The organism is Staphylococcus pragensis (assembly GCF_004785665.1).
Taxonomy (GTDB): Bacteria; Bacillota; Bacilli; order Staphylococcales; family Staphylococcaceae; genus Staphylococcus; species Staphylococcus pragensis.
In genome coordinates this window covers 692,058-807,400 of sequence record NZ_SRPJ01000001.1, presented here as the reverse complement: position 1 = coordinate 807,400, position 115,343 = coordinate 692,058, and the positions used below count along the sequence as shown (strand labels likewise).

The window sequence follows — 115,343 nt, the reverse complement described above, 5'->3', positions numbered from 1 at the left end:
GCCTCACTATCGATACTTCAATGAAACATCTTGATGAAATTTCACATAATAAATTATCTAAGAAATCTATATTAATTGGGGATTTATTAAGTGCTCATTTTTACACATTATTAGCTGAAATTGATGATTCTGCATTTCAATTAGCTATTAGTCAGGCAATTGTTAAATCTAATGAACTAAAATCTTCATTACATCATCAATCCCTAGAAGTACAAGATATTTATGAAGCAATAATTAAAATAGAAACTATTTTTCCTATTATTACGCTTTCACATTTTAGCAATCAATCAATATCAGAAATTGATATTTTCCATTCTTTATTTAAAAATGTGGAATCGTATTATCCTTCATATTTAAAGATGTATACTGAAAATGAAGTAGACCAATTTTTTAAATCAATTAAACAAAGCTATATAGAAAAAAAGTAGAGGTAATATAAATGGCTGAAAATAAAGCAAATAAAGAACAAGTCCATACAGTGTTTCAAAATATTTCAAAAAAATATGATCGATTAAATAATATTATTAGTTTCGAGCAACATAAAGTTTGGCGCAAACGCGTAATGAAAGATATGAACGTAAAAGCCAATAGTAAGGCGCTTGACGTCTGCTGTGGTACTGCAGATTGGACGATTGCGTTAAGTAAAGCAGTTGGACCTAATGGCGAAGTGACTGGTTTAGACTTTAGTGAAAATATGCTTGAAGTAGGTAAAGAGAAAACAAAATCAATGGATAATATTCATTTAGTTCATGGTGATGCTATGGATTTACCATTTGAGGATAATTCATTTGATTATGTAACTATTGGTTTCGGTTTACGTAATGTGCCTGATTATTTAGTTGCATTAAAAGAAATGAACAGAGTGCTTAAACCAGGTGGCATGGTTGTATGTCTAGAAACAAGTCAACCTACGATGCCTGTGTTCAAACAAGTGTACAAATTATATTTTAAATTTGTAATGCCTATCTTCGGTAAATTATTTGCCAAATCTAAAGAAGAATATGAATGGCTACAACAATCGACGTTTAATTTTCCTGATAAACAAAAATTAAAACGTCTATTTGAACAAGCTGGTTTTAACAATATCAGAGTCCGTAGCTTCACAGGGGGCGTTGCTGCAATGCACCTAGGCTATAAACAAAAAAGTTCTACAAAATAAAAGGTGATTAACGTGGCAAAGTTAAACATGAATAGTGAAATTAAGAATGTAGAGAAACGGCTTCAACATGCTATCAAAAGCAATGATTCAGTATTACAAGAAGCAACTTTCCATTTACTATCGTCAGGTGGTAAACGTGTAAGACCGGCATTTGTTATATTGAGTAGTCAATTTGGCCCAAAAAAGAATACTGAAGATACTTACCGTGTAGCTGTAGCGTTAGAATTAATTCATATGGCTACACTTGTTCATGATGATGTCATTGATAAAAGTGATAAACGCCGTGGCCGTTTAACTATTGTAAAAAAATGGGATACTACTACTGCGATTTTAACAGGTAATTTCTTATTAGCTTTAGGTCTACAACATCTTTCTGAAATACAAGATAATCGCGTACATCATATTATATCTAATGCAATTGTAGACGTATGTAAAGGAGAACTTTTCCAATTTCAAGATCAATTTAACAGTAATCAAACTATTACAAACTATTTACGACGTATCAATCGTAAAACTGCATTATTGATTCAACTTGCTACTGAAGTAGGAGCAATTACGTCTGAAGCTGATGATGAAACGATTTACAAATTAAAAATGATTGGACATTATATTGGAATGAGCTTTCAAATTGTCGATGATATATTGGATTTCACTAGCACGGAAAAGAAACTAGGTAAACCAGTAGGCAGTGATTTAATGAATGGTCATATTACGTTACCAGTATTATTAGAAATGCGAAAAGACCCAACATTTAAACAACAAATTGCAGCTTTAAACCATCAAACGAATTCTGAAGAGTTCTCTCCGATTATTTCTCGTATTAGAGAATCTGATAGTATTCAACAATCTAAAGAAATCAGTGATAAATACTTAAAAAAAGCACTCAATTTAATTGATCAATTGAATGAATCAAATGCACAAAATTTATTTATTAAACTTATTAAAAAAATGGGATCACGAAATGTATAATGAGTATGAAAATATATTGAAAGCGCTTTATCAACCTGTTACTATTAAGAAGTAGCAGGTTGTTTTTTATTAAAAAACAAGTTTTTATACATAAATGGTACAAATAAAGTAATCTAATTTTCAAAAAATTTTTATGTCTAAAACATAGGGGGAACCACAATGGAAAGAACTTTTTTAATGATTAAGCCGGATGCGGTACAACGTAATTTAATTGGAGAAATTATCACGCGTATTGAGCGTAAAGGGCTAAAATTGGTTGGAGCTAAATTAATGACAGTACCTCAATCATTAGCGGAAGAACATTATGCTGAGCATAAAGATAAACCTTTCTATAATAAATTAATCTCATTTATTACATCAGCACCCGTTTTTGCAATGGTAGTTGAAGGGGAAGATGCAGTAGACGTATCTCGACATATCATTGGTAAAACAAATCCTTCTGAAGCAACACCAGGTTCTATTAGAGGAGATTTAGGCTTAACAGTAGGTAGAAATGTGATTCATGGTTCTGATTCAGTTGAGTCTGCAACACGTGAAATTGGTTTATGGTTCAAAGAAGAAGAATTAAGTGATTATGAAGCAACTAGAGATACTTGGTTATATGAATAATTTCTAAATATAAATTTTAAAGATAAGAGTAGCGCGCCTTTAGAGAGTGTTACTCTTATTTTTTTGGAATATATTGAACCATAAGTTATTTAAATATTCACACAAATTCATTCAATATCTAAAACATTAGTTATGTTCTAACTGTGAATATGATATGATAACACATATTACAATTTAACGTAGTAAAGGAAAGGAGCGTTTTCTCATGAGATATTTAACATCAGGAGAATCACATGGTCCTCAATTAACAGTAATTATTGAAGGTGTACCTGCAAATTTAGAAATCAAAGCTGAAGATATTAATAAAGAAATGTTTAAACGACAAGGTGGTTATGGCAGAGGCCGTCGAATGCAAATTGAAAAAGACGCTGTCGAGATTGTCTCTGGCGTAAGAAACGGTTACACATTAGGTAGTCCCGTTACAATAGTAGTTAAAAATGATGATTTTACGCATTGGAGAAATATTATGGGCATTGAGCCTATTAGCGATGAAGAACGACAAAATATGAAACGTACTATTACTAAACCACGTCCAGGTCACGCTGATTTGATTGGTGGTATGAAATATAATCATCGTGACTTAAGAAATGTTTTAGAACGATCTTCTGCAAGAGAAACAGCTGCCCGTGTAGCTGTAGGAGCTGTTGCTAAAATTTTACTACAACAATTAGATGTTCATACATATAGTCGTGTAGTTGAAATAGGTGGGGTTAAAGACGAAGGATTATATGATGAGGAAACTTTCAAACAAAACATTGATAAAAATGATGTTCGTGTCATCGACGATACTATTGCTCAAAAAATGCGCGATAAGATAGATGAAGCTAAAAAAGAAGGTGACTCTATCGGTGGTGTTGTGCAAGTTATGGTAGAAAATATGCCTATCGGTGTAGGAAGCTATGTGCATTATGACCGTAAATTGGATGGTCGTATTGCTCAAGGCGTCGTAAGTATTAATGCCTTTAAAGGGGTTAGCTTTGGTGAAGGTTTTAAAGCAGCTGAAAAACCAGGCAGTGAAATTCAAGATGAAATTTTATATGATTCTGAAAAAGGTTTTTACAGAGGTTCAAATCACTTAGGTGGATTTGAAGGGGGTATGACAAATGGTATGCCGATTATTGTTAATGGTGTAATGAAACCTATTCCAACACTCTATAAACCTTTAAATTCAGTAGATATTAACACGAAAGAAGATTTTAAAGCTACAATTGAACGCTCTGATAGTTGTGCAGTACCTGCAGCTAGCGTGGTTTGTGAACATGTAGTTGCATTTGAAGTTGCTAAAGCATTACTTGAAGAGTTTCAATCAAATCATATCGATCAATTAAAAGAACAAATTTCAGAGCGTAGAAAACTTAATATTGAATTTTAATAATATTATTTATTTGTAAGAATCGAGGTCTTTTTATGCAATTACAAACGACATATCCTAATAATAATTATCCTATTATCGTTGAACATCATGCGTTTGATTATTTAACAGACTATATACAAGAATATGATAAAGTTTTTCTTATTATTGACGAGTATGTAGATTTTAATTTCAAAAGTAAATTTGAATCTTTACTTACGCAATCTAATATTTTCAAATTAACTGTACCTGCTGGTGAGAAAATGAAAACCTTCCACCATTATTATGAAGTAATTGAAAAATTATTAGGTTATCAACTTACCAGAAATACATGTTTAGTAGCAATCGGTGGTGGAGCAACTGGTGATTTCACTGGATTTCTTGCATCTACGCTTTTAAGAGGTGTAGATTTTATCCAGGTACCAACAACTATACTGGCGCACGATTCAAGTGTTGGTGGTAAAGTAGGCATTAATTCTTCACATGGGAAAAACCTTATTGGCTCATTTTATAGACCAAAGGCTGTTATTTATGATTTAGATTTCTTACAAACGTTACCATATGAAGAGATATTAAGCGGTTATGCTGAAGTATATAAACATGCGCTATTAACAGGACAAGTGGCAGTAGACGATATTGAAAAGCACTTTTCAAACAAAGAGAAATTGCAGTCACTCAAAGAAATAGATCAATTTATATTTAAAGGTATTAAAACGAAATTAAATATTATTATTAAAGATGAAAAAGAACAAAACATGCGCAAATATCTAAATTTAGGACATACGTTTGGTCACGCAGTTGAATATAAGCATAAAATTCCTCATGGTCACGCTATTATGATAGGAATGATATATCAATTTATTGTATCTAATGCGATGCTCAATGCTGATTTCGATATTCAACATTATTGGGATTATATTAATCAACTGCATTATCCTGTCACTATTATTAATGATTTAGATTTCGAAGATTTATATAATTACATGCTAACTGACAAGAAGAATAATGGTGAAGGTATTCAAATGGTGCTACTTGAAACCATAGGTAAACCCTCTGTTCATCATGTGAGTAAAGATGTGTTAATGAATGCTTTCAATGAATTACAATCTTTAGCAAAGTAGGTGAAAAATATGGCAAATGAACAAGTTATAGATATACATGGACCTTTAAAAGGTGAAATTGAAGTGCCTGGAGATAAATCAATGACTCATAGAGCAATTATGTTATCTTCTTTAGCAAAAGGTAAATCTGTCATTCACAAACCTTTATTAGGTGAAGACTGTCAACGTACAGCAGAAATCTTCAAATTACTCGGTGTTGATATTACTATTACAGATGATAAAATTATCGTGGATTCACCAGGATATGAGAACTTTAAAACGCCTCATCAAACGTTGTATACTGGAAATTCTGGAACTACAACACGGTTACTCGCTGGTTTGCTGAGTGGATTAGGTATTGAGTGCGTATTATCTGGAGATAAATCTATTGGCACACGCCCGATGAGTCGTGTATTGAAACCGCTTCGTCTCATGGGCGCAAATATTCGTGGCATAGATAACAATTACACACCATTAGTGATTGAACCCGCTTCAATTAAAGGTATTACTTACCAAATGGAAGTAGCAAGTGCGCAAGTTAAAAGTGCTATATTATTAGCAAGTTTATTTGCTAAAGATACGACTATTATTACTGAATTAGATATAAGTCGTAATCACACAGAAACGATGTTCGAACATTACAATATTCCTATTACTGTCGATAATAAGACGATTAAACTTGAACCGAACGCACTTCAAAACATCAAACCAAGAGATTTCTACGTACCAGGAGATATCTCATCAGCAGCTTTCTTTATTGTAGCTGCATTAATTACGCCAGGCAGTGACATTACAATTCATAATGTTGGCATAAATCCTACACGTTCAGGTATTATAGACATCGTTGAACAAATGGGCGGTAATATTGAATTATTTAATATTACACAAACTTCTGAACCTACTGCGTCTATTAGAATTACTTATACACCAAACTTAAAGCCAGTGCATATAGAGGGGGATATAGTCCCTAAAGCAATTGATGAATTACCTATTATTGCACTATTATGTACTCAAGCAACAGGAACTAGTATCATAAAAGATGCAGAGGAATTAAAAGTTAAAGAAACAAATCGAATTGATACAACTGCTGATATGCTCGGATTATTAGGTTTTGAACTTCAACCTACCGCAGATGGGCTCATTATCCATCCATCTGAATTTACGACACCTGCTACTGTTGATAGTTTAACGGATCATCGTATAGGTATGATGCTTGCTATAGCAGGATTATTAAGTAGCGAACCAATCACAATCCGTCAATTTGATGCAGTTAACGTATCATTCCCAGGTTTCTTGCCTAAATTAAAGCTTTTAGAAAATGAGGGATAGTACACTATGGAGGATATCTATAAATTAATAGACGATATCAATCTTCAAAAATTAGATAACTTAGATACACGTGTCAATGAAGCATTAAATTCAAATAATGACGATGCTTTATTCATCTTAGGTGAAACCTTATATAATTTCGGTTTAACACCTCAAGGGCTAGAAGTATTTAGAACACTTTATCATAAGTATCCTGATGAAAGTGAATTATTAATTTATTTTATTGAAGGACTTATGTCTGAGAATCAAACAGACGAAGCATTAGAATATTTAAGTCAAGTTGAGCTTTCTACTGAAAAACTAATGCTTGAAGCTGATCTTTACCAACAAATTAATATGATAGAAGTGGCCATTGATAAGCTTATTGAAGCACGCGAACTTGAACCTAATGATCCTATTATTCATTTCGCTTTAGCTGAACTACTGTACTTTGATGGTCAATATTTACGTGCAACTCGTGAATATGAAGTTGTTTTAGATACAGGCGAATATGAAGTTAATGGCGTTAATTTATTCGCACGCATGGCTGATTGTGCTTTACAAAGCGGGAACTATAGTGATGCCATTAATTTATTTGATGAAATAAATGAAGATGAAATGACATCGGAAGACTTCTTCAAAAAATCAATCGCTTATGAAAAGAATGATATCACTCAAGAAGCGATTAAAATTATGACGACATTATTATCTAAAGATCCTGACTTTATTCAAGGATACTTCTATTTACAATCTTTATATGAGAATGAAAAGAATTATGCCGATGCGATTGAAACCGGCAAAGAAGGTTTACGCTTAAATCAATTCTATAAAGAGTTGATGGTCTCAACAGGTAGTCTAGAAATAGAACATGGTGATGCAAATGAAGGTGTCGCATTGCTTAAACAAGCACTTGAAGTAGATAATGCCTATCATGAACCACTATTAATCTTAAGTGACTTATTCCGTAATGAAGAAGATTATGAAGCAATTATTGAATTATTATCTTACGTGGACGAGGAAGATTTAGACCCGGTATTTATGTGGCATTTAGCTCATGCCTATGGAGAAGAAGAGCGAGACAAAGAAGCGCAACATTTCTTTGAACTTGCTTATCCAACAATGAAATCACAAAGTGCTTTCTTAAGTGACTATTATTTCTATTTAACTGAAATTGGTCATAAAGAAGAAGCAAAATCTATACTAAATCAATTGTTAGAAATTGATCCTAGTAATGAAACATGGCACGAAGAAGCAAACCGATTGGATTATTAAAGTAGGTGATCCTCTTGGAACATACACTTACCAGTATGAAACAAAGCTATATTGAATATGCTTTGTTTCATTATCATTTTAAATCAAGGATTAGCGTATGGCTGTTGAACTTTTTAAAAGCATCACCCAAAAGCTTACAGAATATTCATTTCGTTAATCGTAGGATTGCAGATCATACAACACTTGAAATAGGTTTGAAATACGCCAATGCTTCAGCTATAAAACTAACGAAAAATAATCGAATTCTAATTAATACAAATGAGATATTCACTTATATTACAAATCAGGCTATTTCTTTTGATATTTTAATTCATTTTGATGAAGCGCACTATCCTGATGCTAAGTTCAATGATTTAATTATCCAACAGTTAATTCATTCAACACATTATGCATCTTATTTAGAAAATATTCATCATCTTATATTAGATACTTATAAAGAAAATTCTTTATTAGAACAATTACAAGTGAATATAGATTTAAGTTTACAAATGAATGACCGAGAACAATTTTATCAATTGACTCAAATTCTAAATAATTTGAAAGCACGTCGTCATTATTTATCATCAAAGGATTAATTATGTATGCTTAATTTAAAACAATTTTGGGAGTTAACACTCTTTCATCGTACTTGTTTGATGTTTTTACTCATTTGTAACTTTGGTGGAACGATATATGGCTTTATATGGTATAGTGATCAATTAAATAAAGCGCCATGGTATTTTTTGCCATTCATTCCAGATAGTCCAATTGCTTCGTTATTTTTATGTGTCGCTATCATTGGCTTACTTGTCAATAAGCGTAATTCAATTATAGAAGCATTAGCATTTGTTACTTTAGTTAAATACGGACTGTGGGCTGTCATTATGAATGTAATAATGATTTATTATGCTCATGATATAACGATTATGAATATCTTTCTTATTATGAGTCACGGTATTATGGCTATAGAAGCTTTATATTTCTATCCTAGATTTACTATATCAATGCATGGGTTATTTATAGCTATCATATGGATATTCAACAATGATTATATTGACTATGTTCTTGGCAAATATCCATATTATAATTTTATTGCTGCTCATACGGCTATGGTAGGGTATATTGCATTTATATTGAGCATACTAGCTATCATAATGTATTATTATTTACAATTTGTATCAAAGTTTAAATTATTTGATTATGATGGTAATAGCCAGTAAAATGTTATTAAAGGAGAGTGGAATTATTGTCAATAGTGTCTTATATAATATATATCGTCATTATTATGCTCATTCCTATGTGGGCACAACACAAAGTTAAATCAAATTATGAAAAATATTCACAAGTTAGATCAACAAGTGGTAAAACAGGTCGCGAAGTAGCTGAAGAAATTCTACGTGCCAATGGCATTCATGATGTGGATGTCGTGAAAGGTGAAGGCTTTTTAACTGACCACTATGATCCTAATAAAAAAGTTGTTTGTTTATCTCCGGCAAACTTTGATAGACCATCAGTAGCTGGAACAGCTATTGCAGCCCATGAAGTTGGACACGCTATTCAGCATGCTCAAGGTTATGCATTCTTACGTTTTAGAACTGCATTAGTGCCTTTAGCAAACTTAGGTAGTTCACTTAGTTATATGATTGTCATGCTAGGTGTTATCTTAACAGCTATGGGTAGTGCATTTGGTTCAACAGCATTATGGATTGGCGCTGGATTATTATCATTAGCGGTGCTTTTCTCTATTGTTACATTACCTGTTGAATTCGATGCAAGTTCAAGAGCAATGAAACAAATTACTGCTTTAAATATTGTGAATGAAAAAGAATATAAACATGCGAAAAAAGTATTATCTGCTGCTGCTATGACATATGTTGCAGCAACTGCTACAGCTGTTGCTGAGCTTGTAAGAATTATCTTAATGGCAAAAGCAAGCGATAATAACTAAGTCATTTTCAAGCTGGTATTTACTCATAAGAGTAAATGCCAGTTTTTTTATTAAAATTGATATGACTCATTTATATAAATCTACTTTCAACTAGCAATTTAAATTAATTGATGTTTTCCATATTCATAAAATGCATGATTGTTTAATATGATATATACTATATTAGAATCATTTGCAAAGGAGTTTAGTTATGAAATCAATGAAAGATATGCAAAATGAAGTCGATGACTATATCGGACAATTTAAAGCAGGGTATTTCTCCCCATTGGCTAACCTTGCTCGTTTAACTGAAGAAGTAGGCGAACTAGCAAGAGAGATTAATCACTATCATGGTGAAAAGAAAAAGAAAGACTCCGAAGCAGAAAATACAATCAAAGCAGAACTTGGCGATAATTTATTCGTATTACTTTGCATCGCCAACTCATTAGATATTGATATGACTGAAAGTTTTAACGAGACAATGTACAAGTTCAATACACGAGATAAAGATCGTTTCGAGCGTAAATAAACGATACAAATAGAAAGGACGGGAATTGCCTTATGAAAATAGGTATAACTTGTTACCCTTCAATGGGTGGTTCCGGGATTATAGCGACCGAATTAGGGATTAAAATGGCTGAAAGAGGGCATGAGGTCCACTTTATTACTTCAAACATTCCATTTAGAATTCGTAAACCTTTACCAAATATTAGATTTCATCAAGTTGAAGTTAATCAATACGCTGTTTTTCAATATCCCCCTTATGACATTACGCTAAGTACAAAGATTTCTGATGTGATCAAAGAGTATGATTTAGACATCTTACATATGCATTACGCAGTGCCTCATGCAGTGTGTGGTATTCTAGCCCGTCAAATGTCAGGTAGAGATATTAAGATTATGACCACATTACATGGCACAGATATAACAGTTCTAGGCTATGATCATTCACTCAAAGGAGCAATTAAATTTGGTATTGAACAAAGCGATATTGTAACGAGCGTAAGCCATTCATTAGCAAAGCAGACTAAAGATATTATTGAAACAGAGAAAGAAATTGTACCTATTTATAATTTTGTCCGTGAAAATGAATTCCCAACACGTCGCGAAACAAAACTAAAAGAAATGTATGGCATAAAACCTGAAGAGAAAGTTTTAATTCATGTATCTAATTTTAGAAGAGTAAAACGTATAGATACGATATTAGAAACGTTTGCAAAAGTACATGCAAAGTTACCAAGTAAGCTTATTTTATTAGGTGATGGACCTGAATTACTCGATATGAGAAAGAAAGCTAGAGAACTTGATATTGAAGAGTATGTTTTATTTTTAGGCAAACAAGATCAAGTAAGTGAATTTTATCAAATGTCAGATTTAGTATTATTATTAAGTGAAAAAGAAAGCTTTGGTCTGACACTACTTGAAGCTATGAAGACAGGTGTAGTACCTATTGGTTCTAATGCTGGTGGTATTAAAGAAGTAATAAAACATGAAGAAACAGGTTTCATTGTAGATGTCGGCGATAGTGAAAGTGCTAGTAATTATGCTTTAGAATTATTAACTAATCCATCACTTTATAATAAATTACAATCTAATATGCTAAAGGATATTGAAGAACGCTTTGCTTCAGATTTAATTACGGATCAATATGAATATTATTATAAAAAAATGTTAAACAAAGAAGAGGCATAATATGGGTATTGAATTATTTGAAAAGGCGTTGCCTATTTTAGATACAATTGAAAAAAATGACTTTGAGGCTTATTTCGTTGGAGGTTCAGTGAGAGATTATATTATGGATAGAGCAGTTCATGATATTGACATCACCACTAGTGCTACACCTGATGAAATAGAAGATATGTTTGACCATACAATTCCTATTGGTAGAGAACACGGGACAGTCAACGTAGTCTATCAAGGTGATAACTATGAAGTGACTACGTTTAGAGCAGAATCAGACTATGTAGATCACCGTAGACCAAGTGAAGTATATTTTGTTCGTGATTTATATAAAGACGTTCAACGTCGAGATTTTACAATTAATGCTATCGCTATGGATAAAAATTATAAACTTTATGACTATTTTGAAGGACAAGATGATATCAATCATAGACTTATTCGAACAGTTGGAGATGCACAAGAGCGTTTTAGCGAAGATGCTTTACGCATTCTTAGAGGGCTACGCTTTCAATCACAATTAGATTTTATAATAGACAAAATGACCTATATTGCTATGCAAGAGCAAATTGAAGATATAGAACACTTATCAATTGAACGTATTGTAGTCGAATTAAAGAAATTAATAAGTGGCCAAAATGTTGGGGAAAGTTACAGTAATTTATTAACATTAGGCTTATTTACGCATGTTCCTTTTTTCAAAGATATAGATATGAATCAAGTCAAAATAGAGACGCCGATCAGATTTGAAATGTGGCTAGCTATCATTATAACTAAATGTCAACCTCAAACGTCATTATCAAAATTAAAAATTAGTAATAAAGAAAAATCAGACATTCAACTTTATTCAAAAATAATGACAGTATTGCCACAAATCAATAATAAAGACGATTTGAAACTATGTGTGTACGATTATGGTAAGACAAATATACAAGAAGTACTTAACATTCAGTCTATACTTCATGCTAATAGCTTAGCAACGGCTTCACCATTAATTATTAACGAACAAACAATTAATGAAATAGCGAATCAACTTCCTATTCAAACTCGTAAAGATATGAATATTAATGGTGGCGACTTGTTAAATCATTTTCAAAAGAAGAGTGGACCATGGTTAAAAGAATTACTTCGTAAAGTAGAAGGCGCAGTTGTTATTGGTAAAGTTCAAAATACTAAAGATGAAATTTTGAAGTGGGTGGATGACAATGTCAAAATATAGTCAAGATGTTATAGCAATGCTATATAAAAACCAATCTGAATATATTTCAGGTCAATATATCGCAGATCAATTACAAATTTCTAGAGCCGCAGTAAAAAAAATTATTGATCAATTAAAAATAGAAGGTTTCGATATTAAATCTATTAATCAAAAAGGTCATAAACTAAATGCATTACCTAATCAATGGTATAGTGGCATTGTAACTAATTTGTTAGAACAACAGAATCTCATTTCTACTGTAGAAGTGTATGATTCTGTTGAATCGACACAAACGATTGCTAAGCAAACTTTAGTAAACTATGAAGACTCAATGATGATACTTAGTGAGGAACAAACACAAGGACGTGGTAGATTTAATCGAAACTGGGCGTCATCAAAAGGTAAAGGATTATGGATGTCATTAGTTTTAAGACCTAATGTGCCATTTTCAATGATTCCGAAATTTAATTTATTTATCGCATTAGGCATTAGAGATGCCATCCAAATGTTCTCTAATGATAAAGTAGCGATTAAATGGCCTAATGATATTTATATTAACGATAAAAAAGTATGTGGTTTTTTAACTGAAATGGTAGCGAACTACGATGCTATTGAAGCAATTATTTGTGGCATAGGCATTAATATTAATCACGATAAAGAAGATTTCGGAAAAGAGATTGAACATAGAGCAACAAGTATTCGCTTACATAGTGATGAAAAAATAGATAGATATCGTTTTTTAATAACATTAATTAATGAGATTGAAAAACGCTATACTCAATTTTTAAATCAACCATTCAGTGAAATTAGAGAAGAATATATCGAAGCTTCAAACATCTGGCATCGTAAGTTGCGATTCACTGAAAATGACACTCAATTTATAGGAGAAGCGATTGATATAGACCAAGATGGTTTCTTAATGGTGAAAGACGAAAACAACGAAGTCAGACGTTTAATAAGCGCAGATATAGATATATAAGTATAAGACATGGGAATAAGGAGAGATATAAATGGCAAACACAAGTTTTGCGGTAGTTGATTTAGAGACGACCGGTAATCAACTTGACTATGATGAAATTATACAAATTGGTATTACATTCGTTCGTGATAATAAAATATTTGGAACTTATCATTCAATGATACGTACTGATTTAGAAATACCGCCATTCATCCAAGCATTGACTTCTATTGAAGAAACGATGTTAGTAGAAGCACCATATTTCCATGAAATTGCAGATGAAATTTTTAATCAGTTAAAAGATTGTGTGTTCGTAGCACATAATGTAGATTTCGATCTTAATTTTATTAAAAAGGCCTTTGAAAAAAGTGGTATCACGTATACGCCTAAAAAAGTGATAGATACGTTAGAATTGTTCAAAATTGTCTTTCCTACTGATAAGAGCTATCAGCTAAGTGAGTTGGCAAATTCTCACAATATTCCACTTGCAAACGCACATAGAGCGGATGAAGACGCGACGACCACGGCATACTTAATGATAAAAGCCTTTAAAAAATTTGAGCAACTTCCTATAGATACACTTAAACAACTTTATTATTTAAGTAAAAACCTTAAGTATGACTTATTTAACGTTTTATTCGAAATGGTTCGTCAACATAAACAAACTGAATTAGATGTACAATTTGATCAATTCGAACAGATTATTTATAAAAAACAAAGTGATTTAAAGGCACCGCAAACTCACTTTAATGGTTCTTTAAAACAACTTTATACTAAAGTAACCGAAGCTTTAAATCTTACTTATCGTCCACAGCAGCTTTATTTGTCTGAAATTATTTTGGAACAATTAATGCATAGTGACAAAGCGATGATAGAAGCGCCATTAGGTAGTGGTAAGTCACTTGCTTATTTATTGGCAGCTTTAATGTACAATATAGAAACTGGCCGTCACGTTATGATTTCAACAAATACTAAATTGCTTCAAAATCAATTACTTCAAAAAGATATACCAAGTTTGAATGAAGCTTTAAATTTTAAAATTAATGCAGCTTTAATTAAAAGTAAAAGTGATTATATTTCGTTAGGCTTAATTAGCCAAATTTTAAAAGATGATACTTCTAACTATGAAGTGAATATTTTAAAAATGCAGTTACTTATTTGGATCACTGAAACAGCGACAGGGGATATTCAAGAATTGAACCTTAAAGGTGGCCAAAAAATGTATTTTGAACAAAAGGTTGAAACATATGTGCCTGTAAGACATGATATTCATTATTATAATTACATTAAGCGCAATGCTCAGAATATACAAATCGGTATAACAAACCATGCACATTTAATACATTCTGATCAAGAGAATTCAATCTATCAATTATTTGATGATTGCATTATAGATGAAGCCCATCGTTTACCGGATTATGCACTTAACCAAGTGACGAATGAACTTAACTACTCAGATTTGAAGTATCAACTTGGATTAATAGGTAAAAATGAAAATGAAAAACTATTAAAAGCAGTAGATCAACTAGAACAACAACGTATTTTAGAGCGATTAGACATTGCACCAATTGATGTCTTCGGGCTAAAAAGTAATATTAGTGAGATTCATGATTTAAATGAAGTTTTATTTAATAATATCTTTAAAATCATACAATCATCTGACGTTCATGATGATGAAGTGCATCGTTATCATTATGTATTTGATTTTGATAAAACGCAGATACTTAAAGATTTACATTTGATTGTAGATAAAATTAATAAAACTTTGGAATTTTTCAATGGCATGACGCATAAAACCATTAAATCTATACGTAAGCAATTATTATATATCAATGACAGTTACAGAAATATTGAGCAAAGCTTAAAAAATAATCATACAGCTTATATTTCTATTAAAAATATATCTCAAAAATCAACTATTCGATTAATTGTAAAAGATTATGCTGTAAAAGACGTTCTCACAACACAAGTACTAGATAAATTTAATTCTTTAACATTTATTTCAGGCACGTTAACGTTTAATCATTCCTTTGATGCATTTAAAAATTGGTTTAATGAAGAAATACAGTTTAATACTTATGAAGTACAGTCAACCTTAACTAATAAAAAGAACACAAACATCTATATACCGAGCGATGTAGTGTCTTATAATTATAAAAATATTGATGATTATGTAGCTTCAATAGTGGATTATCTTGAAGAGTATGTTTCTATTACAGAGTCTAAATGTCTTGTTCTTTTTACAAGTTATCGCATGATGTATATGGTTCAAGAATTATTAAATGAATTACCAACTTTTGAAGATTACGTTATTTTGACGCAACAACAAAATCAAAACTATAAGATCGTACAACAATTTAATAATTTTGATAAATCAATTCTTTTAGGAACATCTACATTCTTTGAAGGATTTGATTATCAATCTAACGGTATTAAATGTGTCATGATAGCTAAATTGCCATTCATGAATAAATACAATACAAAACATTGGTTGATGGATTCTGAATTTGATTCCACATTTAAAGACTACGTTTTACCAGATGCCGTTACCCGTTTTAGACAAGGCCTAGGTCGTTTAATCCGTAAAGAAGATGACAAAGGGCTAATTGTTTCATTTGACGATCGTCTTGTGAACAGTAATTATCAATCTTTCTTTGCTCAAACATTGGAGAACTATGTGCAGAAAAAAGGGGATATACAACAGTTCAGTAAATTGTTACAAAAAATCCAACGAAATATAGATAAAAATAAATAGGAAGAGAAGAATATCCTTAACGCAAGCTAGCCATGTGCTAGAACTTCACTTTCTATTTTGTTAAAATGATAAAGGATTATATAAATAGAAAATTCAAATAGGAGACTAGTTATGAAAACAACTATCAAACAAGCTAAACAGCATCTTAACCAAGAAGTAACTATTGGTGCTTGGTTAACAAACAAACGCTCTAGCGGTAAAATTGCATTCTTACAATTACGTGATGGCAGTGGCTTTATGCAAGGTGTAGTTGTCAAATCAGAAGTTGATGAAGACACATTCAAACTTGCTAAAGAAATCACTCAAGAATCATCATTATACGTGACAGGCGTTATTACTGAGGATAATCGCTCAGATTTAGGATATGAAATGCAAGTGAAATCAATCAAAGTTATTCACGAAGCACATGACTATCCAATCACACCTAAAAATCACGGCACTGAATTTTTAATGGATCACCGTCATTTATGGTTACGTTCTAAAAAACAACATGCTGTAATGAAAATCAGAAATGAAATTATTAGAGCCACTTATGAATTCTTTAATGAAAATGGCTTCATTAAAATTGACCCACCGATTTTAACTGCAAGTGCACCTGAGGGTACAAGTGAGCTATTCCATACTAAATATTTTGATGAAGATGCTTTCTTATCACAAAGTGGACAATTATACATGGAAGCTGCCGCAATGGCACATAGTCGTGTATTTTCATTTGGTCCTACTTTTAGAGCAGAAAAATCAAAAACACGTCGTCATTTAATCGAGTTCTGGATGATTGAACCTGAAATGGCGTTCACTAATCATGAAGAAAGTTTAGAAGTACAAGAACAATATGTGGCACATATCGTGCAATCAGTACTTAAAAACTGTCAATTAGAATTAAAAGCATTAGATAGAGATACAAGTAAACTAGAAAAAGTGGCAACACCGTTCCCACGCATTTCTTATGATGATGCTATCAAATTCTTAAAAGAAGAAGGTTTTGATGATATTGAATGGGGCGAAGACTTTGGTGCGCCTCATGAAACAGCAATTGCTAATCATTATGACTTACCAGTATTTATTACTAATTATCCAACTAAGATTAAACCTTTCTATATGCAACCAAATCCTGATAATGAAGACACTGTGTTATGTGCAGACTTAATTGCACCAGAAGGATATGGTGAAATCATAGGTGGTTCAGAACGTATCAATGACTTAGATTTATTAGAGCAACGTATTAATGAACATCAATTAGATGAAGAAAGCTATAGCTATTATTTAGATTTACGTCGCTATGGTAGCGTGCCACACAGTGGTTTCGGATTAGGTTTAGAACGTACTGTAGCTTGGATTTCAGGTGTGGAACACGTTAGAGAAACGTCTCCATTCCCACGTTTATTAAATCGTTTATATCCATAAGTCGCCTACAGTTAGAAACACATATATAAATGTCTCCAGTCATCTCTATTTGACTGGACGCTTTTTCAACTTTTAAAAAAGGAGGTATTTCACTTGGACAAGTTTCAACTTAAAACACGACCAGTCGTCGTGAGACGTGAGCTTTTTGATCATTATTCAGAATTAGGTATGTCCGAGAAAGATTTAATCATATTGATTAAACTTATCTATGACTCAGAAACTTCAAATAAACAACCTTCTATAGACTTTCTGAAAAAGGGTTCAACAATGGAGCCTAGAGAAGTTACTTCTATTATTCAAAATTTAATTCAACGAGACTTGTTAGAACTCCAAGTAAAAAAAGATGAAGAAGGCAAATTTACCGAATATATGAATTTAGACGGATTTTATGAAAAATTGAGTCATATCTTAGCTCAAGATGAAGTCGATAATAAACAATCAAATTCTCAACAACAATTTAAAGATTTATTCCAATATATTGAACAATTATTTGCTAGACCTTTGTCTCCCTATGAAATTGAGACATTGAATCAATGGATTGATGTAGATCAACATGATTTTGCATTAATCCGTTCAGCATTAGATGAAGCTTATAGCCATGACAAACTTAGCTTTAAATACGTAGATCGCATTTTATTAAATTGGAAAAAGAATAACGTCACAACGATAGATGAATCTAAAAAGATAAGAGAACAATTTAACAAACCTAAAATGACTCATACTGTTAAACATGTACCGAAATTTGATTGGTTAAATGGAGAGAAATTAGATGATAAGTAAGAAAAAAGCACTTGAAATGATAGATGTAATAGCTGATATGTTTCCTGACGCGGAATGTGAATTAAAACATGACAACGCATTTGAACTTACTATCGCTGTTTTATTATCCGCTCAATGTACAGATAATTTAGTTAATAAAGTTACACGTTCACTTTTCAAAAAATATAAAACACCTGAAGACTATGTGAAAGTGGATATAGAAGAGTTACAAGAAGATATTCGTTCAATTGGTTTATATCGAAATAAATCAAAGAATATTAAAAAGTTATGTGAATCTTTACTTGAAAAATTTGATGGAGAAGTGCCACATACACATAAAGAACTTGAAAGCCTAGTAGGAGTAGGACGTAAAACCGCCAATGTAGTGATGAGTGTAGCATTTGGAGAACCTTCACTAGCAGTGGATACTCATGTAGAACGTGTATCTAAACGTTTAGGCATTAATAGATGGAAAGATAATGTTACTCAAGTCGAGGATAGATTGTGCAGTATTATTCCTAAGGAGAGATGGAGTAAAAGTCACCATCAACTCATCTTCTTTGGGCGTTACCATTGTATTGCTCGTAAACCAAAGTGTGAGATTTGTCCTTTATTAGAAGATTGTAGAGAAGGACAAAAGCGAATGAAAGCATAATAAAAGGAAGCTTGATACTATGATTACTAAACATGATTTTGAACCTTTAGAGGAAGAATTGGATCAATTTGCAAGTAAAAGGGCACTTAATTCGTCTGAAGCTAAACCTGTAATCGATCAGTACTTTACATTGATTATTGATTTCTTTAAACAAATTAATGAAATAGACGAGATAGATTTACATCAACTTGAGAATTATCCAGTAGTACCTATGAATTTTGCAGAACGTTATAATTATATGTTAGCTAGAAAATATCACTTTATGGGTTATAGTCAAATGAAGACATTAAAAATTGAACTTATTAAAATGAATGCATCGTATCAAATTAGAAAAAGACGCTAAACCTCAAATATTTAAATTATTATAGTAAAAAGGCTGGGCAATTTGCCCAGCCTTTATTTATAACTATTCAACTTACTAACAACGAATTAAACTTCTATGCGATTATCTATTGAAATTAAAAATGTTAGAAATCGTATTTCCATTATTATTGTTATTAGCATTTGTATTATTCTGTTGTGTTGAATTATTGTTTACACCGTTTCCAGTGCTACCAGTGTTTCCAGAGTCATTTGAGTTCTCTGAAGACTCATTAGACGATTCAGAAGATGAGCTAGATTTTTTTGATGAGCCGTCACTAGAACCGTTACTACCGTAAACCTCACGAGTAGTAGTGTTATTGTCAGGGTGACCACTTACAGATAAATCACTTGCTTTAGAGCCAACAACTGAATCAGGTTTCTTGAAGTCACCATCATTACTTGAAGTAATGTCAGACATAACGTCCTCATATAAGAATTGAGGGAATTCTTGTTCAGAGTGACCTAAGAATGAATTAGCTCCGCCTTCTTTAATTTGGCTGAATCCCATCCAAATAGACATTGTATATTTAGGTGTGAAACCGTTAATCCAAACGTCTTTCGCAGCGTTATCTGGTAAGTTATATTGTTGGTTAATTTCTGCACCGTACGTACTTGTACCAGTTTTAGCACCCATTGTTACACCTGAAACGCCATGACCATAAGCTGAACCATAAGGTTTAAATGTACCAGTTAACATTTCAGCTAACATGTAAGATGTATAATCTTTCATAGCTTTATGGCTAGTGTGATCGAATTCAACAGTATCACCATCAGAAGTAACAACTTTTTGAATTGAATGTGCATTGTTATAAGTACCACCATTCGCAATTGAAGCAAATGCTGAAGCTAATTGAGTAGGTGAGAACTCTGAAGCGCCACCACCTAAGATGTCTGATGGGCCGAGATCATTTTGATAATCTAAACCTACTTTAGAAGCAAAGTCTTTTACTGAATCTTTGCCACCTTTAGATTGAGCTTCTTGCCAAGTTTTTAACGCTGGAATGTTGAAACTTTGTCTTAATGCATCATATGCAGATACTGTACCATGTCCTTGACTATCATAGTTTCGGAAAGTACCACCATCAATTTGATAACTTGATTCATCTTGGATAGCATGATTTGTTGCCCATTGCATATTTTCAATGGCTGGACCATATGCTAAGAATGGTTTTAGTGATGAACCAGTTAAGTGAGCATCTGTCGCTGCATTTCGGTCAACTACGTCTTTAAAGTTACGCCCACCAGAAATGGCTACAATGCCACCGGTTTTACTATCAAGAATTGTTGCACCAACTTGTTGGTCATCATTTTTATAGTAATTACCGTTATTAATACGATCTTGTAATGTTTTTTGAACATCTTTATCCATATCAGTGTAGATTTTAATGCCACTTTGTAATAACTCACTTAAGTTTTTATCTTTAAAGTGTTTGTTATTCATTAATTCAGCTTTTACAAAGTTAACATAAGAATCGTATTCTGGATCTTCATCAGTTGAACCAATTTGACGTTCTTTAGTAGAACGTTTTACTAAGTTATCTTCTAATGAAGTCTTTTTAGCTTCTTGGTATTCCTTATCTGTAATTCTATGATGATAGTGCATTAAATATAATACAGTTTCTTTACGACTTTCAGCCTGTTTAGGGTTATCGTAAATGTTATAAAGGTTAGGAACCTGAGGTAAGCCAGCTAAGTATGCTTCTTCAGCTAAATTTAAGTCTTTCAAATCTTTATTGAAATAATATTTAGCTGCAGCTTTAACACCATAAACGCCGTCAGAGTAATAAATTTTATTTAAATACATTTGGAAGATTTCATCTTTACTGTATTCTTGCTCCAGACGATATGATAAGTAAGCTTCTTGAGCTTTACGTCCGATAGATTTTTTCTCAGTTAAGAATGAACGTTTAACTACTTGTTGAGTTAACGTTGAAGCACCTTGAGAACCAAATCCACCAGTCAAGTTCTTACCAACAGCACCTAATAAACGTTTGTAGTCTAAGGCACCATGATCATAGAAACGGTTATCTTCAGTTGCTAGCACGGCATTTTTCATATTTTTAGGAACATCTTTTAAATCAACATGTTCTCTTCTAGCACCATTATCCAATTTTTTAACCAGTTCGCCATTCCTATCATAAATTTCGGCTGGTTTAGGATCTTGGAGTTTAGATTCATTAAATGCTGGTGCTTTCCAAGCATAATATGCAAATAATAAAATACCGAGTAAAACTAAGATGAAAAAGGCGATTAATAAAAAGCCTATAATCTTGATAATCGTTCGTTTTACATTTCTATTCTTTTTTTCTTTGGATTTCCCATTTTTCCCTTTATTGGGTTGAGAAGATCCTTTGTTTTCCGTCATACGCGGTCCTCACTTTCATCTAATATCAACTTATCAACAGCCTTGAGGTAATCTAATCTTGGTTGATACTGATAAGGAATATAGTAACTATTTTTTCTTATTTCTTCAACTGTTATTGATTTTTTTATTTCATTTTTATATCTTTTCCAAAAAGGTTGAAATTTAGAAAAAGGCAAAAGATATACTTCATCAAGCATTTTAAATCTTATTAATAAAAATACAATTCCTTTCTGAAGAAATGTATTCTTCATATGTTCGACTTGATGATCATGAATATTATTTAAAGGAAAAGAAGTTTTGTTTTTAGTTTCCTTTGCTTCAAAATCAATATAATAGCCATTATAAACGCCATTATAATCAGTTGTAGAAGGGGTACGAAAGTAAGCCTCATTAATCACTGCTTTACTTCGTTTAGGATAGTGAACATTAACGATTTGGATTGGTGTAGGTTTTTTATGTATAACAGCCTTTCCATGATTTAAATAATAATCGTTAGATAGTTCAATATCTTTTTCAAGGGACATACCTCGTCCACCATATTCTATTTTACTATAAGAGGGACGTGAATGACTTCCGACGTTAGTCTTATTTCCCTTGAAAGGTTTCCCGTTAGGATAATTCATAGTATTCACCACGCTAGTTCATTAATAGCAACTATAAAATATCTAGATGTACTAATCTATATCAATGTACTTTTTATGCGATTACTATATAACAAACTAATTTAGAAAATAATGAAAGTTCATTATTAACCTCCTCTATTTTAACGTTCTTTAACTGTGAAAACAATATATGACTCAATTTATAAGGTCTGCGTAACATTACAATAATGAAAGAATTCTAGAAAAAGTTAAACTTTCGTTTGTTTACTACTACATGACGGTAGAAATGAATTGTGATACATTAAATCAGTGTAGGAGGCATCTTTATGGAGAAAGTTGTAAAAGAACTATTGAAAGAACTTCAATATATTGAAACACACTATAATGAAGTTAAAACAAAAAGTGAAGATTTTGACTTTTATCAGAAGGTTGTTCCATATGCTCATTATATTGATGGTATATTAAACGAGCTAATACAACATAAAGATGACATTATACAATTGGCTTATATGAATGAAAGAAAATTCGATTTATTGGTAAACAATATCAAAGAATTATCAGTAGATTGTCATTTCCATAGAACAAGTAGAAAACTTTTTACAGAAAAATTTAAAGCCGTTAATTATGACTTAAACTATTTACTTGAATACACTAAAGAATAGAGTGATGTATACTTTGAAGACGTTATATGTTACAGGATACAAATCTTTCGAGTTAAACATTTTTAAAGATGATATGCCTGAAGTGGAATATTTGAAAGCATTCATTAAACATAAGTTATTACAATATATCGATGAAGGTCTTGAATGGGTATTAATTCAAGGTCAAATTGGAATTGAACTTTGGACAGCTGATGTTGTGCTAGATTTAAAACAAACTTATCCCGAATTGAAACTCGGGATAATTACTCCATTTTATGGACATACGTCGAAATGGAATGAAGTCAATCAAACGAAGTACAATGCTATTGCAGAAAAAGCAGACTTTCTTGAGAGTGTCCATCACACTGAATATGAAGGACCTTATCAATTTAAACAAACAGATCAATTTATGCTAGATCATACAGATATGACCTTATTAATTTATGATGATGAACAAGAGGGGAGCCCCAAGTTCTTCAAGAGGATGTTAGTTGATTTTATGGATAAAACGAACTATACTTGTGATATTGTTGCATTTGATGAACTCACTGCTTTTATAAATGATTTACAGTGGGAACAAGATCAAAGTTTCGAATGAGGTGGAAAAAATGGCAGATGTTTCTTTAAAGCTTTCAGCAAAAGATATTTATGAAAAAGACTTTGAAAAAACGATGGCACGCGGTTATCGCCGTGAGGAAGTGGATGCTTTTTTAGACGATATCATTACTGATTATCAAAAAATGGCTGACTTAAATAACGAAGTAGTTAAATTATCTGAAGAAAATAACAAACTAAAAAAAGAAGTAGAAGATTTAAGATTACGAGTAGCAACATCTAGACCTTCTGATAACAAATCATTCTCTTCAAACAATTCAAGTTCATCGAATAATGTAGATATTCTAAAAAGAATTTCAAATCTTGAAAAAGCCGTATTTGGCAAATAATCATTAAGATTAATCATTGTAAGTACAAGCAAACTTGCTAGTATGTATTATATGTTTTAAAAGTAAAAATATCTGTTATAGTTTTTAAATTTATGTTATAATCGCAAAAGTGATATTTTGGGTAATCGCTATAGAAATATAGAGGAAAGTCCATGCTCACACAGTCTGAGATGACTGTAGTGTTCGTGCTTGATGAAACAATAAATCAAGGCATTAATTTGACGGCAACGAAATAGCCTAAGTCTTTAGATATGGCTAGAATAGTTTGAAAGTGCCACAGTGACGTAGCTTTTATAGAAATATAAAAGGTGGAACGCGGTAAACCCCTCGAGTGAGCAATCCAAATTAGGTAGGAGCACTTGTTTAGCGGAATTCAACGTATAAACGAGACGTCTTTATTCGCATAATAAAGATATGTAGACAGATGGTTACCACCTGAGTACCAGTACAACTAGTGTACGTTATGAGTACAACGGTACAGAACATGGCTTACAGAAATATCATTGACTAGTTTAGCTCTCCCATTTGATGGAGAGCTTTTTTCATTTTTCCAATTTATACTGATACATATATAATTTAAATTCTGTTAACATATAACATAACAATATTGACAAAGGAGACAAACCAATGTTCCAATTATTAGCAGTATGTCCAATGGGTTTAGAAGCAGTCGTTGCAAAAGAAATCCAAGAACTTGGCTATGAAACACAAGTAGAAAATGGTCGTATCTTTTTCGAAGGAGATGCAAAGGCTATTGTTAAATGTAACTTATGGTTACGAACTGCTGATCGACTTAAAATTGTCGTAGGGCGATTTAACGCTAAAACATTTGATGAATTGTTTGAGAAAACGAAAGCTTTACCGTGGGAGGATATTATTGATAAAGAAGGTCAATTTCCTGTACAAGGACGAAGCGTCAAATCTACTCTTTACAGTGTGCCAGACTGCCAAGCTATTACTAAAAAAGCGATTGTTGAACGCTTAAAGCATGCTTATAACGAAAAAGGCTGGTTAAATGAAAGTGGCGCTAAATATCCTGTAGAAGTAGCAATTCTAAAAGATAATGTCTTACTTACGATTGACACATCAGGTTCAGGACTAAATAGACGTGGCTATCGTATTGCTCAGGGTGAAGCACCAATTAAAGAAACATTAGCAGCAAGTTTAGTAAGACTTGCCAATTGGAAAGGCGATACGCCATTCATTGATCCATTCTGTGGTTCAGGAACTATTGCCATTGAAGCATGTTTAATTGCTCAAAATATCGCACCAGGATTTAACCGTGATTTCGTTTCTGAAGAATGGAACATTATGCCTCCAAACATTTACGATGAAATGCGAGATGAAGCTGATAAACAAGCTGATTATGATAAAGAAATCCAAGTCTTTGCTTCTGACATTGATCCTGAAATGGTTGAAATAGCTAAACGTAATGCAGAAGAAGTAGGTCTAGGAGATATTATTCAGTTCAGTGTCAAAGATGTAAATACATTAACTATTGATACAGAAGCGCCAGTTGCTCTAGTAGGTAATCCACCTTATGGAGAACGTATTGGTGATAGAGATGAAGTTGAAGAGATGTATCGCTATATCGGAAAATTAATGAAACAACATCCTTATTTATCTGCTTATATTTTGACTAGCAATAAAGAATTTGAATATCTTGTTGATAAAAAAGCAACTAAACGACGCAAATTATTTAATGGTTATATTGAATGTACTTATTATCAATACTGGGGTCAAAAACCTGCAAAAAAATAATAATTACTTTCATAAATATAAATAACTAATTTTTCAAGTTTAGTTTTTATTAAATTTGTAAATTTTCTTTAACATATTAGAAAATATTTAATTAATTTAAACAATTTATTAGCGCTCTTATTATGACTAATGTAAAGTGATAATAAGAGTGTTTTAACTACATACATATTAATTACATCTTAGTGAGGAGAGAGAAATATGCAAACTGTTTTAATTATAGGCGCAAATGGTAAAGTTTCTATTGAGGCAACTAAAATATTTTTAGAAGATACATCATTTAATGTGGATTTATTCTTAAGAAATGCACATCGTATTCCTGATTATGCATCTAATCGTATTACAGTATTTGAAGGGGACGCGAAAAATGAAGAAGACTTAGAAAAAGCATTAAATAAAGTGGATGTCGTCTTCGCTAGTTTATCTGGTTCATTAGATATTGAAGCTGATGCTATCGTTAAGGCAATGAATAAAAAAGGCGTTAAACGCTTAATTTTCATTGCAGCGCCAGGAATTTATAATGAGTTACCAACAAAATTTAATGAATTTAACAAAGAACAATTTGGTGAGAAATTAGATAAATATCGCAAAGCTGCTGATATCATTGAAGCTTCAGATTTAGATTACACAATTATTCGTCCAGCTTGGTTAACATTTAAAAATGAATCAGATTATGAAGTTACATCTAAAAATACTGAATTTAAAGGTACAGAAGTATCAAGACGTAGTATTGCTAATTTAGCTGTGCGTATAGCTAAAAATCCTGAACTTTATTCAAGAGACAATATAGGTGTTAATAAACCAAATACCGATGGAGATAAGCCAGCGTGGTTTAATTAAAGTTCTATTTATATTTTTTAAAATTTATGAGTGTGATAAAATTTAATAAATGATTTCAAAAGTATTGATTAACTTTTGCTATCACTTTCTATTAATAGGGTTATAATTCTTAGGTGATTTATAACCTTACTTTTTTATTATTTATAGAACGCTTGAAATAAAGGGGATTAGGCATGGCGAACACTGAACAATTAGATATTTTATATAAATTAAAAAAAGAAGTTGAAAAATCTAACAACACGGCATTAGTACATACAATCAATCAAGTTATTAAAAAAGTCTATTTGAACCAATATACCGCTTCTTTCGTTGGACATTTTTCTGCTGGTAAATCTACTCTGATTAACTTATTACTTGAACAGAATATTTTACCCAGTTCTCCAGTACCTACAACAAGTAATACAGCTATCGTTTCTGTTTCAGATAAAGAAGAGATTATTGCTAATCTAGAACATCAACAGTACACAAAACTAAAAACATATGATGAAGTAAAACAAATGAACCGACTAAATGTTGATGTCGAGTCCGTAGAGATTAAATTTCCTTCTTCAAAGTTCCATAATGGATTTACTTTACAAGATACGCCTGGCGTCGATTCAAACATAGCTACACATCAGACAACGACTGAACAATTCATGTATACAAGTAATATTTTGTTTTATACGGTGGATTATAACCACGTGCAGTCAGCGCTTAATTTTCAATTTATGAAGCGCATGAATGATGTTGGCATTCCTGTTATTTTTATTATTAATCAAATTGATAAACATAATGAAGACGAAATTTCTTTTGCTACTTTTAAAGAAAGAGTGAATAAATCAATTGCAGATTGGGATATTAAATTGACTAAAATCTTCTACGTGTCTAAATTCGATCATCCTGAAAATGAAATCAATCAACTTTCTGACTACTTAGTTGATAAAGACAACCATCGTGAGCCTATTGAAGAATACGTGGAACGCACGGTTAAATTTATCACAGATGCTCAACTTGGTTATATTCAAAATGAGATACAAGACATTCTTGAGGAATTAAATATTAATGAAGACGAGTTTGAACAAGCTTATTCAAAATTCCAACAGAATCAAGCCGTTAGTGAGGAAGCACGTTTATTAAATAATCCTGAACAATTATTAAGCTTTTTAAAACAAAAACGTAAAGATATTCTTGAGAATGCATATATTATGACACATGATATGCGTGAAGATATTCGACATTATCTTGAAAGTATGTCTTCTGACTTTAAAGTAGGCGGTCTTTTAAATAAAAAGAAAAAGAAATTAGAAGAACAAGAACAACGCTTAGCACTAGTAACAGAAAAATTACAAGACAAAGTAAATCAACAAATTCGTCAACCTTTACGAGAAGACATGTCATTTTTAACACGCTTTATTAATAATAGTGACGTTAATCAAGAAATTTTAAATCAACATTACGAAATGAATAGTGAATTAATCTCAAATTTATATCAACCGCAAACAAGCATTAGTAATACCTATGTATTAACATTTAGTGATGAAGTTAAAAAAGCTATTAACACTTATGTTGAGAAAGAATCTAATCCATTATTTGATAAAACAATTAACAACACACAAGCTACCGGTTTAAACAATACAGAAGATGAAGATATGCAAGTCTATGAACGATTCTTAGAATTAAAGAATTTGAAGGAATCTTTAACGACTGAGAATTATCGTCATTATTATATTCACATGGAAGATTCTTTGGATAAGTTGATAGGGCGAACTGAAGCTAACTACCAGCTTAAAAATATGGCTCAAGGCGAAACAAACGAAGGTCAGTTAGATGAAAATGAGGCAACTCAACAATTCACTGCGAGTGAAATTGATATTAAACAAGCTCTAGAATTAGTTGAACCAGTACCACTATTTGATAGAACGAAAAAAGACATTCAAGATACTTTAACTCGTTTAGATAATAAAATAGTGAAAATTGGTGTTTTTGGTACATTTAGTGCAGGTAAAAGTAGTTTAATTAATGCTTTACTTGGTGGGCAATATTTAGTTAGTTCTCCGAATCCAACAACTGCAGCTACTACAGAATTGTCATATGGTGAAGATAGTAAAATTACATTGAAAACACAAGAACAATTATTAGACGAGTTAAATCAACTTATTGAATATCATAATATTACTTTTAATTCTTTAGAGGAATTTATTAATAGTGATATTACTTCATTAAAACAACAATTAGAAAAAAATCAATTAGCTTTTGTTAATGCAGTTGAAAAACATTATGCACTTTATCAAGAAATGATTACTGAAGCAATTACGCATGAAATTTCTCAAGAAGATATAAAAAAATGGAGTGCCGAAGACGAATACGCTACTTTTGTTAAAACTGTTCATATTAACTTACCTCTAAACTGGTTAAAAGGTAAAATTATCGTTGATTCTCTTGGTTTACATTCAAATAATCAACGTCATACCAATGAAACTGAACAAATTTTAACATCTTCAGATTTAATATTATATGTAAGTTACTTTAACCATTCATTTACAGATAATGACAAAGCTTTCATTGAACATATGAAAGACATGAATCAATTAAATGAAAATCAAGCGTTTAAAATGGTTATTAACGCTATTGATTTAGCGGAAAATGAAGAAGATATTAAAGCTGTGAAAGATTACGTGGCTGATGCTTTAAACCAAGTTAATTTAAACTCTGAGATATTTGGTGTCTCAAGTAGACGTGCACTTAAAGATCATGATGATGGTATCGCACAGTTACGAGAAAGTATTCAACATTTTGTCGAAGTAGAATCAAATACTATTTTAGAGCAACAAATGATTAAACAATTTGAACAAATGAGTCAATCATTCGATCAAATGATAGAAGAATTCCAAACAAATCAATCACTAATCAGTGAACGTCAAGAAAAACTCAAATCTTATCAACATGAACAACGTCTTTCAAATCAATTGTTAATGACAAGTGAGCAACATACTAGTAATGAAGTTGAAGACCAAATTTATCACTTAAATGGACGCTTAAAGTTACAATTATTAGATGATGTTAAAAGTGTATTTAATAGTCAAATGACGCAAAATAAAGATTTTAATGAAGAAAAGAAACTTTCATCAAAAACATTTTTAGATCAAATCCATCAACGTCTATATCTTGAACAAAGTCTTTTAGTAGAACGTATTAAAAAATATTATAACCGACAACTCAATGAACAAATTGCACCTGTCATTCAAAAGTTAAATCAATTACATGTGTTGATTTATCCTGAATTTAATATTAAACCTCATTTTACGGATACGGCTTTCTTAAGAATTGATATTAATGATATGGTAGCAGCTTTGCCTAAACAATTGACTAAGCGTAAAATATTAAATCCTAACTCTCAAAGAGAAATACAGGAAATGATTAGTTCTAATACACTAGAATTATTGCAAAATCAATTAAGCGAATTAAGACAAGCGCTTATTTCTTACGTTTCAACATTAACTAAAGAAGCTGAAACTACGTTCAATCATTTAGAAAATGATATACAACAACAAATAGATGATTTAGTATCATTTACTATGGATGAAACACTTATAGAACAATTAAAATCAGTAAACTCAAAACTGAAAGTACTTTTAAAATAGAAAGAAGGCACTATTTATGACATCACGTGTCCTACTAGTAGATGGCATGGCGCTATTATTTAGACATTTTTATGCTACAAGTTTACACAATCAATTTATGTATAATTCAAAAGGCATACCTACAAATGGTATACAAGGATTTGTAAGGCATATTTTTAATGCTATTCACGATATCAATCCTACACATGTAGCAGTGTGTTGGGATATGGGGCAATCAACTTTCAGAAATGAAATGTATGATTCATATAAACAAAATCGTCCAGCGCCTCCAGATGAGCTTATTCCTCAATTTGATTATGTAAAAGAAATTTCTGAGCAATTCGGTTTCATTAACGTCGGAATGGTCAATTATGAGGCTGATGATGTTATCGGTACATTAGCTAAAGCCTATTCTCAAGACAGCGAGGTACACATTATCACTGGAGATAAGGATATCCTTCAATGTATTAATCGCAATGTAGAAGTATGGCTCATTAAAAAGGGATTCAATATATATAATCGTTATACGCTAGACCGTTTCAATGAAGAATATCAATTAAATCCACTTCAATTAATAGATATTAAAGCTTTTATGGGAGATAGTGCAGACGGTTATCCAGGTGTAAAAGGAATAGGCGAGAAAACAGCAATTAAATTGATTCAATCTTATGATAGTGTTGAAAATGTCCTTCAGCATATCGATGAATTAACACCAGGACAACAAAAGAAAATTAAAAATGATGAAGCAAATTTACTACTATCCAAACAATTAGCAGAAATCCATACAGAGGTTCCACTTGACATAGCTTCTTTATATGACGAAATGGAATATGCTCATTCACTCAATCATATATTATCTATTTGTAACGAGCATGAGCTATACGTGTCAGGTAAGTATATTTCTTCTAAACTATAATTAAAAATCCTTGAGATATATGAAAGATTCAATTTTCTCTAATTTAAGAGTAATCTTTCCTGATCTCAAGGATTTATTTTTGATTAACTATTTCTTTTTACTTAATTTATAAAGATATTGCTGTGCTAATTGATTTGCTTCTTTATTTTGATCGCGAGGAACCCATTTTACAAATAATAATTCAAAGCTTTGTTCTAAAATTTCCATATTTTCAAAATAAGGTTTAAAACGGATATTTTTTACATAACCTTGATTAACGCTATCTTCAATTAATTTAGAATCTGTGTATAACAGGGCATTATTAACGTTTAATTCTCTAGCATGTTCTAAAGCATGTATCAAAGCAGCCCACTCTGCACTATGATTATCTAATTCACCTAAATCATGTGTAAAAGTAAATTTTTCATTCTCTTCTTTAATTACTATGCCACACGTGCTTTGACCTGGATTTCCATTTGATGCAGCATCAAAATATATTTTCGCCATTTTATAACACCTTTTCAAATAAAATAAACTTACTATTTCAATACTATACTATCAAATTCTAAAAAAAGAGAATAGCATGAGAAAAGGTCTAAGACATAAAGAATTTCTGCTTTAAACTAAGAAACAATGTTCCAAAAGTAGTATTCTGTCCAAACCTCTTCTATGCTATTCAATGAATTAATAACCCTCATCTAATTTATGAATTTTACCTTTGCGATACATCGATTTAGCAATATATCCAAATGGAACATTAAATACAGTTGACATTAGTTTAAGTAAATAAGTTGTTATAAATACTTCAAACACTACGGCAATAGGTAATGTACCAACAAATGCGATAGCTACAAATAAAGCTGTATCAATAATTGAACTTAACATTGTACTACCGTATGCTCGTATAATAAATGTTTTATCTGAACTAAAGATTTTTTTAATCATTGAAAAGATAAATACATCGACATGTTGACCAATAATATAAGCTAAAATTGAGCCAAGAGCTATACGTGGTACTAAATCAAAGATAGTTGCTAATGATTTTTGAGCTACATCTTCAGGAGCTGGAATAAAATGTAATGACATTTGCATTACAATAATCATAACTAATGTTGATGAAAAGCCTAACCATACAGCACGTTTAGCTACTTTACGACCATAGATATCATTTAAAATATCTGTAGCCAAATAAATTGAAGCAAACATAACATTCCCTAAAGTAGCAGATATTCCAAAGATATCTACAGTTTTAATAACCTGTATGTTAGCAATGATTGTACCTATAGCTACCCAAGCTATTAAGCCTTGTTTACCAAAACAACGAAACATGACGACCATTAAAATAAAAGTAACAAAAAATGTTGCTACTCCAAAAATTTCATTAAACATGATTATCCTCCTAAATTTTGATAATGCGGGTGTTTAGAAACCGCAAAAACAACTTATACATTTTATAGTAAAAGTACAATAGTTGCAATAGGAGTTAGAAATTTTATAAATTTATGAGTAAATCGATTATTTCAAAATTACTTTAATTTAAGTTATAATAACTCCATGATTATTATCAGATAATAACTGAAATAAGGAGTGACTAGCATTCTTACGCATTCCGAACAAAATGCAATTCAAAAAATTGATGACTTAATGAATACTTATTGTGATAAATGTTTACTTAAAACGCACATTAGAAAAACTGAGGGTAAAACACAAGCTCATCACTTTTGTATCTCAGAGTGTTCAATTGGTAAACAAATTAAGCAATTAGGAAATGAACTTCAATAAGAAGTGTCTTAAGACAATATTTCAAAGTATCTAGACTGACAGGCCTCCTTATCAATTGAAGAGAAAATGATACGCAATGATGAGAGTTTACTATGCGTAGGGAATCCAGTTGCGTATAAATTGATAAAGAGTGAAGGATGAGGCGACAGTCTATAATAGGAGGCAATCGTATTATGCAAATTGTATCAATCGAAGAAACACCAAATTATAATACAATGAAGATTAATTTAGATGAAAAAAGATCAGATAATCAATCTAATACATTTACATCAGCTAAAGATGGACAACCTGATTTTATCAATCGATTATTTGAAATTGATGGGGTAAAGTCTATTTTTTATGTCATGGACTTTATTTCTGTTGATAAAGAAGAAGATGCTAATTGGAATGATTTATTACCTCAAATTCAATCCACTTTCAATTAATTCATAATTAAGAGGGGAGATTTTTAAATGGAGATTTTGAGAGTTGAACCAACACCTAGTCCAAATACTATGAAAATAGTATTAACTGAAAAAAGATCAGATAATCAATCTAATACTTATACAGAATTTAAAGAATCAAATCCAAAATTTATAAATGATTTATTAGCATTAGAAGGCGTTAAATCTATCTTCTATGTTATGGACTTTTTAGCTATAGATAAAGAACCACGTGCTAATTGGGAAAATGTATTGCCTCTCATCACTTCCACGCTAAGTAATGAAGATGACACTGTGGTTCAATCTCAAGTTGATGATCATTTCGGTGAAGTAAAAGCAGAAGTATTAACCTTTAAAGACATTCCATATCAAATCAAATTAACTACTTCTGATCAAGAAAAACGTCAGCAACTCCCTGATATATTCGTAGATAGTATGTTAAGTGCTCAAAAAGATGGGGAGAATGTCGTTTTTTTACGTAAATGGCGTGATTTAGGTATTCGTTATGGTGAGCTTGATGAGATTATGGCTGAAGTAGTTGAAGAAATTCTTGCGATGTATCCAGAGCAAAGATTGAAAGAGTTAACGCAAGCAGCTTTATCAACAGAAACAGTAGTTGTTCCACAGTCACAATACAAACACATTACAATAGAAGAATATCGTCAAACCGAAGATTGGAAAGCTCGCTTACGTATGCTAAAGGAATTTCCAACACCTACAATTGAAGATTTACCGCTTCTACAACTTGCTTTACAGGAAGAAAAAGTGGCTCTAAGAAGAGAATCAATTGTTTTACTTGGCATGATAAATGATAAAGCTGTACTTTCATATCTTTATGAAGGCCTTAAAGATAAAAGTCCTGCCGTCAGACGTACAGCAGGAGATTGTCTGAGTGATTTAGGGTATAAAGAAGCTTTACCAGAAATGGAAAAAGCCCTAGATGACCCACAAAAAATTGTACGTTGGCGTGCAGCTATGTTCTTATTTGACGAAGGTGGCGAAGATCAACTTCCAAGCTTAAAAGCACATGTTGATGATCCCGCATATGAAGTTAAATTACAAATTGAAATGGCTATCTCTCGTATTGAAAAGGGAGACGAAGCACTTGGCTCAGTTTGGAAACAAATTGCCAATCGTGATAAATAAACAATAATTTAAATACTTAAATTAGGAGTGTATTTACTATGAATCCATATGAACAATATATGAAAGAATTAGCACAACAAATGCGTGCTGAACTTACTGAGAATGGTTTTGAAAGTTTAGAAACAAGTGAAGCAGTATCAAACTATATGAATAATGTGGACGATAACGATACCACATTCGTTGTTATCAACTCTACTTGCGGTTGTGCAGCTGGCTTAGCTAGACCAGCAGCTGTTGCCGTAGCAGAACAAAATGATAAAAAACCTACAAATAAAATCACTGTATTTGCTGGACAAGATAAAGAAGCAACACAAACAATGCGTGAATATATTCAACAAGTACCATCAAGTCCTTCATACGCATTATTTAAAGGTACTGAATTGAAACACTTTATTCCACGTGAACATATTGAAGGCCGTGATATTCAAGATATTTGCATGGACATTAAAGACGCTTTTGATGAAAATTGCTAAACAAAGTTAATCTTTAAATATAAATTTTTAAAACCTATAATAGCTAATTGATTTTTTCAAAGAGTTTATTATAGGTTTTATTTTTATTTTGCTAGTTTAATATTTAAAGATTGGCCTCTATTCATGATTAAAATTCTGAAAAACTGAGGAACTCTATTATAGATAATTTAATAACCATTCATTTTCTAGTATAATAATAGTTAATATATACATTTAGGAGATGACACTATGTTAAACCCCTTTGATTCAGCGTATCACAGCTTATGCGAAGAAATCTTAAAAATAGGTAATGAACGCGATGATCGAACACACACAGGTACAATTTCAAAATTTGGTCATCAACTACGATTTGATTTATCAAAAGGATTCCCACTTTTAACTACAAAAAAAGTATCATTCAAATTAGTAGCTACTGAATTATTGTGGTTTATTAAAGGCGATACAAATATTCAATATTTATTAAAATATAACAATAATATTTGGAATGAATGGGCTTTTGAAAAATATATTCAATCTGAAGATTATGATGGACCAGATATGACAAATTTTGGTCATAGAGCTTTAGAAGATTCTAATTTTAATGAACTGTATAAAGAAGAAATGGCCAAATTTAAACAACGCATCTTAAATGATGATAGTTTCGCTCAAAAGTATGGCGATTTAGGAAATGTTTATGGTAAACAATGGCGTGATTGGGTAGATAAAGAAGGGAATCACTTTGATCAATTAAAAACAGTGATCCAACAAATCAAAGATAATCCTAACTCACGACGTCACATTGTATCTGCATGGAATCCTGCTGAAATCGATTCAATGGCTTTGCCACCTTGTCATACAATGTTTCAATTTTATGTACAAGACGGTAAATTAAGTTGCCAATTATATCAACGTAGTGCAGACATTTTCTTAGGTGTGCCTTTTAACATTGCTAGCTACGCCTTATTAACACACCTTATTGCTAAAGAATGTGGCCTTGAAGTAGGCGAATTTGTCCATACATTTGGAGATGCACATATTTATTCAAATCATATTGATGCTATTCAAACGCAATTATCTAGAGAGAGCTATACGCCTCCCACATTACAAATAAATTCTAACGCTTCGATTTTCGATATAAATTATGAAGACCTTGAATTAATAGATTATCAATCACATCCTGCAATCAAAGCACCTATTGCAGTATAAAGCTATTCCGATTTACTATTTATTTGAAAATGAAGTAACCTTATATAGACATTTCAATCTATATTTAATTGAATTACTTAATAAAAATCAAAAATTTTTCTTAAATAAATAACGGAGGGAAAATGATGACTTTATCAATTTTAGTAGCACACGATCAACAACGTGTTATTGGTTATAACAATGACTTACCTTGGTACTTACCAAATGATTTAAAGCATGTTAAGAAACTTTCAACAGGTAACACTTTAGTTATGGGAAGAAGAACATATGACTCAATCGGTAAACCATTACCAAACAGACGAAATGTTGTATTGACACGTGACACTTCATTTCATGCTGATGGCGTAGATGTTATACACTCTTTCGACGAAATATATGATTTGGAAGGACACGTATTCATTTTTGGAGGTCAATCATTGTTTGAAGAAATGATTGATAAAGTAGATGATATGTATATCACTGTAGTAGAAGGAAAACATCAAGGAGATACATTTTTCCCTGAATATACATTTGAAGATTGGGAAGTTGAATCTTCTGTAGAAGGGGAATTAGATGAGAAAAATACAATTCCACATACATTTCTACATTTAGTTCGTAAACATAATAAGTAAAGTGATTTAATGGAGGTACTTATGACAAAACAAATTATAGTGACGGATTCTACGTCAGACTTATCACAAGATTATTTAAAAGAACATGATATCCACGTCATTCCTTTAAGTGTAACGATTGATGGCAAATCTTATGTCGATCAATTAGACATTACATCTGAAGAATATATACAACATATCGAAGATGACGCCGATGTTAAGACGAGTCAACCGCCAATTGGGAAGTTTATCGAACTATATGAAACTTTATCGAAAGATGATGTAGAAATTTTTAGTATACACATGTCATCTGGACTAAGCGGAACTTACCAAACTGCACTACAAGCAAGTGAAATGGTAGATGCCAATATAACTGTCATTGATTCAAAATCAATTTCATTTGGTCTTGGTTATCAAATTCAAAAATTAGTTGAATTAGTTAATACTAATCTATCTTCGTTTGAAATAGTTGAGAGCCTTAAAGAAGTACAAAAAAATACAAAATTATTTGTAGTTATAGGTCAACTTAATCAATTAATCAAAGGTGGACGTATTAGTAAGACAAAAGGGTTTATTGGAAATATTATGAAAATCAAGCCTATTGGTACGCTGGAAGATGGCTATTTAGAAATGGTGCATAATGCACGTACACAAAACTCAAGTATTCAATATTTAAAAAAAGAAATTTCAGAATTTATTGACAAACATAAAATTAAATCTATTGGTGTCGCGCACGCTAATGTGATTGATTTTGTCGAAAAATTAAAATCACAATTTGATGATGCTTTTGGTCCTCAAGAATATGATGTAAATGTCACAACACCAGTTATTTCGACTCATACTGGACAAGGGGCAATAGGGCTAGTCGTTGTTCGTCATTAATATATTTTAAGTGCTGAATAAGTAAATCACTTTAAAATATACGCATATTAGCGTAAATTTAAATAATGACAAAGGAGGTAATTAAATGGCATACGCAACATTTGCTGGAGGATGCTTTTGGTGCATGGTTAAACCATTCACTTCATATCCAGGTATTGAAAGTGTAGTTTCAGGTTATACTGGCGGTGACGTAGAGAATCCCACATATGAACAAGTTTGTACGAATGAAACAGGCCATAGAGAAGCTGTACAAATCACTTACAATCCTGAAATTACATCTTTTGAAAATATATTAGATGTTTATTTTAAAACATTTGATCCTACTGATAATAGTGGTCAATTCTTTGATAGAGGCGAAAGCTATGAACCTGCAATCTTTTATCATGATGAGAAACAAAAACAAGCTGCTGAATTAAAAATTCAACAGTTGAATGAACAAGGTATTTTTAAAAAACCTGTCATTACGCCTGTGCTTCCTTATAAGAATTTTTATCCAGCAGAGGATTATCATCAAGATTATTATAAGAAAAACCCTATGCACTACGAACAGTACCAACGTGGATCAGGTAGAAAAGCTTTTATTGAATCGCATTGGGGGTCAAAAAATGATTAAAAAAAATAAAAATGAACTAAATGATATGGAATACTTAGTAACACAAGAAAATGGTACTGAGCCTCCATTTCAAAATGAATACTGGAATCATTTTGATAAAGGAATTTACGTTGATAAAATTTCAGGTAAGCCATTATTTACATCTGAAGAAAAATTTGAGTCCAATTGTGGATGGCCAAGTTTTTCTAAAGCAATTGACGATGATGAAATCATTGAACTCGTTGATAAAACATTTGGTATGGTTAGAACGGAAGTAAGATCTGAAGAAGCAAATAGTCATTTAGGGCATGTGTTTAACGATGGTCCTAAAGAAAGTGGCGGTTTACGATATTGTATTAATTCAGCTGCAATTCAGTTCATACCTTATGAGAAATTAGAAGACCTTGGATATGGCGATTTAATTCCACATTTTGAAAAATAATAGGAGTGAATAAATATGTTTAAAAAATTATTTGGTAAAGGTAAAGAAGTTAACAAAGAAACTGAAATTTATGCACCACTTACAGGTGAATATGTAAAAATCGAAGATATTCCAGATCCTGTATTTGCACAAAAAATGATGGGTGAAGGTTTTGGTATTAATCCTTCTGAAGGTGAAGTAGTATCACCAATTGAAGGTAAAGTAGATAATGTCTTTCCTACAAAACACGCTATTGGGTTGAAAGCTGATAATGGTCTTGAACTTTTAGTACACATTGGTTTAGATACTGTCCAACTGGATGGTCAAGGCTTTGAAATTTTAGTAAATAGTGGTGATACAGTAAAAGTTGGCGACCCATTATTAAAATTTGATTTAGAATATATCAGAAAAAATGCTAAAGATGTCATCTCACCAATTATTATTACTAATTCAGATCAAACTGAATCAATTCATTTCGATGATGTTCAAGCAGTAGTAAAAGGCGAAACAAAAGTCATTGATGTGACTATGAGCTAATGAAGAATCATTCTTTTTACCAATTTGCACTTACTGTCAGAGGAAGAAAAGATAGTAAAGGCGAATTAGCTGAAGAAATTTTTAATGATTTAGCTTTTCCTAAACATGAAAGCGACTTTAATACACTATCTGATTATATTGAGATGCAAAGTGATATTACAGTACCAATGTCAGTATTTGACGATTTATATGAAGAATATACAGAATGGTTGAAATTTTAATTATTCTTGCTAGGGCGGGACGAGGAAATCTTTTTAACAAAAGATTGATTTCTCTCCCGCTTTATTACTTTAAACTTTAAATAGTCTTCTAATTTGCGTTTAACTATAAATAAAGACATACTAGTAATATCTTTTCAAAATAAAGAGTAAATACATATGAAGTAATAGAGGAAGTGTTTGAATGAATCATAATACAGATAAGCATGATGAGCGATTGTCTTCTAATCAAAATGAAGAAGTGTCATCTCCTAAAAAAGTACACTTAAAGATTTGGCAATTTATTCTTATCTTACTGCTTGCTATTATTCTCACTGCAGCATTAACTGTTGCTGCGACGATTGGAATCAATCACAAATTGAGTGGTTTGACTAAAGACGAACGTAAAGAAATGAAAAAAATTGAATACGCCTATAAAACTCTAAATAATGATTATTATAAAAAACAACAATCTAATAAATTAACAGAAGCAGCCATCGACGGTATGGTTAAAGAATTAAAAGATCCATATTCTGAATACATGACTAAAGAAGAAACTAAAAGTTTTAACGAAGATGTTTCAGGTGACTTCGTAGGTATCGGAGCAGAAATGCAGAAGAAAGACAAAGAAATTATGATTACAAGTCCTATTAAAGATTCTCCTGCTGAAAAAGCAGGAATACAACCGAAAGATGTTGTAACTAAAATAAATGGACATTCTGTTGAAGGCAAACCTTTAGATGAAGTAGTCAAAAAGGTGCGTGGTAAAGAAGGTACCACAGTAACACTTACTATTAAACGTGGATCTCAAGAAAAAGATATAGATATTAAACGAGAAAAAATCCATGTTAAAAGCGTAGAATATAAGAAAAAAGATGGTATCGGTATTTTGACCATTAATAAATTCCAAGAAAATACGGCTGGCGAATTAAAAGCGGCAGTACTTAAAGCACATAAAGAAGGTGTTCGCAGTATTGTACTTGATTTACGTAATAATCCGGGTGGCTTATTAGATGAAGCCGTTAAAATGGCTAATATCTTTATCGATAAAGGACAAACTGTTGTTCAACTTGAGAAAGGTAATGATAAAGAATCAATTACGACATCGAATGACGCTTTAAAAGAAGCAAAAGATATGAAAGTGAGCATTTTAGTAAATGAAGGCTCAGCAAGTGCCTCAGAAGTATTTACAGGAGCTCTGAAAGATCATCATAAAGCAAAAGTTTATGGTTCAAAAACGTTTGGTAAAGGTATAGTACAAACAACTCGTGAATTTAGTGATGGTTCATTATTAAAATATACTCAAATGAAATGGTTAACTCCAGATGGCCACTACATTCATGGTAAAGGTATCGAACCAGATGTTAAAATAGCATCTCCTAAGTATCAATCTATTAGTGTCATTCCAACTGATAAAACATATTCAGTAGGAGATAATAATAAAAATGTTAAATCAATTAAGATTGGTTTAAATGCTTTAGGCTATAAAATAAATGACGAATCAAATCAATTTGACTCAGATTTATCTACTAAACTTAAAGCATTTCAATCTGATAATCATTTACCTACTACTGGTAAATTTGATGCTAAAACGAACGACAAATTCACGCAGTTATTAGTTGAAAAATCTAATAAAGAAGATACAGTATTAGATAAATTATTGGATAAACTAAAATAAAGAGGTGTTTTGAAAATGACAATTAGATTAGGTAAAAAAGAAGATATAAATCAAATCGAGACATTAGTTGAAGAAGCAAAACAATTAATGCAAGAACAAGATAATAATCAATGGGATGACAAATATCCTATTGCCGAACATTTTGAAGAAGATATTGATACTGAAACGCTTTATGTATTAGAAGAAGAGAATTCAATTTACGGTTTTATAGTGGTCGACCAACAACAATCAGAATGGTATGATGATTTAGAATGGCCAGTTGATAGAGAAGGTGCTTATGTCATCCACAGATTAGCTGGGTCAAAAAATTATAAAGGTGCAGCTACTGAATTATTTGACTTCGCTGTTCAACTTGCTGAAGATCACGACGTACATGTTATATTAACTGATACGTTTGCGCTTAATAAACCTGCACAAGGCTTATTTGAGAAGTTTGGGTTCGAAAAAGTTGGCGAGGCAGAAATAGACTATCATCCCTTTGATAGAGGTGCACCATTCTATGCATACTATAAAAACATATAAGAATAGAGGTTAATAACTATGACTAAAATAGCATTTACTGGTGGCGGCACAGTCGGACATGTGTCCGTAAATCTAAGTCTCATTCCGACTGCTATTGAAAAAGGTCACACGGCATTTTACATTGGATCTAAAAACGGCATTGAACGTGAAATGATTGAATCTCAATTATCTGAGATTAAATATTATCCAATATCAAGTGGTAAGTTACGTAGATATTTATCTTTTGAAAATGCTAAAGATGTATTCAAAGTATTAAAAGGCGTTCTTGATGCACGTAAAGTATTAAAAAAAGAGAAGCCAGATTTACTATTTTCTAAAGGGGGATTTGTTTCTGTTCCAGTAGTAATAGCCGCTCGTTCATTAAAAATCCCAACAATTATTCATGAGTCAGATTTAACACCTGGTTTAGCAAATAAGATATCTTTAAAATTTGCTAAAAAAATCTACACAACATTCGAGGACACTTTAAATTATCTTCCTAAAGACAAAGCAGATTTTGTAGGTGCAACAATACGTGCAGACTTAAAAGAAGGTAACAAAGAACGTGGTTATCAACTTACAGGCTTTAACAATTCTAAGAAAGTCTTACTTGTAATGGGTGGAAGTTTAGGTAGTAAAAAGTTAAACGATGCGATTCGTGAAAATTTTGAAGCACTGCTTCAAGATTATCAAATCATTCATCTTACAGGTCATGGTTTAATCGATCACTCTATTAATAAGAGTGGATATGTACAATACGAATTTGTGAAAGAGGAACTTACTGACTTACTTGCTATTACGGATACCGTAGTAAGTCGAGCTGGATCAAATGCTATATATGAATTTTTAACGTTACGTATTCCAATGCTTTTAATCCCATTAGGATTAGATCAATCTCGTGGCGACCAAATAGATAATGCTAAAAACTTTGAATCTAAAGGTTATGGCAGAACAATTCCTGAAGATCAGCTCACTCAAGTTAAACTTTTAGAACAATTAAAAGATATTGAAAGTCAACGTGACAGTATCATTAAACAAATGGAAACCTATAATGAAAGTTATACTAGAGAAGATTTGTTTGATAAAATCTTGAACGACGCTTTATAAATACAGGAGGCGTACTTGATGAATCGTGCAAAGCGCATTACATTACTCATAGTTTTCACTCTAATCTTTGGAATTATCGCTTTTTTCCATGAATCAAGATTAGGTAAATGGATTGATACAGAAGTATATGAATTTATTTATTCATCAGAAAGTTTTATAACAACTTCAATTTTGCTAGGCGCAACTAAAATTGGAGAAGTGTGGGCCATGGTTTGTTTATCATTAATGTTTGTAGCTTATTTAATGCTTAAACGCTGTAAAATTGAAGCATTATTTTTTGCAATTGTTATGGCATTATCAGGCATTCTAAACCCTGTATTAAAGAACATCTTTGACCGTGAACGTCCAACATTATTACGTTTAATTGATATCAGTGGTTTTAGTTTCCCTAGTGGACATGCCATGGGTTCAACGTCATTTTTCGGAAGTGCAATGTTTATTGCTAATCGAAGTATGTCTGGTTCTAATAAAGGCATTATCATCGGACTATGTGCCTTATTCATTCTGTTAATTTCAATTTCAAGAGTGTATTTAGGCGTGCATTATCCTACTGATGTTATTGCTGGCATTATTGGCGGCGCTTTCTGTATTGTTTTATCAACATTAATTTTGAAGAAACAACTATATCCAACTTCATATTAATATTTTTCATAAGAGAAGCAGAGTATTCATATTTGAAGCCTGTTTCTCTTTTCTTTTTAGGAAAATGAGGTAAGTGAGAAATAACCAAAAAAGAAAGCAGTGAACCTCGGCATTAGATTCACTACTTTAATTAAAACGTTTAAGCTAATTTTAAAACTTCAACGTTAGTCTTTTACGGGCATATAAAAGGGGAATAACTCGAAAATGATCAACCCTGTAAGAACGAAATATATGTGGGGGGAATTGTCTTAGTCGGTATTGATAATCATTTTCAACTATTATTATACACGACTGATAATCATTGTCAATTAGAAATGTGAAAAATTTAGATTTATTTTGAAGCGTTTAATGTTAAGTCAAAAATTCATCACATCTTACTTTGCTTTAACATACTTGTATGCTTATTTAGAGATATACTATGATAAAATATTACTTATATTATAAAGGGCTAATTGGCCATAATTAGCGGAAATTAATTTTAAATTATTAAACGTATTTGTTAGCTTATTTTCAAAAAAAGAGGTGCAACCATTGACAGATATATTAATAGTAGAGGATGAACAAAATTTAGCTCGATTCCTTGAATTAGAATTAACCCACGATAATTATAACGTGGATATTGAATATGAAGGGCAAGCTGGTTTAGACAAAGCATTAAACAATAGTTATGATTTAATTATTTTAGATTTAATGCTTCCTAATATTAACGGTCTTGAAATATGTCGCCGTGTGCGTCAAGAACAGACTACGCCTATTATTATTATTACAGCCAAAAGTGATACGTATGATAAGGTGACTGGATTAGACTATGGTGCTGATGATTATATTGTAAAACCATTTGAAATAGAAGAGTTATTCGCTAGAATTCGTGCAGTATTACGTCGCCAACCCCAAAAAGATATTATCGACATCAATGGTATTAAAATTGATATCGATGCATTCAAAGTTACCGTTAATGGTGAACAACTTGATTTAACGAAGACAGAATATGATCTATTATACGTATTAGCGACAAACCGTAATCATGTATTACAAAGAGAACAAATTTTAGATCATGTATGGGGGTATGATAGCGAAGTAGAAACGAATGTGGTAGATGTTTATATTCGCTATTTAAGAAATAAATTAAAGCCATTTGGTAAAGAGAAAACAATTGAAACTGTACGTGGTGTAGGGTATGTGATCCGATGATAAAAAAACGTACTTTACAATATAAATGGATGACAATTACGACACTTATTGTGTTTACGACCATCCTTTTATTTTGCTCAATGACTATTTTCTTTCTGAAAGACACATTGCGTAAGGGAGAAATTGATGAAGCCGAGCATAGCTCTAGTGAAATTGTTAATTTAATTCAAACACGCTCTATGGAACATATTTCACCTCTAGATTTAAGTGCATCTTTAGAAAATTTTGAAGAAGTTGTAGTATACAATCAAAATGGTAAAGAAATCATGCATACTTCAAATGAGAGTAGTATGCATATTAAACCACAATTTGATTTAGCAAATATTGAACGCGTAAAAGTTAAAAAGTATAATGGTAGACAATTTCTTATCATGACTGAACCTATTCAAAGTCGTAATTTCCAAGGGTTTATCGTTTTAGTTCATTCACTTGAGGGATATAATAATGTCGTACGTTCCCTTTATATAGTAGCTATTATGTTTGGAGTAGTAGCAACAGTAATTACTGGTGGAATTAGTTATATCATTTCAAGACAAATAACCAAGCCGTTAATAAGAATGTCTAATAAAATGATTCAAATACGACGCGATGGATTCCAAAATAAACTAGAGCTCAATACTAATTATGAAGAAACCGATAATTTAATTGAAACGTTTAACGATATGATGTTTCAAATTGAAGAGTCATTTAATCAACAACGACAATTTGTAGAAGATGCTTCACATGAATTGCGGACACCGCTTCAAATTATTCAAGGACATTTAAATTTAATTAAGCGTTGGGGAAAAAAAGACCCAGAAGTATTAGAGGAATCATTAAATATTTCATTAGAAGAAATGAATCGTATTACAAAACTCGTGGAAGAGTTATTACTTTTAACGAAAGATAAAGTGAATATACAAGCATTAGAAAGTGAAGACGTCGATATTAACGAAGAAATTCGTTCAAGAGTTAAATCATTACAACAATTACATCCCGATTATCAGTTTGATGTTCATTTAGCAAATAAGCCGTTAAACTTGTATATTAATCGCCATCAATTCGAACAATTACTTTTAATTTTTATCGACAATGCGATGAAATATGATAAAGAAAACAAACATATCATTATTAAAACTCAACTTCGAAATAAACAAATAAGTATTGAAATAACGGATCACGGTATGGGTATTCCTAAAGAAGATCAAGAATTTATATTTGATCGCTTTTATCGAGTTGATAAATCAAGAGCTAGAAGCCAAGGAGGTAATGGTCTAGGTCTCTCTATAGCTGAAAAGATTGTGCAACAATATAGTGGCTATATAATGGTTGATAGCAAAGTAAATCAATATACTACTTTTAAAATAATTTTTAAATAATAAAATTGGCTCACTTCATTTTAATTAGAAAAATAACCGCAGATGACTAGGATTGAACTATGTTTTGTTCAATCTTAGTCTTTTTTTAATTCAAGACCTTAAAAATAACGTTATCACTTAAGAAGTTTACAATCCAATACTCTATAATAAAGACTCATTTGGAAGAAATTTCCTCCAAAAAAGGCTTTAAATGATATAAATTACGATACAAAAAAACCTTTTTGGCAAAACTTATTTTTATTCTTCATCCTTTTACATAATATTCAGTCAATAGGCTTTATCAAAGTGTTAAATAATGCTATGATTATTCTGTAAGCGGTTTAACTATTTTGTGGAGGGTATACTATGGCAAAGGATAACAAGGATGTTACGGAAGCTCCTGTAAACTTTGGTGCAAATTTAGGTCTTATGTTAGATTTATATGATGATTATCTACAAGACCCTTCTTCTGTATCTGATGATTTACAAGTTCTTTTTAGTACAATAAAAAATGGTGAAGCTAATATCGAGGCTAAACCTACCACAAAAGGGAGTGGTTCTTCAGCGGATGATAGCACTATCAAACGTATCATGCGCTTAATCGATAACATTAGACAATATGGTCACCTTAAGGCCGATATTTACCCTGTAAATGCTCCTGAAAGAACTAATGTTCCTAAATTAACTATAGAAGATTTTAATTTAGATAAAGCGACATTAGAACAAATTTCTGCTGGCATTGTTTCTGAACATTTTAGTGATATTTATGACAATGCATATGAAGCAATTGAGCGTATGGAAAAACGCTATAAGGGACCTATTGCATTCGAATATAACCATATTAACAACAATAAAGAGCGTACATGGTTAAAACGTCGAATTGAAACACCTTATAAAGCAAATATTAATAATGATGAAAAGAAAAAATTATTCGAAACACTAGCACATGTTGAAGGCTTTGAAAAGTATCTACATAAAAACTTCGTAGGGGCAAAACGTTTCTCAATCGAAGGTGTAGACACATTAGTGCCTATGTTACAACATACTCTAAAACGTGCTGCAGAAGTAGAAATTCAGAATATTCAAATCGGCATGGCCCATCGTGGACGTTTAAATGTCTTAACTCATGTATTAGAAAAACCATACGAAATGATGATTTCAGAATTCATGCACACTGATCCAATGAAGTTTTTACCTGAAGATGGAAGCTTAGAATTAACTTCTGGTTGGACAGGTGACGTTAAATATCACTTAGGTGGCGTTAAAACAACTTCTTCTTATGGTATAGAACAACGCATTTCACTTGCAAACAACCCAAGTCATTTAGAAATTGTAGCGCCAGTTGTTATTGGAAAAACACGTGCTGCTCAAGATGATACTCATCATAATGGTGGTCCTTCTACTGACTTCCATAAAGCTATGCCTATCATAGTCCATGGTGATGCAGCTTACCCAGGTCAAGGTATCAATTTCGAAACAATGAATTTAAGTAATTTAGATGGCTATTCTACAGGAGGCGCCTTACATATCATTACGAATAACCGTATTGGTTTTACAACTGAACCAGTTGATGGTCGTTCTACAACATATTCTTCTGATATTGCTAAAGGTTATGATGTGCCTATCTTACATGTTAATGCTGATAATGTAGAAGCAACAATTGAAGCAATTGATATCGCAATGGATTTCAGAAAAGAATTCCACAAAGACTTCGTAATTGATTTAGTAGGTTATCGTCGTTACGGGCATAACGAAATGGATGAACCATCAATTACAAACCCTGTTCCATATCAAAATATTCGTAAACATGATTCTGTTGAAATTATTTATGGTAACAAACTAGTAGATGAAGGCGTTATTAACAAAGAGCAAATGAATGAAATTATGGATAATGTCCAAAAATCTATGCGTTCAGCTCAAGATAAACTTGATAAAGCCGATAAAATGGATAATCCTGATATGGAAAAACCTGAATCTTTACAACAACCTTTACAAAGCGATGATAAGGACTTCACATTCGATCATCTGAAAGAAATTAATGATGCGATGTTAACTTATCCAGAAGATTTCCATGTGTTGAAAAAGCTAGATAAAGTGCTTGAAAAACGTAGAGAACCATTCGAAAAAGAAGACGGTTTAGTGGATTGGGCACAAGCAGAACAACTTGCATTTGCAACAATTGTTCAAGACGGTATCTCAGTTCGTTTAACTGGACAAGACAGTGAAAGAGGTACATTTAGTCATAGACATGCTGTTTTACATGATGAGGAAAATGGAGATGTTTACACACCTTTACATCATGTTCCTGATCAAAAAGCTACATTTGAAGTTCACAATAGTCCATTATCTGAAGCAGCTGTTGTTGGCTTTGAATATGGCTACAACGTTGAGAACAAAGAAAGCATGAATATTTGGGAAGCTCAATATGGTGACTTCTCGAACATGGCTCAAATGATATTTGATAACTTCATGTCTTCTGGCCGTGCTAAATGGGGTGAAAGAACCGGTTTAACACTATTCTTACCACATGCGTTTGAAGGTCAAGGTGCTGAGCACTCTTCAGCACGACTTGAAAGATTTTTACAATTAGCAGCTGAAAATAATAGTACAGTGGTTAACTTATCAAGTTCAAGTAACTACTTCCATTTATTAAGAGCACAAGCTAAAAGTTTAGGCACAGAAGCTATGAGACCTTTAATTATTATGTCACCAAAAAGCTTGTTGAGAAACAAAACTGTTGCTCAACCAATTGAAAAATTTACATCTGGTGGATTTAAACCAATCCTTGTAGATGAAGCTGAAAAAGATAAAGTGACTAAAGTTATTCTAGCTTCAGGAAAAATGTTTATTGATTTAAAAGAACATTTAGCTAAAAATCCTAACGAATCTATTTTACTAGTGGCTGTGGAAAGATTATATCCATTCCCTGAAGAAGAAATTAGAGAAGTATTAAATGGATTACCTAATCTTGAAACTGTTTCATGGGTTCAAGAAGAACCTAAAAACCAAGGTGCTTGGTTATTTGTATATCCATACTTAAAATCTCTTGTAGGTAATGAATATAATTTAAGTTATCATGGCAGAATTCAACGTGCAGCACCAGCCGAAGGTGATGGAGAAATTCATAAACTTGTTCAAAATAAAATTATTGAAAGTAGCACTCAAAATAACTAGGGGGAAATAATATGGCAGAGGTAAAAGTTCCAGAATTAGCAGAATCTATTACAGAGGGTACTATTGCAGAATGGTTAAAAAACGTAGGTGACAGCGTTGAAAAAGGTGAAGCCATTCTTGAATTAGAAACTGATAAAGTTAATGTTGAAGTTGTATCTGAAGAAGAAGGTGTTCTACAAGAACAACTTGCTTCTGAAGGCGATACAGTTGAAGTAGGTCAAGTTATTGCAACAGTTGGAGAAGGTAGCGGAAATAACGCTTCTAGCAGCAGTAATGAACAATCGACTGAAGATCAAAAAGATGAAAACGTTGAGAAAAACGAAGGTAAAGAAACAGAAGCACCTTCAACTAGCTTAAATGAATCAGAACAATCTTCATCTAATAACCAGCGTGTTAATGCAACACCATCTGCACGTCGTCATGCTCGTGAGAACGGTGTAGATTTAAGTTCAGTTTCTGGTAAAGGTAATGATGTAGTACGTAAAGAAGATGTTGATAATAGCCAAAAAGCAAGTCAATCTCAAGCTACTCAATCTTCACAAGATAGTAAACCACAAGAAACTAAAAAATCATCAAGCACACCAAATAAACCAGTTATTCGTGAAAAAATGTCACGTAGAAAGAAAACAGCTGCTAAAAAATTATTAGAAGTATCTAATAACACAGCAATGTTAACTACATTTAATGAAGTAGACATGACAAATGTTATGGAACTACGTAAACGTAAAAAAGAACAATTTATCAAAGATCATGATGGTACAAAATTAGGCTTTATGTCATTCTTCACTAAAGCAGCTGTGGCAGCATTGAAGAAATATCCAGAAGTAAACGCTGAAATTGATGGCGACGATATGATTACTAAACAATATTATGATATCGGCGTAGCCGTTTCAACTGACGATGGTTTATTAGTACCATTTGTAAGAGATTGCGATAAAAAGAACTTTGCTGAAATTGAAAGAGCAATCGCTGACTTAGCAGTAAAAGCACGTGAGAAAAAACTTGGTTTAGATGACATGGTTAATGGCTCATTCACAATCACTAATGGTGGTATCTTCGGTTCAATGATGAGTACACCAATTATCAATGGTAATCAAGCTGCTATTTTAGGTATGCACTCAATTATCACTCGTCCAATCGCGATTGATAAAGACACAATTGAGAACAGACCAATGATGTATATTGCATTAAGTTACGACCACAGAATTATCGACGGTAAAGAAGCAGTAGGATTCTTAAAAACAATTAAAGAACTTATCGAAAGTCCAGAAGATCTATTACTAGAAAGCTAATCACAAAGGAATACAACCTCGTAAATATTTAATACAACGGCGTTTATCGTCGTTGTATTTTTTTGGTTGGAAGAGGCGAAAATCATTAGAGACGTCACTTGAGCTTATTTAAGTTAAAATAGGCTTGTTTAATTAAGGTGCAGCATTTTTACGTCAATAAGCGTATTACTCTGATTTATAATAATCATGGCATTAAAGGTTAAATGAAAAGTCTGTCAAAGCATAAGAACGTTAATAAATTCAAAGTATATAAGTGCAAATAAAGACATAGAATGTGACTATTTAAAAAATATATACTTGCAAGTAAATCAATTCATTAATTGTAGTAATCATATATTTTTGATTGCATATTAAAATGTAATCAATGTTGATAATTCTCGAAAACATCTAAAAAACGAACTTTTCTACCAAAAACTCTAACCAAATAAATATATACTTTTTATAAAAATAAACTCCCCTCTCTATATTTTAAAGGGTAGGGGAGTGGTAAAATGCTGAATTTATATTTTCTAATGATTTTAAATTATCGAACTAAATATGTTTAATTAATATATAAAGTTCGTCTTAATAGTAAACGATATAAATAGTAATCTCCAATAGTTCATCATATAATTCGCATGAAAAATACGTTATAATAATTGAGAAAAGATAAATATAGGGGTGTCAGTTAATGATCGGACTTAGAAGTGTCACATTAGGGACAAGTGATCTTTCTAACACAAAGAAATTATTTAAAGATATCTTAGGTCTTAATGTTGCATCTAAAAATCAAGCTTTACGATTTGGTGATGCAGATTTAAGCCCAGGAACTCGTATACATTTTGTTGAAGTTCCAAATGAAACATATCAAAACCAACACATTTCTAGTGTAGGATTAAGAACTCCATCTGATGCAGGTCTTGAAGAATATCAACAAATCTTAAAAGATAACGATATTGAATATAGTTCAATAACCGAGTTAAACGGCAACAAACATTTTAGTTTCAAAGACACTAATCAACAAATTTTTGATATTTATTCAAATGAGCACAATACTGGAATTGGCTTAGGTACGCCGACATTTGAAAGTTCAGTTAATCCACTTCATCAATTACAAGGTCTAGGGCCAATCATTATTAAAGTAAATGAAATGCCTGTGACAGCTTCTATTTTTAAAAATGTATTCAATTTAGTACATTATGCAGAATATGAATCTACTGAGTTTCCAAACCAAGTTATTCAAGTATTTAAAATCGGTGAAGGTGGTCTAGGCGGCGAAATCCACTTATATCAACCTAAAGAAGAAATAGAAATGGTTGAGGAAGGTATCGTTGAACAAGTTGAATTTAGCGCTAATTCATCTGAGGATTTTGAAAATGCTAAAAAAGAGTTAGATGAAATTGGAATCCCTTATCAAATGTTAAATCAAGGTGATGCTAAATCAATTCGTATCACTGAAAATAGTGGCATCTCATTCATTTATACTTTAGAAAAATAAATTATACTAGTTCATTATTGGAGGAATATATATGGCTATGTTACATGAAACATGGAAAGAGCGTACACCAATTAAAAAAGTTGAAGTTACTAATACAGATGCTAAGAAATTTACAGTTTCTGACATGTTAACTATCGGCAAACAATATGATGTAATTAATGAAACTGAAGAATATTATCAAATTATTGATAATTCTGGTTTAGTTGGTGGTTATTACAAAGATTATTTTAAAGAAATTTAAGACTGCCAATCATTTTTAAACATGTTGTTCAATTTAAGACTCGGGAGTTAAAAAAAGACTCCTTAGTCTATTTTTTTCATTTTTAAAGAAAGAAGGAGTTTAAATTATTATGGTACAAAATCAATATATCAATTCTGATGAATCTGTATTTAATGATGCAAAAGCATTATTTAAATTAAATAAAAATATCTTACTTAAAGGCCCAACTGGTTCTGGTAAAACGAAATTAGCGGAAACTTTAAGTGAAACGGTTAATACGCCTATGCATCAAGTTAACTGTTCTGTGGATTTAGATGCTGAAAGTTTATTAGGATTTAAAACAATTAAAACAAACGATGAAGGTCGCCAAGAAATTGTCTTTATTGATGGTCCTGTTATTAAAGCAATGCGTGAAGGTCATATCTTATATATCGATGAAATTAATATGGCTAAACCTGAAACATTACCAATTTTAAACGGTGTATTAGATTATCGTCGTCAACTCACTAATCCATTCACTGGAGAAGTAATTAAAGCTGCGCCTGGTTTCAATGTTATTGCTGCTATTAACGAAGGGTATGTAGGCACATTACCAATGAACGAAGCACTTAAAAACCGTTTTGTTGTAATTCAAGTAGATTACATTGATGGTGACATCTTAAAAGAAGTTATTAAACAACAAAGTAATTTGCAGGATGATAAAATCATTGAACAAATTATTAAATTCAATGAAGATTTACGTACAATGTCTAAACAAGGTCAAATTTCAGAAGAGGCAGCTAGTATTCGTGCACTTATTGACTTAAGTGATTTAATTACCGTGATGCCTATTGAACGTGCGATTCAACGAACAATTATTGATAAATTGGAAGACGAACGTGAACAACAAGCGATTAAAAATGCAATTGAACTAAACTTTTAGAGAGGGATTAATATGAGTGATCGTTTTATAAAATTTAATGATGAGCAACTCGATGCTAAACAAGTCATGATGTTACAAGACTTAGCGCGCTTACTTCTAAAAAACGAACAAACACAGGTTAAAATTCAAAAATTCCCTTTTTATGATCCGATTAATAATACACTTATCACTAGTTGGTTTTGGTCTCATCGTCCTGCTGAAATTGAAAATGCAGGTTTAAAAACGGATGTAATGTTAGCTGCATATGGCTATCAAATGATGGATGAAAAAATTGTGAATGAAGTACTTCATGAAGATGAGTTTGAACATCCTAAGTTTTATCATCAACTCTTCCGTCTTTTAGAAGATATGCGTGTTTTTAACCACATCCGTAATGAACGACCAAGTACAGCTAAACTCATTGATTTACGCCTGCAAACACGTTTATCTTATACTGAATCGCAAATTACTTTTTATAAAACTAAGACGGTTTATACTGACTTACTATTTTTATATTTAGAACGTGCATTTTTAAGTCAAAATTTCTTTGATATTCCAATGATGCATCCACAATTTGATGATATTTTAAATCATATGTTCCAGTATTTGCCTAACTTTTTCCAAAATGAAACTTCTGAAGATAATATGTATTTAGCACAACGTATTATGTTTCAAATTGATGATATGTTAAGTAAGGACATGCTAAATGAATATTATTATCTTCCTAGACGAGTTTATGAAGCGATACATGAATTAGCATATGAGGATATTAAACGTACCGATGCCAGCAATGTAGACGGTCATGACAATACGAGTGAGGATACTGATGCTGAAACTGCTGAAGCTGAAACGAATGCCCAGGATAGCAAGTCTGAGGGTGGCGCTTACTTGGAAATGGAATTGCATGAAGGTGAAAACAGTGATGTTTTAAGTGATAATGATACGGCGCGTGAAGGCGATTCTACTGATGACATGACAGATATGATGACTAAAAAAGGACGTGGATCTGATACTACGCTTAATAATGATGAAGGTGGTTCAATTGGTCAAAATCCTTCATTTGCCCTTAAAGGTATTAATGAAAACGTCGAAATCAAATGGAATGTGCCTGATATTGAAACAGAATATCTTTTAGAATATCAAAATGTGAAGAATGATGTTCAATTTGAAACAAAAGACTTAATCCAAATTATTAAGAAAACAATTGATCGTGAGCATGTTGATGAACGTCACAATCTTACAAAAGGACGTTTACAACGTGATTTAATCAATTGGTTTATTGATGATCAATATAAATTATTTTATAAAAAACAAGATTTAAGTAAAACGTTTGATGCTACATTTACATTATTAATTGATGTTTCTGCAAGTATGTTTGATAAAATGAATGAAACAATTAAAGGTGTTGTATTATTCCACGAGACGCTGAAATCATTGAATGTTAAACATGAAATACTTGCTTTTAATGAAGATGCATTTGATACAGATGATAATAAACAGCCTAATATCATTGATGAGATTGTTCATTATGATTATTCAACTATGGATAAAAGTGGTCCGCGTATTATGTCATTACATCCTCAAGATGATAATCGTGACGGGGTAGCAATACGAATAGCTAGTGAACGCTTATTAAGACGTAGTCATAATCAACGTTTCTTAATTGTCTTTTCAGATGGTGAGCCATCAGCATTTAATTATGCACAGGATGGTATTTTAGATACGTATGAAGCTGTTGAAATGGCTCGTAAATATGGGATAGAAGTATTCAATGTATTTTTAAGTCAAGATACGATTACAGAAGATATAGAACAAACTATCCATAATATTTACGGTCAATATGCGTTGTTTGTAGAGGGAGTAGAGAATCTGCCAGCTCATTTATCTCCATTACTTAAAAAATTATTACTAAAATCTTTTTAAAAATAAAATTAATAATCAGAAAATATAATTAATGTTTTTAAATTTTCTGAATTTACATAGACTTGCAAATCCTTTTTATGGTAGAATGTTAACTATTGCACATATATACATAAAAAGGAGCAATTCTATGAATAGAAATACCTGGATAATGGGATTCATGCTATTTGCCATGTTTTTTGGTGCTGGTAATCTCATTTTTCCTCCTAAATTAGGGCAGGATAGTGGTCAATATTTTTGGTGGGCAATGATTCCTTTCTGCTTAACAGGCATAGGTTTGCCTTTGCTAGGCGTAATTGTAGGAGCCTTTGATAATAGAGGTTACATAGGTTCACTCAGTAAAATTTCGCCTAAATTCTCTATGATTTTTTTAATTATTATTTATTTAACTATCGGGCCTCTTTTCGCGATACCACGTACTGGTTCCACAGCGTTTGAAATGACAGTGACGCCAATTGCACACACTAATAGTAATGTGGCATTATTCATATTTACTCTCATTTACTTTTTAATTGTCTTGTATTTATGCATCAACCCGAATAAGATAGTAGATCGTATTGGTTCACTACTTACGCCATTGTTATTAATTACAATTTTAGCAATGATTATTAAAGGATTTGTAGATTTTGGAAGTAATAGTCATTCAAACGGAGACGCCGATGTATATACATCTACATTAAGTAGCTTTACTAAAGGTTTTACAGAAGGTTATTTAACTATGGATGCTATCGCTTCAATCGCATTTTCAATGATTGTTGTGAATGCCATTAAATCTACAGGGGAACGTCAAAGAAATAATATCTTTAAACAAACAGTTATGGCAGGTCTTATTGCAGCCGTAGCATTAATATTTATTTATGTTTCGTTAGGTTATATAGGTAACCATATGTTGATAAATCATCAGACGCTTGATAACTTAGCTGCTAAAAACCAAAATATTGGTGCATACTTATTAACCAATATGGCAACTCAAGGATTCGGTATTTTTGGAAAATATTTACTAGGTATTATCGTAGCATTAGCTTGTCTAACTACTGCATGTGGATTAATTGTTTCTGTAAGTCAATATTTCCATAGTTTATATCCAAAAATCTCTTATAAAATTTACACCGTTATATTTACTCTAATAAGTTTTGTATTAGCAAATCTTGGACTAAATTCAGTTATCTCTATGTCAGTCCCAGTATTAAGTATTATTTATCCAATTGCAATTACGGTAATTTTATTGATTTTAATTGCCCAATTTATTCCAACCAAACCGATTGCTCAACAGATTCCTATTATCGTAGTAAGTTGTATTTCTGTATTAAGCACTATTTCATCAAATGGTTGGGTCAAGATTGCATTTATAGATGAACTACCTTTAAAACAAGTTGCCTTAGAATGGTTACCAATTGCAATTATTGCTACTATTATAAGCTACATTATTTCTATATTTGTAAAACAAGATTATATTCAATATCAAAATGATAAGTAATGAGAAAGAGCACATCACTTATAGTAGGTGATGTGCTCTTTAGTCTAGGCATTTATTCTTTTCTCATTGTTAATAAATGTTGCTTAAGTTCATTTTCTAAACCGCTGAGTTCTCGTTCAGCTTCTTGACGTTTTTGACGACCATTTTGCTGAATTTGAAGCGTTTGTTCAATTGTTTCAATAATATCACTTTGCGTTGTTTTAAGCGTTTCGATGTCTACAATGCCACGTTCATTTTCAGTAGCAGTTTCAATCGCATTTTGTTTCAACATCGCTGCATTTTGCGTTAACAAATCATTCGTTGTGTCTGTAACAGCACGTTGTGCACTTACTGCATTGCGTTGTCTCATTAACGTAAGGGCAATTGCCATTTGATTCTTCCATAGTGGAATACTTGTAAGTATTGAACTTTGAATTTTCTCAGCCAACGCTTGGTTAACATTTTGAATCATTCGAATTTGCGGGGCAGTTTGAATCGCAATTTGTCTTGATAATTGTAAATCATAAATACGCTTATCCAGACGATCGACAAACTGTTGCATATCTGCCACGGCTTGAATATCCATTTGATTGCCAGTTTGTTCGGCATGTTGTTGTAATTTAGGAATATCATTAGTAAGAATTTCCTGTTTTTTACGTTTAGCTGCAGCAATATATAATGTAACGTCATCGAAATACGTCTTATTTTGTTCATATAATCCATCTAACAATTGAATATCTTTTGATAGATTATTCTTATGTTTATCTAATTGAATCGTAATACGATCTATTTGTGAACTTACTGACTGCATTCTTGAGAACACTTCGTTGATTGAAGCTTTTGTTCTTTTGAAAAGACGTTTTAATTTAGATTGCTTTTCCGGATTTAAATCATCTGGATTTACAGATTTGAGTTTAGACATAAGTTGATTCAATGCGTCACCAACAGGACCAATTTCTTTAGCTTGAACTTCATCTAACATACGATGTGAGAATTGAGACATATTTTGTTGTAGATGAGAACCAAAGGCTAATAAACCATCATTATCTAACGGTTTAATCTGTTGACTGATTGAATCAATTTTTTTAAGTTCATTCTCATTAAATTGATGCTCAAAATCTTCAGCAATTGTGTTCTGAGAAAGATTAGGGCTATTACTAGTATTTAACTGCTGTTGTTCTATATAATCATCTAATGGATGTGAGTTAATAAATTGTTCTTCTTTCGTCATTTATATCTTCGCTCCATTCTTTAAGTTAACTATCTTTATGACGATTTTGTTCAAGACGATTAAGTTCCATCTCAACATCTAATCGCTCATAATCGTCTTCATTTAAACGTTTTAAATCTGCAATCAACGTGCGCTTTACTTCGTCTAATGTAATACGTGTTTGTTCCAGTTTTTGTTTCTCTGATGCTGATTTCTTTGGCATTTTTGATAAACGCGTGTAAGACTCAATTAAATTTAATGCATTATCAATATGAGAATAGAAGAAACTCTCAACTTTGAAAAACAAACCTGGTCTTTGCTTTACAGCCACGTGAATAGATTTCGAAATGCGATAAATATCATTAATTTGACGAAAATCTTTAAGCGATCGCACATTAACATAAGATCTTAATATATTTCTAATTTTATCTTGCGATTGATTTAACTGATTTCTAACAAAGCGATAATCTCTACGTGATAAGCCTATTTCAGTTAAATATTTTTTTGACGTTAAGCGTTGAGTAGGGAAGTAAGATACAAAAAACATCCCAATACCTATTAAGGCGTCTAGTATAAATGAAAGATCAAACCCAAATAAACTTACCGCCCATGAAATAATAGCTACTGGAATCCCTACTAAAACGCCTATGAATCGAGAAATATTATATCTCAAATGGCATCTTCCTTTATATTTTAAATCGATTGAAATTCTGAATATTGTTTATCGTTATGAACATCTTCAATAGTATAATTATCAACAGAAGAAGCTGGTGATGCGCCATTTATAACGGCATTTATAAATTGTTCTAAGTCTGCTTCTTTACCTTGAGCATAAATTTCAACATAGTCTTCCACATTTTGAACGGTTCCTACAATATTATATTTCTGAGCTAATTTCTCTGTATAGTAACGAAAACCTACACCTTGAACTGTTCCAAATACTTGTAAATGCTTATGTTGCATAATATCACCTCTTATTACTATTATACGAACTTTAGCATCAAAAAACTAATATTTACTATCACATTAGATAGAGGTCGGCCAAAAGTATGAGCCGTAAAACTTGAATTCATTTATATTAGAGTTAAAATAATTTTATAGTTTTAATTTGAGAGGGGAATTGACGATGTGGACAGTTGCAAAGATTAAAGCTGACTACGAGGGATGGTGGTTATTTAGCGACTGGACAGATAAAATCATTGAACAACATCATTTCGATAGTTATGAAGACATGTTGGGAAATTATAAAAAAATTATTAATGCAAGCAAACAATATTATGATAATTATGTAATTGGGAAATATAATATTCATGCATTTTATAATAATTGCGATTTAAATTTTTGTGAAGATTGCGATGAAGATTTACAAATATTTTATAGTTTTATTGTATTAAATAATAATGAAGTTTATTATAATCTGCCAAAAATTAATTAAAAGACAATTTTCTATAATTGTATTGCAATTTAATTCGAACTAACATATAATAGCTATTAAGCAATGGTTTTATTCCATATTGCAAAGAATATCTGTAAGAGTTATATATAGCGTTTTGTTATTCATACATAATTGTCACATGTATTTTTTGTAATATGCGAATAACGCATATTGAAAGAATTTAGTCTTGGAGGTTTCAGAATTATGAAACAAGGTACAGTTAAATGGTTTAACGCTGAAAAAGGTTTTGGTTTTATCGAAGTTGAAGGTGAAAACGACGTATTCGTACACTTTTCAGCAATTAACCAAGATGGTTATAAATCATTAGAAGAAGGTCAATCAGTTGAATTTGAAGTAGTTGAAGGCGATCGCGGTCCTCAAGCTGCAAACGTTGTTAAACTATAATAAATAGATTGTAAAATATTGACTTTATTGACACCTTACCAAGATGTAAGGTGTTTTTTATTGCTCAATTTTAAGGAATATATAAAAGCCATATTCTATCCTTCATTTAAAAGGTTTAGAATATGGCTATATCTATTTATACAAACATCGCTCAGTAACTACGTTTATTTAGTATCATTAATGATTAATTGACGTAATGATTGACGTTTAATGACTTCACGTGCTTTTCCATCCTTTAAGAAGAAAACAGGTGGTTTCTGCATTTGATTGTAATTAGAAGCCATAGAATAATGATAAGCGCCTGTAGAAAGAATTGCTAGGTAATCACCACGTTGAACAGAAGCAGGGAGTTTTGCATCACGAATAATAATATCGCCTGATTCACATAATTTACCTGCAATTGTTACTGTTTCATTAGCTTCTTCATGACGATTCACTAATAATGCTTGATATTTAGCTCCATATAATGCAGTTCTAATATGATCACTCATACCGCCATCAATTGAAACATATTTATTAACTTCAGGAATTTCTTTGATTGTACCAACTTCATATAAAGTAATACCAGCCTCTCCAACAATTGAACGGCCTGGTTCAATACCAATTTCTGGCACTTCATAGTTTAAACGCTCTGTTTCAGCTTTGATAGCATCTGTAATTTCTGCGATGCCTTCTTCAATAGGGAAACTAACGTCTCCTTCAACATATTTGATACCGAAACCGCCACCTAGGTTAAGTAATTCAACTTTAATATCATTTTCAGAAAGCCAATTAAGTACGATCTTAGCAGTTTCGATCATCGCTTCAGTTCCTTCAATTTGAGAACCAATATGGAAATGAATACCTTTTAAATGTAAACGTTTAGAGTCACGTACTTTATTAACTGCTTCAATCGCTAAACCATGGCGAATTGATAAACCAAATTTGCTATCTTCTTGGCCAGTTTGAATAAACTCATGCGTATGTGCCTCAACACCAGGGTTAACACGTAAGACTACATTGACTGTATCGCTTGCATATCTATCAATTAAATCGATTTCTTCAAGCGAATCGATGACAAAGTAACCAACGCCACTTTCTAAAGCGTATTGAATTTCACGTTTTGTTTTGTTGTTACCATGGAAGTGGATTTTGCTAGGATCAAATTTAGCTTCTAACGCTGTGTACAGTTCACCTTCAGAAACTACGTCTAATTGTAAATCTTCTTCTTGAACTAATTTGACCATTTGAATACATGTAAATGCTTTTGAAGCATATGAAATATTATATTTTAAACCGCTTTTTTGAAAAGCTGAGTGATATCTACGCATTTGATTGCGGATTTCATCTTCATCATAAACAATAGTAGGGGTACCAAAGCTTTGAGCAAGTGTTTTTAAACTTGTACCTGCCATTGTTAACTCACCATATTCATTATATTTAACTGCCATTTTTATCTATACTCCTTTATGAGAGAATCATGATTCATCGCACTAAGTTGTTCAGAGTTAGCGCCCACACCTTTGAATGTATATTCATCAATGCGTATATCGTTATTATATAATATCACTTCATCTTGTGCATGAACTTCATCGTCAACTTCTACAAACATATGACTCATCATTAATGCACGAATAGGATAGCGTTTGCCATTAATGAGCGCCTCATGTTTTGCGCGTGATTTTAGAATACCGTCGCCATAGCCTACATCTACAACTGCTAATTGAGTTCTGTTACGTGTAGCTTCATATGCAAAGCTATAGCCACAATAATCGCCTTCATTTACTTCACGAACTTGTATAACATTTCCTTTAACTGTAAGTGACTGTTGAATGCGTTCTTCTTCTAATTTACTGTAAGGACGAGACCCATATAAAGCTATGCCTACACGTGCGTGCGTATGGTAGGGAAGCAGCGCTTGTCCTTCACGATAATAACTTGCACTGTTTTGAGCATGTATCATATCAAATTGATAGCCTTCAGCTAATAGTGTATTTACTACATTTAACCAAGCTTTGCGTTCTAAGCCGTACTCTGGAACATCGAATTCATCGGCATAGCCAAAGTGTGTCCACAATCCTGAGATAATCATTTTGTTCGAATTAGAAGTGTGATAATCATCTTCTAATACTTCTTTAATTTCTTCTAACGTTTTGAAACCTGAACGATGTAATAAGTTTTCAAACTCTAAATGAACTTTAATATCGTGTAGTTCCTCTTTATATTTATAATAGTATTCTAGAGAGGGCAAAGTCATTTGAATTTGATTATCTCTCACAGTATCAAAGTCATACACTGCATTCATTAAAAATATTGTAGCTTCAGGCACCAATTTACGAATTCTTATAGCTTCTTTTAAAGAAGTAGTACTGAAAGTATTGATACCCGCTCTTGAAAATTGCTTTACGGCAAATTCTAATCCATAATGATACGCATTATTTTTTACTACTGCCATAATTGAATTATTATTTTTTACTTTAACAGCATTTTGATAAAACGCTTCTGAATCAACCGACCATGTTGCTGTCAATTTAAGTTACTCCTCTCCATAATGTAGTAATAATTGTTCATAATAGTTAGCCACATCGATTAATATCTTTTCATCAAAATTTAAGTGAGATGTGTGTAAACCTGTGACAAAACCTTTATCTTCATTACGTGTACCTACGAATGCGAAGTAAGCAGGAGCGAGTTGCTGACCATAGAAGCTAAAGTCTTCTCCAAATAAAAATGGTAATGGTTTATCTATTACTTCTAAGTTTGCACTTTGAATTGCCTGTTCCACACTTGCTCTTAATTGAGGACTATTCATTGTCGCAGGATAACCTTCTTCAAACTTCACTTCACATTCTACATTGAACAATAATTTTACACTTTCAGCTATTTTTTGCATTTGCGTTTTAACTACATTTAAGTCATTAGCATCATAGGTACGAATTGTACCTTCTAAATAGCCGTTACTAGGCACTGTATTAATGGCCTCACCAGCTTCAAAATGTCCCATATGTACAATATTACGTTTTAAACCGTTTAAATGATATTGTTGAATTTGTCCTACTTGATTTAAAACATGTAGTAGGGCTTCACCACATGAATGACCTTGTTCTTTGTCCGCTACGTGACTTGATAAACCTTTTAAAAAGAAGCGATATTCTGTGGCACTAGCTGTAATTTCATTATCACGAATGACTACTTGACCTTCATCAGCGAACGGGTTGATGTGAATACCAAATACAGCTTCAATAGGGTAATTATTAAACGCACCTGCTTTAATTAGACGATTAGCACCACCGCCAGTTTCTTCGGCAGGTTGGAAGATAAATACAACGTTATGAGGTAATTCATTATTATCTGCCATTGTTTTACAACGTTTTACAAATAACATTAATGCAGTTGTATGACCATCGTGACCACATGCATGCATGACATTATCAGTTTGGCTACGATAATCAATGTCATTCTCTTCAAAGATTGGTAGGGCATCAATATCAGCTCTAAATGCAATCGTATGATCACTATTTCCCTTTAAATAAGCAATTGTGCCTGTTTCAAGAGGGCGCTCATATGAAATACCTAACTCTTCTAAGAAATTTACAATATATTTTGTAGTTTCAAATTCATGCAAACTCAACTCTGGGTGTTGATGTAAATGTCTTCTATGTTTTGTGACAAATTCTAATTCATTCATATTATCATTCCTTTTTTACTTAATAATGAGAGCGTTCGTTTTATTTTGAAAATAACTGCCAGTCTTGTTAAAACTTCATTTTCCAAAAAAATGGAAAAGTATAAAAAGTTATAGACAAAGGCTGAGACTAAAGCGTCCCAGCCTCTATAAAATTTAAATTATACGTCGTTAATTCTTAATCATTTAACTTTCTTAAAGCTGAAACAATTTCACGTTTAGAATCTTCAACTTCAGAAGTTTGTTTAATGACTTTCGCAGGAGTTCCGGCTACTACTGCGCCAGCTGGGACATCTTGAGTAACGATAGCTCCGGCTGCCACGATAGCACCTTCACCAACTCTTACACCTTCAAGAATAACAGCATTTGCTCCGATAAGTACATTATCTTCAATGACTACTGGTGAAGCACTAGGTGGCTCAATTACGCCAGCTAATACAGCGCCTGCGCCAACATGGACATTCTTACCAGTTGTAGCACGTCCACCTAATGTTGCATTCATATCAATCATAGTACCTTCACCAACAACAGCACCAATATTAATTGTAGCGCCCATCATAACTACTGCACCATCTTCAATAATGGCTTGTTCGCGAATAAAAGCGCCAGGTTCAATTCGAGCATTCGTATTAGTTAAATCTTTAAGTGGGATAGCTGAATTACGACGATCCATTTCAATTTCTAAATCTGTGATACTAGCTTGATTAGCTTCATAGAAAGGTTTCCAATCATCCGCTTCACAGAAGATAACTTTTGAATTATCTGATCCAAACACTTTAAATGATTCTGGGAAGTTAACATTGTTAAATTCTCCATTAATATAAACTTTTAAAGGGGTAGATTTTTTAGCATCACTAATATATTGAATAATTTCTTGTGCAGAAAGATGTTGTACCATGTTCGATTCTCCTTATTATTTCATTTATTAAAAAAGATGACTTTCAGTTATTACAAATTATCAAAGGTATAATAGCCATTTTGTTTATTGACTAACTGCTCAGCAGCTGTTATCGCACCATTTGCGAAGATATCTTTCGACTGTGCTTTATGAGAAATTGTAATTGTTTCATCCGTTCCAGCAAATAATACATCGTGTTCTCCTACAATTGTACCACCACGCACTGCATGAATACCGATTTCATCTTTTTCTCGTTTTTCAGTACGCTCATGACGGTCATAAACAGGATGTACATTGTTACGTAATTCTTTAATAACATCATATAACTTAACAAGTGTGCCACTTGGTGCGTCTACTTTTTTATTATGATGCGCTTCAGTTAGTTCGATATCAAAATCTTGAAGTAGGGGTACTGCAGCCTCTAAGATTTTTGTTAATGCATGTACACCATAGCTCATATTTGCACTAAAGAATACAGGCATACGTTCGCTAAGGTCTTCTAATTTAGCTACAAGTTTCTCTTTCTCACCAGTAGTAGCAATAACTAATGGTAATTTAAAATCCTCATCTAATAGTGGTAATAGTAGGTTAGGATTAGAGAAATCGATTGCGACATCTGCTTTCTCTTGAGCATCAACAATATGGTCGAAATGAGTATACGGTGTTGAATCATTATGCTCGGGTTCAATGACACCTACAATTTCATGACCTTTTTCTTCTGCAAGTCGTGCAACACGTTTATTCATCGCACCATAACCGATTAATAAAATTTTCATTAGTGTTCACCTGCTTTAAACTGTTCGTAAGCATTAACTAATACTTTAGCATCTTCAACTTCTAAAGGTAAAAGAGGTAAACGTAATTCATACTCTCCGAAACCTAAATAACTTGTTAATGCTTTAATCGGAATTGGATTTACATCAACAGAAAGGGCATCTAATAATTTACCAATTGGTTCGAAGTCTTTAGAAATATCTTGTCCACTTTGTTTAGCATCATATAATGCTTGGAATTCTTTTGGAATAACATTAGCTATAACTGAAATAACGCCATTACCACCACGTTCGTAAAATTCTACAACGTTATCATCATTACCACTATATAATGCAAATTCATCTTGATTAATACGTTTTTTTACTTCTTCATAGTATTCGAAATCATTTGTTGCATCTTTAATTGCGACAATATATTCATTATGACTTAATGTTTCAACTGTTTCAGGATTAATCGTCATATTTGTTCTTGAAGGTACGTTATATAGTACAACAGGCAATTTAACTTCATTAGCAATTGTTTCAAAATGTTTTATTAAGCCTCGTTGATTCGTTTTATTATAATAAGGCGTAATTAACATAATTGCATCTGCGCCTAATTGTTTAGCACGTTGTGAAGCTTGGATAGATTTAACAGTATTATTAGTACCAGTACCAGCAATAATTGCTACACGATGATCTACTTGTTTCACTACCGCTTCCAATACTTGTTCTTTTTCTTCTTCGGTTAAAGTAGGGCTCTCAGCTGTCGTACCATTAACTATAATTGCTTGTACACCATTTTCTAATAAGAAATCAACATGTCTTTCTAATGCATTGTAATCCACTTCATTATTTGTGAATGGGGTAGCAAGCGCTACACCAACGCCTTCAAAAATATGTGCCATTATTATCTAGCTCCTTTTAAATTGATCACTTGCTCTAATACTTGAACTGCATTTAATGCTGCACCTTTAAGTAAATTATCAGAAGTACACCATACATGGAATGTATTATCTAATGAATCATCTCGACGAATACGTCCAACAAATACGTCGTCTTTTCCAGTTGAATTAATTGCTAATGGATATTCATTATTTTCAGGATTATCAACTAATACTACGCGACTATCTTGATCGAATAAATCTTTAATTTCTTGTACTGTCGCTTCTTTATCAAGAGTCACATCAATTTCAACGCTATGGCTATCTTGAACAGGTACACGCGCACATGTTGCAGTTACACGTAACTCAGGTTGATTTAAGATTTTGCGTGTTTCATCAATCATTTTTTGTTCTTCTTTTGTATATCCATCTTCTAAAAAGACATCAATATGAGGAAGCACGTTATTATAAATTGGGTGAGGGTACGCTTCAGGTGCTTTACCATTTGCACCCTCAGTTAAATCACGTTTACCCTTAATGCCTGAGCCTGAAACCGCTTGATAAGTTGTATAAGCGACACGTTTTAATCCGTATTTATCTTGTAATACTTTTAACGGTACAACTGATTGAATTGTTGAACAGTTAGGGTTAGCAATGATACCACGTTTAAAATGAGGCTCATTTACTTCTGGTACAATTAAATCAATGTCTTCAGTCATACGCCATTGACTAGAATTATCGATGACGATTGCGCCAGCTTTTTCAAAAATAGGGGCGAATTGTTTACTTGTGCCACCACCAGCACTCATCAATACGTAGTCAAATTTCTCACTTGCTGCTTCTTCTGTAAGTTCTTGAACAACATATGTTTTACCTTGAAACTCAACTTCTTTACCTGCTGATCTAGCTGATGAGAATAATACTAAATCATCAAATTTAATATTTTTACGATCAAGCGTTTCTAACATTTTTGTTCCTACTAATCCTGTTGCTCCGACTACTGCGATTCTTGTCATAAAAAGTCACTCCATTGTTTTATTATTTGAATTTTAAAAAAATTAATTATAAATAAGATATTCTAGATTATTAGATGTCAAAAGCATCGTATAAAATTTCGACTGCTTTTTCACCATTCTCTTTATCAATGACATACGAAATACTGATTTCAGATGTTGTAGTTTGATAAAAAGGAATATTAGAATTGATAAGGGTAATAAATGCTTTAGATGCTACACCAGACATGTCTCTCATTCCTGAACCAATTAATGAGATTTTGACATATGATTCATTGATTTTATAGTCTAGTGCTTCAAATGCTGTAGATAACTCCTCTAAGATATTTGAGATTTGATGAGCATCACTATCTTTAATTGAGAAAGATAATTGTAATCCTTCTGTATTGACTATTTGCGAAATCATATCTACATTTACTGAACCATCTTCTAAAGCAGTAAATAATTGAGTCAATAAACGATTATCCGGTAGGGGATAACTAATTGTTACGTGCATCATATGTTTATCTAATGCAACACCTGTTACAGCTTTTTTCTCTAAAATTTCTGTTCTTGGCATAATCCATGTTCCTTTCACATTTGATAATGTTCTGCCCAAATAAAGGGGAATATCGTAATTTTTAGCTAGTTCTACGCTTCTTGTTTCAAGGACCCCAGCGCCTAAAGCACTCATTTCCATCATTTCCTCATAGGATACATAATCTAAGCGCTTAGCCTTACTAAGTATTCTTGGATCAGTAGCGTATACACCATCAACATCAGTATATATTTCACAAGGTATTTGATTACTTGCAGCTAAGGCAACTGCAGTTGTATCAGAACCACCTCGACCTAACGTTGTTAATTCCAATTCATCATTAATTCCTTGGAATCCTGCTACAACCAAAACATCTTTATCTTCAAACGCTTTATCAAACGTTTCAGGATTAATTTCAGCAATTCTACTTTTAAGATGATGGCCAATTGTTTTAATACCAGCTTGATAACCAGTCATCGATCTTGCGTTTACACCAATATCATTCAATACCATAGATAAGTAAGACACTGTTTGTTGTTCACCAGTAGTTAATAATAGGGCTAATTCTTCATCTTTAGGTGTTGTAGTAAGATTTGATACATTTTCCATTAATTGATCTGTAGTTTTACCCATGGCACTCACTACTACAATTAATTGTTCGCCGTCATCCACACGACGTTTAAGCATTTCTGCGATATTTTTTATCTTTGTAAAATCGGCAACGGATGAACCGCCGAACTTCAAAACACTTCGTTTCAAACTTTTACCTCCTACATTTTGGGAGGCCCACGCTATAAAAAAGAGCAAGTTCGGAATGCGCGCGAACTTGCTCGTAATTTATATACAAGTGATGCACTCCATTATTAAATAATAATGACAAACTCTCAGCTCTTAACCACAAAGTCCAACGCTTTATATCTGCGTCTATAAAACGTTTCGGCATCGCACCCTTTCAATATTAGCTGTTGCAGACAGTGTATCTAATATGTACTAATGATTGATGCGCCTCATCAATTTCTTATTCAATTGCTATGTTTTTTATTATACATAAGGCAATTATGTCTGTAAACCGATAATTGTGATTTTTTGCAATTGACTGAAAAATCTAACAGTTATTTTACTACTTAATAGCAATGATACTTCTATTTAGTAAAAAGTAGGGTATAAGGAGAAAAGAATTTAAGTATATAACAATATCAAATATAGTTATTAAACAAAAAATAACTCACTTCCCAATAAGATAGAAAGTGAGTCGAAAAATATTATTTTTGTAATACGCCAATTTCTTGAAGATATTCTTCGTAAGGAATTTCTTTAGATAATCCACCTTGTTGATTTAAATCTATAACACGGTTAGCGATAGTGTTAATAAATTCAAAGTCATAAGACGTGAAAATAATTGAACCTTTAAATGATTTTAAACCATCATTGACAGCAGTAATACTTTCTAAATCAAGGTGATTTGTTGGTTCATCTAATAGTAAAACGTTTGCGCTTGAAAGCATCATTTTACTTAACATACAACGTACTTTTTCTCCACCTGATAATACACTAGCTTTTTTCTTAACTTCCTCACCGCTGAATAACATACGACCTAAGAAACCACGTAAGAATGTTTCTGTTTGTTCATCTTCAGGAGCATATTGACGTAACCATTCAACTAAGTTCATGTCTACGCCTTCAAAGAAGTCAGAGTTATCTTTAGGGAAATAACTTAATGATGTAGTAACTCCCCATTTGAATGAACCTTCATCTGGCTCCATTTCACCAGCTAAGATTTTTAATAACGTTGTTTTAGCAATTTCGCTATCTCCGATAAGAATGGCTTTATCATTAGGATTCATTGTAAATGAAATATTGTCTAATACTTTTTCACCATCAATTGTTTTAGAGATACCATCAACAACTAATAAATCGTTACCAATTTCACGTTCTGGCGTGAATTTTACATAAGGATAACGTCTTGAAGAAGGTTGAATATCATCTAACTCAATTTTTTCTAATTGTTTCTTACGGCTTGTTGCTTGTTTAGATTTTGAAGCATTCGCAGAGAAACGAGCGATAAAGTCTTGTAGCTCTTTCATTTTTTCTTCTTTTTTCTTATTTTGTTCTTGAGCCATTTTTTGTGCTAATTGACTTGATTGATACCAGAAATCATAGTTACCTACATATAATTTAATTTTACCAAAGTCTAAGTCAGCAATATGTGTACAAACATTGTTAAGGAAATGACGGTCATGGGATACAACTATGACAGTGTTATCAAAATTAATTAAGAAATCTTCTAACCAGTTAATGGCTGGAATATCTAAACCATTGGTAGGCTCATCAAGTAATAGTACGTCAGGTTCACCAAATAAACTTTGTGCTAATAATACTTTTACTTTTTGATTATTTTCTAATTCAGACATTTGTTTGTCATGTAATTCAGTTGTAATACCTAAACCTGATAATAGGGAAGCAGCATCCGCTTCGGCATTCCAACCGTTCATTTCAGCGAATTCTCCCTCTAGTTCTGCTGCACGAATACCATCTTCATCGCTGAAATCTGGTTTCATATAAATTTCATCTTTTTCTTTCATAACTTCATATAGACGTTCATGTCCTTTAATTACAACGTCTAACACACGTTCATCTTCATAAGCAAAGTGATCTTGTTTTAAGACAGCTAAACGTTCATCTTTTCCTAAAGACACATGACCAGTTTGAGAATCAATTTCTCCAGATAAGATTTTTAAAAATGTAGATTTACCAGCACCATTAGCGCCAATAAGTCCATAACAGTTTCCTTCAGTAAATTTAATATTTACATCTTCAAATAGTTTACGATCACCAAAACGTAAACTTACATCAGTTACTTGTAACATGCATTTACTCCTTTATTCATCGTTTATCTAACGCAAAAATTATATCACATAATGTTTTTACTTTCGAGTTCATGTAAGTTCAATTGTAAGAATGCTTGTTTGATAGAGGCATGTTATAATACAAAAGAATACAAACCCTTGAAGGAGAATATTATGGCATTAGATAAAGATATAGTTGGGTCAATAGAATTTTTAGAAGTTGTTGGCTTAGAAGGTTCAACATACCTTTTAAAAGGACCTAATGGAGAACAAGTTAAATTAAATCAATCAGAAATCGATGACGACGATGCTTTTGAAATAGGTGAAGAGTACAGTTTCTTTATTTATCCAAACCGTTCAGGTGAACTATTTGCTACTCAAAACATGCCAGACATCACTAAAGATAAGTACGATTTTGCAAAAGTACTTAAAACTGATCGTGATGGCGCACGAGTAGATGTAGGTTTACCAAGAGAAGTTTTAATTCCTTGGGAAGATTTACCTAAAGTTAAATCATTATGGCCTCAAGCTGGTGACTATGTATTAGTTACTTTACGTATAGATAGAGATAATCAAATGTTTGCACGTTTAGCTAGTGAAACTATTGTTGAAAAGATGTTCACACCAGTATTTGACGACGATAAATTGAACCAAGTTCTAGTAGCAAGACCTTATCGTTTGTTACGTGTTGGAAGCTTTTTATTATCTAATGATGGTTACAAAATATTTGTACATGAATCAGAACGAAAAGAAGAACCACGTTTAGGCGAAGAAGTAGAGGTACGTATTATTGGTCATAATGATAAAGGTGAATTAAATGGTTCATTCTTACCATTGGCTCATGAACGCTTAGATGAAGACGGCCAATTAATCTTTGATTTATTAGTTGAATACGATGGTGAATTACCATTTTGGGATAAATCTAGTCCAGAAGCTATAAAAGAAGTATTCAATATGAGTAAAGGTGCTTTCAAACGTGCCATTGGTCATTTATACAAACAAAAAATTATCAATATAGAAACTGGAAAAATTACGTTAACTAAAAAAGGTTGGAGTCGCGCAGAAGACTAAGTATTGACTTTTAAAGTTAACCCGCTTTTCTTCTATTATATATGTTAAATCTACTTAGTTTATAGAACCCATATTTTCAAAACTAAAAATCTTACTTTGATAAACCCATTACTTGATATCGAAAGGTATTCATAGTAATGGGTTTAATTTTTTATATAGAGATAATCTATCATCACTATCAATCTCTTTATTAAATTAACAAAACCTTTACATTTAATATATTTTACATTAACAAAAGGTATGTATTATAAGCATTGTAAGAAATACATATAACATTTGGGTTATCTATATTAGGAGGATGTTTCAATGAAAAAATGGCAATTAGTCGGTACTACTGTATTAAGTGCTTCAGTATTATTAGGTGCATGTGGCGGTGGCAACAGCAATGGTAGTGGTTCTGGAGATGAAGGTAAAGACCTTAAAGGAGAAGCAAAAGGTGAAGGTTCATCTACTGTAGCTCCTATCGTTGAAAAATTAAACGAAAAATGGGCTAAAGATCATCCAAACGCTACAATTTCATCTGGTCAAGCAGGTACTGGTGCTGGATTTGAAAAATTCATCGCTGGAGAAACTGATTTCTCTCAAGCTTCTAGACCAATCAAAGATGAAGAAAAACAAAAATTAGAAGACAAAAACATTAAATATAAAGAATTCAAAATCGCTCAAGACGGTGTAACAATTGCTGTTAACAAAGATAATGACTTCGTTAAAGAATTATCTAAAGATCAATTGAAAAAAATCTACAGTGGCGAAGCTAAAACTTGGAAAGACGTAGATTCAAGCTGGCCTGACAAAGAAATCAAAGCTTTCTCACCTAACTCAAGTCATGGTACTTATGACTTCTTCGAAGAGGAAGTAATGGATAAAGGCGACATCAAAGCTGAGAAAAATGGCGACACTAACGTAATCGTTCAATCAGTTGAGAAAAACAAAGAAGGTATTGGTTACTTCGGTTATAGCTTCTATGAACAAAACAAAGATAAGTTGAAAGAAGTTAAAATTAAAGACGATAAAGGTAAAGCAACTGAACCTAAGAAAGAATCTATCAAAGACGGTTCTTACGCTTTAAGTAGACCATTATTCTTATATGTTAAAGAAAAATCATTAAAAGATAATGATGTAATGAGAGAATTCATTAAATTCACTTTAGAAGACAAAGGTAAATCTGCTGAAGATGCTGGTTATGTAGCTTCTCCAGATAAAGTTTACAAAGATGAACTTAAAGAATTAGATAAATACGGTAAAAAAGATTCAGATAAAAAATAATCATTATTAATATCAAAGGGCTGGGAAATTATTCAAGGGGTATGACAAGGTGGTTTAACCGCCACCTTGTTTCAGAATATATGGGTGATTTTAAAATGTTTTAATTTAATTTGAACTCATTATTACCTGATAATTTCCTTGCTCTTTTTTTAAATTTATTGGGAGAAAAAAGAGAGGGTTATATATGGCTTCAGAGACTAATGTTAGAGATATGATAGCTAAAAATAACGCTAAAAAAGGTGGATTCAGCGATAAAGTTGTACCCGTCATTTTAGGGATTATAGCAGCTATTTCTATTTTAACTACCATTGGAATTCTATTCACTTTGATTACAGAAACTATTACATTTTTCACTCGTGTTTCGATTACTGAATTCTTATTCACTAAAGATTGGAATCCTACAGGTTCAAATCCAAAATATGGTATTTGGGCATTGGTTATTGGGACATTAAAAATCACAATTATTGCAACAATTGTAGCAGTACCAATTGGTTTAGGGGCTGCCATTTATTTAAGCGAATACGCTAGCGACAAAGCACGTCGTATTATTAAACCAATTCTTGAAATTTTAGCTGGTATTCCAACAATCGTATTTGGTTTCTTTGCATTAACATTCGTAACACCAGTATTAAGAACGATTATTCCTGCATTAGATAGCTTCAACTCTATTAGTCCAGGGATTGTAGTAGGTATTATGATTGTTCCTATCATCACAAGTATGAGTGAGGACGCTATGGCGTCAGTACCTAACAAAATTCGTGAAGGTGCTTATGGTTTAGGTTCAACGAAATTTGAAGTAGCAACTAAAGTTGTACTTCCAGCTGCTGCCTCTGGTGTTGTTGCCTCAATCGTATTAGGTATTTCAAGATCTATCGGTGAAACAATGATCGTATCATTAGCAGCAGGTAGTTCACCAACTGCATCATTATCTTTAACTAGTTCAATTCAAACAATGACTGGTTACATTGTTGAAATCGCAACTGGAGATGCAACTTTCGGTTCAGACGTGTACTACAGTATTTATGCTGTAGGCTTCACATTATTCGTGTTCACTCTAATTATGAACCTTATCTCATATTTGGTTTCTAAACGCTTCAGAGAGGAGTATTAATATGTCAACTACTACGAATCCTAATACTACAAATCCTAAAGCAAAAGGTTTAATAGACCAAAGTAAAGTTGAAAAAAACATTTCAAGTCGATCTACTAAAAATAAAATCAATAAATGGTTATTCTTTGCTTGTATCGTAATTGCATTATTAGTACTTGTTGCATTACTTATACAAACACTTGTTAAAGGTGTAGGTCACTTAACACCTGAATTCTTTACTAACTTCTCATCTTCAACACCTTCTCAAGCAGGTATTAAAGGTGCATTAGCAGGAACAATTTGGTTAATGATTAGTATCATTCCAATTTCAATTATTTTAGGTGTAGGAACTGCAATTTATTTAGAAGAATATGCTAAAGATAATTTCTTCACTAGCTTTATTAAAATTAGTATTTCTAACTTAGCAGGTGTACCTTCAATCGTATTCGGTTTATTAGGTTTAACATTATTCGTTCGTGGTGGCGGTATTCAAGCATTAGCATTAGGAAATAGTGTTATTGCTGCTGCTTTAACAATGTCACTACTTATCTTACCAATTATTATCGTATCAAGTCAGGAAGCAATTAGAGCAGTACCTAATTCTGTTCGTGAAGCATCTTACGGATTAGGTGCGAATAAATGGCAAACAATTAGACGTGTAGTATTACCAGCATCATTACCTGGTATCTTAACTGGTTTCATCTTATCTTTATCTCGTGCATTAGGTGAAACAGCACCATTAATCTTAATCGGTGTTCCAACAATTTTATTAGCTACACCAACAAGCATTATGTCAATGTTCACAGCATTACCAACACAAATTTACACATGGGCTAAAATGCCACAAGCTGAATTCCAAAACGTTGCTTCAGCTGCAATCATCGTATTACTTGTTATCTTATTATTAATGAATGGTGTTGCTATTTTCTTACGTAACAAATTCTCAAGAAAATATTAATTTAAATTCATTTAACGTAATTTTGGGGGAGAGAAAAAGTGTATTATCACTTTTCTCTCAAATATAGAAGGAGTTTTAATTATGGCAAATACAAATGTAGATGAAAAAAAACAAGAAGTAGCTAAACATACTGATCATTCTCAAACGCCAGTATCTACGGTTGTTTCTTCAAACGAAAATCAACACAACCAATCTAAAGAATCTGACGCTAACAAAAAAGTAGTTTATTCTACTCAAAATTTAGATTTATGGTACGGAGATACTCACGCTTTACAAAATATCAATTTAGATATTTTAGAAAATAACGTAACTGCTATTATCGGACCATCAGGTTGTGGTAAATCAACTTATATTAAAACATTAAACCGTATGGTTGAATTAGTACCATCAGTTAAAACAGCAGGTAAAATTTTATACCGTGACCAAAACATCTTTGATGAAAATTATTCAAAAGAAAAATTAAGAACGAATGTAGGAATGGTATTCCAACAACCAAACCCATTCCCTAAATCAATTTATGATAATATTACTTATGGTCCTAAAACACATGGTATTAAAGATAAAAAAATTCTTGATGAAATTGTTGAAAAATCATTACGTGGCGCTGCAATTTGGGATGAGTTAAAAGATAGATTACATACAAATGCTTACGGTTTATCTGGTGGGCAACAACAACGTGTATGTATCGCAAGATGTTTAGCAATCGAACCTGATGTTATTCTTATGGACGAACCAACATCAGCACTTGACCCAATCTCAACTTTAAGAGTTGAAGAATTAGTTCAAGAATTAAAAGAAAATTATTCAATTATTATGGTTACACACAACATGCAACAAGCTGCGCGTGTATCTGATAAAACTGCATTCTTCCTTAATGGTTATGTAAATGAATACGACGACACTGATAAAATCTTCTCAAATCCTTCTGATAAACAAACAGAAGATTACATTTCAGGACGTTTCGGTTAATATTCTACATGACGATTATTAGACAAAAATACGAAGGTCAATTAGACGAGTTAATAAAAGATATCCGTCGACTTGGTCTTCGTGTTTATTTTAATATTGAAAGTGCGTTAGTGTCGTTAAGTGAAGATGATAAAAATTTTGCAAGAGAAGTGATTGAACGAGACAAAGAGATTAATGAATTCGATTGTGATATCAATGAGAAAGTTATTATGTTGATTACTAAACAACAACCTATTGCGACTGATTTAAGAATGATGATGTCAGCTTTAAAAATTTCAACTGATTTCGAAAGAATGGGGGATAATGCTGCTAATATTGCTCATATCCGTTTAAGAGTAAAGATTACAGACCATTACGTGTTAACACGTTTAAAGACAATGGGTAAATTGGCAATGCTTATGCTTCAAGATTTAAACAATGCAGCTAAACAAGAAGATATTACATTGATTAAAGAAGTGATTGAACGAGACAAAGATATCGATGATTTATATGTTAATATCGTCAATACTACGTATCTTATCGATAATGATCCATTCGTAGCTGGACAAGCACATTTAGCTGCAAGAAATTTAGAACGCGTGGGAGACCATGTAAGTAATATCGCTGAAAGTGTATATTATTACTTTACTGGCGAACATTATGAAAAGTCTTCTCGTCAATAAAGAAATTTCTAGATTTTTCAATTAATGCATTTATTCTAAAATAACCCAAATTAAGATAAATAAATATAATTAACCCCGTTATTTGTGATTATTCAAATAACGGGGTTTTTGATTTTTTATAAAAAATAGAGATTATGAGTAATTAATTGACGTCTACAAGTTTTCTTGTTCAATTTGATCTGTAAGAGATTCGACTTCATTTACTAATTCAGATATATATTTGATTGTGGATTTTAATGGCGCATCTGTTGTAATATCAACACCAGCAATTTTAGCCAGGTCAACTGGTGATTGACTACCTCCGGCTTTAAGCGTATCTAACCAGGCATCAACAGCTGATTGACCCTCTTTTCTAATTTTTTGAGACATCACTGTTCCAATTGTTAAACCAGCAGAATAAGTATATGAATATAATCCCATATAATAGTGAGGTTGACGCATCCATGTTAATTCTGTACCATCAGTGAGTTCAACTGCATCACCGAAAAATTGTTCATAAACAGTACGCATAATATTATTTAATACTGAAGCAGTTAAAGATTCTCCATTATCGACTTTACGATATACTTCACGTTGGTACGCCGCTTCAAGCAAGTGAGTCACCATATTATGATAATAAGTACGAGATAAGATAGAACCGATGACCCAGCGTTTAAATTTAGGGTTGTCACTATTACTAAATAAGTAATTTGCCATAAGCATTTCATTCATTGTAGAAGGTGCTTCAACAAAATACATAGAGGCTTCAGAATCTAATAAATTTTGGTGTTGTTGTGCTAATGTAAAATGTCCTGCATGACCTAATTCATGTGCCAATACAAATGTTTCGGCCATTTTACCAGTCCAAGAGATAAAGACATATGAATGAGTGAAATAAGGACTTGCGCAATAAGCACCAGTATCTTTACCTTTATTTTGAGCAAAATCAATCCAACGATCTTTGTAGGCGTTATCAATCATTTTGATATAATCTTCACCTAAAACATTAAGTGCACCATGAATGTATTTTTTAGATTCTTCAATTGAAATTTGAGGTTCATAACTTGGATCTACTGAGATTTTCAAATCCTCAAAACGCATTTTGTCTAAACCATGAATTCTTTGAAGTAATTTCGCATATTTTTGCATTACAGGCGCTAAATCACTCATGATTACATCAATTTGGCGGTCATACATTTCACGTGTTACTTCTTGATCATGTAATAGATAATCAATCACTGAGTCATAACCTCTTAAATCTGCTTCAATTTTTTCTTGTTGCACATGCTGATTATAAGTAGCCGCAGTCGTATGCTGATATTTTCTTAAAGCATTACTGAAATTTTGGAAACTTTTACGTCTAAATTCAGGATCTGGATTATCTTCATACTCATTTTCAAAAGTTGCATAATCTAACGGGTAATTCACATTATTATGTTCAAATGATTCAAAAGCAATATCTAACATTTTAGTTGTACCATAAAGTTCGTATGCACTTTGGAAAGTAGGGGATAAACTCGCTAAGACTTCTTCTACCTCTGGAGATAACTGATAAGGCTTATTACTCATTATTTTTTGTAAATAGTGAGGGATATTTGATTTAGCCATAGCGTCCTCAATTTCACTATTAGACAACGCTGAAATTTCAGATTCTACAAATGATAATTGGCTAGTAATTTTGCCATAAGAAGTTGACAGTTTAGCACTTAATGTTTGAGCTTCTTCATTCGAAGTATCTACGCTCAATCTTAATTCTGCATAATTGCCTAAACGATCTAATTGAATTAGTATCGTTTCATATTCGTTTAATACCTCATGAATATTAGAAGAGGATATTTTATTTTTATGTTGTTGATTTAAAGTTTTAGCATCATTTATCGTTTTTTCTAAAATCTCATAAAACTGCTGATCATCTTTAAATAAATCTTTTAAATCCCATTTTTCTTCTTGAGCCACATCTTTTCTTAATGGTAAGCCTGTTGACATCTAATCACTCCTTGAATCTAGTTTTACAATTATTATACACAAGTTTATTTTCATTCTCATTATTAAGCCTTTAGGCCGAGTATTTCACTTTTATAACATTGTATAATTAAGTAAAATAATGCTATATACATTTATAACTATTTACAATGCAAGGAGTTTTACATGACTATTTTTGATATGCCTAATTATTTATGGATTACTATAGTTGCTATGATTCTTTTAACAGTATTTTGTTCTTTAGTTTTGAAAAAGTGGATCATATCAGCAATCATTACTTTTATAGTGTTGGGAGTATTAGCATTCTTTATACCTAATTTCTATGATATTTCATTCCAACCATTACTTGGCTATGCTGCCTTTTTAGCAATCATAAGTTTAATTATCAGTTTCTTATTATGGTATTTTACTAGAAATTGGAGACGTGAACGTAAACAAAGAAAATTAGAAAAAGAAATACAGAAGTATGAAAATGAGGATAGAAAACATCGTCGTCGTTTTTAATTACTTTTCTATAGAAAGTAGAAGAGAATAGGAAACAAAACCGTTGAAATATTAATACATTTCAACGGTTTTTAATATATCTATTACTATTAAATGGATGCTTTTTCTAATAATTGATCAAGTATGTTACATATTGAGGCTACATTTGGCTCTATGATTTGTAATCTTTGATTATTTTCAAAAGTAGGGCAATCAACCCCTTTATTATTAACAAAATAACCAGCCTTAGCGTTATATAGCATCGTAAAATCATTATGGTCATTACCAAAGGCAATGTACATTGGGTTCAGGCCAAGTATGTACTCAATAGCAGTATATTTATTAATATGCTGTGCAGTAATATCTATATTAAGTTCATTTGAATGATTAATTAAAGATAAATGTGGAGCTTTCGTACTTAATTGTGCTGCAATATCTTCGAAATATTGCGTAGGTATATTTAATAGAATCACCTTGATAGGCGAAATTATGTTATCTATAGATTGTTCTTGTGCTAAATGTAATGGATCTAAACGCTTATAGATTTCATTGGTAGCACTAACATTAGCAGCATAATCCCATTTGTCATCGACTATATAATTTAAATTATACTTATTAATAACGCCTTTAATAATTTGAAAATCTTCATGAGATATAGTAGCTAAAGTTTTAATTGATTTATTCATAGAAATAATTGAACCATTACCACCAATTAATGAAATATCAGGAAAATTTTTAGGTAAAACGGGTAAAAGATCACGTATTGGTCTTGCCGAGGCAAAAATAATCTTATGTCCTACGTTATGTAAACTAATTAATCTTCGAGTTATTTCTTCGTTAATTTGTTGACCATCAAAGCATATCGTACCATCAATATCAAAAACCAAATTCATGAGTCGTATCAACTCCTTTATATAGTATATATATGTATAGATATTATCATAAGATATATTTGTGATTTACTGAAACTAATCAACTAATGGCGATAGACATTAAATAAGTACTTATTAAAACTAGTAATTAAGCTAAAATAATGTAAAAGGATAGGTCCCCTAAAACTTAATATATAACTTCCTATAATATATATTATGTAAACTAAAAGATTAAATAATTAATATCTTATATTTAATGACGCTGTCAGGACGATTTCTGAGCATTTTTATAATCCTTTCTGTACAGTTGTCTTATTTATGTTTATATTTATTAAGCTGAATTTTACTTTTTAGTTATAATCTAGATTTGTCTAGCAACTCATATTTTTATACTTATACAAACTTGCTAAGCTTAAATGCAACAAAATTAGTAATGATATAAAGCTCTGTATGGAGACGTTAAACTAGAATTTCGCTCAAATGTAATATATGTATATGATCGTTGCTTATGTAATGATATATTAAATTCTTGTTAGTGCTAAACTGTAGGATTTAGTTCTAACTATTAACTACCGTTATTTAAGTTGATATATATTTTCAGCATTAATTCGTAATTTTTACGTTTTAATTAATGAATTATCTATCTCTCAACCTAATCATCATTGGAACTAAAAATTAAAAGACTCTATATTATAATATTTATTAATTTTGCAAAATAAATTTCTTTTGGAATATTATTGCTAAAATCTAGAGGTGTGCTATTATTAATTTGTAGGCTACAACATGCAATGACAACTTAGAATTTACCTACACTATATCGTAATTTGGCTCTATCACTTATTACGATAAAAAAGAAAGCATACTGGCGTCATGCCAATATGCTTTTCTTTCAAACTTTATTTTTTAACTTTCTTACGTATACGATCAAGTGTCGTAAATAACCAATATTTTACTTTATTGATTGGTTTATAAAAATCTCCTATTAACTCTTCAATATGTACATTGAAGCCTCGTTTAAAGCGATAAACACCGTAATCCTCGCTATTTTCAGTAAAATCACCAGATAAGCCATAGAAATTATATCGATCATAACCATGATCAAAGCAATAATTCATCATATGCCAATGCATCATGTATGGTCCCATGTAATTATTATATTTTTCTGATGATCCTCCAGAGAAGTAATTAACCTCGTAGGCATTTGCAAAGTATACACCAGAAGCTAAATTTAAAATTTGACCATCTGTTTGACGTAATTCACTCGCATTTAAGAGCTCTTTTTGGTCATGTTCTATTTGTTTATCTAATTCGGCAATTTTCTTAAGTTGTTTATCATTTTTATTTTCTTTTGCCATCATTTGATCACGACGAGACTCTTTATCACTAAGTGATTCTTGTAAAGTTTTAATATACTCATCAAGATCAATATATGCAAGTGGAACAAGAACCTTATCCCCATATGTATCAATAAAGTTATAGAAATATTCATCAGTTTTAGATACAAATCCCGTTCTTGCTTCAGTTTCACGATATAAGTCTAAAAAGATGTGAAACTCATCTCGATTTAGAAATCTTACTTTAACCCCATAGTTTATCGCTTTATTAATATTTCTCTTACGTTGACTGTCGAATTGCTTTTTAAGTGAAGCAGGTGTTTCACCTTTAAGATAATCGACACCCATCCATCGCACTTGGCTTGAAGTATCGTATTTAGTAGTGAAGCCATGATGTTCATAACCATGAGATTTAAATAAGTTTACTAAAGCGTCATTTTTTTCTCGACCTTCAATTGGATTAATGTCTTTATCATATATTTGATAAATCCAATAAGGGTCTAATTTAACATATAAACATTGATGTTGTTGTAAATATTTTTCTAGTTCGCGTAAGTAAAAATCGACAAGACCTAAATCTGAATAATCCATAACTGGTCCACGATTTGAATAATAAACATAACTTCCCATAGTCGGAATTTTAGAAAAAAGGCTAGCCGCAATTACTTTATTGCTTTCGTCTTTCACACCTAATAACACGACTTCAAAACCATCATTTTCACGAGTTTGAATATTCTCTTTTACTTGGAAGTAATGACTTTCTAGTGATGGGTTTTGTACAAAGTTTTCATATTCTTTTACTGTTAACTCTGTAAATTTCATATTAGTCTATTCCCCTCTTAATCAAATCTATTTTTTAATCTTTTTAAGCGTTCTATAAACTGAGTACATTGGTTTATTTATAGGTTTAACGAAATCTCCCACATATTCAATTACATCAGCGTTAAATCCTTTTTTGAATTTTACTACACCAGCGTCTTCTGCATCTTCAGTAAAGTGTCCACTAATACCGTAGAAATTATATCTATCGATGCCATGTTCTAAAGCATAGTTAATCATTGTCCATTGAACAGCATAACTTCCAGCAAAGTGTCTATATTTATTAGAAGTACCACCTGCATAATAAACTACTTCAAATGGGTTGATGAAGAAGAAACCAGCAGAGATTGGTAACTCATTACCATGTTCACTTTGCAATTTAGTAGCTTCATCAATTTTTTGTTGATTAGCATCTAATTGTTGTTCAAGATTTGCTTTTTTATTATGAGCCTTTTTGTTTTCAGGACGTTTTTCAATATCTTTTAACGCTTTATTTAAATCTTTAGTTAATGTTTCACGTTCATTTTGAAGCTCTTCTAAGTATTCATCAAATTTAATGTACGCTAATGGTACTAACACTCTATCTTTAAAATGTTTATATCTATGATAATAGAACGTATCTTCTCTATCAGCGAAATCTTTCGTTTCACTTGTGTCTTCCATAAATGATCTGAAAATTGGTAATTCATCTTCAGTTAAGAATCTAACTTTTACACCATTTTTTTGTACTTTTTTAGTATTTCTTTTACGTAGACTATCCATTCCATTTAATACATCTTTAGCTGATTTATTTTTTAAATCTAAAACTGAATGGAAGCGGATTTGTAGGATAGGGTCAAATCCTGTTGTAAAGCCTTCATGAGCATAGCCTAAATGTTTCATTTTATCAAAGAACCAGTCATTACCAGCATTACCAGTAATCTCACCATCATGATTACGATACTGATAAGGTAAATATGGATCTATGCGCACATATAGACAATTATGTTGTTTAAGATATTTTTCTAATTCATGAAAGAAAAAGTGAACAAGTTCTTTATTCTCGAAATCAATAACTGGACCGCGGTTACTGTAAAAGTATTTAAAGAATTTCATTACTGGCACAGCAGTTAAAAGACATGCAGCAATGACTTCATTATTGTTATTTTTAATTCCAACCAAATGAGTTTCAGTTTTTTCCGCAACTTTTAATTCATAGTTTTCAGTCATTTGCGTAAAGTGGCTGTATGGCATTTTATCTGTGAATTCGCCAAACTCTTTAGCCGTTAAATTTGTAAACTTCATTATTTATAACTCCTAATTTAAGATATCTTTATCTAGATTAATGTTCACTATTTCAGTTAAATAATTTTCTTCTAAGCATTACTTTGAAATTATTTTTCTCTAATCTCAATAAGTATACAATAGATATTTATAAAACTGAAATAGAAACTATTAATACAGACAAATGCTTCAATTTATTTTATATTGATGTAGACAAATAATAAGAGCTGAAAGACTAAGTTTTCAGCTTATTAAATAATTATGTTAATTTTATTTTAAAGTATTTGCACACGCTTTGCCAACCATTCTAATTGTATTATTATACTGAAATTAACAGTTGCTATTTATTTATTTAATGCCCCTCTTATTGACACTAAATAGTTCTCCATTTTGATTGGATCATAGCTTTCAAATCTCTTAACAATTTCACTTCCAATTACCACACCATCTGCCACTTCTATGATGTTAGTAACGTGTTCAGGGGTTCTAATACCAAACCCTGCAACCACGGGTATATCAGTAAGTTCTTTTATTCTATTTATTTTTTCTTTCAATTCAGGATGAAAAGTTCCATCTTCTCCGGTTGTAGCATTCATTGTCACAGTATAAATGAATCCCTCGGCATGTCTTGCAATCGTTTTAATACGTTCATCTGAAGCGGTCATTGCTATAAGTGAAATGATTTTCACCGAGTAGTTACTTATTCTTCTTTTCAATGCTTCGGCCAATTCAAAAGGTAAATCTGGAATTATAACGCCATATACTCCTGCTTTTTCACATTCTTTGAAAAAGGCTTTTTCTCCATATGACACAATAATATTGTAATATGTCATAAGTACATATTTACACTTTATCTCATTTTGATGCGAAACTAATTCATTAAATATAAAATCAATGGTCACGCCCTCTTTAATTGCTTTGTTCCCTGCATTCATAATCACAGGCCCGTCAGCCACAGGATCTGAAAATGGCACACCAATTTCGATGATATCAGCCCCATTTTTATCTAATACCGCAATATTTTTTATGAAATTTTTATTACCCATAATGTATGGTATAAATAATTTAGTCATTTATACCACCTCTTTCATTAGTATATTGTCGAATAGTTTCCATATCCTTGTCACCACGTCCAGAAATTGTAACTACAATAATTTCATCTTTCTTCATTGTAGGTGCTAATTTTTCTACATAACTTAGTGCATGAGCACTTTCAATCGCTGGGATAATTCCCTCTATTTTACTGAAGCGGATGAGCGCTTCCATAGCTTCTCGGTCATTTGCACACTCGTATTTTACTCTTCCTATATCTTGATAGTAGGAATGTTCTGGTCCTATTCCAGGATAATCCAGCCCAGCAGATATAGAATGTGCTAATTCTATTTGTCCATTATCATCTTGAATTAAATACATTTTTGAGCCATGAAGTACGCCTGGTCGCCCTTTTCCAATAGCAAGTGCATGCTTATCAGTATTAACACCTTTACCGGCTGCTTCAATACCATATAATTTAACGTCATCTTGAATAAATGGATAAAAAGTTCCTATTGCGTTTGATCCCCCGCCTACACATGCTACTATTGCGTCTGGTAAACGGCCTTCTTTATCTAATATTTGTGACTTTATCTCTTTACCAATGACACTTTGGAAGTCTCGAACCATCGTTGGAAATGGATCCGGACCAAGTGCTGAGCCTAATAAATAATGTGTATCGTCGACATGACTTACCCAATATTGCAGTGCTTTATTTACTGCGTCAGACAATGTGCCTTGTCCGTCATCCACTGCTTCAACTTTAGCGCCCAATAATTCCATACGAAAGACATTCAATTGTTGTCTTTTAATGTCTTCTCTTCCCATGAAGACAATCAGTTCCATATCAAATAGTGTTGCAACCGTTGCACTAGCTACGCCATGTTGACCAGCACCCGTTTCAGCAACCAATTTATTTTTTCCCATGCGTTTCGCTAATAAAGCTTGACCAATGGCATTATTGATTTTATGCGCGCCTGTGTGATTTAGGTCTTCACGTTTAAGATAAATCTTGGCGCCTCCTAATGTTTCTGTGTATGATTTAGCATAAGTTAAGGGTGTCTCTCTACCAACATATTCTTTTAAATAATATGCGATTTCTTTTTGAAAATGAGGATCTTGTTTCGCTTTCGTATATTCTTTTTTTAATTCAATGATGGCTGGCATTAATGTTTCTGGAACATATTGTCCTCCATATTCACCAAAGAATCCTAATTCATCAGCTTCGGTTTGGATGTTATTCATAGTTTAAATCTCCTTTCACAAGATGTACGATTTTATTCATTTTAGTTAAGTCTTTGTCATGATTACTTTCAATGCCACTAGAAATATCATAACCAGCATGTTTTAAATTTGATTGTTCAAGTTGATGCACACTTTCCATATCTAATCCTCCAGCGATTAAATAAGGTGTCGACGTTTGAACATTATTGAGTAATTCCCAATTAAACTTTTGTCCTGTGCCTCCATAATGTTCTGAAGGTGTATCTATAATTAGATAGTCAGTATAGTTTTCATATAATTTTATTAATTTGGCGATAGTTTTTGTAGCAGGAAGCGCTTTAATTATCTTAATATTCTTATAATTTTCTCTAACCTTTTTGATTAATTCGATTGACTCGTTACCATGAAACTGAATACAATCAAGCGGTGTATTTATGATTAAGTTTTGAACTTCTTTAAAAGTTGGGTTTACCACTACGACGACTTTTTCAATTTTTCTAGGAACCACTGTCATTAAGTTATTTAATTGCTGGATATCAACGTGACGCTTACTTTTAGGAAAATGTATAAATCCAATCATATCAATATTTAATGATTTTACTTTTGCTACATCTTTAACTGTTTTAAATCCACAAAACTTGAGTATCATTTTTGATTTACCTTTCTCATTTTCAAAGATGGTAAAAAATGAGTTAAATCATGACAATTCATTAGCGCTCCACCTATTAATAAACCATCTATTCCACTCTTAATAATTTTTTCAACATCATCTTTTGTATTAATGCCACTTTCTGAAATATAATAATATCCTTGCTTTTTGTTATACAATATTTGATTTGTATGGGTTACATCTGTAATGAACGTTTTTAAATCTCTATTATTTACACCTATTATTTTAGGGTTTAATTGGTAGGCTCTTTCTAATTCACTTTTGTCATGTACTTCAACTAAAACTTCTAATTCTAAATTACTTGCATAAGTATATAAATCATGCAATTGTTCATCGGTTAGAATATTGACGATTAATAAAATTATGCTTGCGCCAGCTTTTTTAGCTACATCTATTTGAAGCGGATGTATAATAAAATCTTTGCATAATACAGGTAGGTTAGTATGTAAAGTAAGTTCCTGTAATCGTTCAAAACTCCCCCCAAAGTACTGTTCATCTGTTAAAATAGAAATCGCATTGGCACCGTAGTGTTCATAATCTTTTACTTGTTGAACTAAATTACGTTCATGGAATGAAGATACAGAGGGGCTTTTTGATTTAATTTCTGCAATAATATTTAATCTAAAGCTACTTTTCAAATTTTCAACTAATTTCTGTTTATGTGCCACTTTTATATTTTTAAGAGTATTTAATTTTTCCTCATAATATCCTTTATTTAGCAATTGTTTTTTATACGCTACAATTTCATCTAAAATAGTCATTTCATTACGCTCCCATCAATAAATACTGTTTCATAGCTTGACCACTATCGATAAGATGTTGAGCTAACTTAACTCCTGCCTTAATTGTTTCAACCTTTTCAGTAACATAAAGTGCAAGTGCTGCATTTAGAACGACTATGTCACGTTTAACAGTGTGATCTTGATTGTTTAAAATGTTCAAGGTGATTTGTTTATTAATCTGAGGTGTTCCACCTTTTAGTTCGTTATTATCTGCATTTCTCAAACCTAAGTCTTTAGCGTTTAAATGATAATGACGAATAGAACCATCTTCATTTAATTCGTAAATTTCATTGTCACCGGACAATGTAGCTTCGTCCATACCATTTGCGCCATGTACCACTATTGCTTTACGACGCCCTAAATCTTTTAAGGTGTTTACAATCATTTTTGATTTAGATGGATCATAAACGCCCATAACTTGATAAGTTAGCTTAAATGGATTAATTAAAGGGCCAACTAAATTAAAAATTGTAGGTGTCTTTATCGCTTTTCTAACTGGTTGAATGTACTTCATAATTGGATAAGATTCCATAGCACTTATAAACGCTAGTCCTTTTTGTGCCACTTGCTCTGCTACATCAGTTACAGCTGTCGTAGAAATACCTAATTCATGTAGTAAATCTGTACTACCAGAATTCGAGGTTATACTTTTGTTACCATGTTTTATTACTGGTACGCCAGCACTTGCAACAATAAATGAAGCGGTTGTAGAAATATTGAAACTATTAGATTTGTCGCCTCCAGTTCCACATACACATATACTTCCATCATAAGTCGGTTGCGTAGGATACATTGTGTGAATTAGACTTTCTACAATATATGTTAGCTCTTGTTGATGAATTTCTTTTCTTGAAAATGCTTCAAGCAATTCAATCTTATCTTCAAATTTAATATCTTGATTAATTAAGGTATTAATAAATTCTGTCGATTGTTCTTGTGTCAAAATAGTTTGATTATAAATGTGCTCTAGTAGTTTCATCTGAGTTGTTCCTTTCGTGCACAAGATGTATAAAATGAGTAATAATTCGTTCTCCATAGTCAGTAGCGAAAGACTCTGGATGATATTGAATACCAAAATGTAAATGGTGGTTATCTTCAAATGATTGGATGCTATCTTCGGTCTTACCTGTAATAATTAAGTTTGAAGGGAATGAATTTTCATCACTTATCAATGAGTGGTAACGCATAACTTTAAATTCAGTCGGTAAATCTTGATATAGAAGCGTTGGACTACATACTTTCATTATGTCTACTTTGCCGTGCATTACCTTTACACCTTGAACAACCTTACCGCCATAATAGCAAGTGAGTGCTTGAGCGCCTAAACATACACCTAAGATTGGTAAATGTTTATATGTATCAATAGCATTGATTAAACAGTCATTATCGAGTGGATGACCAGGCCCTGGAGAAATAATTACACCGTTAATTTCGTCACTATAATTCAACACATCTTTGTCGTCTGGATATTTGACTATCACTTCATCTAGCTGTTTTACGATATCTACTAAGTTGTAAGTAAATGAATCATAATTATCGATAATTAGTATCATGGGGAGACCTCCAATAAACTCTTCGCTTTCAAACGTGTTTCTTCTAATTCTTTCTCAGGAATAGAGTCATACACTACACCACAACCAGCCTCTACTTGAACTGTAGTATCATCAATAAACATTGTTCGAATGGCTAAAGCAAAATCTAAGTTTTGATTACAATTAATGTAGCCAATACCGCCACTATATATACCGCGTTTATGAGGATAGACTTCATAAATTCGTTGTATTGCTCTTAGTTTTGGCGCACCTGAAACTGTTCCAGTAGGTAAAAGATTGGCAATAACAGTCATAGGCGACAGTTCCTTTTTTATTTGACCTTTAACTTCACTCACGATATGCATTACATGTTCATATTTTTCAATTTCCATTAATTTTGTAATTTTTGAAGTCCCTGTATTACTTACTCTATGAATATCATTTCGTCCTAAATCTACTAGCATGCTATGTTCACTTATTTCTTTTTCATCTGCTAACAAGTGACTCGCATTATATTCATCTTCTTCTTTTGTTTTACCTCTTTTTATCGTGCCGGCAATTGGATTAGTAATGACTTCATTATTATGAACTTTGACGAAACTTTCTGGAGAACTTCCAACGATGATTGGCCCACCCATATTGATAAAATACATATATGGACTAGGATTGCGTCGTTTTAAATTTTGATAGAGTTGATAACTTAATTGATACTTATTTTCTCCAAAATGATGATGATATTGATAAATTCTTGATGGAACAACTTGAAACATGTCCCCTTCTTTAATTAGCTGTTTTAAGTATTTAACATTATTTATAAAATCACTATCAGTTATATTAGTTGTTACATTTGTTCTATTTGGTGGCGCTATCATATTTTGTTCATATACTTTAATAGATGACAGCTTTTCAATACGTTCTTGTACTCTCGTTTTTAACTGATCTTTGCTTACTTCTGAAAATTGATTAGTAGCAATGACATACAAATCATCTCTGTAGTAGTCAAATACATAGACATCTTCAATCATATATAGTTGTACATCATCATGTTCTTTCTTAGCTTCGACATTGAGTCGTTGCAATATAGGAAATTCATGTCTGACTAAATCAAAACTACACGTACCAATAAACCCTGAAACAAATGGCAATTGTTTGAGTAAATTATCATTAATCTGAATATCAAACTGGTTAATATAATCTTTTGTTCTTTGAGTTGACCTAGAACTTCTGGAGTGATGTTAGCTCTTATCACTTCATAATATATTTCCATATGCTCACCCTTTTCTTAATAAAATGAGTTATTTAATGACTTAAGTATTAATAAAATTTTCCACCTTTTTTATTTTGAAAATTCAGACTATTTAATTTGTACTTTTTTTGAAATTAAATGCTTCCTTAACGCTGCTTCTTTAGATTATTCGTTAATTAGTTGTGATTAGACGATATTAAATTGTAAATCAAAAAGACACCACGGTTAGCTATCCTCAATTATAAGGACGCGTTACCGTGGTGCCACCTTAATTAACATTTTCATGTTCACTCAATGATTATTCAATTATACATTTTAAGCCCAATTCAAAAATATATCGTGCTAATTCCCATCTACCATTAGCTTTCTTATGCTACAAATCATATTATCTACTTTACTTAAAATTATTTGACAATTCTTATAATTCAGTATAATACATATAATTATTTTAATTGTCAATGACATTTTACAATTTTATTGGTGATAAACAATATGCATAAAGTAAGTCTTGAGTAGCTTTAATTGAATCAATATGAGTTCTTTCTAGTGCATGAGATGATTCGATTCCTGCTCCAAATAAACCATGACGAATATCAGCTCCAGCTCTAAGCGCTGCAGATGCGTCAGATCCATAATAAGGATAAATGTCTACTTTATATGGAATTTGATTAATCTTACATAAATTAATTAAATGAGATTTTAATTCTTTGTGATACGGACCAGAACTGTCTTTGGCACAAATAGAAACTGTATATTCATCTGAAGATTGGCCATCTCCCAATGCTCCCATATCAAATGCGATAAATTCTATAATCTTTTCTGAAATAGAAGCATTTGCGCCATATCCTATTTCTTCATTATTTGATATATAGAATTGGATAGTATGAGGTAAAGTTATGTCGTCTTGTTTTAACTTTTCCAGTAATTCTAAGATCATTGCTACGCTGGCCTTATCATCTAAATGACGTGATTTAATGAATCCTGAAGGTGTAATTTGAGTTCTAGGGTCGAAACTAATGAAGTCCCCTACTTCAATTCCTAAATCTCTTGTTTCTTCAGCTGAAGATGTTTTTTCATCTATACGAACTTCCATATGTTCAATATTACGTTCAATTTCATGATTATCTTTGTAGACATGTACACTTGTTTCGTGTAGGCAAATTGTTCCAGTGTATACTTGGCCAGCTTCTGTTTGAATTTCACAATACTCACCTTCAATAGCATTATAAGTAAAGCCACCAATTAAACTAAGCGCTAATCGTCCATCGTCTTTGATTTCTTTAACCATAGCTCCAAGTGTGTCTACATGTGCAGTGATACATCTTTGATGCTCATCATCTTTTCCTTTAACAGTAATGATTAATGCACCTTTATTAGTTAATTTAGTAGGATAACCTAAACTTTCAACTTTGTCTTTTACATAATTCACAGCTTCAGCTGCATTACCAGAAGGACTATTAATTTCTGTTAATTCTTTAATCGTTTGTAAAACCTTTTCGCTCACTCTTATTTCCTCCTTTTATCTTATTAATATTTATTTTATCGTACTTACTCATCTATCTCTATTAATCTATCTATATATCTATTGTTTAATTATGTAGGCTATTTTACAATAAATGTATTCTGAAAATTTTGAAATAAGGTGATTCAATTGAAAAATATTTTATTCGTAGGTCTAGGTCTAATTGGCGGTAGTTTAGCAAGTAACTTAAAGTTTTATCGTCCAGATATTCAAATTTCTGCATTTGATGCTGATTTAACTCAACTCGATAAGGCACAATCCATAGGTATCATTGATGAAAAAATTGAAGACTATGCTTTAGGTATCGAAAAAGCTGACATCATTATCTATGCTACCCCTGTTCAACAGACTGAAGTATATTTAAAAGAATTACCTAACTATCGCACACGCCCTAATTTAATTGTTACAGATACTAGTAGTACGAAAGTAAACATTCAACAATATGAATCATACCTTTTAGAACATAATATTCATCTTGTTGGCGGTCATCCAATGGCTGGTAGTCATAAATCAGGTGTGCTCAATTCTAAGAAATATTTATTTGAAAATGCTTATTATGTTCTAGTTTATAATGATAGTCGAAACGCTTTAGCTGCTAACAAATTACAAGAATTGCTAGCTTCAACATCTGCTAAATTCATTACTACTACCGCACAAGAACATGACTATGTTACAGGTATTGTAAGCCATGTTCCTCATATAGTCGCTTCTAGTTTAGTACATTTAAGTGAAAATAATTCAAACAAGCATGCACTAGTAAAGCAATTAGCAGCCGGTGGTTTCAGAGATATCACCCGTATTGCCAGCAGTAACGCTGATATGTGGAGGGATATTACCTTAAGTAACAAAGAAAACATTTTAGATATTTTAGAAATGTTACAATTGCAGTTCCAAGCTATCGCAGCTTCAATTAAAAATGATGAAAGTGATACTATACACTCTTTTTTTGAAGATGCAAAAAATTATAGAGATCAACTCCCTGTTAAACAACGTGGAGCACTAAATGTAGCGTATGATCTATATGTAGACATTCCAGATGAACCGGGTATGATTAACAAAATTACTAATATACTAAGTTTACATAATATTTCTATAAGTAACTTAAAAATTTTAGAAGTCCGTGAAGACATTTTAGGCGCTCTACGCATTAGCTTTAAAACACCTCAAGACCGTGAATTAGGAGTTAGAGCACTAAACTCTTTTGAAACTTATATATTATAAAAACATCCTCTTAACTGATAATAAATATGAGACTGGGACAAAAGCTTTAGGAGTATAATTTCTGAACGAAATTCTCTATACTGGGCTCTTGCTACCGAAAATTCTGCTTTAGGATTTCCCAGAATACAAACGCTTAATGTCTTAATCTCTAATTTTTCTCTATCGTTAAGAGGATTCTTTTCTACATTTTATGTCCTGCCATTAGACCTAAACGTCCATGTTTAGTTCCTGCATCAGTATATGAAATCGCTTTTGATACGATGCCCTTTCCATACTTATTTTGTAAATAGTCTATTGTCTTAGCTAATTTTTCATCTCTTCGCCGTTCGTATTCATCAATAAACAAATTTAACTGTCTATCTTCTTCACTAATCAACTGGGTTAATGAAATGCTCAATGTTCGATATAATGCACTTTTGTCACATAGTTGATTCGCATAATAGTTCACTACCTTAAAAATATCTTTTTCTAAATTAGTAGGATCTGTTAGAGTGTATTGCTTATGTACGCCGCCACCTTCTGTATAACCAAACGAAAAATGTATTGTACGTGCTAATTGCTTACGTGCTCTAATACGACTTGATACATCTTCGATTAATTCTTGTATCACAACTTTTGTTTCTTCAAAACGATAATCTCTCATTAAGATTTGGCTTTTACATATTGAAGGATTAGTAACTTGGTATTTTTCTCGTACTTTACTTTGGTCAATGCCATTAGCATGTAAATGCATGTCTGTTCCTAAAATACCAAATTCTTTCTTTAAATATCTGTAAGGATACTGCGCTAAATCTCCTATAGTAATAATTCCTTTTTTATTAAGTTTCATTTCTGTTTTTTTATTAATTCCCCAAAAGTCTCTTAAAGGTTGAATATGCCATAGTTTCTGCGGAACATCTTGATAGCGCCACTCAGTAATACCAGTTTTTGTGTGTTTGGCTTCTATATCCATAGCCACTTTGCTTAACAACATATTGGAACCTATTCCAATAGTGCAATATATACCCGTTTTATCTAAAATTTCCTTCTGCAATCTTTCTGCAAATGAAGCTACTGTAGAATTAAATCTATGATAACTATTAGTTACATCCATAAAAAATTCATCAATACTATACTGATGTAAATCCTCACCTGGAATATATTTAAGTGCAATTTTTGAAATTTCAATAGATACTTCCAAGTACTTTCTCATACTTGGATTAATGATATAAATATCATTGCGATGTGGTATTTCGAATAATCTTGAACCTGTTTTTATCCCTATTTCTTTTAGTTTCGGTGTAGCTGCTAACACTACAGACCCCTGTCGTTTAGTATCAGCAACTACTGCTAATTTTGTAGTTAATGGATCCAACCCTTTTTCCATACACGATACACTTGCAAAAAAACTCTTTTGGTCAATACATAAAACATCCCTATCTTCAAGTAAGTTATAGTCATACATCTTAACAACCTCCCTATACAATAATCATTATATACGAACACTTGTTCTATATCAATACAAATACGAACGAATGTTCTTAAAAATATTTTTTGCGGTCAAAACGAAAAATGCTATACTAATCATGTATTAAGTTATAAGGAGGAAGATTTATGCCAATCGTAAATGTTAAATTACTTGAAGGACGTTCAGATGAACAATTAAAAGACTTAGTAACTGAAGTAACTAATGCAGTTGAAAAAACTACAGGTGCTAATAGAGAAGCAATCCATGTAGTGATTGAAGAAATGAAGAAAAATCACTACGGAGTAGCTGGCGTAAGAAAATCTGACGAAAAATAAGTTATTATACTTTGAGTTTACATAATAAAATTATTGTTTTAACAGAATCACAAAAAAGCCATGCTTAACAGCATGGCTTTTAAACTATTTATTCATTAAAAAATTCTTTGATTGCTTGTTTATTCTTTTCTTTATCAATATCAAGTGCACTTCCATCATTATTGGTATTTATATCTTGATATGAGTTTTTAACAGGAACAGTTAATGACTGTACATCTTTATCTCCTCTAATACCAAAATTGACGCCGGTTTGGAAAATAGCAGAGTTAGGTATATTTGTATTAACATATCCTCTTAGTATACCTGCAACTTTAGGCAACTTAACAATCGAATCTGGATTTACTAATTGTTGTTTTAATGTTTGCATCACTTGTTGTTGGCGTCTAACTCGACCAAAGTCCCCTTCTTCATCATGTCTAAATCTAGCATAACCAAGTAATTCCTTACCATTCAAACGATGACGCCCTTTTTTCAATGATACGCCAATGTTTTCAGACATATCTTTTTCCACGTTAATCGGCACACCATTGGGCTCTAATTCATCAATCATTTTTTCAAAACCTGTAAAATCAACTACAGCGTAATATTCAGGATTAACGCCTAAATTTTTATTCAATGTTTGACGTAATAATTCAGGTCCACCAAGTGAATAAGCTGCATTAATTTTATAATTCTGATATCCAGGTATTTCTGCATAAATATCACGCATAACGGACATCATTTTCATTTTTTTATGAATATAATCATATTGTACAACCATGATAGAATCCGAGCGAGATTTACCACCGTTTGCTTGGTCTGCACCAAGTACAAGTACTGATATTTTTCCATCATTTTTTACTGGCCCATTAAATTGATGTACCTTCACATCTTTAGCATGCTCTTTTGCATAATTTAAGCCGCTTCGATAACTATGTATCACATAAATAGCGACCGCCAACATTATTGCTAATAGAATCAGTACTATAAAAGGTAATTTACGAAGTTTTTTCTTCTTACGTCGTTTAGAAGGTGTTTGATTGTGTAATTGTCTGCTTAATTGTGTCTTATCCTTCTCGTCTGTCATATTTACCTACCTTGTGTTTAAAATCTTCAAAATTATATATCTATGTACTATAATTTATATATACTAAAGTTAAAGAACTTATCTTAAAAAATCAAGTGCTTTTTAGATAAATGGGACTAAGGTCTAATGAAAGGATGGCGTAAATGAATATTAATACAGCATATTTTGCTGGTGGGTGTTTCTGGTGCATGACTAAACCTTTCGATCAATTCGATGGTATAGAAACAGTTACCTCTGGATATATGGGAGGAACAACAGAGAACCCTACCTATGAAGAAGTGAAAAGCGGTACAACCGGCCATTATGAAACCGTAAAAGTTGAATATGATGTAGCGCTATTCTCATATAATAAATTATTAGAAATTTTCTTTTCAGTGATTGATCCATTAGATGCTGAAGGACAATTCCAAGATAGAGGTTCACAATATAAAACCGCTATTTTCTATACAAATGATGATCAAAAGAAACTGGCTGAAGAATACATTCAACAGTTACAAGATACATTACATGCTGAGAAAGCAATTGCTACAAAAATATTACCCGCTTCAACTTTTTACAAAGCTGAAGAGTATCATCAAGATTTTTATAAAAAGAACCCAGAACGTTATGCACAAGAACAACAAGACCGTGCAAATTATAAACCCAATTTATAATCTAAAAAAGACATCCATACTAAGTGTGTAATCTGTAATCAATGACACTTCAGTAGGATGTCTTCTTTCATGTTAACTTATCTATTTATGTCTAATGACTCTCATGACTTTCATCATGCTATATACTAACGAACTATCTCTACGATAAACTAAAAATCTTGGTTCCCAATTAGGGCTATACTTTTCCTTATATTTACGCAAACCTTGGAAGCGATATAAACCATTAAAGTGTTCAAACACACGCCCTGCAACACGCTCTCTAGGATATGAATAATCTAATTGTCCTACATTAGATAAAGTCGCCATTCCCATATTAAATGCTTTATAGCCTTTTTCTTTTCCCCATAACAGCATATGCAAGTATAAGCCATCCATCAATGGTAAATCTAAATCTGGTAACCATCTAATTAAGTCTACTGAAATTGCTTCATTATAATGTGTTGGCATTAAACTACAGAACGCAATAATCTTGCCTTCTTCGTTCTTCATAATACCAATAGGTGCTTCTTTTAAATAGTCTTCTGTAAATTGACCTACAGAGAAATGCATTTCATTACGACCATCTAACCATTGGTCACTTACTTCTTTAAGTTCATTAAATAATTCTTTTGAAAATGGAGGTTCAACAATTTCGAATTGAATATTTAAATCACTAAATTTATTTAACGTGGCACGGAAGCCTCGACGTTTTTTACCTGAGGTAGTAAATTGGGTTAAGTCAATAATAGCTTCTTCTCCAAGTTTGAAAAATTGATTTCCAAAATTATGATAAAGTGGCATGAATCTATCAGAAACTTGATAGAAAATAATGTCATAGCCTAACTTTTCAGCATAATTATAAAACGTAATTAATAAAGATTGGAATGAAGCCGTATCTCCAATAGGATCGCCTAAGACGACTAATGCATTAGATTTATAACGATACATTAAGAAAGCTTGTTCATTCTCATGCATAAATATATCTTTATCTCCACTATAGATTAAATGACTAAGATAATTCCCACCATAAGTTTCAATAATGGATTGACATTGAGATAAATTTTCAACTTTGTGCGGTCTAGTAAAACGAATTTCTAATAACCATTCGATAAGACCTACAATAATGATGACGACTAAAATTGTTAACCAGAAATAATATTTTAATAGTGACGTATCCATCTCAATATGATAAATATCTAAAGCATATAATGTTTCTGAAATAATTAAATGATTAATGTATAAAACGATAATACTGAATAGTAACGTTAAAAATACATTCTTTAATCTAAACGGACGTTTTAATACTCTAGCACGTCGATATGCCAAGATAAGCAAGATAAAGATAAGTACTAACCACGCTAGTAAAATAACTGAAGCGTACGTATACATTGTTGCAACAAAGATTAAAACTAACGCAATCATGACGAAGATAATCGCTCTTCTACTTTGTTTAAAAATACCCTTCACATTAATCAATAATAACAAACAAGCACTTGTATGAATCGATAACACAATATAATAAATAAAGTGATCTGCATCATAAAGGCCATCATATACAATCGTAATATTGTTAATAAAGAAGATAATACTTGTTAGTAATACGAGAATTGATAATGCAAATGAGGGAATCTTCGACACGATATCTTTTTGATAAGAAAATAAAAACGATGTGACATCTTTAGCTGGTGCATAATATTTAGATTCTTCAAAGTATTTACGCGCAGAAGAACCAAATTCAAAGGTAGATAGAATCAGTGCGATAATTACTGGAACAAAATAATACGCAAAACGATATAGTAATAATGCTAATAACACTTTCTCTTCTGGTACACCTAGAGATTTCAAGCCAAGTAAGACAACTAAATCGAATGCCCCAAAGCCTCCAGGGATAAAACTTACTAATCCAGCTAAAGCGGCAATGATAAAAATACCGATAACTGTCGTAAATGCTACATGGCTATTAACGATCACAGTAGATAGATATAGTACTACCGCTGCAGCTATCCATTCCATACTTGACACTAACGTACAATAAACGCCTAAAAACTTGTTGCGTTGATCAATAGGCTTGATGATTGTGTAAGCAATAAATATAGGTAAGAATAAAGCAACAACATAGAGTATCCATCTTACCCAACCAATTTTATTAAGAATGTGGGAAGCATTAAAGATATGTAATACCACCAATATAGAGAGTAAACTTAATCCTGTTAACATGGATACAAGAATGATTGAAATCGCATGAACGAGTTTCTTTCTATCAGAGGTATAGTTTTTATATACAAACGCTCTAAATCCAGCTCCGATAAAACCACCAAAGCCTACAATTGCATTGAAAGCATTAATGATATAACTCAATCTAAAGACTCTCGACAATGCGATATCGAGTTTAAGCGCTTTAACAAGTATTAAGTCATAGAGACTTAGTAATATCATCGAAGCGCCACCACAAATAAATAATCCAATTAAATGCCAGCGATTGATTTTACCAAATGATTCTAACGTTTCTTTAAAATTAATATTAGCTAACTCGTGATATAACGTAACCACTACGGCAATAAATAACACGGCTGCAAATACAAATTTTAATATTGATAAAATTCTATTTTTAAATTCTTCAGTCATTATTTCACTTCTATCCTTTATCTTAAGTTAATTAAAAATATATCATACCTTTTTTAGAATGAACATATACTGACCCTTTAATTAAGCTAACAGAATTGTAATGTAAAACTATCTTGTGAAGAATAAATCCTTACGCTTTCGTTTCAACAAAATAAAAAAGTCACAACAAATGAAATTCACTTGTTATGACTTAAAAATTAAATTATTCCGCTTCAGTAAAATTTTTATGTTCTTCTTGTTTAATTTCGTATTGACCAGCATCATCACCATAATACTTATTATAACGACGTTTAAATAATAAAAAGAGATGTGATACTAACACTTTCAAAATAGCATAACCAGGAATACCTAGTATAACCCCTACCACACCAAGTAAATTTCCGGCACTTAATAAGATAAAGATAATTGTAAGTGGATGAATCTTCAACGTTTTACCCATAATGTTAGGAGAAATGAAGTGGCCTTCAAAGAATTGAACGAGTGTCCATACGATAATTAATTTCAATAGCATAAATGGAGAAGTAATTAACGCAATAACAATAGCCGGTGAAATCGCGATCGTTGGTCCTAGATAAGGCACAACACTTGTTACTGCTGCGATTGAAGCCAATACTAAACCGTAATCTAATCCAATAATGCTATAACCTATAAATAATAAAATCCCAATACAGAATGATACAATAATTTGTCCTTGAATATATGAACCAACTTGAACGCTCATTTTTTCAATTAAATCATGGTAATCTTTTCTGAATTTTGGAGGCATTATCTTTGTACTATAGTCCTTAAATCTATGGCCGTCTTTTAACATAAAGAATAATACGAATGGTGTCGTTACAATAACAACACCCACATTCACGATTGTTTCAGCAAACGACATAATTTTAGTACTAAATCCATCGAAATAGTTTGAAACAAGTGTAGGTACTTTATTTGAGAACGAGTCTAGCCCATCTTGTATTTGACTATAAAATGAAGACAGGAATGAAAAATGAGTCACTTTATCAATCAACTCATTAAACTTTTCAACATATTTCGGGAAGTTTTTGACTAATCGCGTTATTTGATCACCGATAAGCGGGATTAGTAAATTAACGATAAGAGTAGCGCCACCTGCAATGACTAAAAAGACAATAATAATGCCAAGTAATCTTGGAATATTATACCGTTCCATCAAATTAATAATAGGGTTGATTAAATAAAATAAAATAAGTGACACAATGATAGGTGCTACAATTGTATTAAATACAATGATAAAGGGATGGAAAACATAAGAAACTTTATCAAAAATAAATATTACAATACCAAGTAACACTAGTGAAACTAAGGCAAATAATAAATCTTTACCACCTAAAAATTTCATAAAACGCGTTTCAGAAAAGGTTAGTTTTTTCGACTTCTTTTCTTCAACTTGTTGTTGTTCAGTTGTCATGTTTTTCACCATACCTTAACTAACAAATATAAACTTTTGAATTATTTAAGTGATGCTTAATTGTAAACATCAACTAATTATCATCATATCATGAAATAACTCCATTTGTATTTATGTTTTAAGTAGTAATTTGAGTTTCAAAATGATAAATATGTAATGTTAAATATACTATTTCAGACTCATCCACGGGAACATTAATATGTTTTTGAATCATTTTTGAAATTTTAAATGCCGTATTATAACAATTAGCATAATGTTGTTTAACCATGTTAATAAAGACCTCTTGCGCTTGAAGATGTTCTTGTTTATTTAATCGACGTATAAGGAATTGAACATGTCTAATAAATCGTTGATATTGCACGGTTTGATTATTAATTTCATGGCCTAAATCATTCTCAATAATTAAAATACTTTTACTAATTAATTTATTAATGAGTGACATTTCATGGATGGATAAATCTTCAGTATTAGAAGCAATATGAAGGGCTATAAAGCCTATTTCATCACGAGGAAATTCAACATCTAACTGTTTATTCAATCGCTCTATTACTTGGCTTGCGATCGTGTAAGCCTCGCTATATAAATGCATCGTTTCCATTGCGAAAGGATTATTTATCACTTGATTTTGTTTAAGTCTTTTATATGCAAAAATAATATGATCAGTTAACGCTACGACTAGATTTTTATCATCAGTAGTATTGATTTTACTTGTAATAAAATTAACCGCTTCGATAATAGCATGTATGACAGCTTCATCAGCTAATTCTATTAAAGATTTATAATATTCTTGTTGTTGTTTTTGCTCTAATTTATAAACTTTTTCAATTGAAGCATTATCATCTAGTGTCATGCCAGGTTTTTTATTAAATCCGATACCTTTACCTATTAGAATGACCTCTTGTTGATTATTATTAGTGCATATGATGACGTTATTATTTAAAGTCTTGGAAATGTAATACTCGCTCATCATAATCACCTTTCTTTTTTATGATTAAAATTATATAGCTAAACACTACAATTGAAAAGATATCTCTCCAAACCAAAAAATATCCCTTTCAAAGAAATTCTTTCATAGAAAGAGCTTACTCTGAAAGGGATATATCATTATGATGAAACTAATATTATAAAAATGATAACTTAGTGATTTTTAGGAATCTTATTTTCTCGACCCCAAGTTTCAATACCAAATAAGTTAATTTCTAAATTCTCAGGTTTAAATACAGGTTTCTGACCTGCTTTACGTTGACGTTGGTAATCTTTAATCACTGCGATAGCTATATTTGACAATCCTATAATTGAAATTAAGTTTACGATAGCCATTAATCCCATGAATAAGTCGGCAGTGCTCCATACTGTTTCAGTTTTTACAACTGCACCGACAAATACTAAAACAACAACTAAACATCTAAAGATAAATAATATTACCTTGTTATTAGATAAGAATTCAATATTAGATTGACCGTAATAATAGTTACCTACTACAGAAGAGAACGCAAATAACGTAATAGCTATAGTTAAGAAAATACCACCTGCTGAACCTAAATGTTCATTTAATGCAGATTGTGTTACTTCTACACCTTGAGGTGCATTTTCGCCAAATTTTAAACCAGAATATAATAAAATCATAATTGCAGTTGCTGTACATACTAACATTGTGTCAAAGAATACACCTAGTGATTGAATTAAACCTTGTTTCACAGGGTGAGGCACTGCTGCAGTCGCTGCTGCATTAGGGGCAGAACCCATACCAGCTTCGTTAGAGAATAAGCCACGTTTAATACCTTGTAAAATAGCAGCACCAACTGCGCCACCAGTAACTTGTTCTAAACCAAAAGCACTTTTAATAATTGTACCAATCATTGGAATAATTTGATCAATGTTTAAAAGTAAAATGATTAAAACCATACCAATATAAATAATAGCCATAATTGGCACAATTAATGATGATAACGTTGCGATACTACGTACACCACCAAAGATGATGATTGCAGTAATAACAGCTAAAATAATACCTGTAATAACAGGACTTACATTATACTGTGTTTTTAATGATTCAGCGATAGTGTTTGATTGCACTGTATTAAATACAAATGCAAACGTTATTGTAATTAAAATAGCAAATAAAATACCTAACCATTTTTGGTTTAAACCTTTAGTTATGTAATATGCTGGACCTCCGCGGAAGCCACCTTCTTTATCATGTACTTTATAAATTTGCGCTAAAGTCGCTTCTATAAAGGCACTCGCTGCACCAATAAAAGCAATAACCCACATCCAAAATACTGCACCAGGACCACCTAACACGATTGCAGTAGCTACACCGGCAATATTACCAGTACCTACACGTGAACCTGCGCTAATCGCAAATGCTTGGAATGGAGAAATACCTTTTTCCCCACTATTTAATGTTTCAGGCTTCTCTGTTAACGCTCTAAACATTTCAGGTAACATACGTAACTGAATAAATTTAGAACTAATAGTGAAGAATACACCTACTGTTAATAATAGTCCAATAAGATATTGAGACCATATTAAATCATTTCCTACCTGAACAATTGATTTGAACCATCCAGGAATTAAACTATCGAAATCGCTCAATGAAATCCTCCTAATCTATTCTTTAATAAAATCTTAAATACACTACAAGAGATTTATATTAAATTGAATAAAATCATTAAGCACCAGTCATCACTCACATGCTTTTAAAATTTTACCCAAAAACAATATAAATCTCTTGTTAATTACAAAATGTTAAAATAACAAAATTTAGTTTATCATTTTATCAATAGCTTGAAAATATAAATTTTCAAATTTTATTCGCTAAGTGTTAGATCTATCACGTTACCAAACTCATTTGTATCTACAATAAATGATCCATTAGTATATTGTTCAGATTCGTGAATATCAGAAATCTGACCTGTTTCAGAATGCATTGCTGAAACTAAAGTATATGTTACTTCATTGTTAACTACATGACCCGCTACAAGGCGATGTGGATTTTTCTTTAATTCTTTAAGTAATGTGATACCTCTTTGCGCACGTTTAGCTTCTTGTAAAACTGTAAATTTAATACGTTTCACTGCGCCTCTTTGAGTCGCCATAATAATAGTATTATCTGGGCCAACTGCTTCAGTCATCACGACATAATCTTCGTCTTTTAAGTTAATAGATTTAACACCTGCTGCTCTCAACCCAGTATCTGATAATTCAGATGTTGAATAGGTTAATGACATACCCTTGTGTGTTAATACAGTAATGAGTTGATCTTCACTTAATCGAATAACATTGATGATTTCATCATTATCTTTGACTTTCATCGCAACTAATGGCTTATTATAACGCGTCGTCTTAAATAATGGTACGCCGCTTCGTTTAATCATGCCGTTACGTGTCGCCATAACGTAATACGCGTCATCTTTGAAATCATTTTCATTATATACATCTACAACAGTTTCATTATCTTCTAATGGCACAATTTGAGATACATGCTGCCCTAACTCTTTCCAACGTATATCTGCTAATTTATGAACCGGAATAAATAAATATCTACCTTTATTTGTAAATACTAAGGCCGTATCTTGTGTATTAACAGTTTGATACTTAAGCAGACTGTCGCCATCTTTTAAACCTACTTCAGTGACGCCACTCGCATTAAAACTACGCGTAGATGTACGTTTAATGTATCCTTGGCGTGTCACACTTAAGATGACTTCTTCACTAGGCACCATTACTTCTTTATCAATTTTAATTTCTGCGATTTCCGCTTCAATTGTTGATAAACGATCTGACTTAAATCGCTTTCTAATATCTGTTAATTCGTTTTTGATAACATCCAATAATGCATCATGATTATCTAAAATATGATGATATTCTTTAATAACTTCTTTTAATTCGTTAAATTCATTTTCAAGTGAAACAATATCTGTATTTGTTAAACGGTATAATTGCAACATAACAATCGCTTCCGCTTGTGCTTCAGTGAAATCAAATTTAGCCACTAAATTATCTTTTGCATCTTTTTTGTTTTTAGAACTACGGATTAGCTCAATCACATCGTCTAGAATAGATAATGCTTTCATTAAACCTTCAACGATATGCATACGCTTTTCAGCATGTTCGAGGTCAAATTTCGTACGATTCGTTACAACATCAATTTGGTGTCCAAGATAACTATCAATAATCTGACGAATTCCCATTAACTGAGGACGACCATTACTAATTGCCACCATATTAAAGTTATAAGCGATCTGTAAATCTGAATTCTTGAAAAGGTAGTTCTTAATGGACTCAGCATTGACATCTTTTTTCAATTCAATGGCAATTCTTAAACCAGTACGGTCTGTCTCATCTCGTACTTCTACAATGCCATCGACCTTTTTATCCGCACGTAACTCATCGATACGTTTAACAAGTGAACTTTTATTAACTTCATAAGGAATTTCTGTAACGATTAATTGTTGACGACCATTACGCAATGATTCTATGTCTACTTTTGAACGTACAATGACTTTACCTTTACCAGTTTCATAAGCTTTCTTAATACCATCAATACCTTGCACAATACCACCAGTTGGAAAGTCCGGGCCTTTAATGTATTTCATAAGCTGACTTACAGAAATATCAGGATTATCGATATATTTTAACGTAGCTTGAATTACTTCCCCCAAATTATGAGGAGGAATATCAGTCGCATAACCTGAAGAAATCCCTGTTGAACCATTAACTAATAAATTTGGAAAACGTGCAGGCAATACCATAGGCTCTAACGTTGTATCATCATAGTTAGATACAAACGCTACAGTTTCTTTATTGATATCACGCACCAATTCCTCAGATAACTGACTTAATTTCGCCTCAGTATAACGCATCGCTGCAGGTGGGTCATTATCGATACTACCATTATTACCATGCATCTCTACTAAGACATGACGTAATTTCCAGTCTTGACTTAAACGTACCATTGCATCATAAACTGAAGAGTCACCATGAGGATGATATTGACCAATAACATCCCCCACAGTTTTAGCACTTTTACGGAAGTTCTTATCATAAGTATTTCCACTACTATACATTGCAAATAAAATTCTGCGTTGCACAGGTTTTAAACCATCACGAACATCTGGCAGCGCACGTTCTTGAATAATATATTTACTATATCTTCCAAAACGATCGCCTATCACGTCTTCAAGTGATAAATCTTGAATTATCTCACTCAATTTCCTTCCTCCTCAGTATATTCTTCAGTTTCTAAGACTTGGACTTCAGTATTATCTAATATACTTTGATCTTCTTGCATACCAAATTCTACATGGCTTTCAATCCATTCACGACGTGGTGCAACTTTATCTCCCATTAACGTCGTTACACGTTTAGATGAACGCATTTCATCTTCAATTTGCACACGAATCAACGTTCTAGTTTCAGGATTCATAGTTGTTTCCCATAATTGTTCAGGATTCATCTCACCTAAACCTTTATAACGTTGTAACATGAAACCTTTACCAAGTTTCTTCTGAAGCTTTTCAAGTTCATCATCTGTCCAAGCATATTCCACTTTCTTAGACTTACCTTTACCTTTTTCCAATTTATATAACGGTGGTAAAGCGATAAATACTCTACCCGCTTGTACTAGCGGTTTCATATATTTAAAGAAGAATGTTAGTAATAATACTTGGATATGCGCACCATCTGTATCGGCATCGGTCATTATAATGACTCTATTATAGTTACTATCTTCTAATTTAAAGTCGTTACCAACACCAGCGCCAATGGTATGAATAATCGTATTAATTTCTTCATTTTTGAAAATGTCTTCAAGACGGGCTTTCTCAGTATTAATCACTTTACCTCTTAATGGCAAGATAGCTTGGAATTTACGATCTCTACCAAGTTTAGCAGAACCACCGGCAGAGTCACCCTCAACTAGGTATAATTCATTCTTATCTGTATTTTTACTTTGGGCAGGTGTTAACTTACCTGATAGTAATGTATCTTTACGCTTATTCTTTTTACCAGAGCGTGCATCTTCACGTGCTTTACGTGCCGCTTCTCTAGCTTGTTGTGCTTTAATCGCTTTTTTAACAAGTGATTTAGATAATTGACCTTTTTCCTCCAAATAAAACGGAAGTTTCTCTGAAACCACTGAATCGACGGCACTACGCGCTTCAGATGTACCTAATTTAGATTTAGTTTGTCCTTCAAACTGTAATAATTCTTCAGGAATGCGCACTGAAATAACTGCAGTTAAACCTTCACGAATATCATTACCATCTAAGTTTTTATCTTTCTCTTTTAGTTCATTGATGCGTCTTGCATAATCATTGAACACACGAGTCATTGCAGTTTTAAATCCTACTTCATGTGTGCCACCATCTTTAGTACGTACGTTGTTTACAAAACTTAAAATACTTTCAGAGTATTGGTCGTTATATTGAAATGCTACATCGACTTCAATACCATTAGCAGCGCCAGTGAATGTCGTTACATCATGTAAAGTCTCTTTGCCTTCGTTAATATAACTTACAAATTCTTTAATTCCTTCTTCATAATGGTATATCTCTTCTTTTTCTTTACCGCTACGTAAATCAGTTAACGTAATTTTAAGATTTTTTAATAAGAAAGCGGATTCTTGTAAACGTTCACTCAAAGTATCGAAATTGAACGTTGTCGTAGCTTTAAAAATTTCTGGATCAGGCTTAAATGTAACTTTAGTTCCTGTTCTCTTTGTTTTACCAGCTTTAACTAAACCTGAGGCTGGTAAACCACCATCTTTAAAGCTTTGTTTGTAAATATTTCCGTCCCTATGTATTTCAACCTCTAACCATTCACTTAAAGCATTTACTACTGAAGCACCTACACCATGTAAACCGCCTGATGTTTTATAGCCACCTTGACCAAATTTACCGCCTGCATGTAAGACCGTAAATATTACTTCTACAGTAGGCTTACCTGATGAATGCATACCAGTAGGCATACCACGTCCATTATCTTGAATTGAAATACTATTATCTTGATTGATTGTTACATCAATTTCATTCCCATAACCATTTAATACTTCGTCGACGGAGTTATCGACAATTTCATATACTAAATGATGTAATCCTCGCTTATCAGTAGATCCTATATACATACCTGGACGTTTTCTAACCGCTTCCAATCCCTCTAACACTTGGATAGAATCATCTGAGTAGTGATTTGTTTTTTTCGTCGTCAATCTGTTCGCCTCCTACAAACGTACGTTCGTTTTAAAAACTATACAATAGATATTTTTATATAAATTAAGTTAAATTGCAAGTATGAGTTATACACTATAAAGATTAATACAGATGTAATAAACATTTTTTAGTTTTCAGTCGTTGTTAACTCGTAGATTATGGTAAAATAAATCTAAGTTATTAAAGGATGTGTAAAGTTATATGATGATAGTGCTTATGTTAATTCTTAGCTATCTCATTGGTGCTATTCCTAATGGGTATGTTATAGGGAAGCTCTTTTTCAAAAAAGATATAAGACAATTTGGAAGCGGAAATACAGGCGCAACAAATAGTTTCCGTGTGCTTGGTAAACCAGCAGGCTTTATAGTTACTTTCCTAGATATATTCAAAGGATTTATAACTGTATTCTTCCCAATATGGTTTCCAGTGCATGCTGATGGACCACTTAGCACGTTCTTCACGCACGGTTTAATTGTTGGTCTGTTTGCTATTTTAGGTCACGTCTATCCTGTTTATCTTAAGTTTAAAGGCGGTAAAGCTGTAGCGACAAGTGCTGGTGTAGTTCTAGGGGTTAATCCTATATTATTACTTGTATTAGCTATTATCTTCTTTGGTGTACTTTACCTTTCAAAATATGTATCACTTTCAAGTATCATCGCAGCAATTAGTTGTGTGATTGGTTCTTTATTCATACATGACTATATTTTATTCTGGATGAGTTTATTTGTTTCTATTATCTTAATTGTAAGACACCGAAGTAATATTGTAAGAATCTTTAAAGGAGAAGAACCTAAAATTAAGTGGATGTAATCTCCTTATTCATTATAGAAGCGGACCAGCTAAAAATAGTATAACTTAGTCTAAAAATTGACTTTGATTTGAGAGCAAGCTAATGAAATCTTTAGAATTAAATTTGATTTCTAGTTTGCTCTCTTTTATTATTATGAACGGCTTAAGCTTATAAAGTTTTTTAAAAGTTACAATATGTTATAATTTTGACAGTTCTCATAAAAGTTATGTCAAATAAAAATAAATAGGTAATCAAGGAGGATTCTAGAATGAAAATCAAATTATCTGATCAAGCTGTAGAATGGTTTAAAGATGAATTAGATTTACCTGAAGACAATAAAGTTTTACAGTTTTATGTTAGATATGGTGGAGAATTTCAACTTAAACAAGGTTTTAGCCCAGCATTCAGAGTAGAACCACGAAACGATGTTGAAATTGGCTATGAAGAAAATTACAATGATTTAATTGTAGTAGTGGCAGAAGATGACTTATGGTATTTCGAAGATAATGAAGTACTTGTTGAAAAAGTAGACCACGATGATGAAATTGCCTATTCTAAAATTAACTAATGATTGAATAATATTAAATATAAGACCATGAGAGATAGTAGTTTGATATGCTCTCATGGTCTTTATTTATAAGTAATTAGAAATCTAAATCTTTGCTATTAGTAACTTCTAAGTCTTTACCTTCTTTATTTAGCTGTTCAACTTTACTATAAGTTTCATGCCAGTCTGGGAAATAACGATCTAAACGAATTGGTCTGAAGTTGCTTGCTTTCATACAAATCAGTTGAGTCGAGCCAGTCGTAGCTAATTCCCCTTTTTCATTATATACTTCGTAATTATATTGTGAACATAATCTCGAATAATGTTCTACCCAAGTTTTAATTTTTACTTTTTCAGGATAAAAGATAGATTTTTTATATTGAATTTGTAAATCCATCACAGGCGATATAATACCTTCTTTTTCCATATCTGCATAACTAAAACCTAACTTGCGAATATAATCTGTACGGGCTACTTCAAACCATGTGGCGTAATTGCCATGATAGATTACACCCATTTTATCTGTTTCTTGATATCTAGCTTCAATTTCAGTCATACTGTAAATCATATTTAAGTACCTCTTTTCAAATATCTTACAATTCAATAGTAACACAAATAAGCCATGCCAACATATACGTCGGCATGGCTTATTAACAATTAATCTTATTGTGCTAGTTTGTTTCTTAATACCATTTGTAAGATACCACCGTGACGATAGTAGTCTAATTCTACTAATGAGTCGAAACGTACGATTGCTTCAAAATCAACAACATCGCCGTTTTCTTTTTTAGCGTGAACCGTCACAATATCATGTGGTTTAACATCTTCATTAATATCTACAGAAATTTCTTCTCTACCATCAAGACCTAATGAATCAGCTGATTCTCCATCTTTGAACTGTAATGGTAACACACCCATCATTACTAAGTTAGAACGGTGGATACGTTCATAACTTTGAGCGATAACTGTTTTAACACCTAGTAAGTTAGTACCTTTAGCAGCCCAGTCACGAGAAGAACCCATACCGTAATCATTACCAGCTAATACCGCTAAGCCAGTACCGTCTTCTTTATATTTCATAGCTGCATCATAAATTGGCATTACTTCGTCAGTTGGCCAATAAGTAGTAAAGCCACCTTCAGTACCTGGAGCTAATTGGTTTTTAATACGAATGTTCGCAAACGTACCTCTTACCATTACTTCATGGTTACCACGACGTGAACCATAAGAGTTAAAGTCACGAATTGAAACATCATGGCTTAATAAGTATTTACCTGCTGGCGTATCTTTACCGATAGCACCTGCTGGAGAAATATGGTCAGTAGTCACTGAGTCTCCAAATTTACCCATTACTCTTAAATCTTTTAATGGTTCAATTGTACCAGGCTCTTTAGATAAGCCTTGGAAGAATGTTGGGTTTTGAATATATGTTGAATTTTGATCGAAGTCATATAGTGGTGCATCTGTAACATCGATTTCGTTCCACATTTCGTTATTATTATAAACGTTTTTATATTCTTCTAAGAATAACTCTGGAGTTACAACACTATCTACTGTATCAGCCACTTCTTGAATTGTAGGCCAAATATCATTTAAGTATACGTCTTCTCCGTCTTTACCTTTACCGATTGGGTCATTTTGTAAATCGATATCCACTGTACCAGCTAAAGCGTAAGCAACTACTAATTGAGGAGATGCTAAATAGTTAGCTTTCACTAATGGATGAATACGACCTTCAAAGTTACGGTTACCTGATAAAACAGATGTAACTAATAAATCTTCATCTGCAATTGCTTTTTCAATTTCAGGTAATAAAGGACCTGAGTTACCGATACAAGTTGTACAACCATAACCTACTAAGTTGAAACCTAAATCATCTAGATATTCTTGTAAACCTGAATCACGTAAGTAACCAGTTACTACTTTTGAACCAGGTGCTAATGATGTTTTTACAAATTCAGGTACTTTAAGACCTTTTTCAACAGCTTTCTTAGCTACTAAGCCTGCACCTAACATAACATATGGGTTAGATGTATTTGTACATGATGTAATTGCAGCGATTGCAATATCACCTGTCTTCATTGTAGCTGTTGAGCCATCTTTAAATTGAATTTCAGCTTTCTTATCAAATTCGCTCTCATCTAAACCATGGCCTTGGTTACCTGCTGGAGCAGTAACAGATTTCTCAAATTCTGCTTTCATGTCACTTAAGAAAATTAAATCTTGAGGACGTTTCGGACCTGATAATGAAGCTTCTACTGTTGATAAATCTAAATCAATGACATCAGTGTAAGCTGGATCTTCTTTATCCGCAGTAAAGAACATATTATTTTGTTCTAAGTATGCTTTAACTAATTCCACGTGTTCTTCTGAACGACCAGTTAATTTCATGTATTTAAGTGATTCTTCATCTACTGGGAAGAAACCACAAGTTGCACCATATTCTGGAGCCATATTAGCAATTGTAGCACGGTCAGCTAATGGTAAATCTGCAACACCTGGACCAAAGAATTCTACAAATTTGCCTACTACACCTTTTTTACGTAATTCTTGAGTTACACGTAAAGCTAAGTCAGTAGCTGTTGAACCTTGTGGTAATGAATTTGTTAAACGTACACCGATTACTTCAGGAATTGGGAAATATGATGGTTGTCCAAGCATACCCGCTTCAGCTTCGATACCACCTACGCCCCAACCTAGAACGCCGATACCATTAATCATTGTCGTATGTGAATCTGTACCTACTAATGTATCAGGGAATGCCGTTTGTTCACCCTCAACGTCACGTACATGTACCACATTTGCTAAATATTCTAAGTTAACTTGGTGCACGATACCAGTTGCTGGAGGTACTGCATTATAGTTATCAAATGCTTTAGTTGCCCAGTTTAAGAATTGATAACGTTCATGGTTTCTTTCAAACTCTAATTTCATATTTCGTTCTAGTGCCTCAGGATTAGCATAGCTATCTACTTGTACTGAGTGGTCGATAACTAAATCTACTGGCACTTCAGGATTGATCTTATTAATATCCCCGCCAACATCATTCATCGCTTTACGTAAAGATGCTAAATCAACTACAGCTGGCACCCCAGTAAAGTCTTGTAGGATAACACGAGATGGTTTGAATGGAACTTCCCCTTCATTACCTTCGTTGCCAAAATTACCTAAAGCTTTAATGTGTTCATCAGTAATAACGAAATCATCTTCTTGTCTTAAAACTGATTCTAGTAAAACACGAATTGAATAAGGTAATTTACTGATTTTGGTTAAACCCTGTTCTTCTAAGCTTTTTAAATCATAATAAGTATATGATTTACCATTTACTTCAAACGTTTTTTTAGCTTGTTCTTTTATGTTAGAAGTCATATGTTTATCCCCCTTGAATATTAACATTTCATAATTATATGCCTTTAATTAAATTGTATAATTATATGTTTTTTAAAACAACTCTGTACCTCTAGTTTTCACACTATTTAGCTTTCGCATTTTTAATCAGAGTATATAAGTAATACTTATCATATACACTTAGTGCAATAAGTAAATATTATTAATTGAGAATGATTTTCATTGCCATATGGTAAATACTTTTATTTTCACATATAAAAAACCCCGAAAGTATGATACTTTCGAGGCTTTTTACATAGAATAATTTATTATTTTCTTTCAACTTCAGAAGCTTTATGCACTTCACGTTTTTCTAAAATATCAGAATCATCATTTTTATGTTGATATTTAATATAATCTTTCATTCTTTCATCATTAGGTTGTAACGTTAAACCTAAGAATTTTCGTTCTTGGTTAGCATCTTTGAAGAAACTAATCATCATCATTATTACAACAAATGAGAATGGGAAGGCACTGATGATTGCGGCACTTTGAATTGCGTTAAGTGCTTCAGCACCATCTCCTCCACCAGCTAATAATAATACAAACGCGATAAGTGATTGGGCAACACCCCAAGTTACTTTAACTATACCTGATGGTTCAAGTGAACCATAAGTTGTTTGCATACCTAATACGAAAGTAGCTGAATCGGCAGAAGTAATAAAGAATGATGCGATTAATACTAATGCAACTAATGATAACGCCATACCTAATGGTACATGGTTAAATACACCGAATAATTGAGTTTCAGGTGTCATCTTGAATAGCTCAGGATGTTTCTTACCTGTTTCAATACCTAGGACACCAAATACACTGAACCATAAGAAACTTACGATTGCAGGTACTAATAAGACGCCTGAAATAAATTCACGGATTGAACGTCCTTTAGAAACTCGTGCAATGAATACACCTACGAATGGACTCCAGCTTAGCCACCAACCCCAATAGTAAAGTGTCCATGATGACATCCACTCACGTTTTTGAGGGTTTAACGCAGCTGTATCAAAGCTGTTAAATAAGAATGTGTTAAGTAAACTACCTGTTGAGCTAGTAAACATATTTAAGATTAAAACAGTTGGTCCAATAATTAAAGCAATAATCATTAATACAGTACCTAAACCGATGTTAAGGTTACTTAAATATTGGATACCTTTACTTAATCCTGACCATGCACTAGCAATGAATAAGATAGTTACAACAACAATGATGATTGATTGTACAAATACATTATTTGGAATACCAAATAGATAATTTAAACCACCATTGATTTGTAAGGCACCCATACCTAATGAAACTGCTACACCTACTACAGTAGCGAATACTGATAAAACATCAATAATTGTTCCAATAGGGCCTTCAACTTTGTCCCCTAAGATTGGTCGTAACGTTCTAGAAATTAAACCTGGTTCATTCTTTCTAAATTGAGAATAAGCTAATGCAAGTGCTACTACACCATAAACAGCCCATGCGTGGAATCCCCAGTGGAAGAATGTAGAACGTAATGATTCAGTATAAGCTTCAGTCGTTTTAGGATCAGCATTTGGTGGAGCTGCGAAATCTGCCATTGGCTCTGCTGCACCATAAAAGACTAAACCAATACCCATACCAGCACTAAATAACATAGCAAACCAAGAAACTGTATTAAATTCAGGTTTATCCTCCGGTTTACCAAGTTTAAGTTTACCAATTGGACTAAAAATTAAGAATATACAAAAGAACACGATAATAGTAGTTAGAATCATGTAGTACCAACCGAGTTTTTCAGTAATCCAACTACTGATATTACTAGTAATAGAATCAAATTGCTCCGGTAAAATAGCACCAATAAGTACTACTATAGCTACCACAATAGCACTATAGATGAAAACCGGCGAAAACTTCTTTCCTTTTTTGTTTCCTTCAGAAGAAGAATTCATAATAAATATACTCCTTTCATTCCCATATTAAATTTTCAAAGTGCGTAGAAATAATATAACTATATTTCAATAACTCTAATTAATAGAATAACAAAGGCTTTTTTCTTAAGCAAATTTCGTTAAAAATATGTTTTACTAAATATTTTATATGATGTATAATATATTTTATTCTGTATGAATGAAAGGAGTTTATTTTATGTTAAAAGAGTTTAAGGAGTTTGCCTTAAAAGGAAATGTATTAGATTTAGCTATTGCAGTTGTTATGGGGGCTGCTTTTAACAAAATCGTTACATCACTAGTTAACTACATCATCATGCCTTTAATCGGTAAAATCTTTGGTTCAGTTGACTTTGCTAAAGATTGGGAATTTTGGGGAATTAAATATGGTTTGTTCATTCAATCAATAATTGACTTTATTATTGTTGCAGCGGCTTTATTTATCTTCGTAAAAATTGCTAATACACTTATGAGAAAAGAAGAAACTGAAGAAGAGGAAGAAATTGAAGCTAATACAGTATTATTAACTGAAATACGTGACTTATTAAGACAAAAATAATTGTTACATAACATATAAAAAGACATCTTAATATCTATACATTTTACTACGTATAGATGCTATGATGTCTTTTTATATTATTTATGTTTAATGTTGTTGTATTAATGCCATTTAAATTGAGTACTACTTTGATATTGATTTGTTTTTACTTCAAGTATAAGCGGAATGCGTTGTTTTAGTTCGCTAACATGCGAAATAATCCCAACCATTCTTCCTGAAGTTTGTAATTTCATTAGAGTATCTAGTGCTGTTTCGAGTGTTTCTTGGTCTAAAGTGCCGAAGCCCTCGTCAATAAACATGGAGTCTAAAGTAATGCCACCGGATTCTTGTTGAACCACTTCACTTAGCCCTAATGCCAGTGCTAGAGAAGCTTGGAACGTTTCACCGCCTGATAAAGAACTAATATGTCTTGAATGGTTAGAATGAAGATCAAAAACATCAATTTCCAATCCACTATAACCTTGTGAAACGGATTGTCTACGTTGGAGTTGGTATCTTTGACCGCTCATTTTCTTCAATCGAATATTAGCTTGTTGAATAATACGTTCTAAATAATAAATTAACACATAATTTTCAAGCGTTAATTTTTGATTGTTTTTGCCCGACAATACTTCCGCTAATTCGAATATTTGTTGTTGTTCTTTTAATTCTTCCTCTAAGTAATTAATGTGCACTTTCATATTTTCAAATTTTATATCATTTTGTTGTATTTTATATTGTATAGTTGTTGAGATTTCGAAAGTTTCATTGTACTGTTCTTCTACGTTTAGTTTTTCTTCTTCTAAAGATTGAATATCCTCTAGTTCTTTATCTTTTGTTAAATGAGTCAATCGCTCTATTTCAATTGAATGCCTATGTTGTTCTTGATTATAGTCCTCAATTTCTTTTTCAATATCATTTTTAGTATTCAATTTTTGTAATAAATGTTCAATTTCTTCATAATTTGATACACCTATTCTCGTCATTTCATTATCTATTTGAGTTTTTAGTTGAGATAATTCTTTTTTTAATTCTTGATGGCTATTTTCATGATTTTCTAAATTATTCTTTTCGATAGCTAATTCTTGATTATATTGCTGAATTTTTTTATTTAAATTTTCTTTTTGTTTTTGAAAATCATTAACCGATTCTTCATTCTCAGCATAATGCGTTTCAAACGATTTAATATCATTAAATGCTGTTGTTTTTTCAAAATCATTAATTAAAATTTCATATTGTTTTTTCTGAGATTTTAATTTTTCGTAATCAACTAATAATTGGTGTTTAGTTTCTCTGATCTTATTTAATCGATTATTGTATTCTTTTAACTTATTTTTTTGTTCTTGAATTTGTTGCTTTTCTAATTTTGTATCTTGTAAAGATTGTTCTAATTTTTTAATATCTTGTATGTCATTTTCATTAACTTCTAATTCTTTCATTTGCTGAGAGATAAATGCGTGAGAAGTTTCAATATTACTTAATTTAATATTTCTGTCATGAATATCGTTTGTTAATTTTCTTATTAATTGTTGATTTTGATTGATCTTTTCAAAATCAATATGTGCATTTAAGGATTCAATTTCATTTCCACAAATCGGGCAAGTG

Annotated in this window: 105 protein-coding genes, 1 other RNA gene, 2 pseudogenes and 1 riboswitch (2 of these 109 cut by a window edge); of the genes and pseudogenes, 68 read left to right on the top strand and 40 right to left on the bottom strand. The window is 32.0% G+C overall.

The features are described 5' to 3' along the window. The 20 genes from E2558_RS03965 to E2558_RS03870 all read left to right on the top strand — a co-directional run. Positions 1–428, top strand: partial view of a heptaprenyl pyrophosphate synthase subunit A gene (locus E2558_RS03965; RefSeq protein ID WP_126566907.1) — the 3' portion only. The gene continues 142 nt to the left of window position 1, outside the view; 428 of the gene's 570 nt are visible here — the last part of the coding sequence; its start codon lies off the left edge, out of view; its stop codon occupies positions 426–428. An 11-nt stretch (positions 429–439) separates the two neighbouring features. Beyond that, a complete protein-coding gene (locus E2558_RS03960; RefSeq protein ID WP_126566906.1) occupies positions 440–1,159 on the top strand; it encodes a demethylmenaquinone methyltransferase in 720 nt (239 codons plus the stop codon). A 12-nt stretch (positions 1,160–1,171) separates the two neighbouring features. Next, positions 1,172–2,128, top strand: coding sequence for a polyprenyl synthetase family protein (locus E2558_RS03955; RefSeq protein ID WP_126566905.1), 957 nt, complete (start codon positions 1,172–1,174; stop codon positions 2,126–2,128). 159 nt (positions 2,129–2,287) lie between these two features. Next, on the top strand, positions 2,288–2,737 hold the full coding sequence (gene ndk / locus E2558_RS03950; protein ID WP_126566904.1) for a nucleoside-diphosphate kinase: 450 nt from the start codon (positions 2,288–2,290) through the stop codon (positions 2,735–2,737). A 205-nt stretch (positions 2,738–2,942) separates the two neighbouring features. Continuing rightward, positions 2,943–4,109, top strand: coding sequence for a chorismate synthase (gene aroC / locus E2558_RS03945; protein WP_126566903.1), 1,167 nt, complete (start codon positions 2,943–2,945; stop codon positions 4,107–4,109). 35 nt (positions 4,110–4,144) lie between these two features. Then, positions 4,145–5,209, top strand: a complete 1,065-nt coding sequence (gene aroB / locus E2558_RS03940) for a 3-dehydroquinate synthase (protein WP_126566902.1) — start codon at positions 4,145–4,147, stop codon at positions 5,207–5,209. A gap of 9 nt (positions 5,210–5,218) precedes the next feature. Beyond that, positions 5,219–6,517 (top strand): 3-phosphoshikimate 1-carboxyvinyltransferase, encoded by a 1,299-nt coding sequence (gene aroA / locus E2558_RS03935; protein ID WP_126566901.1) that lies wholly within the window; start codon positions 5,219–5,221, stop codon positions 6,515–6,517. A gap of 6 nt (positions 6,518–6,523) precedes the next feature. Continuing rightward, the gene (locus E2558_RS03930; protein WP_126566900.1) at positions 6,524–7,768 is read left to right on the top strand and encodes a tetratricopeptide repeat protein; all 1,245 of its coding nucleotides are present in this window, start codon (positions 6,524–6,526) and stop codon (positions 7,766–7,768) included. Between the two features lie 14 nt (positions 7,769–7,782). Continuing rightward, complete coding sequence (locus E2558_RS03925; protein WP_126566899.1) at positions 7,783–8,343, top strand: YpiB family protein; 561 nt, start codon at positions 7,783–7,785, stop codon at positions 8,341–8,343. Between the two features lie 6 nt (positions 8,344–8,349). Then, the gene (locus tag E2558_RS03920) at positions 8,350–8,967 is read left to right on the top strand and encodes a DUF1405 domain-containing protein (protein WP_126566898.1); all 618 of its coding nucleotides are present in this window, start codon (positions 8,350–8,352) and stop codon (positions 8,965–8,967) included. A 26-nt stretch (positions 8,968–8,993) separates the two neighbouring features. Next, positions 8,994–9,695, top strand: coding sequence for a zinc metallopeptidase (locus E2558_RS03915; protein WP_126566897.1), 702 nt, complete (start codon positions 8,994–8,996; stop codon positions 9,693–9,695). Between the two features lie 190 nt (positions 9,696–9,885). Then, entirely contained in the window at positions 9,886–10,203 is a 318-nt protein-coding gene (locus E2558_RS03910; protein WP_126566896.1) for a nucleotide pyrophosphohydrolase, read from the top strand. A gap of 32 nt (positions 10,204–10,235) precedes the next feature. Beyond that, on the top strand, positions 10,236–11,366 hold the full coding sequence (gene bshA / locus E2558_RS03905; RefSeq protein ID WP_126566895.1) for an N-acetyl-alpha-D-glucosaminyl L-malate synthase BshA: 1,131 nt from the start codon (positions 10,236–10,238) through the stop codon (positions 11,364–11,366). A gap of 1 nt (position 11,367) precedes the next feature. Then, the gene (locus E2558_RS03900; RefSeq protein ID WP_126566894.1) at positions 11,368–12,570 is read left to right on the top strand and encodes a CCA tRNA nucleotidyltransferase; all 1,203 of its coding nucleotides are present in this window, start codon (positions 11,368–11,370) and stop codon (positions 12,568–12,570) included. Continuing rightward, entirely contained in the window at positions 12,557–13,528 is a 972-nt protein-coding gene (locus tag E2558_RS03895; protein WP_126566893.1) for a biotin--[acetyl-CoA-carboxylase] ligase, read from the top strand. Before E2558_RS03900 ends, E2558_RS03895 begins: the two co-directional genes overlap by 14 nt. 31 nt (positions 13,529–13,559) lie before the next feature. Beyond that, a complete protein-coding gene (locus E2558_RS03890) occupies positions 13,560–16,262 on the top strand; it encodes a helicase C-terminal domain-containing protein (protein WP_126566892.1) in 2,703 nt (900 codons plus the stop codon). Between the two features lie 111 nt (positions 16,263–16,373). Next, positions 16,374–17,666 (top strand): asparagine--tRNA ligase, encoded by a 1,293-nt coding sequence (gene asnS / locus E2558_RS03885; protein WP_126566891.1) that lies wholly within the window; start codon positions 16,374–16,376, stop codon positions 17,664–17,666. A gap of 93 nt (positions 17,667–17,759) precedes the next feature. Then, positions 17,760–18,446 carry a DnaD domain-containing protein gene (locus E2558_RS03880; protein WP_126566890.1) on the top strand — a complete coding sequence of 229 codons (687 nt, stop codon included), beginning with the start codon at positions 17,760–17,762 and terminating at the stop codon, positions 18,444–18,446. After that, positions 18,436–19,080, top strand: a complete 645-nt coding sequence (gene nth, locus E2558_RS03875) for an endonuclease III (RefSeq protein WP_126566889.1) — start codon at positions 18,436–18,438, stop codon at positions 19,078–19,080. Before E2558_RS03880 ends, nth begins: the two co-directional genes overlap by 11 nt. A gap of 19 nt (positions 19,081–19,099) precedes the next feature. Continuing rightward, positions 19,100–19,423 carry a YpoC family protein gene (locus E2558_RS03870; RefSeq protein ID WP_126566888.1) on the top strand — a complete coding sequence of 108 codons (324 nt, stop codon included), beginning with the start codon at positions 19,100–19,102 and terminating at the stop codon, positions 19,421–19,423. Between the two features lie 102 nt (positions 19,424–19,525). Here the strand turns inward: E2558_RS03870 and E2558_RS03865 are convergent, their stop codons facing one another. Together E2558_RS03865 and recU are read right to left on the bottom strand one after the other, a co-directional pair. After that, positions 19,526–21,808 (bottom strand): transglycosylase domain-containing protein, encoded by a 2,283-nt coding sequence (locus tag E2558_RS03865; protein ID WP_126566887.1) that lies wholly within the window; start codon positions 21,806–21,808, stop codon positions 19,526–19,528. Beyond that, on the bottom strand, positions 21,805–22,431 hold the full coding sequence (gene recU, locus E2558_RS03860; protein ID WP_126566886.1) for a Holliday junction resolvase RecU: 627 nt from the start codon (positions 22,429–22,431) through the stop codon (positions 21,805–21,807). Before recU ends, E2558_RS03865 begins: the two co-directional genes overlap by 4 nt. Before the next feature lie 305 nt (positions 22,432–22,736). Between recU and E2558_RS03855 the strand changes: the two genes are divergently transcribed. The 8 genes from E2558_RS03855 (at position 22,737) to E2558_RS03820 (ending at position 31,108) form a co-directional block, all read left to right on the top strand. After that, positions 22,737–23,072, top strand: a complete 336-nt coding sequence (locus E2558_RS03855; protein WP_126566885.1) for a DUF1798 family protein — start codon at positions 22,737–22,739, stop codon at positions 23,070–23,072. Positions 23,073–23,085: 13 nt separating this feature from the next. Then, positions 23,086–23,649 carry an SLOG family protein gene (locus tag E2558_RS03850; RefSeq protein ID WP_420853051.1) on the top strand — a complete coding sequence of 188 codons (564 nt, stop codon included), beginning with the start codon at positions 23,086–23,088 and terminating at the stop codon, positions 23,647–23,649. Positions 23,650–23,659: 10 nt separating this feature from the next. Further along, a complete protein-coding gene (gene gpsB, locus E2558_RS03845; protein ID WP_126566883.1) occupies positions 23,660–23,995 on the top strand; it encodes a cell division regulator GpsB in 336 nt (111 codons plus the stop codon). 113 nt (positions 23,996–24,108) lie between these two features. After that, positions 24,109–24,492: RNase P RNA component class B (gene rnpB, locus E2558_RS03840), an RNA gene on the top strand. A 130-nt stretch (positions 24,493–24,622) separates the two neighbouring features. Next, complete coding sequence (locus E2558_RS03835) at positions 24,623–25,756, top strand: THUMP domain-containing class I SAM-dependent RNA methyltransferase (RefSeq protein ID WP_126566882.1); 1,134 nt, start codon at positions 24,623–24,625, stop codon at positions 25,754–25,756. Between the two features lie 198 nt (positions 25,757–25,954). Continuing rightward, positions 25,955–26,593: an SDR family oxidoreductase gene (locus E2558_RS03830; RefSeq protein ID WP_126566881.1), complete on the top strand. Its 639-nt coding sequence runs from the start codon at positions 25,955–25,957 to the stop codon at positions 26,591–26,593. A 173-nt stretch (positions 26,594–26,766) separates the two neighbouring features. Continuing rightward, positions 26,767–30,213 carry a dynamin family protein gene (locus E2558_RS03825; RefSeq protein WP_126566880.1) on the top strand — a complete coding sequence of 1,149 codons (3,447 nt, stop codon included), beginning with the start codon at positions 26,767–26,769 and terminating at the stop codon, positions 30,211–30,213. A 16-nt stretch (positions 30,214–30,229) separates the two neighbouring features. Then, entirely contained in the window at positions 30,230–31,108 is an 879-nt protein-coding gene (locus E2558_RS03820) for a 5'-3' exonuclease (RefSeq protein WP_126566879.1), read from the top strand. An 87-nt stretch (positions 31,109–31,195) separates the two neighbouring features. Here the strand turns inward: E2558_RS03820 and E2558_RS03815 are convergent, their stop codons facing one another. Then, positions 31,196–31,594 carry a ribonuclease HI family protein gene (locus tag E2558_RS03815; protein ID WP_126566878.1) on the bottom strand — a complete coding sequence of 133 codons (399 nt, stop codon included), beginning with the start codon at positions 31,592–31,594 and terminating at the stop codon, positions 31,196–31,198. 177 nt (positions 31,595–31,771) lie between these two features. Then, complete coding sequence (locus E2558_RS03810; protein ID WP_126566877.1) at positions 31,772–32,476, bottom strand: queuosine precursor transporter; 705 nt, start codon at positions 32,474–32,476, stop codon at positions 31,772–31,774. Between the two features lie 198 nt (positions 32,477–32,674). Between E2558_RS03810 and E2558_RS03805 the strand changes: the two genes are divergently transcribed. The 25 genes and pseudogenes from E2558_RS03805 to brnQ3 all read left to right on the top strand — a co-directional run bounded on the left by E2558_RS03805 (position 32,675) and on the right by brnQ3 (position 56,231). Next, on the top strand, positions 32,675–32,869 hold the full coding sequence (locus E2558_RS03805; protein ID WP_126566876.1) for a zinc-finger domain-containing protein: 195 nt from the start codon (positions 32,675–32,677) through the stop codon (positions 32,867–32,869). A 173-nt stretch (positions 32,870–33,042) separates the two neighbouring features. Beyond that, positions 33,043–33,294: a NifU N-terminal domain-containing protein gene (locus tag E2558_RS03800; protein ID WP_126566875.1), complete on the top strand. Its 252-nt coding sequence runs from the start codon at positions 33,043–33,045 to the stop codon at positions 33,292–33,294. 27 nt (positions 33,295–33,321) lie between these two features. Then, positions 33,322–34,437 (top strand): conserved virulence factor C family protein, encoded by a 1,116-nt coding sequence (locus E2558_RS03795; protein WP_126566874.1) that lies wholly within the window; start codon positions 33,322–33,324, stop codon positions 34,435–34,437. Positions 34,438–34,475: 38 nt separating this feature from the next. Then, positions 34,476–34,910, top strand: a complete 435-nt coding sequence (brxA, locus tag E2558_RS03790; protein WP_126566873.1) for a bacilliredoxin BrxA — start codon at positions 34,476–34,478, stop codon at positions 34,908–34,910. A 228-nt stretch (positions 34,911–35,138) separates the two neighbouring features. Next, positions 35,139–36,095 carry a thymidylate synthase gene (locus E2558_RS03785; protein ID WP_126566872.1) on the top strand — a complete coding sequence of 319 codons (957 nt, stop codon included), beginning with the start codon at positions 35,139–35,141 and terminating at the stop codon, positions 36,093–36,095. Positions 36,096–36,220: 125 nt separating this feature from the next. After that, a complete protein-coding gene (locus E2558_RS03780; protein WP_126566871.1) occupies positions 36,221–36,706 on the top strand; it encodes a dihydrofolate reductase in 486 nt (161 codons plus the stop codon). 21 nt (positions 36,707–36,727) lie between these two features. Further along, complete coding sequence (gene fakB2 / locus E2558_RS03775; protein ID WP_126566870.1) at positions 36,728–37,567, top strand: fatty acid kinase binding subunit FakB2; 840 nt, start codon at positions 36,728–36,730, stop codon at positions 37,565–37,567. 85 nt (positions 37,568–37,652) lie between these two features. Then, positions 37,653–38,180 (top strand): peptide-methionine (S)-S-oxide reductase MsrA, encoded by a 528-nt coding sequence (gene msrA / locus E2558_RS03770; protein WP_126566869.1) that lies wholly within the window; start codon positions 37,653–37,655, stop codon positions 38,178–38,180. Next, positions 38,173–38,601 (top strand): peptide-methionine (R)-S-oxide reductase MsrB, encoded by a 429-nt coding sequence (gene msrB, locus E2558_RS03765; protein ID WP_126566868.1) that lies wholly within the window; start codon positions 38,173–38,175, stop codon positions 38,599–38,601. Before msrA (E2558_RS03770) ends, msrB begins: the two co-directional genes overlap by 8 nt. Positions 38,602–38,616: 15 nt before the next feature. Further along, on the top strand, positions 38,617–39,117 hold the full coding sequence (locus E2558_RS03760; protein WP_126566867.1) for a PTS sugar transporter subunit IIA: 501 nt from the start codon (positions 38,617–38,619) through the stop codon (positions 39,115–39,117). Continuing rightward, on the top strand, positions 39,117–39,338 hold the full coding sequence (locus E2558_RS03755; protein WP_103298404.1) for a YozE family protein: 222 nt from the start codon (positions 39,117–39,119) through the stop codon (positions 39,336–39,338). The genes E2558_RS03760 and E2558_RS03755 overlap by 1 nt, the downstream gene beginning before the upstream one ends. A gap of 181 nt (positions 39,339–39,519) precedes the next feature. Next, positions 39,520–40,992, top strand: coding sequence for a S41 family peptidase (locus E2558_RS03750; RefSeq protein ID WP_126566866.1), 1,473 nt, complete (start codon positions 39,520–39,522; stop codon positions 40,990–40,992). Between the two features lie 15 nt (positions 40,993–41,007). After that, positions 41,008–41,514 (top strand): GNAT family N-acetyltransferase, encoded by a 507-nt coding sequence (locus E2558_RS03745; RefSeq protein WP_126566865.1) that lies wholly within the window; start codon positions 41,008–41,010, stop codon positions 41,512–41,514. 18 nt (positions 41,515–41,532) lie between these two features. Further along, positions 41,533–42,600 (top strand): undecaprenyldiphospho-muramoylpentapeptide beta-N-acetylglucosaminyltransferase, encoded by a 1,068-nt coding sequence (locus E2558_RS03740; protein ID WP_126566864.1) that lies wholly within the window; start codon positions 41,533–41,535, stop codon positions 42,598–42,600. An 18-nt stretch (positions 42,601–42,618) separates the two neighbouring features. Beyond that, positions 42,619–43,242 carry a phosphatase PAP2 family protein gene (locus E2558_RS03735; protein WP_126566863.1) on the top strand — a complete coding sequence of 208 codons (624 nt, stop codon included), beginning with the start codon at positions 42,619–42,621 and terminating at the stop codon, positions 43,240–43,242. A gap of 204 nt (positions 43,243–43,446) precedes the next feature. Then, positions 43,447–43,556 (top strand): annotated as a pseudogene (locus tag E2558_RS12450) (hypothetical protein); the annotation flags it as partial. Positions 43,557–43,773: 217 nt separating this feature from the next. After that, the gene (locus tag E2558_RS03730; protein ID WP_126566862.1) at positions 43,774–44,433 is read left to right on the top strand and encodes a response regulator transcription factor; all 660 of its coding nucleotides are present in this window, start codon (positions 43,774–43,776) and stop codon (positions 44,431–44,433) included. After that, a complete protein-coding gene (locus tag E2558_RS03725) occupies positions 44,430–45,791 on the top strand; it encodes a HAMP domain-containing sensor histidine kinase (protein ID WP_126566861.1) in 1,362 nt (453 codons plus the stop codon). The genes E2558_RS03730 and E2558_RS03725 overlap by 4 nt, the downstream gene beginning before the upstream one ends. 345 nt (positions 45,792–46,136) lie before the next feature. Beyond that, positions 46,137–48,944, top strand: a complete 2,808-nt coding sequence (locus tag E2558_RS03720) for a 2-oxoglutarate dehydrogenase E1 component (protein ID WP_126566860.1) — start codon at positions 46,137–46,139, stop codon at positions 48,942–48,944. An 11-nt stretch (positions 48,945–48,955) separates the two neighbouring features. After that, positions 48,956–50,236 carry a dihydrolipoyllysine-residue succinyltransferase gene (sucB, locus tag E2558_RS03715; protein WP_126566859.1) on the top strand — a complete coding sequence of 427 codons (1,281 nt, stop codon included), beginning with the start codon at positions 48,956–48,958 and terminating at the stop codon, positions 50,234–50,236. Between the two features lie 670 nt (positions 50,237–50,906). Next, positions 50,907–51,713, top strand: a complete 807-nt coding sequence (locus E2558_RS03710; RefSeq protein ID WP_126566858.1) for a VOC family protein — start codon at positions 50,907–50,909, stop codon at positions 51,711–51,713. Between the two features lie 37 nt (positions 51,714–51,750). Next, positions 51,751–51,954: a DUF6501 family protein gene (locus E2558_RS03705; protein ID WP_126567128.1), complete on the top strand. Its 204-nt coding sequence runs from the start codon at positions 51,751–51,753 to the stop codon at positions 51,952–51,954. A gap of 109 nt (positions 51,955–52,063) precedes the next feature. Then, positions 52,064–52,855 carry an ATP-binding protein gene (locus E2558_RS03700; RefSeq protein ID WP_126566857.1) on the top strand — a complete coding sequence of 264 codons (792 nt, stop codon included), beginning with the start codon at positions 52,064–52,066 and terminating at the stop codon, positions 52,853–52,855. A gap of 12 nt (positions 52,856–52,867) precedes the next feature. Further along, positions 52,868–54,757: a vWA domain-containing protein gene (locus tag E2558_RS03695; RefSeq protein WP_126566856.1), complete on the top strand. Its 1,890-nt coding sequence runs from the start codon at positions 52,868–52,870 to the stop codon at positions 54,755–54,757. A gap of 127 nt (positions 54,758–54,884) precedes the next feature. Next, positions 54,885–56,231, top strand: coding sequence for a branched-chain amino acid-like transporter carrier protein BrnQ3 (gene brnQ3 / locus E2558_RS03690; protein ID WP_126566855.1), 1,347 nt, complete (start codon positions 54,885–54,887; stop codon positions 56,229–56,231). Between the two features lie 52 nt (positions 56,232–56,283). On the opposite strand, the gene E2558_RS03685 is transcribed toward brnQ3, so the two are convergent. Genes E2558_RS03685 through E2558_RS03675 form a run of 3 tightly spaced genes read right to left on the bottom strand, consistent with a single transcriptional unit; the run spans position 56,284 to position 58,383 of the window. Next, positions 56,284–57,441: a toxic anion resistance protein gene (locus E2558_RS03685; protein WP_126566854.1), complete on the bottom strand. Its 1,158-nt coding sequence runs from the start codon at positions 57,439–57,441 to the stop codon at positions 56,284–56,286. Positions 57,442–57,466: 25 nt separating this feature from the next. Next, entirely contained in the window at positions 57,467–58,093 is a 627-nt protein-coding gene (locus E2558_RS03680; protein ID WP_126566853.1) for a 5-bromo-4-chloroindolyl phosphate hydrolysis family protein, read from the bottom strand. A gap of 20 nt (positions 58,094–58,113) precedes the next feature. After that, positions 58,114–58,383 (bottom strand): acylphosphatase, encoded by a 270-nt coding sequence (locus E2558_RS03675; RefSeq protein ID WP_126566852.1) that lies wholly within the window; start codon positions 58,381–58,383, stop codon positions 58,114–58,116. A gap of 163 nt (positions 58,384–58,546) precedes the next feature. On the opposite strand from E2558_RS03675, the gene msaA reads away from it, so the two are divergent. Next, a complete protein-coding gene (gene msaA, locus E2558_RS03670; protein WP_126566851.1) occupies positions 58,547–58,855 on the top strand; it encodes a regulatory protein MsaA in 309 nt (102 codons plus the stop codon). A gap of 204 nt (positions 58,856–59,059) precedes the next feature. Beyond that, on the top strand, positions 59,060–59,260 hold the full coding sequence (gene cspA, locus E2558_RS03665) for a cold shock protein CspA (protein ID WP_002433901.1): 201 nt from the start codon (positions 59,060–59,062) through the stop codon (positions 59,258–59,260). A gap of 164 nt (positions 59,261–59,424) precedes the next feature. Here cspA and lysA read toward each other — a convergent pair whose 3' ends face one another. The 9 genes from lysA to E2558_RS03620 all read right to left on the bottom strand — a co-directional run bounded on the left by lysA (position 59,425) and on the right by E2558_RS03620 (position 69,855). Further along, positions 59,425–60,690: a diaminopimelate decarboxylase gene (gene lysA / locus E2558_RS03660; protein WP_126566850.1), complete on the bottom strand. Its 1,266-nt coding sequence runs from the start codon at positions 60,688–60,690 to the stop codon at positions 59,425–59,427. A gap of 2 nt (positions 60,691–60,692) precedes the next feature. Beyond that, the gene (locus tag E2558_RS03655) at positions 60,693–61,769 is read right to left on the bottom strand and encodes an alanine racemase (protein ID WP_126566849.1); all 1,077 of its coding nucleotides are present in this window, start codon (positions 61,767–61,769) and stop codon (positions 60,693–60,695) included. A gap of 6 nt (positions 61,770–61,775) precedes the next feature. Next, positions 61,776–62,927 (bottom strand): amidohydrolase, encoded by a 1,152-nt coding sequence (locus E2558_RS03650; protein ID WP_126566848.1) that lies wholly within the window; start codon positions 62,925–62,927, stop codon positions 61,776–61,778. 175 nt (positions 62,928–63,102) lie between these two features. Further along, positions 63,103–63,822 carry a 2,3,4,5-tetrahydropyridine-2,6-dicarboxylate N-acetyltransferase gene (gene dapD, locus E2558_RS03645; protein WP_126566847.1) on the bottom strand — a complete coding sequence of 240 codons (720 nt, stop codon included), beginning with the start codon at positions 63,820–63,822 and terminating at the stop codon, positions 63,103–63,105. 50 nt (positions 63,823–63,872) lie between these two features. Beyond that, a complete protein-coding gene (gene dapB / locus E2558_RS03640) occupies positions 63,873–64,598 on the bottom strand; it encodes a 4-hydroxy-tetrahydrodipicolinate reductase (RefSeq protein ID WP_126566846.1) in 726 nt (241 codons plus the stop codon). After that, positions 64,598–65,482 (bottom strand): 4-hydroxy-tetrahydrodipicolinate synthase, encoded by an 885-nt coding sequence (gene dapA / locus E2558_RS03635; protein ID WP_126566845.1) that lies wholly within the window; start codon positions 65,480–65,482, stop codon positions 64,598–64,600. The genes dapB and dapA overlap by 1 nt, the downstream gene beginning before the upstream one ends. A gap of 2 nt (positions 65,483–65,484) precedes the next feature. After that, entirely contained in the window at positions 65,485–66,474 is a 990-nt protein-coding gene (locus tag E2558_RS03630) for an aspartate-semialdehyde dehydrogenase (RefSeq protein ID WP_126566844.1), read from the bottom strand. Positions 66,475–66,544: 70 nt separating this feature from the next. Next, positions 66,545–67,747: an aspartate kinase gene (locus E2558_RS03625; protein WP_126566843.1), complete on the bottom strand. Its 1,203-nt coding sequence runs from the start codon at positions 67,745–67,747 to the stop codon at positions 66,545–66,547. Positions 67,748–67,830: 83 nt separating this feature from the next. After that, positions 67,831–68,007, bottom strand: a riboswitch (Lysine riboswitch). Between the two features lie 243 nt (positions 68,008–68,250). Then, a complete protein-coding gene (locus E2558_RS03620) occupies positions 68,251–69,855 on the bottom strand; it encodes an ABC-F family ATP-binding cassette domain-containing protein (protein WP_126566842.1) in 1,605 nt (534 codons plus the stop codon). A gap of 153 nt (positions 69,856–70,008) precedes the next feature. Between E2558_RS03620 and cvfB the strand changes: the two genes are divergently transcribed. The 6 genes from cvfB to phoU all read left to right on the top strand — a co-directional run bounded on the left by cvfB (position 70,009) and on the right by phoU (position 75,850). After that, complete coding sequence (gene cvfB / locus E2558_RS03615) at positions 70,009–70,905, top strand: RNA-binding virulence regulatory protein CvfB (RefSeq protein WP_126566841.1); 897 nt, start codon at positions 70,009–70,011, stop codon at positions 70,903–70,905. Positions 70,906–71,211: 306 nt separating this feature from the next. Beyond that, positions 71,212–72,171: a PstS family phosphate ABC transporter substrate-binding protein gene (locus tag E2558_RS03610; RefSeq protein WP_126566840.1), complete on the top strand. Its 960-nt coding sequence runs from the start codon at positions 71,212–71,214 to the stop codon at positions 72,169–72,171. Between the two features lie 184 nt (positions 72,172–72,355). Continuing rightward, entirely contained in the window at positions 72,356–73,282 is a 927-nt protein-coding gene (gene pstC / locus E2558_RS03605; RefSeq protein ID WP_126566839.1) for a phosphate ABC transporter permease subunit PstC, read from the top strand. Position 73,283: 1 nt separating this feature from the next. Then, a complete protein-coding gene (gene pstA / locus E2558_RS03600; RefSeq protein WP_126566838.1) occupies positions 73,284–74,219 on the top strand; it encodes a phosphate ABC transporter permease PstA in 936 nt (311 codons plus the stop codon). Between the two features lie 81 nt (positions 74,220–74,300). Next, complete coding sequence (pstB, locus tag E2558_RS03595; RefSeq protein ID WP_126566837.1) at positions 74,301–75,188, top strand: phosphate ABC transporter ATP-binding protein PstB; 888 nt, start codon at positions 74,301–74,303, stop codon at positions 75,186–75,188. Positions 75,189–75,196: 8 nt separating this feature from the next. Next, positions 75,197–75,850: a phosphate signaling complex protein PhoU gene (gene phoU, locus E2558_RS03590; protein WP_126566836.1), complete on the top strand. Its 654-nt coding sequence runs from the start codon at positions 75,197–75,199 to the stop codon at positions 75,848–75,850. A 153-nt stretch (positions 75,851–76,003) separates the two neighbouring features. Here the strand turns inward: phoU and pepF are convergent, their stop codons facing one another. Beyond that, positions 76,004–77,815, bottom strand: coding sequence for an oligoendopeptidase F (gene pepF, locus E2558_RS03585; protein WP_126566835.1), 1,812 nt, complete (start codon positions 77,813–77,815; stop codon positions 76,004–76,006). Between the two features lie 162 nt (positions 77,816–77,977). Here pepF and E2558_RS03580 point away from each other — a divergent pair, with 162 nt between their 5' ends. Further along, complete coding sequence (locus tag E2558_RS03580) at positions 77,978–78,316, top strand: hypothetical protein (RefSeq protein WP_126566834.1); 339 nt, start codon at positions 77,978–77,980, stop codon at positions 78,314–78,316. Between the two features lie 89 nt (positions 78,317–78,405). On the opposite strand, the gene E2558_RS03575 is transcribed toward E2558_RS03580, so the two are convergent. The 11 genes and pseudogenes from E2558_RS03575 to E2558_RS03525 all read right to left on the bottom strand — a co-directional run bounded on the left by E2558_RS03575 (position 78,406) and on the right by E2558_RS03525 (position 90,573). Then, positions 78,406–79,188 (bottom strand): HAD-IIB family hydrolase, encoded by a 783-nt coding sequence (locus E2558_RS03575; RefSeq protein ID WP_126566833.1) that lies wholly within the window; start codon positions 79,186–79,188, stop codon positions 78,406–78,408. Positions 79,189–80,063: 875 nt separating this feature from the next. Then, positions 80,064–81,323 carry an aminoacyltransferase gene (locus tag E2558_RS03570; protein ID WP_126566832.1) on the bottom strand — a complete coding sequence of 420 codons (1,260 nt, stop codon included), beginning with the start codon at positions 81,321–81,323 and terminating at the stop codon, positions 80,064–80,066. A gap of 27 nt (positions 81,324–81,350) precedes the next feature. Further along, positions 81,351–82,604, bottom strand: coding sequence for an aminoacyltransferase (locus E2558_RS03565; RefSeq protein ID WP_126566831.1), 1,254 nt, complete (start codon positions 82,602–82,604; stop codon positions 81,351–81,353). A gap of 323 nt (positions 82,605–82,927) precedes the next feature. After that, on the bottom strand, positions 82,928–83,656 hold the full coding sequence (gene trpA / locus E2558_RS03560; protein WP_126566830.1) for a tryptophan synthase subunit alpha: 729 nt from the start codon (positions 83,654–83,656) through the stop codon (positions 82,928–82,930). Next, positions 83,649–84,860, bottom strand: coding sequence for a tryptophan synthase subunit beta (trpB, locus tag E2558_RS03555; RefSeq protein WP_126566829.1), 1,212 nt, complete (start codon positions 84,858–84,860; stop codon positions 83,649–83,651). The genes trpA and trpB overlap by 8 nt, the downstream gene beginning before the upstream one ends. Next, entirely contained in the window at positions 84,853–85,488 is a 636-nt protein-coding gene (locus E2558_RS03550) for a phosphoribosylanthranilate isomerase (protein ID WP_126566828.1), read from the bottom strand. Before E2558_RS03550 ends, trpB begins: the two co-directional genes overlap by 8 nt. Continuing rightward, the gene (gene trpC / locus E2558_RS03545) at positions 85,485–86,270 is read right to left on the bottom strand and encodes an indole-3-glycerol phosphate synthase TrpC (protein WP_126566827.1); all 786 of its coding nucleotides are present in this window, start codon (positions 86,268–86,270) and stop codon (positions 85,485–85,487) included. The genes E2558_RS03550 and trpC overlap by 4 nt, the downstream gene beginning before the upstream one ends. A gap of 4 nt (positions 86,271–86,274) precedes the next feature. Beyond that, the gene (gene trpD, locus E2558_RS03540) at positions 86,275–87,270 is read right to left on the bottom strand and encodes an anthranilate phosphoribosyltransferase (protein ID WP_126566826.1); all 996 of its coding nucleotides are present in this window, start codon (positions 87,268–87,270) and stop codon (positions 86,275–86,277) included. Continuing rightward, positions 87,245–87,844 (bottom strand): anthranilate synthase component II, encoded by a 600-nt coding sequence (locus tag E2558_RS03535; RefSeq protein ID WP_126566825.1) that lies wholly within the window; start codon positions 87,842–87,844, stop codon positions 87,245–87,247. Before E2558_RS03535 ends, trpD begins: the two co-directional genes overlap by 26 nt. Next, positions 87,841–89,090, bottom strand: a pseudogene (locus tag E2558_RS03530) (anthranilate synthase component I). Before E2558_RS03530 ends, E2558_RS03535 begins: the two are co-directional and overlap by 4 nt. Positions 89,091–89,535: 445 nt before the next feature. Next, the gene (locus E2558_RS03525; RefSeq protein WP_126566823.1) at positions 89,536–90,573 is read right to left on the bottom strand and encodes a M42 family metallopeptidase; all 1,038 of its coding nucleotides are present in this window, start codon (positions 90,571–90,573) and stop codon (positions 89,536–89,538) included. 147 nt (positions 90,574–90,720) lie between these two features. Between E2558_RS03525 and E2558_RS03520 the strand changes: the two genes are divergently transcribed. After that, the gene (locus E2558_RS03520; RefSeq protein WP_126566822.1) at positions 90,721–91,812 is read left to right on the top strand and encodes a prephenate dehydrogenase; all 1,092 of its coding nucleotides are present in this window, start codon (positions 90,721–90,723) and stop codon (positions 91,810–91,812) included. Between the two features lie 181 nt (positions 91,813–91,993). On the opposite strand, the gene E2558_RS03515 is transcribed toward E2558_RS03520, so the two are convergent. Continuing rightward, a complete protein-coding gene (locus E2558_RS03515; RefSeq protein ID WP_126566821.1) occupies positions 91,994–93,256 on the bottom strand; it encodes a Y-family DNA polymerase in 1,263 nt (420 codons plus the stop codon). Between the two features lie 149 nt (positions 93,257–93,405). Here E2558_RS03515 and E2558_RS03510 point away from each other — a divergent pair, with 149 nt between their 5' ends. Then, the gene (locus tag E2558_RS03510; RefSeq protein WP_103298140.1) at positions 93,406–93,594 is read left to right on the top strand and encodes a 2-hydroxymuconate tautomerase; all 189 of its coding nucleotides are present in this window, start codon (positions 93,406–93,408) and stop codon (positions 93,592–93,594) included. 88 nt (positions 93,595–93,682) lie between these two features. Here the strand turns inward: E2558_RS03510 and E2558_RS03505 are convergent, their stop codons facing one another. Further along, positions 93,683–94,660, bottom strand: coding sequence for an LCP family protein (locus tag E2558_RS03505; RefSeq protein WP_126566820.1), 978 nt, complete (start codon positions 94,658–94,660; stop codon positions 93,683–93,685). Positions 94,661–94,803: 143 nt separating this feature from the next. Here E2558_RS03505 and msrA (E2558_RS03500) point away from each other — a divergent pair, with 143 nt between their 5' ends. Continuing rightward, a complete protein-coding gene (gene msrA, locus E2558_RS03500) occupies positions 94,804–95,313 on the top strand; it encodes a peptide-methionine (S)-S-oxide reductase MsrA (protein WP_126566819.1) in 510 nt (169 codons plus the stop codon). A gap of 81 nt (positions 95,314–95,394) precedes the next feature. Here the strand turns inward: msrA (E2558_RS03500) and mprF are convergent, their stop codons facing one another. The 6 genes from mprF to parE form a co-directional block, all read right to left on the bottom strand. After that, on the bottom strand, positions 95,395–97,917 hold the full coding sequence (mprF, locus tag E2558_RS03495; protein WP_126566818.1) for a bifunctional lysylphosphatidylglycerol flippase/synthetase MprF: 2,523 nt from the start codon (positions 97,915–97,917) through the stop codon (positions 95,395–95,397). 202 nt (positions 97,918–98,119) lie between these two features. Continuing rightward, positions 98,120–99,349 (bottom strand): AI-2E family transporter, encoded by a 1,230-nt coding sequence (locus tag E2558_RS03490; protein ID WP_126566817.1) that lies wholly within the window; start codon positions 99,347–99,349, stop codon positions 98,120–98,122. A gap of 118 nt (positions 99,350–99,467) precedes the next feature. Further along, positions 99,468–100,316, bottom strand: coding sequence for a glucose PTS transporter transcription antiterminator GlcT (gene glcT / locus E2558_RS03485; RefSeq protein WP_126566816.1), 849 nt, complete (start codon positions 100,314–100,316; stop codon positions 99,468–99,470). A 170-nt stretch (positions 100,317–100,486) separates the two neighbouring features. Then, on the bottom strand, positions 100,487–101,947 hold the full coding sequence (gene alsT / locus E2558_RS03480; RefSeq protein WP_126566815.1) for a glutamine transporter AlsT: 1,461 nt from the start codon (positions 101,945–101,947) through the stop codon (positions 100,487–100,489). 215 nt (positions 101,948–102,162) lie between these two features. Next, positions 102,163–104,565 (bottom strand): DNA topoisomerase IV subunit A, encoded by a 2,403-nt coding sequence (parC, locus tag E2558_RS03475; RefSeq protein WP_126566814.1) that lies wholly within the window; start codon positions 104,563–104,565, stop codon positions 102,163–102,165. Continuing rightward, a complete protein-coding gene (gene parE / locus E2558_RS03470; protein ID WP_126566812.1) occupies positions 104,562–106,562 on the bottom strand; it encodes a DNA topoisomerase IV subunit B in 2,001 nt (666 codons plus the stop codon). The genes parC and parE overlap by 4 nt, the downstream gene beginning before the upstream one ends. Positions 106,563–106,764: 202 nt before the next feature. On the opposite strand from parE, the gene plsY reads away from it, so the two are divergent. Next, entirely contained in the window at positions 106,765–107,373 is a 609-nt protein-coding gene (plsY, locus tag E2558_RS03465) for a glycerol-3-phosphate 1-O-acyltransferase PlsY (RefSeq protein WP_126566809.1), read from the top strand. 248 nt (positions 107,374–107,621) lie between these two features. Next, positions 107,622–107,921 (top strand): HesB/YadR/YfhF family protein, encoded by a 300-nt coding sequence (locus E2558_RS03460; RefSeq protein ID WP_126566807.1) that lies wholly within the window; start codon positions 107,622–107,624, stop codon positions 107,919–107,921. A 76-nt stretch (positions 107,922–107,997) separates the two neighbouring features. On the opposite strand, the gene menI is transcribed toward E2558_RS03460, so the two are convergent. The 3 genes from menI to E2558_RS03445 all read right to left on the bottom strand — a co-directional run bounded on the left by menI (position 107,998) and on the right by E2558_RS03445 (position 113,203). After that, positions 107,998–108,468: a 1,4-dihydroxy-2-naphthoyl-CoA hydrolase MenI gene (menI, locus tag E2558_RS03455; protein ID WP_126566805.1), complete on the bottom strand. Its 471-nt coding sequence runs from the start codon at positions 108,466–108,468 to the stop codon at positions 107,998–108,000. Positions 108,469–108,563: 95 nt separating this feature from the next. Then, positions 108,564–111,269 (bottom strand): aconitate hydratase AcnA, encoded by a 2,706-nt coding sequence (gene acnA, locus E2558_RS03450; RefSeq protein ID WP_126566803.1) that lies wholly within the window; start codon positions 111,267–111,269, stop codon positions 108,564–108,566. Between the two features lie 287 nt (positions 111,270–111,556). After that, positions 111,557–113,203: a BCCT family transporter gene (locus E2558_RS03445; protein WP_126566801.1), complete on the bottom strand. Its 1,647-nt coding sequence runs from the start codon at positions 113,201–113,203 to the stop codon at positions 111,557–111,559. 196 nt (positions 113,204–113,399) lie between these two features. On the opposite strand from E2558_RS03445, the gene mscL reads away from it, so the two are divergent. Then, the gene (gene mscL, locus E2558_RS03440; protein ID WP_126566799.1) at positions 113,400–113,759 is read left to right on the top strand and encodes a large conductance mechanosensitive channel protein MscL; all 360 of its coding nucleotides are present in this window, start codon (positions 113,400–113,402) and stop codon (positions 113,757–113,759) included. A 101-nt stretch (positions 113,760–113,860) separates the two neighbouring features. On the opposite strand, the gene sbcC is transcribed toward mscL, so the two are convergent. Further along, positions 113,861–115,343, bottom strand: partial view of an exonuclease subunit SbcC gene (sbcC, locus tag E2558_RS03435; RefSeq protein WP_126566796.1) — the final stretch only. It continues 1,553 nt past the right edge of the window; 1,483 of the gene's 3,036 nt are visible here — the last part of the coding sequence; its start codon lies beyond the right edge, outside the window; the stop codon is at positions 113,861–113,863.

Bases quoted from the DNA above. Each gene is read 5' to 3' on its own strand.
- E2558_RS03960 (WP_126566906.1), top strand. From the start codon at position 440: ATGGCTGAAAATAAAGCAAATAAAGAACAAGTCCATACAGTGTTTCAA.
- ndk (WP_126566904.1), top strand. From the start codon at position 2,288: ATGGAAAGAACTTTTTTAATGATTAAGCCGGATGCGGTACAACGTAAT.
- aroC (WP_126566903.1), top strand. From the start codon at position 2,943: ATGAGATATTTAACATCAGGAGAATCACATGGTCCTCAATTAACAGTA.
- aroB (WP_126566902.1), top strand. From the start codon at position 4,145: ATGCAATTACAAACGACATATCCTAATAATAATTATCCTATTATCGTT.
- aroA (WP_126566901.1), top strand. From the start codon at position 5,219: ATGGCAAATGAACAAGTTATAGATATACATGGACCTTTAAAAGGTGAA.
- E2558_RS03930 (WP_126566900.1), top strand. From the start codon at position 6,524: ATGGAGGATATCTATAAATTAATAGACGATATCAATCTTCAAAAATTA.
- E2558_RS03920 (WP_126566898.1), top strand. From the start codon at position 8,350: ATGCTTAATTTAAAACAATTTTGGGAGTTAACACTCTTTCATCGTACT.
- E2558_RS03910 (WP_126566896.1), top strand. From the start codon at position 9,886: ATGAAATCAATGAAAGATATGCAAAATGAAGTCGATGACTATATCGGA.
- bshA (WP_126566895.1), top strand. From the start codon at position 10,236: ATGAAAATAGGTATAACTTGTTACCCTTCAATGGGTGGTTCCGGGATT.
- E2558_RS03900 (WP_126566894.1), top strand. From the start codon at position 11,368: ATGGGTATTGAATTATTTGAAAAGGCGTTGCCTATTTTAGATACAATT.
- E2558_RS03895 (WP_126566893.1), top strand. From the start codon at position 12,557: ATGTCAAAATATAGTCAAGATGTTATAGCAATGCTATATAAAAACCAA.
- E2558_RS03890 (WP_126566892.1), top strand. From the start codon at position 13,560: ATGGCAAACACAAGTTTTGCGGTAGTTGATTTAGAGACGACCGGTAAT.
- asnS (WP_126566891.1), top strand. From the start codon at position 16,374: ATGAAAACAACTATCAAACAAGCTAAACAGCATCTTAACCAAGAAGTA.
- nth (WP_126566889.1), top strand. From the start codon at position 18,436: ATGATAAGTAAGAAAAAAGCACTTGAAATGATAGATGTAATAGCTGAT.
- E2558_RS03870 (WP_126566888.1), top strand. From the start codon at position 19,100: ATGATTACTAAACATGATTTTGAACCTTTAGAGGAAGAATTGGATCAA.
- E2558_RS03865 (WP_126566887.1), bottom strand. From the start codon at position 21,808: ATGACGGAAAACAAAGGATCTTCTCAACCCAATAAAGGGAAAAATGGG.
- recU (WP_126566886.1), bottom strand. From the start codon at position 22,431: ATGAATTATCCTAACGGGAAACCTTTCAAGGGAAATAAGACTAACGTC.
- E2558_RS03855 (WP_126566885.1), top strand. From the start codon at position 22,737: ATGGAGAAAGTTGTAAAAGAACTATTGAAAGAACTTCAATATATTGAA.
- gpsB (WP_126566883.1), top strand. From the start codon at position 23,660: ATGGCAGATGTTTCTTTAAAGCTTTCAGCAAAAGATATTTATGAAAAA.
- E2558_RS03835 (WP_126566882.1), top strand. From the start codon at position 24,623: ATGTTCCAATTATTAGCAGTATGTCCAATGGGTTTAGAAGCAGTCGTT.
- E2558_RS03830 (WP_126566881.1), top strand. From the start codon at position 25,955: ATGCAAACTGTTTTAATTATAGGCGCAAATGGTAAAGTTTCTATTGAG.
- E2558_RS03825 (WP_126566880.1), top strand. From the start codon at position 26,767: ATGGCGAACACTGAACAATTAGATATTTTATATAAATTAAAAAAAGAA.
- E2558_RS03820 (WP_126566879.1), top strand. From the start codon at position 30,230: ATGACATCACGTGTCCTACTAGTAGATGGCATGGCGCTATTATTTAGA.
- E2558_RS03815 (WP_126566878.1), bottom strand. From the start codon at position 31,594: ATGGCGAAAATATATTTTGATGCTGCATCAAATGGAAATCCAGGTCAA.
- E2558_RS03810 (WP_126566877.1), bottom strand. From the start codon at position 32,476: ATGTTTAATGAAATTTTTGGAGTAGCAACATTTTTTGTTACTTTTATT.
- E2558_RS03800 (WP_126566875.1), top strand. From the start codon at position 33,043: ATGCAAATTGTATCAATCGAAGAAACACCAAATTATAATACAATGAAG.
- E2558_RS03795 (WP_126566874.1), top strand. From the start codon at position 33,322: ATGGAGATTTTGAGAGTTGAACCAACACCTAGTCCAAATACTATGAAA.
- brxA (WP_126566873.1), top strand. From the start codon at position 34,476: ATGAATCCATATGAACAATATATGAAAGAATTAGCACAACAAATGCGT.
- E2558_RS03785 (WP_126566872.1), top strand. From the start codon at position 35,139: ATGTTAAACCCCTTTGATTCAGCGTATCACAGCTTATGCGAAGAAATC.
- E2558_RS03780 (WP_126566871.1), top strand. From the start codon at position 36,221: ATGACTTTATCAATTTTAGTAGCACACGATCAACAACGTGTTATTGGT.
- fakB2 (WP_126566870.1), top strand. From the start codon at position 36,728: ATGACAAAACAAATTATAGTGACGGATTCTACGTCAGACTTATCACAA.
- msrA (WP_126566869.1), top strand. From the start codon at position 37,653: ATGGCATACGCAACATTTGCTGGAGGATGCTTTTGGTGCATGGTTAAA.
- msrB (WP_126566868.1), top strand. From the start codon at position 38,173: ATGATTAAAAAAAATAAAAATGAACTAAATGATATGGAATACTTAGTA.
- E2558_RS03760 (WP_126566867.1), top strand. From the start codon at position 38,617: ATGTTTAAAAAATTATTTGGTAAAGGTAAAGAAGTTAACAAAGAAACT.
- E2558_RS03755 (WP_103298404.1), top strand. From the start codon at position 39,117: ATGAAGAATCATTCTTTTTACCAATTTGCACTTACTGTCAGAGGAAGA.
- E2558_RS03750 (WP_126566866.1), top strand. From the start codon at position 39,520: ATGAATCATAATACAGATAAGCATGATGAGCGATTGTCTTCTAATCAA.
- E2558_RS03745 (WP_126566865.1), top strand. From the start codon at position 41,008: ATGACAATTAGATTAGGTAAAAAAGAAGATATAAATCAAATCGAGACA.
- E2558_RS03740 (WP_126566864.1), top strand. From the start codon at position 41,533: ATGACTAAAATAGCATTTACTGGTGGCGGCACAGTCGGACATGTGTCC.
- E2558_RS03735 (WP_126566863.1), top strand. From the start codon at position 42,619: ATGAATCGTGCAAAGCGCATTACATTACTCATAGTTTTCACTCTAATC.
- E2558_RS03725 (WP_126566861.1), top strand. From the start codon at position 44,430: ATGATAAAAAAACGTACTTTACAATATAAATGGATGACAATTACGACA.
- E2558_RS03720 (WP_126566860.1), top strand. From the start codon at position 46,137: ATGGCAAAGGATAACAAGGATGTTACGGAAGCTCCTGTAAACTTTGGT.
- sucB (WP_126566859.1), top strand. From the start codon at position 48,956: ATGGCAGAGGTAAAAGTTCCAGAATTAGCAGAATCTATTACAGAGGGT.
- E2558_RS03710 (WP_126566858.1), top strand. From the start codon at position 50,907: ATGATCGGACTTAGAAGTGTCACATTAGGGACAAGTGATCTTTCTAAC.
- E2558_RS03705 (WP_126567128.1), top strand. From the start codon at position 51,751: ATGTTACATGAAACATGGAAAGAGCGTACACCAATTAAAAAAGTTGAA.
- E2558_RS03700 (WP_126566857.1), top strand. From the start codon at position 52,064: ATGGTACAAAATCAATATATCAATTCTGATGAATCTGTATTTAATGAT.
- E2558_RS03695 (WP_126566856.1), top strand. From the start codon at position 52,868: ATGAGTGATCGTTTTATAAAATTTAATGATGAGCAACTCGATGCTAAA.
- brnQ3 (WP_126566855.1), top strand. From the start codon at position 54,885: ATGAATAGAAATACCTGGATAATGGGATTCATGCTATTTGCCATGTTT.
- E2558_RS03685 (WP_126566854.1), bottom strand. From the start codon at position 57,441: ATGACGAAAGAAGAACAATTTATTAACTCACATCCATTAGATGATTAT.
- E2558_RS03675 (WP_126566852.1), bottom strand. From the start codon at position 58,383: ATGCAACATAAGCATTTACAAGTATTTGGAACAGTTCAAGGTGTAGGT.
- msaA (WP_126566851.1), top strand. From the start codon at position 58,547: ATGTGGACAGTTGCAAAGATTAAAGCTGACTACGAGGGATGGTGGTTA.
- cspA (WP_002433901.1), top strand. From the start codon at position 59,060: ATGAAACAAGGTACAGTTAAATGGTTTAACGCTGAAAAAGGTTTTGGT.
- lysA (WP_126566850.1), bottom strand. From the start codon at position 60,690: ATGGCAGTTAAATATAATGAATATGGTGAGTTAACAATGGCAGGTACA.
- E2558_RS03650 (WP_126566848.1), bottom strand. From the start codon at position 62,927: ATGAATGAATTAGAATTTGTCACAAAACATAGAAGACATTTACATCAA.
- dapD (WP_126566847.1), bottom strand. From the start codon at position 63,822: ATGGTACAACATCTTTCTGCACAAGAAATTATTCAATATATTAGTGAT.
- dapB (WP_126566846.1), bottom strand. From the start codon at position 64,598: ATGAAAATTTTATTAATCGGTTATGGTGCGATGAATAAACGTGTTGCA.
- dapA (WP_126566845.1), bottom strand. From the start codon at position 65,482: ATGGCACATATTTTTGAAGGCGTTGGTGTAGCGCTTGCTACCCCATTC.
- E2558_RS03630 (WP_126566844.1), bottom strand. From the start codon at position 66,474: ATGACAAGAATCGCAGTAGTCGGAGCAACAGGATTAGTAGGAACAAAA.
- E2558_RS03620 (WP_126566842.1), bottom strand. From the start codon at position 69,855: ATGTTACAAGTAACTGATGTAAGTTTACGTTTTGGTGATCGTAAACTA.
- cvfB (WP_126566841.1), top strand. From the start codon at position 70,009: ATGGCATTAGATAAAGATATAGTTGGGTCAATAGAATTTTTAGAAGTT.
- E2558_RS03610 (WP_126566840.1), top strand. From the start codon at position 71,212: ATGAAAAAATGGCAATTAGTCGGTACTACTGTATTAAGTGCTTCAGTA.
- pstC (WP_126566839.1), top strand. From the start codon at position 72,356: ATGGCTTCAGAGACTAATGTTAGAGATATGATAGCTAAAAATAACGCT.
- pstA (WP_126566838.1), top strand. From the start codon at position 73,284: ATGTCAACTACTACGAATCCTAATACTACAAATCCTAAAGCAAAAGGT.
- pstB (WP_126566837.1), top strand. From the start codon at position 74,301: ATGGCAAATACAAATGTAGATGAAAAAAAACAAGAAGTAGCTAAACAT.
- phoU (WP_126566836.1), top strand. From the start codon at position 75,197: ATGACGATTATTAGACAAAAATACGAAGGTCAATTAGACGAGTTAATA.
- pepF (WP_126566835.1), bottom strand. From the start codon at position 77,815: ATGTCAACAGGCTTACCATTAAGAAAAGATGTGGCTCAAGAAGAAAAA.
- E2558_RS03580 (WP_126566834.1), top strand. From the start codon at position 77,978: ATGACTATTTTTGATATGCCTAATTATTTATGGATTACTATAGTTGCT.
- E2558_RS03575 (WP_126566833.1), bottom strand. From the start codon at position 79,188: ATGAATTTGGTTTTTGATATTGATGGTACGATATGCTTTGATGGTCAA.
- E2558_RS03570 (WP_126566832.1), bottom strand. From the start codon at position 81,323: ATGAAATTTACAGAGTTAACAGTAAAAGAATATGAAAACTTTGTACAA.
- E2558_RS03565 (WP_126566831.1), bottom strand. From the start codon at position 82,604: ATGAAGTTTACAAATTTAACGGCTAAAGAGTTTGGCGAATTCACAGAT.
- trpA (WP_126566830.1), bottom strand. From the start codon at position 83,656: ATGACTAAATTATTTATACCATACATTATGGGTAATAAAAATTTCATA.
- trpB (WP_126566829.1), bottom strand. From the start codon at position 84,860: ATGAATAACATCCAAACCGAAGCTGATGAATTAGGATTCTTTGGTGAA.
- E2558_RS03550 (WP_126566828.1), bottom strand. From the start codon at position 85,488: ATGATACTCAAGTTTTGTGGATTTAAAACAGTTAAAGATGTAGCAAAA.
- trpC (WP_126566827.1), bottom strand. From the start codon at position 86,270: ATGACTATTTTAGATGAAATTGTAGCGTATAAAAAACAATTGCTAAAT.
- trpD (WP_126566826.1), bottom strand. From the start codon at position 87,270: ATGAAACTACTAGAGCACATTTATAATCAAACTATTTTGACACAAGAA.
- E2558_RS03535 (WP_126566825.1), bottom strand. From the start codon at position 87,844: ATGATACTAATTATCGATAATTATGATTCATTTACTTACAACTTAGTA.
- E2558_RS03515 (WP_126566821.1), bottom strand. From the start codon at position 93,256: ATGTATGACTATAACTTACTTGAAGATAGGGATGTTTTATGTATTGAC.
- E2558_RS03510 (WP_103298140.1), top strand. From the start codon at position 93,406: ATGCCAATCGTAAATGTTAAATTACTTGAAGGACGTTCAGATGAACAA.
- E2558_RS03505 (WP_126566820.1), bottom strand. From the start codon at position 94,660: ATGACAGACGAGAAGGATAAGACACAATTAAGCAGACAATTACACAAT.
- msrA (WP_126566819.1), top strand. From the start codon at position 94,804: ATGAATATTAATACAGCATATTTTGCTGGTGGGTGTTTCTGGTGCATG.
- mprF (WP_126566818.1), bottom strand. From the start codon at position 97,917: ATGACTGAAGAATTTAAAAATAGAATTTTATCAATATTAAAATTTGTA.
- E2558_RS03490 (WP_126566817.1), bottom strand. From the start codon at position 99,349: ATGACAACTGAACAACAACAAGTTGAAGAAAAGAAGTCGAAAAAACTA.
- glcT (WP_126566816.1), bottom strand. From the start codon at position 100,316: ATGAGCGAGTATTACATTTCCAAGACTTTAAATAATAACGTCATCATA.
- plsY (WP_126566809.1), top strand. From the start codon at position 106,765: ATGATGATAGTGCTTATGTTAATTCTTAGCTATCTCATTGGTGCTATT.
- E2558_RS03460 (WP_126566807.1), top strand. From the start codon at position 107,622: ATGAAAATCAAATTATCTGATCAAGCTGTAGAATGGTTTAAAGATGAA.
- menI (WP_126566805.1), bottom strand. From the start codon at position 108,468: ATGATTTACAGTATGACTGAAATTGAAGCTAGATATCAAGAAACAGAT.
- acnA (WP_126566803.1), bottom strand. From the start codon at position 111,269: ATGACTTCTAACATAAAAGAACAAGCTAAAAAAACGTTTGAAGTAAAT.
- E2558_RS03445 (WP_126566801.1), bottom strand. From the start codon at position 113,203: ATGAATTCTTCTTCTGAAGGAAACAAAAAAGGAAAGAAGTTTTCGCCG.
- mscL (WP_126566799.1), top strand. From the start codon at position 113,400: ATGTTAAAAGAGTTTAAGGAGTTTGCCTTAAAAGGAAATGTATTAGAT.